This window comes from Streptomyces sp. NPDC059787 (assembly GCF_042732315.1).
GTDB classification, from domain to species: Bacteria; Actinomycetota; Actinomycetes; order Streptomycetales; family Streptomycetaceae; genus Streptomyces; species Streptomyces atrovirens.
Map to the genome: position 1 here is coordinate 1 of NZ_JBHWHX010000009.1, position 115343 is coordinate 115343.

The window sequence follows — 115343 nt, forward strand, 5'->3', positions numbered from 1 at the left end:
GCCCCGCCCCCCCCCGGGGGCCGGCCCCGGCCGGGTTCCGGACAAGGGCTGACCGGCTGTCTCTTCCCTGGAGGGAACGGCCCGCCCGGTCCCGCCCGGAGGGACGCGCTCGCGGACTGCTCCGCCCCGCGCCCGAAGTCACCGGCCGCTGCGCCGCGGGGCCCGGCCGGCGGCACCGTCCGTACCCCCGGCGGCCGGTACGCACGCAGTCATCGGGCACAGCGCCCGGACCACGCGCGGTCCGGGCACTACGGCATCAGCCCTCACCGGGCGGAAGCCGCCACCTGCTTGCGGGCGGCGGAGACTTCCTTGCCGTGCTGCTCCTTGATGCCGGTCAGCCGGCTCTTGTTGTCGGTGATCTGCTTGTTCTGGATCGCGGTCTCCACACCGAACCAGACCTTCACCAGGTCCGTCCGCTCCTTGCAGTCGATGTCGTCGACCGCCAGGGCGATGGACTCCTGCGTCGGCTTGCCGTCGATCGTGACACCCTGGTCCATCGCCTTGTACGGATCGGCGAGACCCGGGTGTCCCTTGCCGTCCATGCACGACGACCACGCGGCGATGGCCTTGACGACCTTGTCGTCCTTCATCGACTCCATCAGGCTGTCCCCGGCGAGCTCCGCCACCATGACCGGGTCGGCCTCCTGCACGCCGAGCCGGTCCTTGGACCAGCCGACGCAGCCGCCCGTCTTCAGCTTCTTCCCGTTGTGCTCGGCCCGAGCGGGCTTGATGCCCTGGCCGGGGGCGGCGACCGGCCCCACCGCTCTGGCTCCCTCGGGGGCCTCGACCGGCTCGGGCTTGGTGTGACCGGTCAGGACCTCGACCTCGACACCGGACAGCTCGCGCATGGGCTGCCGGGTGTGCTCCTGCAGCGCCGGGGGGAGCTCGTAGCCGTACTTCTCGGCCTCGGCCCGGTCGGTGAGGCCGTAACGGCGTTCGATGTTGGCGTCGTTGTCACTGGGAGGCGGGTTGGCGCCCGCCCGCGGCAGCGTCAGGTCGATGCCGTAGTCCTTCATACAGGACTGCTGGAGGTCGTTGGCGGCCTGCTCGACGGTGACCTGGTCCTCGTAGGAGGCCATGTACGCCTCCAGCGGAAGGGTCAGGTCCTTGGCCAGACCACGGGTGGGAACCTTCTTGGGCCAGTTCTCCTTGTTCACGATCGGCCTGTCGTCGGCCACGCTCTGCGCGGTCTCCGGAGTCGTGCCGGCGGAGCAGGCGCTGACCAGGAGAGCCGAAGCGGTCAGGGCTACGGCGGTGGCGGTCCGCTTGATGTGCTTCACGGGGGTTCCTTCTCAGGCGAAGTGGGAGGACGCGTTGTTGTTCTTCAGCGCGGAGATCAGGTTGGTGAGGTTGCAGTCTCCGTAGGGGCCGTTCTTCGCGAAGTACTGGGAGGTGCCGCCGTAGCCGGAGTTGTAGTACACGCGGTAGTTGTCGTCCCGGGCGCAGTTCTGCACGGACGCCGCGTTGTTCTTCATGTACTGGCCGTTGCCGTTGCCGCCGTTGCCGAAGACGTACCGGTAGGTCGTCAGCGACGATCCCTGGTACTGGCTCGTACCCCAGTGGTCGGACACGTTGTTGTAGAACGTCGTGAACGCCGACTTGATGTAGCCGTCCTGGACGGCGATGTCCTTCGAGTTGTAGAACAGCCACAGATCACCGTACGAGCAGGTGATCCACGGAACGTCGCAGTTGTCCATGACGGTGTACTCCGCCGCGTGCGCCGGACCGGAGGTCGCCATCACGGCCGCCACGGCCGCGAAGGACGTGGCGAAGGCGGTCGCCTTCTTCTTGATGCGGATACTCCTCATCACATCTCCATCGGTAGATCGTTCGTGCGATAATGATCTTCACATCAGGGTTGGTGTCATGACCATGACTGTTGCATGATCGAAATCTGTCCGGGCTCATCGGGGCCGGAGGCGCGCAAGGAACGTGGGGCCGGCGGCGAATGCCGCCGGCCCCACGGCCGAAGAGGTCCGCCCGCCTACTTCAGGTAGGGGCCGTCAGTCCCGATCTTCCCGCTGCCGTTCAGTACGTACACCCGCAGGTTCCCCTTCCCGGGCGCGGCCACCGTGAGGCTGCCGTTGGTGACGGTCCGGGTGTCGCCGGTGACCGCGTCCCGGTAGGTGCCGTCGGGAATGCCGGTGTAGGTCGCCCCGCCCGAGACGGTGACGAGGGCGAAGCTGTCCGTGCCGCCCGCGGTGTAGCGCCGCTTGAAGGCCATGTCACCGCTGATGCCGTCCGTGGAGTACTGGCCCGTCTGCAGTGCGGGGACGGCCCGGCGGATCTGGTTCAGCCGCTGTACGTGTTTGACGAGCGGCTGTTCCAGCGTCGTGGCGACGGCGCCGGTGGCCGAGTCGACCTCGGAGAAGCCGGAGGCCTTCACGTCGCCGGCGAGGTGGTCGCCGTAGTACGCCCGGCCGGTCGTGGCCAGCGGGCAACTCGGGCCGCAGTCGATCTTCCTGCCCTTCTGGAACTCGATCTCCGAGCCGTAGTAAAGGGTGGGGATGCCGCGGAACGTCCACATCAGCGACATGTTCTCGGCCCAGGCGTCGGTGCCGCCCGTGTAGCGTTCGCTGCTCTTGTTGGGCCCGTAGTCGTGGCTGTCGACGTAGACGACGTTGTACGTGGCGTCGTTGTAACTGTCGTCGGAGTCCTTGCCGTTGTGGAAGGCGTTGCTCGCGTCGCCGAAGTTCATGTGCATGCGCATGTCGATGACGTTCATGCCGGAGAAGCGGCTGTGGTCCGGGGCGTGGTAGGTGTTGCCGTCGAGGAAGGCGTTGGTGGACGTGGGCTGGTTCCCCGTCCCCTGCTGCTGCTCGTAGTCGTACATCTCCAGGGCCGCCTTCGCGTCGTCGGCGCTGTACTCCTTGCGCTCCTTCCAGGTGTAGAACTGCGCGGAGTGGTTGACCGAGCCCCGGTTCCACTTGTCGTTGACGAAGGCGGCGACCTCGCCGAAGACGAAGAAGTTCTTCGCCGCCTCGGCGCCGTGCCGCTGGGTGACGCGCTCCTGGATCGCGGGCAGGAAGCGGCGGTTCCAGGTGGTGCGCGGGATGTGCACGGCCGTGTCGACGCGGAAGCCGTCGACGCCCATGTCGATGTACTTGTCGTAGGCGCCGATCAGATAGTTCTGCACCTGCGCGTTCTCGGTGTTGAAGTCGGCGAGGTCCTCGTGCAGCCAGCAGGAACGGGAGTCCTCGCCCTCCCAGTTGCCGATCCAGCAGTTGTGGTAGAGCGCCTTGGGGAACATGCCGGACGTCGGGCTGGGCCACTGGCAGTTGTAGATGGTGTAGCCCTCGGGGCTCTTGGCGCCGGTGGGCGTGCCCCAGTTGACGCAGGTGTTGCCGGACGGCTCGGCGGTGGACCATAGGTCGCCGTTGTAGTAGGACTTGCCGCTCTTGGGGTCGACGGTCAGGCCGTCGTACTCGAAACCGGGCTGCTTCTCGTCGTAGTACCAGCTCCACTGGGAGTCGCGCACACCGTGGACGGTCGGGGTGAACAGGCCCTTGGCGCCCCAGCGGGAGGAGTGGTTGTAGACGACGTCCTGGTAGATCTTCATGCCCTTGGCGTGGGCCGCGTCGATGAGATCCTGGTAGGAGGCGCCGGCGGACTCCAGACGCGGGTCGACCTTGTAGAAGTCGTAGCCGTGGTAACCGTGGTAGTCGTAGTCCGAGCGGTTGAGGACCACCGGGGTGATCCACACGGCGGAGAAGCCGAGGCCCTTGATGTAGTCGAGCTTGTTCACCAGGCCCTTGAAGTCGCCCCGGAACATGGGGTCGTTGTTCGCCGCGTTGCCGGACTTCTCGTGCTGGCTGCCGCCGCGGTTGTTGGAGGTGTCGCCGTCGTTGAAGCGGGCGGTGAGGACGAAGTAGATCGGGTCCTTGCGCGGGTCGGTGCCAAGTGGCTTGCCCGCGGCGGGTGTCGATGGCTTGGTGCCGGTGGTCGCCGTCGCGGCGGCCGAGGCCGCGGAGACGTTGCCGGCGGCGTCCACGGCCCGGACGGTGTAGGTGTAGGCGGTCCTCTCCTCCAGGTCCGTGTCGGAGAGGACGGTCGAGCCGACGTCGGTCACGACATCGCCCCTGGTCCCGCCGGTGCGGGTGATCTGGTACGCGGTGACGCCCGTGTCGTCGGTGGACGGCTCCCAGGTCAGCACGACGGACACACCGTCCGCCCGGGCCGTGACCCCGGCCGGGACGGTCGGCGCCTGCGTGTCGGGCACCTCGTCGGCGCACGGGTCGTCGGCGTCCTCGGTGACCGTGTTGTCGGAGACGGTGGTGACACCGGTGGGCAGGGTGTAGTCGGCGCCCTTGTTGTTGTCCCACACGCCGTTGCCGTTGTTGAACGCGGCCTTCATCGAGGTGGCCGTGCCGAGGTCGACGTCCTTCTTCCACCAGCCCGCGCACGCGGCCTGCATGCCGGCCCCGGGCACGGTGGTCCACGAACCGCCCGCCGGCTGGTAGTGGAGGTTGGCGGTGGTCCAGCCGAGGGTCCGGGTGGAGTAGTAGACGGTGGCCCGGTTGCCGTCCCCCGGCGTCGGGTCCGGGTCCTCGCCGTCGGCGCAGGGGTCGGAGTGGGCGATCACGCCGTCCTTGACCGTGATGTTCCCCGTGCCGAGGGCGTAGTTCCTGCCGGAGTTGTTGTCCCAGGTGCCCGAGCCGTTGTTGAAGGTGGCCTGCAGGCCTTCCGCGCTGCCCAGGGTGACCGTCTTCTTCACCCAGTCGGTGCAGGCGGTCTCCATCGCCACGCCGGGGACCGCGGTCCAGGAACCGCCGTCGGGCGCGTAGTGCAGGTTGTACCGGTCCCAGTTCTTCGTCTTCGTGTAGTAGAAGACGGTCGCCGTGTTGTCGGCCGTGGCGGCGGGGGCGGTGGCGGGGGAGGGGGTGGCCGTGGGGACGGAAACCAGCCCCAGGACGGCGCCGACGGCCACGGCTGTCGCCAGTGGTCGTCCGGGCAGCCGCGTGCGGATGCGTCTCATGTGTGTCTCCGGAGGAGGCGTGGGGAGGGGAGGCGAGGGGGGTACGGGCGGTCCGGGCGCCCGGACGGTGAAAGTCCGAACGGAAAATTGCAGAAAGCTCTTACGGCAGCGGCAAGTTACCGGCGCGGAACAGCGCCGTAAAGGGGTCTCGCTTCAACTTTCTGCCGCGCCGCCCCTGAACGACCTCGTCCCGCGGACCGACTGACGGCTCGTCATGAACCACGGACGGGTGGGACGTCGAAGGGGTTGACCGTAGTTGAACGTTGCCCTTACGGTCGCGACCGCAACATCTTGCAGTCATCTTTCTGCAAGGTATTGCAAGGGTGGGCCGACTCCCCAGTCACCCGTCGGCCGGCACCCGGGACACCCGCATCCTCACACGGGAGACTCCATGCACCGGAGTACCAGCAGAGCACGCAGAACCACGGCCGCGGCGCTCGCCCTCACCGCCGGCGTGGCCGGCAGCCTCCTCACCGCCGCGGCACCGGCGCAGGCGGCACCGCCCGGCGACAAGGACGTCACCGCGGTGATGTTCGAGTGGAAGTTCGACTCGGTGGCCGAGGCGTGCACCGACACCCTCGGCCCGGCCGGCTACGGCTTCGTCCAGGTCTCCCCGCCGCAGGAGCACATCCAGGGCGGGCAGTGGTGGACCTCCTACCAGCCGGTGAGCTACGAGATCGCGGGCCGCCTCGGTGACCGCGCACAGTTCAAGAGCATGGTCGACACGTGTCACGCGGCGGGCGTGAAGGTCATCGCCGACTCGGTCGTCAACCACATGTCGGCCGGCAACGGCGCCGGGACCGGCGGCTCGTCGTACACCAAGTACGACTACCCGGGCGTCTACTCGGCGCCGGACTTCGACAACTGCACCGCGCAGATCAACAACTACGGCGACCGCTTCAACGTCCAGGAGTGCGAGCTGGTCGGCCTCGCGGACCTGGACACCGGCGAGGACCACGTACGGGGGAAGATCGCCGGTTACCTCGACGACCTGCTGTCCCTGGGCGTCGACGGCTTCCGGATCGACGCGGCCAAGCACATGGCCGCCGGTGACCTGGCCGCCATCAAGTCCCGGCTCGGCAATCCGAACGTGTACTGGAAGCACGAGGCCATCCACGGCGCCGGCGAGGCCGTTTCCCCGTCCGAGTACCTCGGCAGCGGTGACGTCCAGGAGTTCCGCTACGCACGCGACCTCAAGCGGATCTTCACCGGCGAGAACCTCGCGTACCTGAAGAACTTCGGCGAGAGCTGGGGCTACATGCCCTCGGACGAGTCCGACGTCTTCGTCGCCAACCACGACACCGAGCGCGGCGGAGACACCCTCAGCTACAAGGACGGCGCGAGCTATACCCTGGCCCACGTCTTCATGCTGGCCTGGCCCTACGGCAGCCCCGACGTCCACTCCGGCTACGAGTTCACCGACCGCGACGCCGGCCCGCCGAACGGCGGCCAGGTGAACGCCTGTTACAGCGACGGCTGGAAGTGCCAGCACGACTGGCGCGAGATCTCCTCCATGGTCGGCTTCCGCAACACCGCCCGCGGCCAGGCCGTGACCGACTGGTGGGACAACGGCGGTGACCGGATCGCCTTCGGACGCGGCTCCAAGGCGTACGTCGCCATCAACCACGAGGGTTCCTCGCTGACGCGCACCTTCCAGACCTCGCTGCCCGCCGGCGACTACTGCGACGTCCAGTCCGGCAAGGGCGTCACCGTCGACGGATCCGGCCGGTTCACCGCCACCCTCGGCGCCGGCACGGCCCTGGCCCTGCACGTGGGCGCCCGGAACTGCGACGGGGGCACCGACCCCGACCCGGTGACCTCCGGCGTGTCCTTCGCCGTCGACGCCACCACCAGCTGGGGCCAGAACATCTACGTGACCGGCAACCGGCCGGAACTCGGCAACTGGAACCCCGGAAGCGCCCTCAAGCTCGACCCGGCCGCCTACCCGGTGTGGAAGCTGGACGTGGAACTCCCCGAAGGCACGTCCTTCGAGTACAAGTACCTCCGCAAGGACGCGTCGGGGAACGTGACCTGGGAGAGCGGCGCCAACCGCACCGCGACGGTCACCTCCACGAAGATCACCCTGAACGACACCTGGCGCGGCTGACGTTCCCCGTCTCCTTCGCTGTCCGGCTGCCCCCTCCCTCCAGGGGGGGCGGCCCCCGCCACGTAGTGCCTGCGGTACCCGAAAGCGGGCAGCCCACGGGTTGGCGCACGCCTTCGCGCGCACGGAAACCTACTGGCATGACACCACGCAAGGCAGCAGTACTCTCCTCGGCGCTCCTCCTCTCCCTGGGTGCCGCAGGGGTTGCCACCCCGGCCACCGTCGACACGCCGAAGCGCTCCTCCGTCCTGTCCGTGACGAGCGTGGTGGACGCGATCGAGCGCAGCGCCCACACACTGATGAGCACCGGCCCCTAAGGCAGCCTGCGGGACTTGGACGTGCTGGGCCGCATGGTGGGGGACGCCGGGGTGGTGGGCCTGGGCGAGGCCACCCACGGCTCCCGGGACTTCTTCCGGATGAAGCACCGGGTCCTGCGCCACCTGGTCGAGTCGAGGCGACCACGTACCTGGGCAACCCCTGATTCCCTCGGGTGAGGTCAGACGCCGAGCCCGCCCGCCGCGAGCAGGTCGGACACGTCGCTCACCAGTCTCCTGCCCAGGCCCTCGGCGGTACCGAGTCGTGCCTCGAAGTCCCGGAGGCCCCGGAAGACCTCGGCGTACGCCTCCTGCTCCCGCAGCGGGAGGTGGAGCACCTGCAGGCGCCGGATGTCGACCCGTGACGAGCTGGAGGCGTGGGTGCCCGCCTGCCGCCCGTTGGAGGGCGCGCGCAGACAGCCGGCGAGGAAATGCGCGTTCAGTTTGGCCGAGTCCACCCGCAGGGCGTACAGCTGCGGTCCCAGGGCCGTCGGGGGCCCCTCGTGCACCCATGCCCGGTACGCGCGTACGACACCGGCGACCACGACGTCGCCCTCCTCGACGATCACGGGCGCCGATCCGGCGGCGACGAGCCCGCTGGGAGTGCCGTCCGTCAGCAGGTCGGCGACGGTGAGGAGGGGCACGGAGTCCCTGCCGGGTGCCGTCGTGCCGTCCGGCGTCTGCTGTCCGGAACGCAGCGACAGCGCACCGGCTTTGACGAGGTCGCCCACGCTGGTCGTGGTCTGCGGCAGGTCGGCCGAGAACCTCAGTTCCGACAGCCGTTCGGCTCGACGGGCCAGGTCGGTGAGCGCCGTTCCCGCTTCCCGCCAGGCCGCCGCGAGTTCGAGGCCGGACGGTTCGGCGGTCACCGACGCGTAGCGCCCGGGGGTGACGTCCACCTCGTCGTCCAGGAGTTCGATGAGGGGAACGCGGACGGCTCCGTCCGGCAGATCGGCGTCCGGGCGGTCGAAGGCCTCCAGCGCGGAGAGGGAAAAGGCCCGCAGCGACTCCCAGTGGGGGCCGGATTCACGCGTGCCGGTCCTGGCGAAGCGTGTCGCGTCGACCAGGAGCACGTCCTGCCCGGGCGGCACCGCGGCCGTGCCGTCCGGTGCCGCTCTGAGGATCCACAGCTGGAGCGAGACGCTGTGCGGCTGGGCACTGCCCGGTGGCAGGGCCACCACGGCACGGAGCGCGCCGGTCCGCAGCAGGGAGCCCCGGATGCGTCGGCCCGCCTTGCGCGAGGCGACCGCCGGAGGCAGGACGACGACGGCCGCCCCGCCCGGCTTGAGGTGGGCGAACAGGTGCTGCACCCAAGCCAGTTCAGGCTCGGTCCGCGGCGGGAGACCGTGTGTCCAGCGTTGGTCGGTGGCGAGTTCCGCGTAGCCCCAGTCACGTTCGTTGAACGGAGGGTTGCAGAGTGCGATGTCCACCCGCGCTCCGGCGAACGGGTCCTCGCGCAGGGCGTCCGCCGTGACGATCTCCGTACGGACGTCGTGATCGGCCGTGAGGAACGCCAGCCGTGCGGACGCCAGCGCGGCGAGGGCGGGATCCCGCTCGCACGCCAGCACCGACAGACCCGAGCCCGCGCCCTCCTGCACGGCCGCGGCCGCCAAGTGCCCCGTTCCGCACGCCGGATCGAGAACGGTGAGCTTCTCGCCGGCCTCTTCGCCGCTCCCGCCGACGCGGACGTCGAGCGCGATCCGTGCCATCAGCGCGGCGAGCGGCGGAGGTGTCGTACTCAGCTGACGTACATGCGTCTCGAGCCACCGCTGCAGCAGGAACTCGAACGTCTCGCGCGCCCCCTCGCTCCGCCCCAGCTTCGCCGCCTCGGCCGCCAACTCCTCGGCCTCCGCGGTGAGTTCCGGGTGCGATCCGCGCGTCCGGGGGGAGTGCATGCGGCGGGCCGCCTCGGCGATGGCCAGGCCCGACTCGTCCCTGCTGCCCAGCGCCTCGAACCGGGGCCACAGAAGCTCGCGCCCCCCGATGGAGTCGAGTTTGCCGTTGTCCCTCAGCCACTGCTCGACCTCGGCCAGGGAGAACTGGGGGCTGACGTCCGTGCCGCCGATGCGGGTGGGGAAGGAGTCGTGGCGCCGCCGCCAGTTGCTCACCGCGGCACGCCCCACACCGGCGATCCGGGCGATCTCGGCGAGGCTGACGGGTACGGAGTCGGTTGTACTCATCGACAGTCTCCGAGGTGCTGGGGCGCTGGTGTGCGGGCCGGCGGTGGACGGGTCTCTGGATGGATATATATGAGAGGCTACTACGCTCATTGACTTTGTTCACAGTGTGAATGTCCGGGTCGCTGTGCGGGAAGTGTGGAGGACGGGAGAAATGCAGGAATTCACGCCGGGAACGGTGCTCCTGGACCGTTACCAGCTCACATCGGTCCTCGGCCGCGGTGCGATGGGCCATGTCTGGCAGGGGCGTGACCTGCGCCTGGAGCGGCCCGTGGCCGTCAAGACGGTCGCGGCGGACCTGCTCGCCGTCCCCCGGAGCCGGGAAGAGGCGTTGCGGCGCTTCCAGCGCGAGGCGAAGGCCGCGGCACGCCTCCACCATCCCAACACGACCACCGTCTTCGACGCGTCGGTCACGGACGGCACCTGCTGCCTGGTCATGGAACTGATCGAGGGCACCACCCTCGAATTCCTCTTCGACCAGCAGGACGAGGGCCGGTTCGACGTGCCCACGGCCGCCGCCGTCGCGGCCCAGCTGTGCGCCGGCCTGTCGGCCGCCCACGCGGCCGGCCTCGTCCACCGCGACCTCAAGACCCAGAACGTCATGGTCCGCGGGGACGGCGTGGTGAAGATCCTGGACTTCGGGCTGGTGAAGGTCCTCAGTGACACCGACCCGCGCCTGACCATGACCGGCGAGAGCATCGGCAACATCGCGTGCGCCTCGCCCGAACTGCTCACCGGGCAGGACCGGCTCGACGGACGCAGCGACCTCTACGCCGTGGGCTGCCTGCTGCACCACATGCTCACCGGCGAGACCCTCTTCGCCACGGACCAGCCGGCCCTGCTGGCGACCCACCACCTGACCTCACCGCCACCCGGGATCGAGGACGCGGGCGTCGACGTCCCGCGCGGCCTGCGGGAACTGGTCACCGCCCTGCTCGCCAAGCGACCGGACGACCGCCCGTCCTCCGCGACCGAGGTGTACGCGGCCCTCGCCCCCTACCTGCCGGCCCCCAGCCCCGGGCTGGCCGTCCGGCCCGCCGTGCCGGAGGACCCCCGCCGCCCCTTCCTGGTCCCGCAGGGGCCGAGCCCTGTGTGAAGGGTGCGAAAATGACCCCGCCGACCGGGTGCGCGAGCCCGCCCCCGGGCACAGGGGAGTGAAGGGCGCCGCGGGCGCCGGGACTGGGACTGGGGACGAGCGCGATGCGGCGAAGCCTGGGACGGTACGAGCTCACCCGTGAGCTGGGCCGGGGCGGGATGGGAGTCGTGTGGGCGGCGCACGACCCGGTCCGCGGCGGCGAGGTCGCCGTGAAGCTCCTCGCACCACGCGGGGGAGCCGTCGACTTCACCTCCCTGGAGCGCCGCTTCCTCCGCGAGGCGCGCCTCACCGGCCGGCTGCGTCACCCCGGCATCCCCGCCGTCCACGACCACGGCAGCCACGAGGGCCAGCTCTACCTCGTCATGGACCTCGTCCCCGGCCGGGCCCTCGACGCCGTCCTGGAGAGCGAGGGCCCGCTGCCCGTCGAGCGTGCCGCGGACCTCACCCGGCGCACGGCCGAGGTGCTCGCCCACGCCCACGCCGAGGGCGTCGTGCACCGCGACCTCAAGCCGTCGAACCTGATGCTCACCCCCGACGGCGAGCTCAAGGTCCTCGACTTCGGCGTCGCCGCCGCCCTCGACCCGCAGCCCGGCGAGACCCGCTTCACCGCGGCGAACGGCACGCCCGGCACGGTGATGTACATGGCTCCCGAGCAGGCCGTGGGGGAGACGGTGCCCGCCAGCGACCTGTACTCGCTGGGCTGTGTCCTCTACGAACTGCTCACCGGAGTCCCGCCCTTCGCCGGCGGCAGCCAGTTCCTCCTCTACCACCGGCACGCGCACGACCCCGTGCCGCCGCTCGACGAGCGCCGCCCCGGCGTCCCGGCCGGACTGCGGGAACTGGTGGAGGCACTGCTGGAGAAGAGGCCCGAGGACCGGCCCGCCTCCGCGACCGAGGTGGCCGCACGGGCGGCCGCCTGGTCGCCCGCCCCGGCGAGTCCCGCGAAGCCGATGGTCCCGCACCCCCGGCTGGCCGAGATCGACCGCGTCCGCCGGTCGGGCCGGCCCGCCCGCGCCCTGGAGGAGTACGACGACCTCCTGGCCGCCCCCGGCCTCGGCCGGGCCGACGTCCTCGCCGCCCGCGCCGGGCACGCCCTGTGCGTGGGGAGCCTCGGCCGCACCCGTGAGGCACTGGAGGAACTGAGGTCGGTCCTCGCCGAGCAGCGCAGCCTCCTCGGCCCGGAGGACCCCGGCGTCCTGGACACCCGGTACGAGATCGCCGTGCTGCTGGCCCGCACGGGCGAGCGCCACGCGGCGCGGGAACTGCTGAGGCGACTGGCCGACGAGGAGGACCGGATCCTCCCCGCCCCCGACCCCCGGCACGGACGCGCCCGCACCCTGCTGGACCGGCTCGCCCGCATCGCGTGACCGGCCCCGCACACACATTTTCGTAATCTATGTTCACAGTCAATACAGCGTGTTACGCTGCGACCGCGCCGCCCGGAGGGGAGACGGGACACTGTCTACGGACGGCCGCAGGAGACACCCGAGGGGAACAGCGCCCATGACGCCAGCAGCTCAGCGCGAGACCGAGCGGACGGGGGCCGAGCGGCTCCCCGAGGAGGGCAACCTCGTCGAGGTGCGCGGCCAGTCCTGGGTGGTCGCCCGCGTCGAGCCGTCCCCGGCACCCGACGGAGACGTCGAGCGCAGGCCCGCGACTCTCGTCCACCTCCAGTCCGTCGCCGACGGCCGCTTCGGCGACACCCTCTCCGTCATCTGGGAGGTCGAGCCCGGCCGCCGCGTCCTGCCCGCCGGCTCCCTCCCCGACGCCTCCACCGGCGCCTACGACTCCCCGAACCGCCTCGCCGCGTTCCTCGACGCCGTCCGCTGGTCCGCCGTCGCCTCCGCCGACGCCAAGACCCTCCAGGCCCCGTTCCGCTCCGGCGTCGCCGTCGAGCCGTACCAGCTGGAGCCGGTCTCCCGCGCCGTCGGCGCGCCCCGCGTCAACCTCCTCCTCGCCGACGACGTCGGCCTCGGCAAGACCATCGAGGCCGGACTCGTCGTCCAGGAGCTGCTGCTGCGCGGCCGGGCCCGCCGCACCATGGTCGTCTGCCCGGCCGGCCTCACCCTGAAGTGGCGCGACGAGATGGCCGAGAAGTTCGGCCTGGAGTTCACCATCGTCGACTCCGAGCACTGCGCCCGCCTGCGCCGCACCCACGGCACGGCGGCCAACCCGTTCCGCGTCCACCCGCTCACCATCGTCTCCCTGCCCTGGCTGCGCGGCCAGAAGGCCCAGCGCCTCCTCGACGAGGTCATCGGCGCCCCCGAGGAGAGCCCCGACGGCGAGCACAAGCGCTTCTTCGACCTCCTCGTCCTCGACGAGGCCCACCACGTCGCCCCCGCCGCGCCCAAGCAGGTGTACGCGGTCGACTCCCAGCAGACGAAGCTGATCCGGCGTCTCGTCCCGCACTTCGAGCACCGCCTCTTCCTCTCCGCCACCCCGCACAACGGCTACCCCGAGTCGTACACGGCCCTCCTCGAACTCATCGACGACCAGCGCTTCGCGCGCGGCGTCGACCCCGACAAGGAGGCGCTGAAGGACACCGTCGTACGCCGCCTGAAGTCGACGGTCACCAACGCCGACGGCACGCCCCGCTTCCGCACCCGCGTCACCCGCGAGCTCTCCGTCGACTACACGCCGCAGGAGCGCGCGATCCACGAGCTGCTCGGTTCGTTCGCGGAACTGCGCCGCAAGAAGCTGACGCCGAAGGCGCGGGGCGGGCGTCGCGCCGCCGACCTGGTGACGCTGCTGCTGAAGAAGCGCCTGTTCTCCTCCCCGGCCGCCTTCCTGCACACCGTGCAGGTCTACCTCTCCCACCTGGACGACACCGGCGGCCCCGCGCGCGGACGTTCGGCCGCCGCCGAAGTCCCCGAGTGGCTGGAGGAGTTCGCCGACCTGGTCGCCGACCTCGACGACACCGGCCTGGTCGACGCCGAGGACGACGCCCTGACCCGCTCCACCTCCCTCACCCCCGCCGAGGACGGCCAGGAACTCGACCTGCTCCAGGAGATGGAGCGCTGGGCGCTGACCCACGAGGCCGCGCCCGACTCCAAGGCGGAGGCGCTGATCGACGAGATCAAGGCGATCTGCCGCCCGGACGGCAAGAAGTGGACCAACGAGCGGATCGTGGTCTTCACCGAGTACCGCGACACCCAGGAGTGGCTGCACGACCTCCTCCAGGCGGAGGAGCTCACCGACGGCGGCCGGGTCGAGCGCCTGCACGGCGGCCTGTCCGCCGAGGAGCGCGAGCGCATCCGCCTGGGCTTCCAGGCCGAGCCGTCCCGCCCCGAGGGCAAGGTACGCATCCTCCTCGCCACCGACGCCGCCGGCGAGGGCATCGACCTCCAGAACCACTGTCACCGCCTGGTCAACTACGACATCCCCTTCAACCCCAACAAGCTCGAACAGCGCATCGGCCGCATCGACCGCTGGGGCCAGAAGAAGGACCCGGAGATCTCCCACTTCATCGGCTCCGGCTGGCAGCAGGCCCAGGCCGGCTCCTACGAGGCCGACCTGGAGTTCCTCTCCCGCGTCGCCAAGAAGGTCGCCCGCATGGAGCACGACCTCGGCTCCGTCAACGCCGTCCTCGCCGACGCCGTACAGCGCCGCATGACCGGCGACACCGCCCCCGTCGACATCGAGAACGCCAAGCCCAAGCCCATCAAGGGCCGCCGCACGGGCGGCGACGTCGCCCCCGAGCAGAACGTCACGGCCCAGACGAAGCGGCTCGCCGACCAGTACGAGGAGACGGTGAGCACACTGGGCCTCACCCCGGTCAACGTCAAGCGCGTCGTCGACACCGCCCTGGCCCTCGACCACCAGCCGCCGCTCCTGCCGTCCACCGTCCGCGCCGAGGACTTCGAACCGGGCGACCTCTTCGACGTGCAGCCACTGTCCGGCAGTTGGGAGCGGGCGACCCGGGGTCTCGCGCACAAGCTCCGCGAGGGCGAGCAGCGCCCGCTCACCTTCTCCCCGCAGGTCGCCGCGCAGGGCAGGGACGACGTGGTCCTCGCCCACCTCAAGCACCCGCTCGTCGCCCTCTCCACGCGCCTGCTCACGGCGGCCGTCTGGAACGCCGACTCGGTCGGCCTGAGCCGCGTCACCGCCGTCGTCACCGACGACCCCGCCGTTACCACGACCCTCGTCTCCGCGTACGCGCGCTACGTCCTCGTCGGCACGGACGGCACCCGCCTGCACGAGGAAGTCCTCTACGCGGGCGGATGGTTCGGCGACACCGGACGCTTCCGCCGCTGGGAGTCGGTGGGGGAGCAGGGCCGGGTCCTGTCCCAGGCCCTCACCCGGGGCACGGAGGCCGCCCCGCACCTGCGCAGGGAACTCACGGAGGCCTGGCCGAGGCTCCGCGACCCGCTCTACCGTTCCCTGGAGGCCCGCGCCGCCGAACTCGGCCGCCAGCTGGAGAGCCGCCTCGCCGACCGCCGGACCGAGGAGGAGCGCCGCATCACGGCCACCCTCGACCGCTTCGAGAACACCCTGCGCACGAAGCTCAAGGAGGAGGGCGACGGCGAGGGCGAACAGCTCGCCCTCCTCTCCACCCACGAGCTGACCGGCCACGAGCGCCGCCAGTTCGAGGAGGACCGCCAGCGCTGGCAGTACCGCCTCGAAGGCCTCCCCGCCGAGCGCGAGCGCGAGCTGGCCGCCATCGCCGCCCGCTACCGCGAGCCCCGCTCGCACCTCTTCCCCGCCGCCGTCGTCTTCGTCGTCCCCGCAAAGGAAGCCCGCCGATGAGCCCCCGCCGCCCCGTGAGCCGTGGAGTCGCCGCCGCCAAGGCCCAGGCCGCCGACGGCCGTCGGCAGCACCAGGAGTGGCTGGACCTCACCGAGGTCTCAGGACCCTTCCTTACCATGCCCGTCCTGCTGCGCGCCTGGCCCCAGCTCGACGCCCTGGAGAAGGACGAACGCGCCCGCCTGCGCGCCCACCACGCCGACTGGCAGACCGACACCGTCGCCGGGCGCGACGCGTGGGTGGCGTACGTCCTGCGCCGCCTGCTGGGCTGGGACGACGCCCTGACCTTCCGCGAGGGCGAGTCCGAACACCACGGCCTGGACCGCCTCACCCTGCGGGTGGCCGAGCACAACACCGAGGTCCGCCCGGACTTCGCGCTGGTGGAACCGGGCGCCGACCTCGCCGCCGAGCCGGACGTGGACTCCGCCGCCAAGCGCGTACGGCTGCTGGGCGTCACCGTCCCGGCCGGTACCGCGCCCACCGCGCGGGCGGGCGGTGGCGGCGACTGGGCGGCGGCCCCGGCCGACCGCCTGGCCCGCCTGCTGCGCCACCACGGCGTCCCGCTGGGCCTGGTCACCGACGGCCGCTGGTGGTGCCTGGTCTGGGCCCCGCTGGGCGGAGTGACGACGACCGCCGTCTTCGACTCCATCGGCTGGAACGAGGCGGCGGAGCGCAACGTGGTGCGCGCGTTCGGGTCCCTGCTGAGCCGCCGCCGCTTCTTCGAGTACGACGAGCCCGAGACGCTGGTCGGGCTGCTCAAGGCCAGCCTGGCGGCGGGCGAGGACGTCACCGAGGCGCTGGGCGTCCAGGTCCGGCAGGCGGTGGAGCTCCTCGTCGATGCGATCGGGCGGGCGGACGTGCGTGCCGTCGAGAACGGTGCGGCAGGGCTGCACGCGTCGGGAGTGCCGGCGGGTGAGATCTATCGCGGCGCGGTCGCGGTGATGATGCGCGTCGTCTTCCTCCTCTTCGCCGAGGAGCGCGGCCTGCTCCCGGCCGACAACGAGGTGTACGCGCGCTCGTACTCCGCCCGCTTCCTGCGCGACGAGCTGAAGGCGCGGGCGGACGAGGAGGGCGAGACGTCCCTCGAGCACACGACGTCGGCCTGGCACCGCCTGATCGCCCTCTTCCACGCCGTGCACGGGGGAGTGGACCACCCGGGCTCCGGCTTCCGCCTGCCCGCGTACGACGGCTCGATCTTCGACCCCGACAAGTACCCGTGGCTGGAGCGCACCACCCCGCTCCTCCCCATCGACGACCGCACGGTCCTGCACATGCTCCAGGCCGTGCAGGAGGTCCGCGTCGGCAAGGGCAAGGACCGCGAGGTCCGCACCCTCAGCTTCCGCGCGCTGGACGTCGAGCAGATCGGCTACGTGTACGAGGGCCTGCTGTCCTTCGACGGGCGCCGGGCGACCGAGCACATGGTGGGCCTGATCGGCCCGGAGGGCCTGGAACACGAGGTCCCGCTGCGGGAGCTGGAGTCCCTGGCGGCGAAGGCGGGCGGCTCGCCGAAGACGCTGGCGAAGTCCGTCCATGAGAAGTGGAAGGACCCCAAGCCCCCGGCGACGGCCGGTCAGTTGGAGAAGAAGCTCGCCCCGCTGGGCACGGAGGAGTCGGCGGAGGCCCGTCGCCGCCTGAACGCGGTGACGAAGGACGCGGCGCTGACGGAGCGGCTGCTCCCGTTCGTCGGCATCCTCCGCGACGACCTGCGCGGCCTGCCGACGGTCATCCCAAACGGGGCGCTGTACGTCACCGAGTCCTCGCTGCGGAAGAACACGGGCACGCACTACACGCCCCGGTTCCTTGCCGAGGAAGTCGTCCTGCACGCGCTGGAGCCCCTGGTGTACGAGCCGGGCCCGCTCCAGACGGCGGACACGAGAGAGTGGCGCCTGAAGTCCCCTAAGCAGATCCTCGACCTGAAGGTCGCGGACATCGCGATGGGCTCGGCGGCGTTCTTGGTGGCGGCGTGCCGTTACCTGGCCGACCGGCTCATCGAGGCCAAGGAGAACAAGGGCGACCTGGACGCGATGGCGTACCGCGCCGGCCGCGCCGTGGACGCCGTGACGGCGGCCGACGCCGAACAGGACCCGGTGGTGGTCGAGGCCCGCCGCCAGATCATCGAGCACTGCCTGTACGGCGTGGACATCAACCCGATGGCCGTGGAGATGGCCAAGCTGTCGCTGTGGCTGGTGTCGATGGACCCGGAGCGGCCCTTCACGTTCCTGGACGACCGGCTGGTGTGCGGCGACTCGCTGCTGGGCGTGCATACCATGGAACAGCTTCAGTCCGTCCACATGAAGCCGCAGGGGCAGACCGATGTCCTGGCCGAGCAGGCACGGGAACTGGTCGACCAGCTGACGCGCGAACGCCTGGCGATCACAGCCATCAAGGGCGTCGACCTGCCGGCGCTCCAGAAGAAGCGGGAGCGGCTGGAGGAGGTCAACAGGCATTCGCGGCGGCTACGGTTGGTAGGCGACCTAATCGCGGGGGCGGCGCTGGCCACTTGCGCTTCGGGACGGGTGCCATGGTACGAGGAGGACGGCGGTGAGCGCGTCAGGGACCTCTTCCCGCGGGCTGCGTGGATCGTCCAGCAGATCATGGCGGACGGCATCGAGGACGATTCGGACGTGGTGCGCGACGCGCGGGCGACGGCGGAGGAGTGGCTGGCGGCGGAGCTGCCGGGGGGAGCACTGGAGAGACATCCGGTGCACTGGCCGCTGGTATTTCCGGAAGTTTTTTCACGGAAGGGCGGGTTCGACGCGATCGTAGGCAACCCGCCCTTCCTCGGTGGACAGAAGCTCACGGGGGCAATGGGTGAGGCGTACCGAGAGTACCTGGTAGGCCACTTGGCAGAGGGGATGCGGGGCAGCGCTGATATCGTTGCGTATTTCGAGCTCAGAGGGCATCAGTTGCTGCACGGTCATGGCCAGACAGGGCTTATTGCGACGAATACCTTGGCGCAAGGGTCCTCTCGGGAGGTCGGCCTGGATCAACTGGTGTCAGCGGGCGTCTGCATTCGTAGAGCTGTTAAGAGCGCGCCATGGCCCTCCAGTTCGGCCGCGTTGGAATATTGTGCGGTCTGGACCACCAAAGTTCCCCCGGAGAAGCGCGCGGCCTACGTCCTGGGGCAGCAGAACGTGCCGAACGGCATCTCAACGTCGTTGAATCCAGCGACACGAGAGGCCTCGTGGGCGATGCCACTCGAGCGAAACAAGGGAATCTCTTTCCAGGGATCGATCGTCCTCGGCCTAGGGTTCACTCTTACCGAGGAAGAGGCCCAGGAATGGACCGCCGAGGATGATCGCTACTCGGAGGTGTTGTTCCCATACGTGAATGGGTTGGATGTGAACAGCCATCCCGAACACAGGGCAAGTCGCTGGGTAGTTAACTTCCGTGACTGGCCAGAAGAGCGAGCGCGCGAGTTCCCCAGGGCCTTCGCCAAGATCGAGACGGAGGTGAAGCCTGAACGCCAGCGGCGTAAGACTGATGGGTCTTACGTTCTACGTAAACCCCTCCCTGAGCGCTACTGGCAGTATGCGGAGAAGCGGCCCGCCCTGACAGCAGCGCTTGCTCTTCTGGAGCGGTGCATGGTGATCACTCGGCATACGCACACCCTGCTGCCAGCCCTCGTGCCTGCTGGTTCGGTCTTCAGTGAAGCCACCGTAGTCTTTGCCTCCGATAATCTTGCGATGTTGGCTGTGCTCAGCAGTGCCGTGCACAATTGGTGGACCCTAGATCGTGCTTCGACGCTTGAGACGCGGATTCGCTACACCGCCACGGACGTCTTCGAGACGCTCATTCGTCCTCCGCACACTCACGAACTCCGTACCATTGGGCACCGACTTGATACGTTCCGGCGTGACTTGATGATTGCTCGTCAGGCGGGTCTCACTGACACATACAACCTCTTCCACGACCCCGATTGTCAAGACGCCGACATTATTGAACTCCGCCGTATTCACGAAAAGATTGACAGAGCCACCGTCGAGGCATACGGCTGGCACGACCTCTTGGACGAATCCGGGAAGACTTCACCCGCAGACCCGGCCCACGAAACGTTCCCACTCGACCACGACTTTCACGAGACTGATCAGGGCACCCGATACACCATCGGCTTGCTCGCCCGAACCGAGATTATCGATCGCCTGCGTCAGTTGAACCACCAGGCGTACGCCGACGAGGTTCACCTCGATCTACACAAGGGAGTGACGGAGAAGAAGGCCAGGGAGAAGCACCCTGACCTGCCTCCGCCCTCCTCCGAGGCCGTTCGGAAGCGCAAGGAACAGCTGGCTGCGCGAGGTGGGTCGGATTTCGGTGAGGGCGCCGAGGGCGCCCTCTTCTGAGCCGGCGGCATGACAACGGGCTGGTTCGCGTCACCTCAAGAGACGCGAACCAGCCCGTTGTTCCGCTCGGAGGTGCTGGTCGGCGCTATCCCGCCGTGAGCGCGACGAACGCCGCCCACTCGTCCCGGCCGACCCGCAGCATCGGCCCGTCGCCCGCGGCCTTGGAGTCCCGCACGTACACGGCGTCGAGACCGGCGGCCACCTCCACGCAGTTGCCGCCCCCCGAGCCGCTGTAGCTGCTCTTGAACCAGCGCAGCCCGTCCACGTTCTCGGATACCTGTTCCACCCTCATGTCTCCTCCACCAGCCGTTCGATCAGCCGTGCAGACTCGACGCCGTTCAGAGCCTGCGATCGCAGCTTGCCATACCGCAACCCGAAGGCGCTGACCTCTGCTGGGTCATGGACAACACACCCGACTTCCTGGGACTCGATGTATCCAAGGTGCTGGTGACCACTGGTCTCCAGCACCACGAACGACCCGTTCAGGCCGGAGTGGAACCCAGGAATGGCTGGCATGACCTGGATCTCGACGTTGCGCAACGCGCCGACATCTAGCAGGTGTTGCCACTGCCCGCGCATGACTTCCGTATCACCCACCGGATTCCGCAGCGCCTCCTCACCGATGATGAAGGACAGCTCCGCGAGCGGCACCCGCGTCAGGAGCTTCTGCCGACTGAGCCGCGCCTCCGTGTGCTGGTCGATGATCTCCTCGTTCAGCGGCGGGCAGTGCCCAGCGAACAAGGCTCGCGCATACTTTTCCGTCTGCAACAACCCCGGCACCAGCAGTGGTTCATGTTCGAACCTGCTCACTACCTCCGCCTCGATCAGCGCGAAGTTCCTGAAGAACCTTGGCAGTTTCGCCCGGTCCACCTCGTCCTGGAGCACCTCCAGAACCCCACCCGCCTCCAGCACCCGGTCCGCCGCCCGCGTGAACGCCGCCTTCGCCGGCCGCCGCCCCTGCTCGACCGAGGCGACCTGCTCCAGCGAGTAGTCGATGGCCTCCCCGAGCTGCTGCTGGTTCAGCCCGGCCCGTTTGCGCAGATGCTGGAGCAGCCTCCCGTACGCCGCCCACGCCCCCGGCAGATCAGCCCCGCCCTCCTCCTTCGCCTTCGCCGCCCGACCGCCCCGCGTCTCCCGCACCGTACTCACGCCTCACGCCCTTCCGTCCCGCACTGCACCTCGCGTCTCCCGCACCGCAGCGACGCTCAACCCGCCGCCGGGACCTTGTTCAACGCGCGTCGCAACGACGGAGGCACGGCCCCGGTCCCGTACAACAGCCGTACGGAATCCCGTACGGCCACGGGCGACGAACAAGGAGCGGCGAGCGACGGTTTCAGGCGAACCGGCTCAGCGGGCCATCCAGCGGTCCACCTCCCGCGCCCTCGTGTCCAGGGCGTCGACGACGGCGGCCGACGAGACCTGGGCATTGCCGGGAACCTGCACGTCGCGTCGGACGCCACCCCACGCATGACCGTCCTCCGGCGCGGGCGTCTCCACATCGATCCCCGCCCGCCGCGCGAGCGCGACCGCTGTCGCCACGAACCCCTCGGAGAGCGTGAGGATCACGGAGTGGCTCGTCCCGCAGTGCCAGGAGACGAGGCCGCGCACGAACTCCGCGTACGCGACCGGCTCGACGTCGAGTGTGTCCGGGTCACCCCAGTACTTCCCCTGGCCGATTCCCGAAGGCAGTCCGAGCTCCGCCTCGAAGACCTCCACCTGCCGCATGAAGAGGCGGCCGGCGCCGTTCGACGGGTTCCACAGCGTCTCGTCACCCAGCTTGAAGTACATGCTCATCGTCGATCCCCTTGTTCCGGCTCAACCGCCCTGGCGAAGGGTAGGTGCTCAGGCGGCCGGCACGCACTCGGGTAAGACGAGGCCTCGGCGAGACACCGCTCGTTGCCCGATTGCGTCATGCCGGACAGAGGGACTGGAGCGAATCTCCAACCGGTCAGCCCGCTCACCGCGCCTTCAGTGCCCTTCGGACTGGACAAACGCTCCAGTCACCAGCGGACGTGACTACAGAGAGGCCGGGATCCGGGGCCGGTAGAGTGCGGGTCTTCGGGCGGCGTAGGCCCCCGGAGTCCCAGAGGTGACACATCCCGATGAGCCGTCAGCGGATGAGCGATCACTCCGACATCACAGTGCGCAAGGCGTGGAGCCTGCCCTCCGCCGACACCTTCCGAGGACGCCGAGCCCTGTGGTGGAGCGCGGGTCCGGCCGGGTAACTCGCGGTCGTACTCGTCCACCGGCGTTACCTACGGGTGACACCCCGAGCCCGGAGTCGGCCTCGGTGGACAACGCTCCTCAACCTCTGGCCCCTGCGGCTCGGACGGCCTCACGGCCGTGCTGGACAGGGCATGACCTGCGCATACCTCCAAAGTCGTTGCAATATAAAGTACCTCTCGGGAGGAACGGCTCCACCGGGAGTCGTGACCATGGCCCGGCCCGGGGAGAACCGAGTGGCGAGAAAACGCAGGACCCCCGTGTCGGTGCGCGGCCACAAGCGCCGCCTGCCCAACGGGGGAACGACGTACGTACGTCGGCACACCCGGACCTACTGGACCGGGCGGAAGCCCCCACTGGCCGTGCGCAGGCCGGGACGCTCCACAGAATCGGCGCGACACATCCCGACGCGATCGACGTCGGACAGTACGCGATCCCCCTCCCCGAAGGCTTCGACGACCGCATCGGCCGAGCCGACGGAGGCAAGCGCGGCCTGTGGCGGGTGGGGATGCTTCGGCCTTCTGTCCACCGCCATGATTCTCGCCTCGCTGATATCGGAGGCCGGTGAGCGGCCGTACCTGTCCATCGTCGTTCCGTCTTTCGTCGCGGCGGTGGCCGCGGGCTGGCTGTGCGGCCGCGCCATCTCGCCCAGCACGCCCCAGGGACGGAGGCGGCTGACGGCAGCCAGGCGGATCGCGCTGGCTTCGGGCATCTCCATCGCGGTAGTACCGATGCTCATGTGGGAGGCGGTGTCCGACACCGCGGAGCCGGCGCCCCTGTGGCTCAACGTCATCCGAAATCTCGGCATGGGCTTCCTCCTGTCCTGGGTGGCCGGCACGCGAAGGGGGGTCCGCCACGCCGCTTCGGCGCAGAGTGCGTCTCGCGAGTCATGCTCGCCACAGCATGAGGCTGCTCGGAATGACCGGACCGCCGACCCGGAGGGAGCCGCACCGCCCCGTCCCACCAGGTATGACGGTCCATAGGTACGACACGAGGGCGAGTCGGATGCGGCCTGAAGGGCTTCAAGGTGATTCCGCGGCGCCGGGTCGTCGAGCGGACCTTCGGCCGGCTCATGCGCCACCGCCGCCTCGCCCGCGACTACGAAACCCACCCCCACCGCTCCGAAGCCATGATCCAGGCGGCCATGGTCGACCTCATGAGCCGACGACTCACCCGCGAATCGACCCCGAACCGGCGCGACGCATGACCACTGGGCTCGGTACCATCACGAGCTCGCCGGCCCCTGCCGCAACACCCTGAATCGCTGATCCACCAGGTCAACACACTCATGCAGATCCGGGGTCGGTCGACCAGCACGTTCACGCATCACGGCGATGGCCTGCACATTCCGCCCAGCCGAAACAAGGCTGTCCACCTCCGCCTGCACTTCGACCGAGAGCCGACCCCACAGAGCAATTCCCATAACCGCATTGAACTCCATGAACCGCGCTCGGGAGCGACCGCGATCCGCCGCCTTACCAAACACCCCCGGCGGGACAAAACGCTCTTTCACCCCAGCCCTGTCCGCGACCCGGACGGATCCGCGATCCGCAGCAACCGGGAGTTCCGCGCGCTCGCGGAAGGAGCGCTGGCCAAAGCGGAAGAACTGGCCGAGGAGTGACCGACCGGTTCCCGCGACGGGTGGAAACCAACGGGTGCTGCCCTTCCGTCGAAGGACAGCACCGCGTGACTACACGGCCGCGAGCGCCACGAACGCGGCCCACTCGTCCCGGCCGACCCGCAGCACGGGACCGTCGGCCGCGGTCTTCGAGTCCCGTACGTACACGGCACCCGCGTCGGCGGCCACCTCGACGCAGTCGCCGCCGTTGGTTCCACTGTGGCTGCTCTTGAACCACGCGAGGTCGCCGGGCTGCTCAACGTGCTGGTCGATGCTCATAGCTCCCCTGCCAAGTGCTCGATGAACCTGGCAGACTCCTCGGTGTTGAGGGCCTGTGAGCGCAGCATTCCATACTGGAGACAGAACTCGCTGACCTCGTCCCGGTCCGAGCGGATGTTCACGACCCCCTGGGCCTCGATGGAGACGAACTGCCGCCGTTCGACGGTTTCCAGCAGGACGAATTGGCCATTGACCCCGCTGTGCGCGGCCCGCTGTGTCGGCATCACCTGGATCTCCACGTTCCGCATGCGGGTGCAGTCCCGTAGGTGTGCGAGTTGTTCCTCCAAGACTGCTCTGCCGCCCACCGCCCGGTAGAGGGTGCCCTCCTCAAGGACGAACGAGAACACGACACATGGGTTCTTGCGCGTCAGCAGGGACTGCCGGGCGAGCCGGGCGGTGAGGTGCTGCTCGATGGCCTCCTCTTCGAGCGGCGGGAAGTGCGCTTCGAGAAGAGCGCGGGCGTACGCCTCTGTCTGCAACAGCCCGGGCACCAGCATCGGGTCGTACGAGAAGCGGCTGACCGCCTCGGCCTCCAGCGAGGCGAAGTCCTGGAAGAACAAGGGGAGTTTTGCCCGGTCCACGTCTCCCTGGAGCACCCGCAGCGCCCCGCCCGCGTCCAGCACCCGCTCCGCGGCCTCCGTGAAGGCCGCCTTCGCCGGTCTCCGCCCCTGTTCGACCGAGGCGACCTGCTCCAGCGAGTAGTCGATCGCCTCGGCGAGGGCCTGCTGGGTGAGGCCGGCCCGTTCACGGAAGAGGCGGACCAGCTTGCCGTAGGCGCTCCAGGCCGCCGGCCGTTCCTTGTCCGGTCCGCGCCGGCCGGTGGTCCCGCATTCCCGCTGGGTCGTCCTGCCCATCCCGCCCCCTCGTCCCGCGCAGCGTTCCGTCGTGAGCGACAACGACCGACCCGGCGTTCCGGCCACGCGCACGGACTCGTACACCTGCCGTACGAACCCGTACAGCGGCCGTACCGCATGACCGGGTACGGAGGCCCGACCTCGCCACGTTGTCTGCGTGACGGGACGGTGACTCCGTGAAGTCGACCAACATCAGGGTGGAACCGCCCACCAGTGCCCCCCACCTCACCATCCGCCTCAGCAGCACCGCACGCGGAGCCCGTCTCGCCCGCCGTCTCGCCGGACAGCAGCTCGCGGCCTGGGGAATCCCGTACGACTCCGAGACGTCACAGGCCGTCGCCCTCGTCACGGCCGAGCTGGCGGCCAACGCCGTCACCCACGGCCGTACCCCCGGCCGGGACTTCCGCCTGACGCTGCTCCACCTGTCCGAGCACGGCGTCGTCCGCGTCGAGGTGACCGACACCCGCCCGGAGCGCCGCCCCTACGGCCCGGCGGCCGAACCGGCGATCCCCGACGCCCTGACGGGGCGTGGACTGCTACTCGTGGCGGCGTACGCCGAACAATGGGGCTGCGAGGTGCGGGACGCGTACACGAAGACCGTCTGGGCTGAAGTGGCTCTCCCGTCGGCGCCCGTGTCGCAGCATCTCCGCCGCGCTGCCGCAGAGGGGGATCGGGCAGTGGCAGGTCCGTCATCGTGATCGACGCTTGTGAACTGAGTGCATGGGACAGATACTGATCCTGTTCGTGTCGCCCGTGCCCGGCTGGGTGAAGACTTCCCGGGCATCCCCTGCGAGGTTCCATGCTCGACCACCGTCTTGTGCAGACAGCCGTGATCGGCAACAGCAAGTCCGACCACCCGGTGATCCTCCCCATGGGAGCCTCGGAGCTGGAGGCCTGGCGCAGGCGCCACCCCAAGTACACCTACTGGTGCGGTTACGAGCTCGGCGGATGCGGCGGCAAGCTGATGGACCGCCTTTACCACGACAAGGTGTGTCACTTCGCCCACGTGGCCGGTGGGCCCACCTGTGGACGTGCCGCGACCGGCGAGTCCAGCGCCGACCACCTGTTCATCAAGCGGGGCCTGCGCAGCCTGCTGGACAAGTACGGACAGCGGGGCGAAGTCCGGACCCGTGACCTCGGCTCGGGCCCTGGTGGCGCGGTGGACCTGTACCTGCCCGCCGCCCGCCGCCGGCTCCGCTTCCAGCTCTCGTCCCTCGACTACCGGAGCTGGCGCACGGCGAACCTCGACCTCGGCGGCGATGTCGACGAGGTCGACTGGTTCTTCGGCACGGACGGGCCGCTCACCGAGGAAATCCTCGCCCGTAACGGCTACACCCTGCGCTTCCGCCTGGAAACCCGGGGCGGTGAGCGCCGCGTGTACATCGGCACCCGGACGCATGACGGACCTTCCGTCCGCTGGGACCCCCTGGAGGACTGCCGGATCGAGCAGGCCGGCCTGCTGACCCCCTCCGCCGAGGGTGTGCTGCCACTCGGCAGGCGCACGGAGCCGTTCACGTTCCCCCTCGCCGGCCCCCTCGTCTTCGCACTGGACGAGGGAGACGCCGTCCCCGACGGGTCGCCGTTCGCCTCCAAGGGGCGGCGCCTGGCCATGGCGGACGTCAGACCGGCCGGTGGCCCCCTCGTGCGAGCGGTGCTGTCCCTGCCCGACGACACCGCACCGCCGTCCGCGGCGCACGTCTACCGCGCCGTCGACCGCGCGAGCATGCTGGTTCGTGAAGGCGTCGACGGGTGGGCCGTCCGCCTGGACCGCTTCGTACGCCTCGACGCTCACGAGGCGGCCCGCACGGGCCTCGCCGGGGTACTTCCCGAGCCGCCCGAGAAGACACCGGCCCCAGTCCCCGGGACGCGTCAGCCGGATCGCCCGTCACCCGTCGCGCCCCCGCGTGCAGTGCCTTCGGCGATGGTCCGGCAGCAGCGGGCGAAGGAAGACGCGGTGGCCCTCACCCGGGACCAGGCCGTCGTCCGTGTCCGCGAGATCCTCACGGACGCCGCAGCGGAAGGGCGCACGCTGCGCTGGTCAGACCTTCGCGCGCAACTCGGCAACCCGCTCAAGGGCATGTCGGAGCGCGAGATGGTCGACTTCCTCGTCGAGGTCGACAGCCCCCTTTGGGACTCCAAGGCTGTCCTGTCGGCGCTGCTGACCGGCGACAAGGGCGGCCTCCTGGCCTGTCTGCCCGCGGTGCTCCACCGACTCGGAGTCGGGGGTGCCCAGGGCCTGTCGACCGATTCGCCGCCCCTGCACGCCTGGGTGAAGCAGGAGAGGGAACGGGGCATCGCGCTGTATGGGACGTCACCACGTGCGGTGCCACGCCGACGGCCCGTCACCGCACCGACGCGTATCCTCACCGCACAACAGTGGAGGGACGTGGGCGCGTCGCTCAGAGGCGTTCAGCAGCACAAGACCAAGCAGGAGCGAACCACTGCCCGGCACGCGACCGCCGGGGAGATACGACAGGTCCGCGCGCTGTACGACCGCGTGCAGAGGAAGATGTCCGACCTCGGTCGCGCGTTCAAGAGGACCAAGCGGACGAACCGAGTGATGCGCCTCGCCCGCACATGGCTGGCCCTCACCGCTCCGGGTTCGGAGATTCCCGCCAACCGCTCCCCGGAGCAGGCACAGGCACTCAGGACGAGTGCTGCCGAGCTGTCGGCCGAACTCAACGCGGTTGCGGCGGAGCTGGAGGCGGTGAAGGCTCAGTACTGGTGATCGGACGCCGAGGTGCGGTATGCGGGTCTCCGGATGCCGGCCGAGCTCCATCCGGGCGTGACAGCCGAGCAGGTGGCCCGCGTCTGGAGGGAGTCGACCCAGCGTTCCCACGTGCGAGAGAAACGGCAGAATACCCGGTGTGAACGCACACGACGCAGACCTGGCCGACGTCCTCGGAACCCGTGAGAGCGCGACCCTGGAGTTCAAGCGGACCGCGAAGAGGGAGGGCAGGCGCGGTGACGCCATCGGCAATGCGGTCTGCGCGATGGCCAATGATCTCGCCGGCAAGGGCGGCGGCGACATCCTCATCGGCGTCGCGGACGACGGGACCCCGGTCGACGACGTGGACGTCAGCGATCGTGCCCTCCTGGCCCTGACCGACCTCCGGGACGACGGCAGGATCCTGGACCGGCCGTCCTTCACCGTGCAGGCCGCGGTCTACCGGGGCAAACCCGTGGTCCACATCCACGTGGAGGCATCGGCCGCGCTGCCCGTGCGCTTCGACGGCGTCGTATGGGTCCGGCCCGGCCCGACCACCCGCAAGGCCACCCGTGAGGACGAGCGGGTCCTCACGGAGCGCCGACGGGCCGGGGACGGTCCCTTCGACACCAGGCCGGTGCCGCGTGCGAGCCTCGACGACCTGGACCTCGAACTGTTCCGGACGGCCTACCTGCCCTCGATGGTCGGTCCCGAGGTCATCGAGGAGAACGGGCGGCCGGTGCACCAGCAGCTCTCCTCCCTGCACCTCGCCACCCCGGACGGACGGCCGACCATCCTCGGGACGCTCATCGTCGGGCTCGACCCGAGCAGCCACCTTCCCGGTGCGTACGTGCAGTTCGTCCGGTACCAGGGGGTGGACCTCGACGCTCCCGTCGCCGACGACCAGGAACTGCGCCAGAACCTCGTGGGGGTCGCGTCCCGGCTCGAGCCCCTGCTGCGCAGCAACATCCGTACGCGTCTGGTGGAGGAGGGCTTCCGCGAGACCCCGCAGCCCGACTATCCGCTGGAGGCGCTGCGGGAAGTGACGATGAACGCCCTGATGCACCGCAACTACGAGACCTCGTACGCGCCCGTGCGCATCGCCTGGTTCGACGACCGGATCGAGGTGACCAATCCCGGAGGGCCGTACGGTCAGGTCAGGGACGACAACTTCGACCGCGTGACCGACTACCGCAACCCCTCCCTCGCGGCCGCGATGAAAGGGCTCGGCTACGTGAACAGGTTCGGGCGCGGCATCGGCCGCATCCAGGCGGCGCTCGGACGCAACGGAAATCCCCCCGCCGAGTTCCAGGTCGACGACTCCTCGTGGGCCGTCACCCTCCGGAGGGACTCATGAGCCGGACGTCGATCGCGCTGTTCAACAACAAGGGCGGAGTGGGGAAGACGACTCTGACCTATCACCTGGCGCACATGTTCCGAAGGCTCGGTCTCACCGTGCTGGCCGTCGACCTCGACCCGCAGGCGAACCTCACCTCGATGTGCCTGGACGAGACCGAGATCGAAGAGATCTGGGAGAACCCGTCCGAACTCATCGCTCAGGGCGCCGCTCCGTCCGCCCTGCCCGGGACCGGCCGCGTACGCAGCGGGCAGACCATCGCCGACGCGGTGCGGCCGATCCTGGAGGGCACCGGAGACGTCGCCCGCGTCGAGCCGGCCGAACTGCAGGACGGACTGTGGCTGCTGGCGGGCAGCCTGGACCTGAGCCGCTTCGAGGACAAGCTGTCCAACGAGTGGTTCAAGACCTTCGCCGGGGACATCGCGGCGATCCGTACGACCACCGCGTTCCACCGCGTCATGGAGCAGGCCGCCGAAGCCGTCCACGCGGACATCGTGCTGATCGACGTGGGCCCGAACCTCGGGGCGATCAACCGGTCCGCGCTCATCGCGGCGGACACCGTGCTCATGCCGCTCGCCGCGGACCTCTTCTCCCTGAAAGGGCTCAGCAACCTCGGCCCCACGCTGCGCGACTGGCGCAGGAACTGGCAGCAACTCGTCCTGCCCCAGGTGCCGGAGGGTTTCTCCGCGCCGCGTGCCGGGATGCGCCCGCTCGGATACGTGATCATGCAGCCCGAGATGCGCCTCGACCGGCCGGTCAAGGCGTACGAGCGCTGGCTGGAACGCATTCCCTGGGTCTACTCGGCCGCTGTGCTGGGGGAGGATCCCAAGGAACGGAGTGACGACCGGCACAGGATCGCCACGTTGCGCAACTACCGCAGCCTCATGCCGCTCGCCCACGACGCGCGGAAGCCCATGTTCGACCTGAAGGCGGCCGACGGCGCGCTCGGCAGCACCCAGAAGTACGTGCAGACCTGCTACCGGGAGTTCCGCGCGCTCGCGGAAGGAGTGCTGGCCAGGACGGAAGAACTGGCCGCGGAGTGACCGACCGGTTCCCGCGGCGGCCGGACCGGCGGCCCCCGACGCCCCGTCGGGGCGTGGACTGCGGCTCGTGGCGGCGTACGCCGAACGACGGGGCTGCGAGGCGCGGGACGCGTACACGAAAACGGTCTGGGCGGAGGCCGGACGACCCACCTGACTCCCTGCCGCGCAGGCAGTCGGACCGCGCCCCCGTAGACACCGTGGCGTGGGTGCGTGTCGGTGAGGAGTTGGAGGGCCTTGCCCATCAGGGCGTGACCGGCGTGGAGCCGCCGGCCGATGCCGCGCCTCCGCGCACATGACGGCGGGGCAACGGCCTACGCGCAGGGCGGGCCCGGGTCGTGGAGGACCAGGGCGCGGGCGAGGGCTGATGTCATCGGGGCCGCGTGGCCCGGCAGTCGCCGGGCGGCCCACGCGGCCGCCAGGGCCAGGAACTCGGTCAGGTCGCGCTCCGCTCCCGTGAGCAGACGCCGCAGTTCGCCGGCGGCGAGCTCGATCACGGGGCTGTCGTCCCGGGCGGCGTCCGCGGTCAGGCGGACGGCGTCGCCGTGGCGTTCGACGAGCGGGGACGGGTCGTGGCCGAAGGAGGCCCGGCCGTCCCCGTGGAGGACGGGTTGCAACACGATCACCCGGAGAGTGTGCGGCACGTCGTCCCCGTTCCGCACGGCCACGGTGCGACGGCCACCGTCCGTGAGGATCCCCGAAGACCTCCAGGGAGCGCCCCTGCTTCTAAAAATGCGTCGAGCCCCGCACAGGTGCCGCCTACCCTTGCCGCATGGCCCACGCGAAGACCTCCTACGTCTGCCTGCCCTGTCGGGCCTCGTACAAGCAGCCCTACGACGGGGACAGGCCGCACCGCACCTGCCCCCGCTGCGCGGAACCGCTCATCCACGTGGGGTCGGCCTTCGCCGCGCCGCCACGCCGGGACACCGAGGCCTGGAGGGTGCTGTCCGTCCTGCTGCACGCCGGCGTCCGCTTCCACAAGAGCTGCTGCGGCGGGCCCGGATACCGTCCGCGCACGCTGCGGGAGGTGCGCGAGCGGATGGCGTACGCCCGCCGCACGGGCGAGCCCTTCGCCAGGGCGCTCGTACGCCACGAGGTGCCGTGACGGAAAACGTGGGACCGGCACGGTTCGTGCCGCCGCCGACCGCTCCCGTCGACGCCCGCGGAAACTGGTCGACGGTGGAGGCCGCGCTCGGGACGCGGCTGCCCGAGGACTACAAGCACCTCGTCGAGACGTATGGGTGGGGCGAGTTCTGCGACTACCTCAATCTCCACACCCCGTTCGGCACGAGCAGGCACAACGGCCTCGCGTGGCAGGGCGGCAGGCCGTCCGGCACGGCGGAGAGGGACCGGGAGCGCCACCCGTACCCTCTCCGTCCGGCTCCGGGCGGACTGCTGATCTGGGGCACCACCGTCGACGCCGACCGGCTCTGCTGGCTCACCACGGGAACGGCCGAGAACTGGCCCGTCGTGGTGTGGAGCAGCGAAGGCCGGTACGAGACCCATCCCATGGGCGCCGCCGGGTTCGTCGAGGCATGGACCAGGGGGCGCATCACCTCCCGGCTGCTCGCGGACATGGAGCCGGGGCCGGCCCCGTGGTTCAACGCGTTCCGGCCCCGTGTCCACCGCTGCCTGCGCCTCACGGAGGGGCCACTCGCCCACGACCGCCGCCTGGCGATCCTCCAGGAGGCGTTGGCCCCGACCGTGGACCGGGGCACCTGGCGGTCGGAACAGGGTGACTCGGGCCAGGACCACTTCGCCACCGTCGACACCGACTGGCTGCTCACCTACGACATGTCACGCCCGCACCAGATCCGGATCTCGTTCCCGCCGGAGGACGGTCCCGCGGCCCGGCGACGCCTTTTCGCCGCCGTCCGGAGGATGCGGTGCGAGGTGACCCGGATCAGCGCGTCCGACGGCGTGCCGCTGCCGGCCTGGGACACGGTCGCCGACGAGGACACGCAGACGTAGGCGGCGCATGCCCCGAGGGCGCGGCTCAGGCGGGACAGCCGGCCTGCGAGGTGACCGTGCCCCAGCGGATCATCAGGTAGCCCGACCCGCCGATCTCCGCCACGGCGTAACGGGTGTACGGCCAGCCCTCGCCCGAGGTCTGCCGCTGGTTCGCCAGGGCCCGGCACGCCTCACCGGCGACCATGTCCGCCCAGGTCTCCATCTGCCCCTGGTTCCACATCAGGTAGTCCGACCAGACGTACATGGCCGAACTCGCCGGGTCGAAACCCACCTTGATCTCGTCGTGGCCGAGCACCTGGTCGGTGCCGAGCGTCCCGCGCATCGCATTGGTCCGCTCGATGATCTTCGTGGCGGCGCGGTCCGCGACCCGGATCTCGGTGCCGTCGGTGCTGGGGACCATCGCCTCCCCGAGACCGCTGTCGTCCGGCTCCCAGTCCTGCCCGGTGTCGTAGGCCGCGTCGGTGCCGTCCTCGAGGGCCGATCGGCACTGCGTGTCGGCGACGAAGTCCTCCTGCCACGTCACCTGCGGGTCACGGCCCTTCTCCTCCCTCACCGTGACATACGTGCGGTAGGGCAGCTCCGGGTGGAGGCGGAGCACGACGTCCCTCAGCGTCAGGCACATGGACCTGGCGATCTCCGTCTCCGCGAACACGATGCCGTGTTCGTCCGCGGAGTCCAGCCGGTACGAGAAGTAGACCTTTTCGCGCGCTTCGTCGAACCTCACAGTGCCCGGGTCCAGTTCGGTCGGGCTCAGGTCCCGGGCGGTGGCTTCCTGGTCGTGCAGGACCGCGCGCGCCACGTCGTGCTCGCCCTCGCCCCGAGCCGCACGCGCCTGCCCCCAGCTCTCCGCATCCGCCGCCGAGTCCTCGCCGGCGGCCTGCTGTTCCCCTCCCGCCGTGTCGTCCTTCGCGGTGTCCGCGGACGGCCGTGCGGAACCGGCCGAGGCGAGGGGCGACGCCGGGGGAGCGGCGGAGGAGGCCCGCTCGCCGTTGCCGGTGTCGCCGGGCATCAGGGCGGCCACCCCTCCGGCCAGACCGCCGACGACGGCGGCGACGAGGACCACGGCGCCCACCAGCCGTCGCCTCGACCGATGCCGCTCCGGGGGCACGTGCCAGGCCGGATCGGCCTCGGCCGGCACGTCCCAGAGGGCCGTGACCATGTCCACGGCCGTCTCCGGCACCGCGCCGGCGGGCAGCACCTGGGTGACCTGGGAGGCCAGCAGCTCCACGCACATCCGGGCGGCCTCGGCGGCCGACGGGCGTGCGTCCGGCTCCTTCGCCAGCGCCTTCTCCACGATCTGGCGCAGCGGTCCGGGGACGCCGTCCAGGTCCGGTTCCCCGGACATCACGCGGAACGCGACCACGTCCGGTGCGCCGGTGCCGAAGGGCAGCCTTCCGGTGGCCGCGTAGGCCAGGAGCGCTCCCCAGGCGAACACGTCGCTCTCGGGGCCGGTGGTCCCCGTGCGGTAGTGCTCGGGGCTGATCCAGCCGGGGGTGCCGGTCATGACACCGGTGCGGGTGACGCTGGTTCCGTCGGCGGCGTGGGCGATCCCGAAGTCCAGGACGCGCGGGCCGCCGGGCGTGAGGATGACGTTCTGCGGCTTCACGTCGCGGTGCACCACACCCGCGGCGTGGACGGCCGCCAGCGCCTGCGCGGTGGCCGCCGCGAGCGCGTACAGGCTGCCTCCGGTGAGCGGTCCGTGGGCGAGCAGGTGCTGGTGCAGCGTCAGTCCGGGGACGTACGCGGTGGCCAGCCACGGGGTCTCCGCGTCCGGGTCGGCAGTGAGGAGCGGGACCAGGTACGGGCCGGTGACGCGGGAGGACAGCTCCACCTCACGCCTGAAGCGGGCCCTGAACTCCGGTTCCTGGGCCTGCTCCGGATGAACCACCTTCACCGCGACGCGCGTTCCGTCGGAGCCGACGCCGGCATGGACGGTCCCCATGCCTCCGGCCCCGAGACGGCCGACGATCCGGTACGGGCCTATGCGGGAAGGGTCGCCGGGACGGGTCGGCCGGACTCTTCCGCCGGAGCCGTTCTCACTCACAGATTGTTCCTTCGTACGGGACTGCGGCGGTCCGTCCCGCCCCTGTCGACGAGCCTTCAGCGAACGGAGAAGTGACTCGCGAGCCGGTTGATCTCCTCGATCCACAGCTGCATGTCGTCACCCGGCCGCTCGTACGGCGCACGCCGGGCCAGCTTGAAGAAGCCGCCGGACGGCTGCCCCGTCTCCCGCAGGACCACCAGCGCGGAGAGCAGCGGCAGCGACCCGTCCGGGCTCTCCCGGACGGAGGCGTCCTCGAGCAGATAGGGCATGGGGCCCTCGAACGCGGGGACGTGATGGCCCCTCCGGGCCAACTCGCTGCTGAGATCGCCGTACGTCAGCGGTGCCGCCCCCGCGCGTGCCCGCTCCCGCAGGACGTCGACCACGGCGTCCAGCGCCTGCTCGTACTCCAGCGTGTCCTTCTTCATCGCCCTCTCCCCACCCCGGTGTTCGGCTCCGAACCGGCTCAGAGCCTAAGCGCCCCGCGCACTGAAAGGCAGGGGTGCACGTCAAATTTCTAGCACAGAGTTGTGAACTGAGTGCACGAACGGCATACTGGGCCGGCCGGTGCCGTCGACAGGTACGACTCACCGCCGGTGGAGCACCCCTTCGGGGTCGGTCGGCGGGACAACGGGTCCCGCCCGTGTCCGCACGACGGACGACTCTCATCTGCAACAGCTTTGGGGATCACCATGCGCATCACCCGTGTCTCCGCAGCCGCGACGCTGCTGCTCGCCGCGCTGACCGCCTGCGGTCCGACCGCCGAAACCGGCACGGACGACGCCGCCTCCACCGTCGCGCCGACTTCCGGGGCACCGGTCACCGGCACCGCCGAGGCAGCCGAAGAGCCCTCGGCCGACACCGAATCCACCGCGACGCTGCCGGACATGACCGGCAAGGGCCTGCAGAGCGCCCAGGACGAGGCGCAAGCCGCCGGCTTCTACCTCCTCACGTCCCACGACGCGCTCGGCCGGGGCCGCAACCAGCTCCTCGACCGGAACTGGAAGGTCTGCGCCCAGACCCCGGCGCCCGGCGAGCACGAGACGGACACGGAGGTCGACTTCAGTACCGTCAAGCTCGAGGAGAGCTGTCCCGCGAGCGGCGACCAGGCCGAACCCGAGGAAGCCGGCTCCACCATGCCGGACTTCGCGGGCAAGTCGGTCAAGGTCGCCCGCCAGGCGCTCGACGGCTCCACCAGCATCACGGTCGACGACGTCTCCGGCCAGGACCGGATGGTGCTCATGGAGTCGAACTGGCAGGTCTGCTCGACCGACCCGACGGCCGGGGCGCAGCTCGACGGGCAGCCGGTGACGATCGGGGCCGTGAAGTTCGGCGAGAGCTGCTGACCATGTGCCGGCCCCGGAAAGCCCCAATAGTCGTCATGATGCTCTCGGCGGAGGGTCCGGTTGCGTTCGCCAGGGCGGTCGAGCGTGGCCCGTGAAGAGCCGGCAGCAGCGGACGGCGGCGGGATAGCGGGGCTCACTCGGTCGGGCTGAGAAAAACAACCGAGCCACACAAGCGGGCGAGCGGCCCGGACGCTGTAGGTGCCTGCCGTGCTGTCCCGCCCGAGCACCGCACCCTCAGAGGTCCGGGAAGCCAGGTGCCCACGTAAGCCGTATGCCGGCGGATCGGGCCAATGGGGACCACCGGGGGTCCACCGGCCGCTTCTCCAGCACCAGGACGGGATGCAGGCGGCGGCCGGGGTGGGCGGTACGGAGCTGGTGCGCGTAGTCGAGGACCTGTCCGATGCCCAGGCGGATCTGCTGGTCCTCCCGCGCTCCCGTCAGGCTCTTGACCTCGGCGATGAACACGTCTGCCCCGCGTGACCACCCCGCGTCGAACGCGGGAGCGCCTGGGGCATGGGTGCGTACCTCGACACCTTGGCCGGAGAGGTGCGCGAGGAGCGCACCCACCGTCGCCTCGTGCACGGCCGTCGCTTTGTCGAGACGGTTCAGATCGAGCGTGAGATCCACGGAGGGGCGTCGGCCCGGTCTGCGCACCCGAAGGGGACCGCCGAGGATGCCGCTCCGGGCCGGAGCGGCCGCCACGGGACGCACGCGCCCGGCGCCCGACTTCCTCAGTTCCAGACACGGGGCAGGCCGCCGCTTGAGCAACTTCGAGAAACCGTCGGCGTCCACGACGCAGACGTGCCGTCCTCCGTTGCGTGAGGCATCGGCGTCGACGAGCTTGCTGCTGTACGCCCGACGGCTGTCCGTCACGACCTTGCTGGCCAGATCGCCGTAGACGACCAGGGTGATCCTTCGCGAGAAGTCGGTCTTGGCCACCGCGCCGCGATCCGTGGCCAGTCGCGTACAGCGCGACCTGAAGGTCCACTCGCCGTCGACGAGCACGCGACCCGTGAAGCAGATCGTGTGGCCGCCGAGGCCGCGGACGGTTCCTCGGCACGTCCTGTCCGACACCACGCCTCCTCAGCCCTCGTCCGGGCTCAACCAGCCGACGTGACGGAGCACGGGCACGACACGGAAGTGGACGAAGCCGAGTACCGGCGTCTCGCCGTCCTCGATGGGGAAGAACAAGGCGTGCTGGAGAGGCTTCTTGTCCTGGGGGTCCTCCAGATCGACGAGCGGCAGGTTCGGACGGTCGTGAGCGGGTTCCAGGGTGACGCCTTCCCGCGCCGTCAGCTCCCGCAGTACAAGCGGTCCCACCCGATCGGTGAGGTCCCACGTGGTCAGAGACCTGATGAACCGCGGCCTGTCGCGCTCGCCGACGTACGTCAGGTACACCATGATGCGGAGTTCTGGCCGTCCCGGAGTGGTAGTGACGCCCGAACGCAGCCGTTCGTGGAGATTCGACAGCGCCGAGGGCATCTCGGGCATGACCGAGGGCCTGTGGAGCCTCAGGTCCCGTTCGCCGTTGCGCCAGTGGTTGTCGTGGATCTTGAGCGTCGGACGTCCGGGAAGGTGCAGCTCCCACTCGACGGCGCTCGCCGCCGATGTCTCGCCGGACGGTGTCGTGCCGGTTTTCGTCACTCGGCCACTGCCGCGTGTCAGTTCAAGTCCGCTCAGCACGTGCACGGATGCCTCCCTCATACGTGATGGTCGCTTCGCTCAGTCCCGTTGCGCCAGATCCAGTGCCGCCGTGTGCACGAACCAATCGAGTACCCCGCAGATCTCCTCCCCGTGCTCCGCGAACACCCGCACCGGGAAGGACGGGCGCAACTCCAGCTTCGCCTCGGGCAGGTCGATCCCCTCGATCTTGTTGAGGCGGTTCAGGAGCTCGCGGCGCTGTTCGGTGTCGTCGAAGGGGCTGCGGTCCTTGAGGTACTGGAAGACGACCTCGACCGTTCCGCTCACCGGGTAGATCGCCATGGGCCAGACCAGGTGGGGGAGGCGGCTCGTGCCGGCGTCGAGCATCGGGAAGCAGCTCGTCTCGTCGTGCCTGCCGTAGGTGAGGTGGCCACCTTGCACACGCCAGAAGTCGAGCGCGCCGAGCACCCCGGCGGAAGCCTCCGGCCAGTGCTCCTGCAACTGCGTGCGGAACCGTTCGGCCGCCGCCGCGTCCTCCCCCTCGGGAAGCGGGTCGTACGAGACGGGCTGCGTGACGTCCTTGCCGAGCAGGGTCGCCAGCTCCGCCGCGTTCAGGCGCTGCGCACCGTGGGCCCGGCCCGACGGGTCGAACCTCACCCCTTCGCTCATCAGCAGCTCCTGCGGCGGCGGCAGGTCACTGCCGTCCGCCCAGCGGAACCCCGGGGAGATCCTGCCGTCCGAGGTGAGGACCCGGTAGGCCCCGATCACCGTCGGATGGGAGCCCAGGTAGGCGCCGACCGGCATGGGATAGCTGCCGATCAGCTCGGCGACGTCGCCGTACGTCGTCCACGTGCCGCTCGGCATCGCCACCAGGGCGGCCCTCAGCTCCGCCCAGCCCGGCCACTCCTCACCGGCCGGCTTGACCCCGCCGATCGGCCCGGGCCACAACTCGACCGCTCGCTCCGTCAGACGGTCGGCACGGGCCAGGATCTCGGCCTTGCCCCAGCGTTTCTCCGCGGCGATCTCCTGGTTCATGCGCAAGGCGCTGGAGTCGAGGATCTGCTGCTTGCGCTCGAACGGGCTGTTGGACAGCTTCGCGTTGTCCCCGGTGAGGGTGAGGTTGCCCAGGGTGTGCACCAGCAGGTCGTGCAGTTCCTGGGGGGTCTGGTTCGGCTCGGTCTCGTCGGAGAGCAGGTCGAACCACGAGGCAGCCGGCCGCTGCGGGAGGACGTGCTCCACACTCAGGGACGCCTTGGCGAAGTCGACGGGCTCGCTGGAACCGTAGCTCTCCTCCAGGCGGCGCAGGATGTAACTCCGCTGGGGCGGGCGGCCGCTCCAGTAGAACGGCTTGCTGCGGATCGCCTCGCGCAGTTCCTCGTCGCTCGGCCACCGGCGGCGTCGCCCGGACAGGAACCGCCGGACCGCCTCGGCAGCGGGACGGTCGGTCTCCAGCTCCTTCGGAGCCTCCATGAAGATGCGGTTGAGGCCGGTGGTCGGTGTCTGGCAGATGAGTCGCCGCACCAGATAGGACTCAACGTACCGCAACGCCTCCGCCGCGTCCTCGGGTGTGGTGCTCCCGCCGTCGACGAGGTCCAGCAGGTGCAGGGCCAGCGGGTAGTGGGTCTGGCCGCCCCAGGCGGTGAGGCGCTCCAGCACGGCGCGCAGTGCCGGAGACTGCTCACGCCGGGGTTCGACGATGCGGAGGAACCGCCGTCCCCGTTCCGCCAATTGCGCGATCTCGCGTTGCAGCGCGTCCTCGTCGCCGGCCAGTGGCTGGAGCCGCTTCTGCTGCTCCCGGTAGATCTCGCTCTGCTTGGTTTTGTGGTGGCCCCGTACCACCAGGTCCAGCCAGACGAGGAGTTCGAGGTTCTTGGGGCCGAGGCTCTGCTGCATGGGCAGCCACAGCTCCTGGTAGACCCGCTCGCCCCGCTTGGGCAGGAGCATGAACACGTAGTTGCGCAACAGGTCGCTCTGGCTCAGCCCGACGCCCGTGTTGTTGATCGACTCGAAGATCCGGTACACGTTGTCACCGGACTCCGCGGTGATCTCCACGATCGACAGCAGATCCTTGAGGACGGTCCCGACCGTCGCGATCCACCGGTCGTCCCCGGAGGCTTCCTGCCCCTCGGCAAGTGCGCCGAGAAAGAAGCGGTAGGCGGCACCGATGTTGTCGCTCCCGCCGGCCTCCGCCCGGGACCGGACGCAGGCCGTGTACGCCTCACGGTCGGCCTGCGTCGGCAGCAACCGGTAGTGGTCGAGGCCCTCGTGGTATTCGTTCACCAGGAGCTGACGGTGAATCCTGTCGACACCGCGTGTGTCACCGGTCTTCTTGAGATGGTCGCGCAACGCGGCGAACGCCAGCATCAAGGTGGTCAGCCGTTGCTGGCCGTCCACGACGAGCCACCGCTGCACACCGCCGGCCTGGAACTGGCCGGGTGCGAGCACCACGGAGCCGAGGAAGTGCGGGGCGGCGGTTTCGCCCGACAGTTGCTGGTCGACGAGTTCGCTGACGTCCTCCCAGAGCCGCGTCAGCTGCTCCCTTCCCCAGCTGTACGTCCTCTGGTAGAGGGGGACTTGAAACTGCTTCTCCCCCTGGATCAGCTTGAGGAAGGTGATTTCCTGCGCGCGCATACACTTCCTTTCCCGGCCGGGTGGGCAAGGCCTGACGCTCGTCCAACTGGCTCGGTCCCACGGCGGTCACTCAATCCAGGATGCACTCAGTCAACAGTGAGAGGTGTCAAGCCATCCACGGTTGAGGGAGTACCCCTGTAGGCCGGAACTGTCGCCGCCTGCTTGGAGATTCGCGGCATCGTCTCGTTGGGGGAGCGGCGCAGGAGCTTCATGCTGCGGCCCTCGACCCACGCGTTCCAGGACTTGAGGTAGTAGAGAAGGTGCTCGCGCGAGTCGTCGCGGCGCCGGTGGGTGCGGCCTGCGGCCAGGCTGAGCATGGTGTTGCGCAACGTGAGCCGCGGGTCTCCGGCCTCGAGGTTCGCGCCCGTGACCACTCCGTCGAGCCACGGGGTCTGGTCGATGTCGGGCCGGGCCTCGGTAGTGACGTACCAGCCGATGGTGGCCGCGGTGGCGGTGATGCGGCAGCCGCGATTGAGCGCCAGGCCGTGGTGGAGCGCTTCGCGTACGCCTGGATGCTTCTCGAGCAGGCTCAGGAGCTGGTCGTTGCTCGTGACCGACGAACCGCCGCTCCAGGCGGCGTTGGGCGCGTTCAGGTAGAGGTGCAGGCCGCGCAGGGCCGCCGCCAGGTGCGTGGCGTTGGCCTCGCCGGCGAGGGCGAGCGCGTCCCGGCCGGTGCGCTTGCGGCCCGTGTCCATCACCGTGAACGCGGTGCGCGGAACGCCGTGGGTGACGGTCAGGGGGACGGTGATCCCCGCCTTGGCGATGGCCGCGAGGCGGTGCTGGCCGTCGATGAGTACGCCGTCCTCGTCGAAGGCGATGCCCTGGTGCGTCAACTGCCACTCGCCGCGCTGGATACGGCCCGTCAGCTGCTGTACCGCCGCCTTGCTGAGCGGTCGGTTGCTGGTGTTGCGGGTGAGCCACTCCGTCGCGAGCTCCGGACTGACGTGGAGCACTTCCATCTGCATGGCGCATGGCCTTTCTCTGGCGTCTGCCTGGAGCTGTGCGAGTGATGCCAGGTCATGTTGACTCATGATTGTGAACAGAGTCAACGTGCGCAATCGCTTGTGTCGATGATTTCGATGCGGTTTCATGGGGTGCGGCGAAGCTCGGGAGCCTGCTGCTACCCTCGGCCCGTGTGCTCAGTTCACACTTGAGGCGATGCGCTGGGGGGCGGAGACGTACTCGGGTGGGCCGGGGCGGGATGACACCAAGCGGCCACGCATGTGGCTCCGGACAGCAGTGGGGTGGCGCGTGAGCCAGCGTGAGTACGGCCTGAGTGACGAGATGCGGCCGGTCGGATCCGTCTACCAGTACGACGACGGGTTGCACGTACGGGTGGACGAGGTCGTGCCGTACGAGCTGGTCGCTCCCGAGGACTCCGACGGGTACCGCCAGGGCGACGACCTGGTCCGGTGCACGCTGTACCTGAGCAACGGCACGGCCCACCCCATCGACGTCGACGGCATCACCCTGCTCGTGCGCGGCGGACCCTACGGCAAAACGGCACGGCAGGTACAGGACTACCGGACCGAGCTGCTCGACGACGGGCTCGAAGGCACCCTCCGCAAGGGCCGCCGCGCGTCGGCGACCTGGGCCTACAGCATCCCGGCGGGAACCGCCGCCGAGCTGGACATCGAGGTCCGGTTTCCGTACGACCACCAGCGCGAGAGCGTCACCTTCACCACGGCGAGGGCCACGGCGCCCGCGCCCGCGCGGGCGGGACGGCTGCCGGACCAGGTGCCGCTGTCCGGCGAGCGGCAGCCGTCCCTGTTCACCGGCGCCGACGACGCCGTCCCCGCACGCGGCGACGGCGGAACGGCCCGTACGGCGCTCGGAGCCGTACCGTCACAGCCCACGGGGCCGGACCCCCGCCTGACCACGCCTCTCGTGACGCCGTCGGCCGGGTCCGCCCCCCGCGCCCAGGCCCTGTCCTCCGACGAGCTCGACGCCACCCGCGTCCGTCAGGTCTTCCGGTTCCTCGCCGAGGCGGAGGAGTCGAAGACCCGCCCCGTCCGCACGCTCGACGGCGCCGCCGGCACCGTCTGGTTCGAGGAGCTGCCGGACGCCCCCGAGGTCGCCGTGATGCTCGACGGCGTCCTCGACACCGAGGAGCCGGCCTGGCTGACCCTCGCCCGTCCCGAACGCGAGGACGCCCCGCACCCCGAGCCCCTGCTCGCGCCCTGGATCGACGAGACCCGCATCCGCGACTTCAAGCAGACCCGCGCCCCGCACCTGCGCCGCCGGATCGAGCCGGAGTTCCCGGACTGGTCCCAGGGCATCCCCCTCGACAAGACGTACCACGAGCTCGACGACCATCCGAAGCGGGAGAGGATCGAGAAGCGGTACGCCGCCTGGGAACAGGAGTGGCTCGCCTGGGCGGAGCGGCGGCGGGCCGTCGATCCGGTGGTGAGGCTGTACGACCGCCTGCACAAGATGCACGAGGACGCCGCCAACCTGGGTGAGGCGTACGAACTCGTCCTCGGGCTCGGTCGGCTGACCTGGCAGACGACCACCGGCCAGCGCGTGGAACGCCACCTCGTCACCCACCGCGCCACCCTCCACCTCGACCCGGCCACCGGCACCCTCACCGCCGCCCCCGACCCGACCGGCACGGGGCTGGAACTGGAAGAGGGCATGCTGGAAGGCGCCCAGCACGTGCCCGGCGCGGTGCGCGAGCAGATCGTCGACACGCTGGACGGCGCCTCCGACGTCACCGACCCGGCACACCTCGACGCCGTGCACACCGCCCTGCGCAGCTGGACCAACGCGGCACACAGCGCCGGCGGCTACTCGCCGACCGTGGAACGCGCCCGGCCGCGCACGCTCGACGTGCCCCAGGTGGGACTCACCCCCGCGCTCGTCCTGCGGGAGCGCAACCGCCGTTCGACGATGGACGCCCTCAAGGCCATCGCCCGTCAGATCGACGCCGGCACGCCTCCCACCGAGCTGCTCGGCTACATCGCCGGCCGCGACGGGGCACTGACCGCCGCCGACCTCGCGGCGACCGAGGACGAGGGTACGCGGGCCGGTGCCGACGAGATGTACTTCGCGCTGCCCGCCAACGAGGAGCAGCGCACCATAGCGGAGCGCCTGCGCGCCAACCGGCTCGTCGTGGTGCAGGGCCCGCCCGGTACCGGCAAGACGCACACCATCGCCAACCTGGTCACGGACCTGCTCGCCCAGGGCAAGCGGGTCCTCATCACCAGTCACACCCCGCGCGCCCTGCGCGTCCTGCGGGACAAGCTGCCCGAGAGCATCCGCGACCTGTGCGTGAGCCGCACCGAGGACGGCGCCGCCGCCCAGCGGGAGCTCGAGGCGTCCGTGCAGAGAATCCTCGGTGAGTACGCCGGCTACGACCCCAAGGCCTCCCAGAACGGCATCCGGACGCTCCAGGCGCGGCTGGCCGCGGCCCGGTCGGCCCAGCAGACCATGTTGCGCGACCTCGCCGTACTGCGCGAGCAGGAGACCCACCGCTTCGAGGCGGAGATCGGCGATTACACCGGCAGCCTCCAGGAGATCGCCGAGCGCCTCACCGCCGAGAAGGAGCGGTACGACTGGCTCGGGCGGGTGCCCCGGGAACAGCCCTCGGTCACCGCCGACGACGCGTTGAGGCTGCTGCACACCACGCGCGCCTTCACCCCGCACCACCGCGCCCTGGCGGCCGAGGTGCCCGGCCCCTCCGAACTGCCCGCCCCCGGCGACTTCGAGGAAGCCGTGCGGGTCGTGCGCTCCGCCGAGGAGGCGCACGAGGCGGCGCGGCAGGACCCGCTGAGCCTGCGGTACGACACCGCCGTACGAGGTCTGAACGAGACCGAACAGCAGCGTCTGACGGCCGCTCTGGACGCGTTCTCCGCCGCCCGCGCCAGGGCCGCGTCCCTCGCCGCCGCGGCCGGCGAGTGGGCCGGGGCGCTCATGGACGAGGTGACCGCGGGACAGGACTGGCAGGCACGCAGTCGGCACGCCGCCGTCACGGACGCCCTCGCGGCGCTCGACGCCTCGCTCGCCACGCTGGGCACCGCGATGGTCAGCGGCCTGGAGCAGTACGACCCGGCCACCGCGCTCGGCCAGGCCACCACCCTGTACGACGGGCTGACGCAGGGACAGAAGCTGCGCGGGCCGCTCGGCACCCGCACGAAGCTGGCCAAGGCCGTCGGCGCGTTCGTCCAGACCGTACGGGTCGACGGCAGGACTCCCGAGGACCCCGCCACGGCGGCGGTCGTCGTCGCGCGGGTCCGGCTCGAACTGCGTCTGGCCCAGGTGGAGGCCGAGTGGGGCACCCCCGCCGGCGCCTGGCAGGGACACGGTCCGCGCCTGGCCCGCCTGCGCCAGGACGCCGCCGTACTCGCATCCCTGCTCGCCGTCGCCGCCGCCCGCACCGACGTGCTCACCGCCGCCGCCACCTCACCCGAACTCGCCGTCGCCACCTGGCACGACGCACCGGTCGAGAACGCCGTGCGCGCCCTGCTGCGCGCGGCGACCACGCTGCGTGACGCCGAGCGGTCGCGCAAGGTGATCGCGGACGCCGAGGAGCCGCTGCGCTCCTGGAACGACCGGCCCGGCGCGGCACCCGCCGTCGCCCGCGCACTCGAAGCCGTGCGCGCCCGGGACCCGCGGGGCTACCGGGAGTTCAGCGACGAGATGGCCGAGGTGCGGGAGGCCGCCCGGCTGCGGGCCGAGCAGCACGCCGCGCTCACCCGCGTGAGCGAGGCGTTCCCCTCGCTCGCCGAGCGGGTCACCGGCTCACCGGAGGACACCGCGTGGGACGACCGGCTGCCGCGGCTCGCCGAGGCCTGGGCCTGGTCGGCGTGGTACGAGCGGATGGAGCGGCTGACCGACCCCGAGGCCGAGCGCACGCTGCGGCGGCGGCTCACGGAGGCCGACGACGAGGCGCGCATCGTGCTCGCCCGGCTCGCCGCCGCCCGCGCCTGGCACCGCTGCCTCGGGCTGCTCACCGGCGACCAGTCCCGGGCCCTCAGCGCGTACCAGCAGGCCGCCCGCCGTATCAAGGGCAAGTACCAGCACCGCTACCGGCGCGACGCCCAGGCCGCGCTGCGCAAGGCGCAGACGGCCGTACCGGCCTGGATCATGCCGCTGCACCAGGTGGCGGAGACCGTGCCGATGGACCGGCCCGGCCTGTTCGACGTCGTCATCGTCGACGAGGCCAGCCAGTCCGGCCTCGAGGCCATGCTGCTGAGCTGGCTCGCCGACCGGATGGTGATCGTCGGCGACAGCAAGCAGGTCAGCCCCTCCAACGTCGGCCTCAAGCAGGACGAGTACTTCCACCTGCGGGACCGGCTGCTCACCGCGCTGGAGCCGGACGTCCGCAGCCTCTTCGGTCCCGACTCCAGCTTCTTCGACCTCACCGAGGCGCTCTCCGCCGGTCGCGGCACGCTCATGCTCAAAGAGCACTTCCGGTGCATGCCGGAGATCATCTCCTTCTCCAACGACCTCTGTTACAACGGCAGGCTCCAGCCGCTGCGGCAGTACGGCGCCGACCGGCTGCCCCCGGTCCGCACCGTGCACGTCGAGGGCGGGGAAGCCCTCGGCGGCAACGACCGGCTGGTCAACAGCGCCGAGGCCGAGGCCCTCGTCGACGCGGTCGTACGCTGCTGCGCCGACCCCGCGTACGAGGGGAAGACGATGGGCGTCGTCAGCCTCCGCGGCACCAAGGGACACCTGACGGAACTGGAGAACCTGCTCGCCGAACGCCTCGACTACGAGCAGCGCGAGGAGCGGCGGATCCGGGTCGGCGACGCCGAGGACTTCCAGGGCGACGAGCGGCACGTCATGTTCGTCTCCTGCGTCAACTCGGCCACCACCGCCGCCGGGACCGTGCCGGGCGGCTTCAACGGCAAGACGTACGAGCAGCGGCTCAACGTGGCCGCGTCCCGCGCCCAGGACCAGCTGTGGGTGTTCCACAGTGCCCGGCCCGAGCAGTTCCACGAGAACGACCTGCGCCGGCGGTGGCTCGACCACCTCACCCGGCCCGCGGAGGAGGACACCGTCGCGGTCGAGGGCGAGGTGCTGCCCGACGTACGCCACGAGGCGTTCGACAGCCTCTTCCAGCAGAAGGTCTACCTGGAGCTGACGGCCCGGGGTCACCGGGTGCGGCCCGGCTACCGGGTGGGCCGCCACACCGTCGACCTGGTCGTCGAGGGCGGCACCCGCAGGCTCGCGGTCGCCTGTGACGGCGACGCCTTCGCCGACGGCGAGGACGCGTCCACCGGCGCCGCCCGCCAGCGGGACCTGGAACGCGTCGACTGGACCTTCGTCCGGATCCGCGGCAGCCGTTTCCACCTCGACCGCGAGCAGGCGCTCGCCCCGCTCTGGGCGGAGCTGGAACGGCTGGGGATCGAGCCGGTCCCCGCGGAGCCGGAAGGAGCCGACTCTCCCGTGGAGGAGGCTGATCCCCAGGCACCGTCGGCCGACGGCCGGAACGGGGACGAGGAAACGGGGGAGACGCGGGAGGACGAGCGCCCTCACGACCCGGGCCCGGCGCCCGACATGACGCCGGAGACGGCGGCGACCCCCGTCACCGGGCCCGGGGAACCACGCACGCCCCGGCCGGCCCCCACCGCGGAAGCGGCCCCGGAGACCGCACCCGGTCCGGTGGACCCCGGCACGCGGGGCTCCCTCCCCGTCCGGGAGATCCCCGCCGCCGCCTTCCACCGACTGTTGCGCGAGATGCAGGGGCTGCAGGCCGCCATCGACGCCCCGGACGAGATGCCCGTGGACGTGGACCCGGCGAACCTCGTCTTCCTCAGGAAGACGCAGGCCGACCAGCGCGAGCGCCGCACGAAGCGGCTCGGCTTCCTGCGGACCTTCCTCGACGCCGTGCGGGTCGGCCAGGAGGAGGGGACGACGAGGGCGGTGCACCCCGGTGCGCTGCTGGTCCTCGAGTTCGACGGGCAGGTCGACGACGCGACCCTGTACACCGTCGCCGAACTGCCCACCGAGGACGCGGAGATCATCTCCCCGTCGTCACCGCTGGGCCACGCGTTGATGTGGCAGCCGACGGGGCGGAAGATCTCGTACGACGCCTCCCGGGGAAAGAGCCACGAGGTCGTCGTCCGGGAGATCCGGGCCTGACGCCCACAGGGCGCTGGGCAGAAGGAGCGGAGCCTCCCGCGGTGACGGCCGCGGTGCCCCGGACCCGAAGCGGGGTCCGGGGCACAGGGGCCCCGGACGTCTCAGCCGGCCACCGGATCCAGCAGGCGGCTGCGCTCACCGCTCCACGAGATCGCCAGCGCGTCGCGGGCCCGTGTGCACGCCACGAACAGCAGGCAGTGCTCGGCCAGCAGATCCGACTGGTGCTGGACGGGATCGACCGCGGCCGGCGTCACCTGCGGGGCGAACGGCAGCACGTTCGACGTCACGCCCACCACGGCCACGCACCGGAACTCCAGTCCCTTCATCGCGTGCATGGTGGCCACGCGGACACCGGAGACGTCCGGCCCCGGATTGTCCTTGACGGCGACCGCCGGGACGCGCTCCCGTCGCAGGCGCGTGATGACCGCGTCGACCAGGGTGTTGAACCGGGCGCACACCGCCACCTCGGACGGCTTGATCCCGTCCTGCTCGATCCAGGTGCGCACCTGCCCGACCAGCGCCCGCAGTTCCTCGTCCTGGCTGCCGTATCCGCGCGCCGCCGGGACGCGGCCGTGCAGCTGGGACCGGTAACCGTGCAGGGAGTCCCGGCCGCCGTCCTCGTCGTCGTCCTCGCCGAGCCTGCCCACCGGCTGACCGTCGAGGAGGGACGCGGACCAGCGCAGGATCTCCTCCGTGCTGCGGTAGTTGAGGCGGAGCCGGGACGTACGGCCCCGGACGTTGATCCCCAACGAGCGCAGCGAGACCCGGGAGTCGTAGATGCGCTGGTGCGGGTCGCCGACCAGGAACATGTCGTCGGTCCCGGAGCCGACGCAGGCGCGCAGCACCCGCCACTGGGCCGGATGCAGGTCCTGCGCCTCGTCCACGACGACATGGCGGTAACGCGGCGGCCCCTCGGCGAGGACGCGCGCCGCCTGGTCGCACAGTTGCGTGTACGTCGCCGAGTCGCGCGAGGCGAGATCCGCCGTGAACCGCTCCATCACCCGCCACAGCCGGGCCCGTTGCACCCGGCCCACCTGCGTGCCGCGTCCGCGGCGCACACAGCGCAGGTACTCCTCCGGCGTGCGCAGCCCCTGGGCCAGGACGACGTTGCGGAACTCCTGGGACAGGAACTGTTCCGTCCAGGGCAGTTCCTCGCGCGCGGCGGCACGGGTCCAGGCGCTCTTCTCGGCGGCGGCCGAGAGGGGTTTCGGTGAACCGCCCCGCGCCTCCCGGACGACCCGCGCGGCGAGCGAGTCCACCGTCGTGACGTCGACGCGGTCCAGCAGACGGGCGTCGGCGTCACCGAGCAGCAGCGCGAGACTGTCCCGCAGGGTGGCCGCCATGGCGTTGGTGAAGGTGGTCAGCAGGATCCGCTCGCCCTCACGGCCGGTGCGCAGCAGGTGCCGTACGCGGTGCAGGGCGACCACCGTCTTGCCGGTGCCGGGTCCACCGGTGACCTGGGCGGGGCCGTTGAAACCGGGATGGTAGGCGTACCGGCGCTGGGCAGGGTGGAGGAAGATCCGCCAGCGGGTGAAGTCCTCGCTGAGGATGCGTTCCAGCTCGCCGGGGCCCGTCACCTCCACGATGCGGTCGGAGGTGTTGAGGATCGCCTCGGTGAGGGTGACCGCGGGCCGTTCCTCCGCCGTGCGGACGGTCTGTCCGCGCGGCGCGATCAGCTGCTCCCAGACGTCCTCGGGGGACTCGCCCTGCGCCAGGAACCACAGCACCTCGTACTGGTCGGAGGGCATCATGGGCGGTGCCATGACGGCCAGGTCGTCGACGGTGACGCAGACGCGGGCCAGCTTCAGCACCTGGTCGTCGACGCCGAGGTCGCGCAGAACGGTGTCGGAGTGTTTCTCGAAGAGGCGGGTGGGAGTGGTGTCCGCCTTGGTCTCGAAGTAGGTCTCCATCTGCTCGAGGGCCTCGACGTTGCGCACCTCCACCCCGCGGGTGGCGCTGTTGACCGAGTAGGCGCGCTTGCAGGCCCAGTTGATCGCCTCGTCGTGCGGGGCGACCCGCAGGAGCATGAACAGCTCGCTGCCGTCGTCGGGGGCCAGGAGGACACCCCGGTAGAACTTGGTGATGCGTATGGTGCGGATCCGGGGGTCGCGTGCCCGCTCGAGCTTCTCCAGGTGCATGCCCTTGCTCGCGTGGAGCTGGGGGACGGTCATGCCGCGGAACATCTGGATCGCGTCGCTGACTTCCTTCTGGACCGGTCTCTGCAGCGAGATGAGGTCCACGACGAAGTCGTCGGAGAGAGCGAGTCGGGGCATCGGCGTCCTCGGTGACGGGTGGGCGGCGGTCGGAGCCAGCCTAGAGACTGCGGCCGGCCGGAGCGACAGAGCGTCCCATACTCGTTGTGTGAACTGAGTCAACGGTCTATTCTTCAGATGCTGTCCCACCTCCTACCACCGTTCGTGCTCATCGGATCCGTCCGGAAGGACCCACCGCATGCCGGCCCAGCCCGCCCAGGCCGCTGTTCCGCACCCACTCGACGAGGTGCCCCAGACATTCCGAGCCGGGGACTCGTACGAGGTGCGCGACGGACTCGTGACCTACATCCGCCGTGATCTGCTGGGCCCCTGGGACGGAGAGACAGAGACGCTGCCGAACGCCTCATCCGGGCCGCGCGACCGGTATCTCGTGGGCATGCTCGGCCCGCGGCCACAGGACGTCACCGCAGACCGGATCGCGCTCGTGGCCGCCCAGAGCGCGGACGGGGAGTCGGGCGACGAGCAGGAGGGGGACGACACCGAGCTGCAGGACCGGCTGACCCCGCAGGCCGCCGGTCACATCTGGGCGTCGTCCATGGGGCTGTCCTTCACGGTTCCCGTCTCCGTCGGCACGCTCAGCGTCACCGTCCGCTGGGGGCGCTACACGCAGTCGGAGGAGGCCACCGACCGCGGCACGACCCGCAGGGTCTGGTCGCGCGAGCCCGTCGAGCACCCGGTGGACATCGACGTGACGGACCTGGCGGACCGGATCGTCGAACTCGAAGAGGGAGCGGCCGTCCTCGACGTGCAGGTGCGCAGGCACTCCGGCGGAGGCGGCACCGAGGACCTCCGGATCGTCGAACTGGCTCTGGTGAACCGGCAGCAGGACAGCCGCGAGGCCCGCGACGCCCACTGGCTCTTCCAGACCGGGATCGACGTCACCGCCTTCCCGGACGACCAGGCGGCCGTCTTCCTCCCGGTCGACGACCCGCTCGATCACGCCAACCGCGGCAACGGCGCGGAGGACGCCGAGGAACGCCGGCTCCGGCTCCTCTACCGGGACAGCCTCAGCCACGCCAAGGGCCGCAACGTCGCCGTGCACGCCCAGGTGCGGGACGGAGAGCGCAACGCCCACCGGCTCACCACCACCTGGCTCCCCGAGTACGACGTCCGGGCCACCACCGCACCCACCGTGGAGGGGCAGGATCTGCTCCGCGGCCTCGAACTCGGCATGGACGAACTCGCGGCTCTCGCGGTGCCCGCCCGCCGGACCGAACTCAGCGCCGCGCTGGCCCCGCTCGCCGACGGCTACGGCACCTGGCTCGACCAGCAGCGTCACAAGGCCCGCTCGCTCCCCGACGACCTGCGCGCATCGGCCGACGCGGCCATCGACCAGGCACTGGACATCTGCGACCGGATAACCCTGGGCATCGACCGGCTCGTGGCCGACGACACGGCCCTGGAGGCCTTCCGGTTCGCCAACCGGGCCATGGCGCTCCAGCGTCGCAACACCGCCATCGCGTCGGCCCGCGCCGGCCGCGAGGACGACCGCGCCTCCTACCGGGAGGCGTACGACGAGGTCCACGCCAAGGGCAAGGCGGCAGCGAGCTGGCGTCCCTTCCAGCTCGCCTTCGTCCTGCTCAACCTCGACTCCCTCAGCCGGCCCGGACACCCCCACCGCGGTACCGGCCGCGAAGCCCTCGTCGACCTGCTGTTCTTCCCGACCGGTGGCGGCAAGACCGAGGCCTACCTCGGCCTCGCCGCCTACACCTTCGCGCTGCGCCGCCTGCAGGGCACGATCGGCTCGGGCACGGAAGCACACAGCGGTGAGGCGGGCGTCGGCGTCCTCATGCGCTACACCCTCCGCCTCCTGACCGCCCAGCAGTTCCAGCGCGCCGCCGCCCTGGTCAGCGCCTGTGAGGTACTGCGCCGCGAGGAGTTCGCACGGGACGCCCGCTGGGGCGCCACCCCGTTCCGCATCGGGCTGTGGGTGGGGACCTCCGTCTCGCCCAACTGGTTCGACGAGGCCAAGGACCAGATCGCCGAGGCCAAGGAGAGCGCCAGCGACAAGCACGCCCGCGTCCTCCAGGTCCTCACCTGCCCGTGGTGCGGAAGCGGACTGACGGCCCGCTCCCACATGGAGTACGACGAAGCACGGCGCCGCGTCCTGCTGTACTGCCCGCGCGGGGAGGGCGAGGACCGCTGCCCCTTCTCCCGGCGCGAGTCGCCCGGCGAGGGCGTCCCGGTGCTCACGGTCGACGAGGAGATCTACCGGCTCGCGCCCTCCCTGCTGATCGCCACCGTGGACAAGTTCGCCCAGCTGCCCTGGAACGGGTACGCCGGACTGCTGTTCGGCAGGGTCACCGAGCTGTGCCCGCGCCACGGCTACCGGCACGACGACCTCGACGCCAAGACCGGCTGCGGGAGCCGCCACAACGCCAGGGGCGACCTGCCCGGCGTCACCGCGCAGCCGGTGACGCGGCTGCGACCCCCGGACCTGATCATCCAGGACGAGCTGCACCTGATCTCCGGCGCCCTCGGCACCACCGTCGGCCTCTTCGAGTCCGCCGTCGACCAGCTGTGCACCTGGAGCCTCACCGACGCCCAGGGCCGGCACCACGAGACCGGGCCCAAGATCGTCGCCTCGACGGCGACGACCAAACGGGCCGCCGAGCAGGTACTGGGCGTCTTCGGGCGCAAGGTCGCCGTCTTCCCGCCGCAGGTCCTCGACGTCGGGGACACGTTCTTCTCCCGCCAGGTCGAACTGAGCCGTACCGACCCCGGCCGGCGCTACCTGGGCGTGTGCGCGCACGGCACCCGCCTCAAGGCCGCCGAGATCCGGGTCGCCGAGATCCTCCTCCTCGCCGGGCAGCAGCTCTTCGACGACTACGGCAAGCCGGCGGACCCGTACATGACCCTGGTCGGCTACTTCAACGCGACGCGCGAACTCGCGGGCATGCGGCGCTACATGGACGACGACATCACGACCCGGGTCCGCTCCAACGGCAGTCGCAGGGGCCGGGCCACACTGGCCGACCGGATCGTGAGCCGGACGGGCATGCTCGGCATCCAGGAACTGACCTCACGCATCTCCTCCTCCGACATCGGTGCCGCCCTCAAGCGTCTGGAGACCGGGTTCGACCCCGAGCGGGACACCTCGGAACGGCGACGCGCGTTCCTGCGGGAGTACGCGGTCGCGGCGAAGGAGAAGCGGGAACCCCGCGCGGCCATGACGCCGATCGCCCGGCAGGCCGTGGACGTCGTCCTCGCCACCTCCATGCTCCAGGTCGGCGTCGACGTCTCACGGTTCGGTCTGATGCTGGTCGTCGGTCAGCCCAAGAACACCGCCGAGTACATCCAGGCCTCTTCGCGCGTCGGCCGTGACGCCTCACGGCCCGGTCTCGTCGTCACCCTCTACAACTGGTCACGCCCGAGGGACCTGGCCCACTACGAGGACTTCGAGCACTACCACGCCACGTTCTACCGGCAGGTCGAGGCCCTCTCCGTCACTCCGTTCACCCGGCGCGCCCTGGACCGGGGCGTCGCCGCCACCTACGTGGCGGCGTTGCGCCAGGCGGCCCACGACACCTCGCGCAACCTGGACGCCCACCACGTCGATCTGGACGGCCCCCTCGCCAGGGACGTGGAACGCAGGCTGCTGGAGCGCGCCGAACGGGTGGGGGGCGAGCTGCCCCGTCAGTACCTGAGCGAACGGCTGGACCGGCTGAAGGACGAGTGGCGCCGCAAACGGGACGAGAACAGCTCGGCCCTCGGCTACCGCAAGGAGAAGCACAAGACCACCGTCGTGAACGGGCTGCTGAGGCGGGCCGACGGATCCCGGTGGACGGAACTGACCGTCGGCATGTCGATGCGCGAGACGGAGAACGAGATCAACCTCCTGCTGCCCGGCGGCGGAGCCTTCCTCGAGAACCCCTCGGGAGGAGGCCCGGACTGGAACTTCGGGGCGGCGGAGAGCGAGACCGACCCCGATCTCGCGACCACCGTGGACAGCGACGAGTACGGGACGACCACCGCGGACACGCCCAGGAAGGCACAGCGATGAACACCAGGAGCAACCGCCGGGTCGGGGCCGTCCGCCCCAGCCACCTCATGTTCACCGCCGGCGTCGGCTCGCTCGTCGACCTGCCGAACTTCTCCGTCCTCGTCAGGGGTCTCGACGCCTGGAGCTACTCCGGCATCACCGACTACGACATCGACGAGCCCCGGCTGCGCGCCGCCGTCAACCGCTCGCTGCAGCGCTACGGGCGCGGACAGATCGAGCAGCTGCGAGCGGCCCCCTGGCTGGAAGGCGGGGACACGGACCCCAAGGGCTGGGCGGCGCAGGGAGTCGGAGTGCCCGTCGCGCCGTTTCCGCAATGGCTGCGCTGCACGGCCTGCAACGTCCTGGCCGCGGTCGACTCCGACGAGTTCACCTTCCTCAACGCCAACCCGCGCACACCGCACGAGGCCAAGTTCGTCCACGACTGCAAGCGGGGCAAGCCACCGCTCGCCGTGGCGGCCCGCTTCACCCTCGTCTGCACGGCGGGCCATCTCGACGAGTTCCCGTACACCCCGTTCGTCCACCACGGGCAGGCCTGCGCGAAGATGCCGCGGCCCAAGCTGCGCATGAAGGACCACGGCGGCAACCAGGCCGCCAACGTCACCCTCGAATGCGTCGCCTGCGGTGCGAAGCGCAACATCCGCGAAGCCATGGGCGAACGCGGTCGGCGTCACCTGCCCCACTGCCGTGGCCGCCACCCTCACCTGGGCACCTATGAAGCGGGCGGCTGCGACCGGGACCCGGTCCTGATGGTCGCGGGAGCCTCCAACCAGTGGTTCCCGCTCACCCTCAGCGCGCTCGCGCTGCCCAAGGGACAGGGCGGTGACATCGACAAGCTGCTCGACGACCACTGGCCGGAGCTGGAGAAGGTCGAGGACCGGAGCGAACTCGCCTTCATGGCGCGCCTGCCCCAGTTCGGATTCCTCAAGGAATACGACGCGGACGCGGTCTTCGCGGCACTCGTGGCCCGCAAGCAGGGAACGGACGGGCCGGCTCCGTCCGCCCCCGACGTCCAGGCGGACCTGTTCCGTCCCGAGTGGGAGGCGCTCTCCGGCCCCGTCCCCCCACCCAGCGACGACTTCGCTCTCAGGCCGGTCCCCGTCCCGGCCCCGCTGGACGAGCTCTTCGGGGACGTCCGCCAGGTCGAGCGGCTCCGCGAGGCGCGCGCCCTCATCGGCTTCACGCGGCTCGACGCACCCGATCCCGAATCCCCGGAGATCGCGACCCGCGTGGACCTGTCCCGGGGCACACAGAACTGGGTGCCCGCCAGCGAGGTCCGCGGAGAGGGAATCTTCCTGCGCGTGCGGGACGACCTCATGGCGGAGTGGGCGGCGCGCATGGAGAAGTCGCCACAGATGGAGGCCCACCGGGAGGCCTACGGCCGGTTCCGGACCAACCGGAAGTCGGACCGCAAGACGAGCGACTTCGATCCCTTCCACGGCTGGCCCGGCGCTCGCTACATCGCCCTGCACACCCTGTCCCACCTGCTGATCCGCACCATCGCACTGGAATGCGGCTACAGCTCGGCCTCGCTGGCCGAGCGGATCTACGCCGGCGACGAACAGAACCCGAGGACGGGCATCCTGATCTACACGGCCGTCCCGGACTCCGAGGGCACCCTCGGCGGGCTGGTCTCGCTCGCCGAGGAGCGCGAGTTCGGCAGGATCGTCCGCCGGGCCCTGGCCGACGCCGGGCACTGCTCGGCCGACCCTCTCTGTTCCGAGCGTCTGCCCCACGACCCGGGCGACTACCTCCACGGGGCGGCCTGTCACGTCTGCCTCTTCGTCTCCGAGACCACGTGCGAGCGCGCCAACCGGTTCCTCGACCGTCGCTTCCTCGTTCCGCTGTCCGGGGACAGGGAACAGGTACTGACACCGGTCGGCCTGCTGCCGTGAGCCGGCGCGCGTTCGAGGCCGCCGCGGAGTCCGCCGTGGCGGTCCTCGGCCTGTCCCGGAGCAAGGACCTCGTCGGTCTGCTGGCGCGGCGGGGAACCAGGGAGCGGGCCCTGGCCGAACTGACCGCACCGGGGGCCGACGCGGTCGTCGCGGACCTGTACGACGCGATGGAGCAGGACTCGGTCCCGTACGCCGAGGCGGCCGCCTACGTGCGGGGGTACGTCGCGGCCCTGCTGAGCGCCCGGGACAGGGTGCGGGTCCGCACCGTGTGGAGCGGCCCCTCGACACCGGGCGTGCCGGTGCGGGCGACCGCCCGGGTGCTGGTCGACGTCATCGACGAGGCCCAGGACGAGCTGCTGGCCATGACCTACGCGGCCCGCCCGTATCCGGCTCTGACCCTGGCTCTCACGGCAGCCGCCGAACGGGGCGTGAGGATCCACGTCGTGGTCGAGACGCTGGCCGGGGCGAGGGGACTCCTCAAGGGACGGGAACCGGCCGAGGCGTTCGCCTCCGTTCCCGGGGTGATCCTGTGGCACTGGGCCCGCGCCCCGGACGGCCACCCCCACTCACGTCAGCACGCCAAGCTCGCGGTGGCCGACCGCCGCACACTGTTCCTGGGCAGTGCCAACCTGACCGAGTCCGCGGCCCACCGCAACATCGAGGCGGGAGTGCTGGTGAGCGGTGGTGAAGCGCCGCGACGGGCGGCGGAGCACATCGTGGAGTTGCAGCGGCTGGGCGTGCTGAGGCCGCTTCGGCCGTGAGCGGGCCGGGCACGGGAACGCCCGCCACCGCCGAAGTCGCCGAGGGTGTCGGCCAGGAACGACGGGGGAGACACGGTTCGACCGTTCCGGTACGAGAGGAGTCGTCGTCCGGGCGGGGCGATCGTCGGACGACCTGGCGGCAGTCGAGTGCGGTCAGTGAGCCGGACCGCGCCTCTGCGGGGCGTCCCGCCCGGGCCCGCGCCGGACGTGACCGGCCCCTGGACGTCCAACGCCGTGGTGTTCTTCCTCCCGGGGACACCCGAGAGGAAGTTCTGCGCCGGTGACGACGTCCCCTGCGCGGATGTCCGGCCGGCGGGGCGGTCAGACCGTCTGTACGGGGCCGTCGGCGAACGCGACCGCCAGGTCCGACTCGATGCGGGCCGCGCAGGCGCGCAGCGCGGGGAGGAGGGTCTCCCTGGTGTGTTCGGGCGGCTCGGGGCCGGCGTGCAGGGCGATGTTCACGGCTCCGACGGCCCGTCCGTCCCGGTCCCGGACCGGGACGGCCAGGGAGCGCAGCCCCGCCTCCAACTCCTGCTCGACCAGCGCGTGTCGCTCATCGGCGACCCGGTCCAGCACGGCGGCGAGCGCGTCGGGCGAGGTGAGCGTGTGCGGGGTCAGGGCCCGGGGGTGCGAGGCGTCGATCCGGTCCCGCCGGTCCGCCTCGGGCAGGTCCGCGAGGAGGACCCGGCCCATGGAGGTGGCGTACGCGGGCAGCCGTGTGCCGGGCATGATCCGGGCGCTGGTGATCTGCTGGGCGGCGGCACGGGCCACATAGTGGACCTCGGTGCCGTCGAGGACCGCCAGTGAGGCCGACTCCCGTACCCGCCCTGCCAGTTCGGTCAGATGGGGCTGGGCGATGTCGGCGAGACCGAGGGTGGACAGCCGCGCGTAGCCGAGCTCCAGGACGCGCGGGGACGGCAGGAAGCGGCGGCCGAGCTGTTCCACGTAACCCAGTTGACGGAGCGTCAGGAGATTGCGGCGGGTGCTGGGGTACGAGAGCCCGGAGGCCTCGGCGGCCTCGGCGAGGGTGAGGCCGCCGCGCTGCCGGCCGAGCGCGGTCAGGACGGCGAGGCCCCTGGCCAGTGCCTGGAGGAAGGACGGCCCCAGTTCCGGCTTGGCGTCGGCGTAGGCGGGGGCGGCGGGTGGCGCGGCGGTCGCCTTCGAGGTGTCGTACAGCTCGTCCGCTGTGCGCCGGGCCTCCTCCGTCATCGTGGCCAGCGCGTGCTCGCGCAGTCCGTCGCCGCTGTGGCGGCTGGTGTGCGCCAGCACGCTGATCGCGCAGACGGGCCGGCCGTCGGGGTCGCGTACCGGGACCGCCAGTGCGACCAGGCCCGGGGCGACCAGCTGGTCGTCCAGCGCCCAGCCGTCCGCGTCGGCCGCCGCGGTCCAGGCGGCGAAGTCGGCCTCCGTCCGCTCGGGGACGGGAGCGGTGCGGCGCGCGGGGACGGCCGGGAAGTTCTCGTCCAGGGGGTCGGCGGCACGGCGGGCCCGCCACGCGTCGTACGTGTCGGGCCCCCATCCGGCGGCGAGTACGGCACCGGCCGCGCAGCGCTCGGCGGGCAGCAGGTCGCCGACGCGGAAACCCAGGGGGATCACCCGGCCGGGCGGGACGGCCTTGCCGACGATGCGCGCGTCGCAGCCGTCGAGGACGATCGCCGAGACCGACTCGTCGAGGGCGCGGGCCAGCCGGCCGAGGCCCGGCCGCAGCGCGCGGGACATGCCGCTCGCGTGCAGGTAGGCGTTGCCGAACTCCATCAGGCGCGGGGCCGGCACGAGGTCGCGTCCCACGGCGCGCAGATGGCCGAGGTGGGTCAGGGTCGCGGCGATCCGGTCGACGGTCGAACGCGCCAGGCCGGTCGCGCGCGTGAGGTCGCCCGGACGTACGGAGTGGGGGGCGTCCGCCACGATCCGCAGCACGGCCAGCCCGCGCTCCAGCGGGCCGGCGGCTTCCGCCGGGGAGTCGGCCGGCGCGGATGTCATCGGCGCTGCTGCCTTCGAGACGCCCGGCGCCATGGCACTTCCTCCCGTATGTCGGCTTCCCGGCGCATGCGGCCGTACCCGTCCTCAGGAGAACGCTACCGGCCATTGACAGCCGTCTCGGCGATCGCACACACTCAGCGCACTCGGTCAATGAAAGTAAGTTCACTCAGCGAAAAAATAGTGGCCCGGTGTGCTGCGGGACGCATCCCGCCGGGCCGCCCCTGCCCCTGATGAGGACTCCATGAGCACTTCCGCCCAGAGCCGCGCGGATCTCGTCCGGCACAGCGTGTACGAGTTCGCGCTGACCACGGTGCTTCTCTTCGCCGTGGTGAGCTTGATCCGCTGGCTGGCCCACCCCGGGTCGCCGCTGGCGATCGGTGACCCGGACACCCTGTTCGCCGTCGCGGGAGTCGCGGTCGCCGCGCTCATCGCGGGCCTGATGTACTCGCCGCCCGGCCGCGGGTCCGGGGGCCACATGCACCCCGGCGTCACCGTCTTCCTGTGGTCGAGCGGTCTCTTCCCGTCCCGCGCCGTCCTCCCGTACGTCACCGCGCAGCTCGCCGGATCCGCGGCCGGCACCGCGCTGGCCGGACTGGTGTGGGGCGGAGCCGTGCGCCAGGTCGGACACGGGGCCGTGCACCCCGCACCCGGGACGGGTACGGTCGAACTGTTCCTCATCGAGGGCGCCGCACTCGCCGCGGTCTTCGTCACGGTGGCGCTGGTGATGACCAGACCCGCTCTGGGGGCGCTGATCCCGGCGGTCATCGGCATCGGAGTGGGCGTGGTCGTCGCGGCCCTGGGCACCGTGACCGGCGCGAGCATCAACCCGGCGCGCGCCTTCGGCCCGGCCCTGCTCTCCGGTACGTACGAACACTTCTGGAACTACATGATCGCGCCGGTGGTCGCCCCGGCCCTCGTCGGCCTCGCCCACCGCGCCCTGCGCACCCGCGGGGCCGCCGGCCCCGCACCCTCGCCCGCCCAGGCCTGAGCCCTCACAACCCCCGTACAGGAGCATCCCGTGTCCGTCTCCCGAGGACTGATCATCAACGGCCAGGAGGTCCCCGCCTCCTCCGGCCGCACCGCGACCGACACCAACCCCTGGACCGGCGCCGTCTGCGCGGAGGTCGCCGCGGGCACCCCGGACGACGTACGCCGTGCCGTGGACGCCGCCGACGCCGCGTTCGAGCCGTGGGCCGCGACCAGGCCGGCCGAGCGCCGCCGGATCCTCCTGCGCGCCGCGCAGCTGATGGCCGAGCGCGCCGAGGAGGTCGTACGGCTGATGGCCACGGAGGTCGGCGGCGTCGCACCCTGGGCGGGCTTCAACGCCCACCTGGCCGCCGACATCCTGCTGGAGGCGGCGGCCGAGGTCAGCCGCCCGACCGGCCAGGTCCTCGCCACCGACGCCGACGGCGTCCACTCCACGCAGGTGCGGGTGCCCAAGGGGGTGATCGCCGCGATCTCGCCGTGGAACGCGCCCGTCATCCTCGGCGTCCGTGCGGTGGCGTTGCCGATCGCGACGGGCAACACCGTGGTGATGAAGCCCAGCGAGGACGCGCCGATCGCCTGCGGTCTGCTGATCTCCGACGTGCTGCACGAGGCGGGGCTGCCCGCGGGCGTGCTCAACGTCGTCACCAACGACCGCGCCGACGCGGCCGAGGTGGTCTCCGCGCTGATCGCCGACCCCCGGGTGCGGATGGTCAACTTCACCGGTTCCACGGAGGTCGGCCGCGCCATCGGCGTCCAGGCCGCCCGGCACCTCAAGCCCGCCGTCCTCGAGCTCGGCGGCAAGAACCCCCTGCTGGTACTGGAGGACGCGGACGTCGACTACGCGGTGGACGCCGCGGTCTTCGGCTCCTTCATGAACGCGGGCCAGATCTGCATGTGCGTGGACCGGGTCATCGTCCACCGCTCGGTCGCCGACGAGTTCACCGCCAAGTTCGCCGCCCGCGTCCGGGCACTGCCCTGCGGCGACCCGAGCGACCCGGCCACGGCCGTCGGCCCGGTCGTGAACGAGGCCGCCGCCCGCCGGGTCGCGTCACTCGTCGCGGACGCGGTCTCCCACGGCGCCGAACTGGCCGCGGGCACCGGCGAGATCGAGGAACCGGGCACCCTGATCCGCCCGGTCGTCCTCACCGGGGTCACCAAGGAGATGAAGATCTACTACGACGAGATCTTCGGCCCGGCGACCGTCGTCCACGTCGTCGACGACGCCGACGAGGCCGTCGCGCTCGCCAACGACACCCCGTACGGGCTCACCGCGGGCGTCATCACCGAGGACCTGGCCGAGGGCCTGGAGGTCGCCGGCCGGCTGCGCACCGGCATCGTCCACGTCAACGACCAGTCCATCGCCGACGAACCGCAGGCCCCCTTCGGCGGCGTGAAGAGCTCCGGCTACGGCCGCTTCGGCGGCCAGGCCGGCGCCGAGGCCTTCACCGACACCCGCTGGGTCACGGCGCAGGTCAGGGGACACGCGCACTTCCCGATCTGACGGACGGGCGCCCGGCCGGACACCGGACCACCGGCCGGCCGGGCGCGTACGTCGTGACGTGACGGGGGAGCGTCCGGGCGCCCCGACGGCATGGGCCACGCGAAGACCTCCTGAGATCCACACGTGGTGCGGCTCGTGCGGCCGCCGGCGAGGCCGGACAGGCGTCAGGCGTCCTGCGGCACGTCGATCGGGCGACCGGCCCGGGTCACACGATCCCGGACCGGACCGAGGCGTCCTCCGGTCAGCTCCCGACCGCCGCCGCGAACATGCCCGCCTCGTACGAGCCGCCCTTCTGGTGGGTGATCACCGCGAGCCGGTTGGCCGCGTTGATCAGGGCGACCAGGGTGACCAGCGCGGCGGTCTGGTCGTCGTCGTAGTGCTTGCGCACCCGGGCCCAGGTCTCGTCGGAGACGCCCTCGGAGGCGTCGGCGAGGCGGGTGCCCTCCTCGGCGAGGGCCAGTGCCGCCCGCTCGGCCTCGGTGAACACGGTGGACTCGCGCCAGGTGGCGACCAGGTGGAGCCGGACCGCGCTCTCACCGGCGGCCGCGGCCTCCTTGACGTGCATGTCGACGCAGTGGCCGCAGCCGTTGATCTGGCTGGCGCGCAGCGACACCAACTCCTGGGTGGACTTCGGCAGCGGCGAGTCGTGGATCACCAGGGCCGCGCCGGCGAACCGCTTGGCGAACCTGGCGGCGAGCTCGTTCTCGAACAGGTTGAATCGGGTATCCATGGTTTCGTCCTCACTCGTGCTCATTCGCGGTGTTGGGCTGGTCTGAACACGAGATGCCGGCGACCCGCTCCCTGTGACAGGAGGGAAGTGTGACGTGCGCCACCGTCCGCGTCGACGGGGCCGGACGCCTCCGTGTGAACAGCGGTCACCCGCGCCGCGGCATTCTTCGGCCGTCGCACGGCTATCGCGCGTCGGCGCGTCGGTGTACGGTCTCGGGCCGATGGGCTTTGGGAGCGCTCCCATCGCGCAGCACCACGCTGTGCCCGCATGACGCGAGTCATCGCACGAGTTCGCATCGCACGAGTTCGCATCGCACGAGTTCGCATCGCACGAGTTCGCATCGCACGAGGAGGAACGCTTTGAAACGCTTTTTGGCCTTACTGGCGACCTGTGCGACGGTCCTGGGCCTCACGGCACTGTCCGGTCCGCAGGCGGTGGCCGCCACCGGCTGCAGGGTCGACTACACGGTGGCCAGTCAGTGGCAGGGCGGCTTCCAGGCCGGAGTGAGGATCACCAACCTGGGAGCCCCCGTCTCCGGGTGGACGCTCGGGTTCACCATGCCGGACGCCGGGCAGAAGGTCGTCCAGGGCTGGAACGCCACCTGGTCGCAGTCCGGCTCCACGGTCACCGCCGCCGCTGTCGACTGGAACCGCACGCTGGCCACCGGCGCGACCGTCGACGTGGGATTCACCGGCTCCTTCACGGGCGCCAACCCGCGGCCCACGGCGTTCACGCTCGACGGCGTCGCCTGTACGGGCTCCGTCGAAGAACCCCCGCCCACCCCGGACGACGGCACCCCCGTGGACATCAACGGACAGCTGCACGTCTGCGGAGTGAACCTGTGCAACCAGCACGACCGCCCCATCCAGCTGCGCGGCATGAGCACCCACGGCATCCAGTGGTTCAGCCAGTGCTACAACACCGCGTCCCTGGACGCGCTCGCGGAGGACTGGCGGTCGGACCTGCTGCGCATCTCCATGTACGTGCAGGAGGACGGTTACGAGACCGACCCCGCGGGCTTCACCAACCGGGTGAACGGCCTCGTCGACATGGCCGAGGACCGTGGCATGTACGCCGTGATCGACTTCCACACCCTCACGCCGGGCGACCCGAACTTCAACCTCGACCGCGCCAAGACGTTCTTCGCCTCCGTCGCCGCCCGCAACGCCGGCAAGAACAACGTGATCTACGAGATCGCCAACGAGCCCAACGGCGTGAGTTGGGCGGGCATCAAGAGCTACGCCGAGCAGGTCATCCCGGTGATCCGGGCCGCCGACCCGGACGCCGTCGTCATCGTCGGCACCCGCGGCTGGTCCTCGCTGGGCGTCTCGGACGGCTCCAGCGAGAGCGAGGTCGTCAACAACCCCGTCGACGCCACCAACATCATGTACGCGTTCCACTTCTACGCCGCGAGTCACAAGGACAACTACCGCGCCACGGTGAGCCGGGCGGCCTCCCGACTCCCGCTGTTCGTCTCCGAGTTCGGCACGGTGAGCGCCACCGGCGGTGGAGCGGTGGACCGGGCGAGCAGCACGGCCTGGCTGGACCTGCTCGACCAGCTGAAGATCAGCTACGCGAACTGGACCTACTCCGACGCCGACGAGGGCAGTGCGGCGTTCAGGCCCGGCACCTGTGACGGCACCGACTACAGCGGCAGTGGCGTACTGACCGAGTCCGGCGCGCTGCTCAAGAGCCGGATCAGCACCCCTGACGACTTCCCCACGAGCTGACCTTCGACGGGGGTCCGGCCGGCCGGACCCCCGTCCCGCCGGCTGGGAGCGCTCCCAATCCCGCACCCTGCTTACGCACCTCGTACGTCCCACCCCCACCCCCCACCTCGGAGGCACAAGTGCGCGCTCTCCTCGCACGATTACCGCGCCGGCCCTGGACGGCGGTCCTCACCGCCGCCGTGCTGTCGGCGTCCGCCCTCACGGTGCTGCCCGCGAGCGGTGCGGAGACCGGCTGCCGGGTCGACTACACCGTGAACAAGTGGGCCGACGGCTACACCGCACAGATCAAGGTCACCAATCTCGGTCCGGCGCTCGACGGCTGGCGGCTGAGCTGGACCTACACCGGCGACCAGCGGGTGACCTCGGCGTGGAACGCGACCGTCACCCAGACCGGCGGGTCCGTCGTCGCCACCGGTACGAGCTGGAACGGCGCGCTGCCCACGGGAGGTGCCGCCGAGTTCGGTCTGCAGGGGACCTGGCGTTCGGCCGACCCCGCACCGAGCGACTTCGCCCTCGACGGTGTGCCGTGCGGAGGTGACGGCACCACGCCGCCGACCACGCCCCCCACCACCCCACCGCCCACGACCCCGCCGCCGAGCGCCGACTGCGGCAGCGCGGTGATCTGCTCGGACTTCGAGGACCAGACCGGCTCCACCCCGTCCGGCGACTGGCACTTCACCGCACCCGACTGCCAGGGCACCGGAACGGCCGCCGTGGACACCGCCGTCGCGCACAGCGGCAGCCGGTCGCTGCGGATCGACGGCCGGGCCGGCTACTGCAACCACGCTTTCGCCGCCGCCACCGCGGACCTCTCCTCGGTCGGTCCGGTGACGCACGTACGCATGTGGGTGAGGCACACCACCGCCCTCCCCTCCGCCCACGTCACCTTCGTGTCCCTGCCCGACTCCTCCCAGAGCGGGCGGAGCCTGCGCGTCGGCGGCCAGAACGGCGCCCTGCAGTGGAACCGGGAGAGCGACGACGCCACCCTGCCGGCGCAGAGCCCGGCCGGCGTGGCGCTGAGCAGGCCGCTGCCGACGGGAAGCTGGCAGTGCCTGCGCTTCGCGATCGACACGACGGCCCCCGGACTCGACACCTGGCTCGGCGACGAGCAGGTCGCGGGCCTGCACGCCGACGGTGTGCCGACGCAGGACATCGACCGGCAGTGGCTCGCCCGCACCACCCCGCCTCGCCCCACCGCCCTGCGGCTGGGCTGGGAGAGCTACGGGACGGGCGACGACACGCTGTGGTTCGACGACGTGGCCGTCGGCTCCGCCCCCATCGGCTGCTGACAGCCCCCGGCCGGCGTCCGCCCCGGCGCCCCGGTCGGAACACGGCCGGACGCCGGGGCGGACGGCCGTGTTCCGGACGATCCCTCCCCGCACATGTCACAGAATCGCGGCGGCCGGCGTCCTGTGTGCATGAGACCGTGGGAAGCGACCGAGCGGGAGCAGCCGGTGAAGAGCGAGGAAACAGAGCACACGGACGCGGCGACCGAGGCGTTCGTCGCCCACCGCAACCTGCTGTTCACCGTCGCCTACGAGATGCTCGGCTCGGCCGCCGACGCCGAGGACGTGCTGCAGGAGACCTGGCTGCGCTGGGCGGGCGTCGACCTCGCCGCGGTGCGGGACCGGCGGGCGTACCTCGTACGGATCACCACCCGGCAGGCGCTGAGCAGGCTGCGTACGCTCGGCCGCCGCAAGGAGTCCTACGTCGGCTCCTGGCTCCCCGAACCGCTGCTCACCGCACCCGACGTGGCCGAGGACGTCGAGCTCGCCGACAGCGTCTCGATGGCGATGCTGCTGGTGCTGGAGACGCTCGCCCCCACCGAGCGGGCGGTGTTCGTGCTGCGCGAGGTGTTCGGCCTCGAGTACGACGAGATCGCCGGAGCCGTCGACAAGAGCCCGGCCGCGGTGCGCCAGATCGCGCACCGGGCACGGGCGCACGTCGCGGCACGCCGGCCGCGCGGGGCCGTGTCACCGGCCGAGACACGGGACGCCCTCGACGCCTTCCGGCGGGCGGTCGAGACGGGCGATCTGCAGGGCCTGCTCGACGTCCTCGCGCCGGACGTCGTCCTCCTGGGCGACGGCGGCGGCATCAGGCAGGCCGTCCTCAAGCCCGTCGTGGGGGCCGACAAGGTGGCCCGCCTGCTGCAGGGCGGACTGGGCAGGCTCACCGCCGAGGTGTCGCTGCGGCCGGCGGAGGTCAACGGCCGCCCCGCGCTGATCGTCGGGCTCGACGGCGTGCTCGACACCGTCCTCGCGGTGCGCGTCGACGACGGCCGCATCACCGGCCTCTACGCCGTGCGCAACCCCGAGAAGCTGTCGCACATGGAGAGCGAGACCACCCTGCGCCGCTGAGCGTACGGGTACGGGCCGGCGGCGGGTTCAGGACGAGCCGTGGGACGCGGATTCCTCGAGCTCGCCGGCGAGCGTCTCCGCGTCGTACGGCCCGGTGTGCCGCCGGTCGCCGACGAAGAAGGTCGGTGTGCCGAGGGCGCCACTGGCCTCGGCGCCGGCCGCGTCGGCCCGTACCCGCTCGGCGGTCTCCTCGTCGTCGATGTCCTCGAGGAACCGCGCCACGTCGAGTCCGATCTCGATGGCGTACGCGGCGATGTCCTCGAACTCCAGCCGGTCCTGGTGCTCGTACAGCAGGTCGTGCATCTGCCAGAAGCGCCCCTGCGCGCCGGCGGCGACGGCGGCCCGGGCGGCGAGCACGGCGTGCGGGTGGACGTCGGGGAGCGGCAGGTGCCGGAAGACGTAACGGAGCCGGTCGCCGAAGCGCTCCCGCAGTTCCCTGGTGACGCCGGTGGCGCGGGCGCAGTAGGGGCATTCGAAGTCGCCGTACTCCACCAGGGTGAGGGGCGCGTCCGGGGGGCCGGCGATGTGGTCCGTGGCCGGGTCGACCGGGCGGTCGAGGACACGGGGCAGGTCGGCGTCCGTCTCGCCGCGCAGGACGGCGGCGAGGTGGAACGCGAGCCACCCCAGGGCGGTGGCGAACACGGCGGCCAGCAGGACACCGACGATCGCCCGGTCGCGCAGGGCCGGATCGTCGAAGGCGAGGCCGGCGATCAGCAGGGAGACGGTGAAGCCGATCCCGGACAGCACGGCACCGCCCACGACGTGTCCCGGGCCCACTCCCTGGGGGAGCTTCCCGAGGCGGAGGCGGGTGCCGAGCCGGGCCCCGCCCCACACGCCCAGGAGCTTCCCGGCCACGAGGCCGACGACGACGGCCCAGGTGAGCCGGGAGGACAGGGCACTGCCCAGGACGCCCCCGCGCAGGTCGATGCCGGCGCTGGCCAGGGCGAACAGCGGGACGACCACGTAGCTCGCCCAGGGGTGCAGCATCAGTTGCAGCCGCTCGTTGACCGAGACCGCCCGTTGCAGCCCCAGACGTGCCGACAGCCCCACATCGGCGCGGGGCGACTGGCGGAAGGCGCGGGCGAGCCGGGTGGCGCGGTCCACCGCCTCGGGCGCGGGGGCGTGGGCGGGGATGAGGAGACCGCCGAGCATGCCGGCGATGGAGGCGTGGAGACCGGACGCGAGGGTGGCGAGCCACAGCGCGAGCACGACGAGGAGGTACGGCGCCGCGCGCCAGGCGCCCAGCGGGGTCAGCGCGGCGAGGACCACGCAGAGGGCGAGTGCCGCCAGCAGCGGCAGCGGGCGGACCGTGTCCGAGTAGACCAGGCCGATCACACTGACCGCCACGATGTCGTCGATGACGGTGACGGCCAGCAGGAAGACGCGCAGCTGGGTGACGAACCGGGGCCCCACCACGGCGAGCGCCCCGAGCATGAAGGCCGTGTCGGTGCCGATGACCGTGCCCCAGCCGCCGCCGGCCTCGCCCCAGGGGGCGATCGCCAGGTAGAACAGCACCGGAACGACCATGCCGCCGATACCGGCCGCGGCCGGGAGCAGCACGCGGCGGCGGCCGGCCAGCGAGCCGACCGAGGACTCGTAGCGGACCTCCAGGCCGACGACGAAGAAGAAGAGGGCCATCAGGCCGTCGCTCACCCAGTGCCCCAGGTCCATGGAGAGTCCGGCGTCGCCGAGCGACACGGACGCCTCGGTCGCCCAGAGCGACTCGTACCCCCCGGACCAGGGCGAGTTGGCCCACCCCAGGGCCACCACGACGGCCGCCAGGAGCAGCCCGGCGCTGCCCGCCTCGGTGGCCAGGTAGGTGCGTACCGGATCGGCGAGCTGGGCCGCCAGCGAACGCCGCCCGGCCCTGGTCTGGGAGGGCGGGGCGCTCTCCGCGCGTGTCACGGGTGTCCCCCTTCCTGGCCGCCCGCTCCGCCCGGGCCGGGGCTCTTCAGCGGGAGAACGTGCCGGAGGCGGGGCGGGCGGTCCCGGCGGGGAGCGGTGCGCCGAGGACCGGGGCGATCACAGCGGCCAGGGACCCGCGCGGTGCGTGGTGCATGGGTGTCCTTCCTGTCTCTCCTCACCCGATCGTCGCGTTCCGCCGACCCGTGGGCACCTGGAGCAACCGACTGCTGCGCCGTCCGGGTCACGAAGGGAGGCCGGACGCGGCTCAGCCGCCGAGCCAGGCCAGGGCGGCCACCGTCATCGCGGCGGTTCCGGTGTCCAGGGTCGGCTGGACGACGGGCGCGAAGCCGGCGCTGTGGTTGACCGGGATGTCCTCGGCGACGGTGCCGTTCCTCACGGCCTCGGCGTAGCGTTCCGGGTCGGTGCCGCCGATCGCCCAGTACGTGAACGGCGCCCCGAACGCCCGGGGGATCTCGCTCATGTCCTCGCTGGCGGTCTGCAGTTCGACGGTGTGGGCGTCGTCGCCGAAGTGGGCGGCGAAGGCGTCCGCGACGCGGCGGGTGGGTTCCTCGTCGTTGACGGTGGGCGGGAAGGAGGCGATCCGCTCGATCTCGGGGGGCCCGGGGGAGCGGGACGCCTCGCACTCGGCCCTGACGATCCGCTCGATCGCGTCCAGGACGTGCGTGCGCGTGGCGTCGTCGTAGGTGCGGACGTTGAGCTCGATGACGGCCCGGTCCGGGATGACGTTGGGGCCGCTGCCGGCGTGGACGCTGCCCACCGTCACCACGGCGGGGGTGGTGGCGGCCAGCTCCCGGGAGACGACGGTCTGCAGACGTACGACGATCATGGCGGCCGCCACCACGGGGTCGACCGCCGCCTGCGGCATCGAGCCGTGCGCCCCGCGTCCGTGGACGGTGACGCGCAGACTGTCCGCGGCGGACAGGAAGGATCCCGCGCGGATGCCGACGTAGCCGGCGGGATAGGGCAGGACGTGCTGGGCGAGGACGACGTCCGGCCGGGGCGCCTTCTCGGTGAGACCGTCGTCGATCATGGCTTCGGCGCCGTTCCCCTGCTCCTCCGAAGGCTGGAAGAGCGCCACGAACGTGCCCCGCCAGGCGTCCCGCCGCCCGGCCAGCAGCCGTGCGCAGCCGATCAGGCAGGCCACGTGCACGTCGTGTCCGCAGGCGTGCATCACCGGCTGCTCGTCGCCGTCCCCGCCGGTCACCGTCTCGGTGGAGGCGTACGGCAGACCGGTCCGTTCGCGGACCGGGAGGGCGTCCATGTCGGCCCGCGCCATGACGACCGGGCCGTCCCCGTTCGTGAGCACCCCGATCACGCCCGTGCCGCCGATGCCCTCCGTCACCTCGTAGCCGCACTCCCGCAGGGCGTCCGCCGCCTTCTTGGCCGTACGGTGCTCCCGCAGGCCGAGTTCGGGGTGCCGGTGCAGGTCCCGGTAGAGGTCCTCCACGCCGGCGCGGACGGTGTCGAGGCCGGTCAGCACGGTCTGGGCGGGACGAGTCATCGAGGCTCCTCGCGGGAGTGTTCCGGACCCCTGGAGCGGGCGGTTCCCAGCCCTCATCCTCGGTCACCGGACGAGGACGGGGCGTGGCGGACGGCCGTACGGGTGAACCGGCCGGGGCGGTCTACGCGCCGGCCTTCCCCGCGTCCTCGCTCCTGCGGGTCTCGGGCGGCTCGGGTGCGTCGAGGCCGAAGCGCAGGCCGAGCACACGGATCAGGAAGCAGGCCGTCGCCGCTCCCAGCGCGGCCGGCAGCCCGTACACGCCCGTCTCGACGGTGAGGACGGTCACCGCCGCGCCCACCAGGGCCGGAATGGCGTACAGACCGGTGCGGAGCACCGTCGGGACCTGACCGACGAGCGTGTCGCGGATCGTGCCGCCGCCCACCGCGGTGATCACGCCGAGCAGGATCGCGGGCGCGACGCCGAGCCCGGCGTCCAGTGCCTTGGTCGCGCCGATGACCGCGAAGGTGCTCAGCCCGACGGCGTCGAGCACGTCGATCGCCCCCTCGATCCGGCGCAGGTGCCCGCTGAGCGCGAAGGCGATCAGCCCGCCGCAGGCGGCGAGCGTGTAATAGCGCCAGTCCAGGAGGGTGGCGGGCGGCAGCGAGTCGATGAGGACGTCGCGGACGAAGCCGCCGCCCAGTGCGGTGATCATGCCGAGGACGACCACGCCGACCACGTCCAGCCGCGCGGCGCGCACCGCCGTCAGCGCCCCGTTCAGCCCGAAGGCGAACGTGCCGGTCAGGTCGAGCGCGAGCAGCGGCGCGGGCTGGGAACTCATACCAGCCTCCCTACCCCGCGCCGCGCCGGCTCAGCTCGGGGCGCCGGCGAGCGGACCCCGATGGCGTCGCACCACGTCCGCGTACGCCTTCGCGCTCGGCTTCGGGCGGCGCTCGAAGGTGTCGCGGTCGACCTCGTGGAGCCCGAGCTGGGCACCGTATCCGAAGATCCACTCGAAGTTGTCCATGAGCGTCCAGTGGCAGTACCCGAGGACGGGCGTCCCCGCGCGCACCTCGGCCGCGAGGTGTTCGACGGCGGCGGGGACGAAGGCCGCGCGCTGTGCGTCGTCCGAAGTCTGGATGCCGTGTTCGGTGACGAGGACCGGCACCCCGGACACCTCGTGGGCGTAGCGCACGGCGCCCGCGAGGGAGGCCGGCTCGATGACGGTGCCCATCCCGTTGCGCTCGCCCTCGGGCGTCACCTCGCCGTCGGGGCCGTGGACGATCCGCTCGTAGTTCTGCACGCCGATGAAGTCGTCGTGGCGTGCCTCGCGCAGCCAGTGGTCGTAGACGGCGGCACGCTTGGCGTCCCGGCGTCCCTCACCGCCGGGGAGGGCCACCTCGTCGGCGATGGCGATGGAGACACCGACGGGCAGGTCGCCGCGGCGGGCCTTGATCGCGTCGCGGGCGGCCCGGTGCGCCCGGGTGAACGCGTCCTGGAACTCGTCCTGCCGGTGGGCGGGGATGACGTTCGCACTGGCGTAGGTGTCGCTCCCGGCGGCGTGCGCGGCGGCTTCGAGCATCCGCGTCTTGACCGCCTCGGCCTCCGCCGGGAGTTTCGCGCCCGCCTGCAGCAGCTGTTCCAGGTTGGGCTCGTTGAGGGTGACGGCGTGGGCGAGGCGGTCGCCGAAGCGCGCCATGACGCGGTCGCACTGCTCGGCGAAGCGGTCGGGGGCGTCGGCGGCGGTCCAGGAACCGGCCGCGGCGAACCAGTGCGGCGCGGTGAAGTGGCTGAACGTCACCAGGGGGGCGAGCCCGCGCTCGAGACAGCCGTCGACCTTGCGCTCGTAGTGGTCGAGGGCCTCGGCGGAGACGACACCGCGCTCGGGTTCGACGCGGGCCCATTCGACGGAGAACCGGAAGGCGTTGAGCCCGAGTCCGGCGGCCAGGTCGAGGTCCGTCTCCCACCGCTGGTAACCGCGGCACGCCGGACCGCTCGGCTCACGGAACAGCGAGGGCGTCGTGTGCTCCAGGAACCAGGTGTCGCTGGCGCTGTTGTCGCCCTCGTTCTGGTGTCCCGCGGTGGCGACGCCCCACAGGAAGGTGTCGGGCAGGCTGGTGTGGGTCATGTGTGTGTTCCTTGCACTGGTTCAGGTACGACGGTGGGTGGGGCGTACGGTCGTCACCGCGCGGCCGCGGGGAACGGCGCGTAGAAGGTGTGCCGGCCGGGCCCGGCCTCCACGGGCTCCGCACCCGGAAGATCGACCAGCGCGGTGACGTGGAGCGGTACGACGACGTCGACGCGCAGCCTGTCGCCCTCCCGGCTCCACCCGGCCTCGGCCCGGCCGTACGGCGTCTCGTGCTCGGCCCGCGCCCAGGTCAGACCGCCGCCGGGACGGGGGCGGACCAGCAGCCGGCGGTAGCCCGGCTCGGCGGGGGCCAGACCGGCCACGGTGCGGTGCATCCAGTCGGCGACCGCGCCGAGCGCGTAGTGGTTGAACGAGGTCATCTCGCCGGGGTTGACGCTGCCGTCGGGAAGCATGCTGTCCCAGCGTTCCCACACGGTGGTGGCGCCCATGTCGACCTGGTACAGCCAGGACGGGCACGCCCGCTGGGTCAGCAGCCGGTAGGCGGTGTCCACGTGTCCGGTGCCGGTCAGCGCGTCGCACACCAGGGGAGTGCCGAGGAAACCGGTGCCGATGCGGTGGCCGCGCTCCGCCACCAGGTCCGCCAGCCGGCGTCCGGCCTCGGCGCGCTCGGCGTCGTCCTCGAGCAGCCGGAAGCACAGGGCGAGGGCGTAGGCGGTCTGCGTCTCCTCCGTCAGGCGTCCGCCGCCGGCGTGGAAGCGGGCGAGGAAGGCGTCCCGGACCGCGTCGGCCAGGGCGTGGTGGCGGACGGCGTCGTCGTGGTCGTCCAGGACCTCCGCGGTCCGCGCCAGCAGCCGCGCGGAGTGCGCGAAGTACGCCGTGGCGACCAGGGCGGACGACGTCATCGCGCGGCCGGGGTCGTCCGCCGGGGCGGTCGGGTCCAGCCAGTCGCCGAACTGGAACCCCTCGCCCCAGATCCGGTCCGGTCCGGCCAGGCGGTCGACGGCGTCGACCCAGGCGCGCATCGACGGGTACTGGGCGCGCAGCACCTCCGTGTCGCCGTAGCGCTCGTACAGCACCCAGGGCACGACGACGGCCGCGTCGCACCAGCCGGCCATGGGCGGGTTGCCGGGCGGGATCGGCACGGGGGTGATCACCGGGATGTCGGGGCTGAACACCGGCGGCACCCCGCGCCCGTCGGCGCCCTGGTCGGCGGCGAGGTCGCGCAGCCAGGAGCGCAGGAAGTCACGGACGTCGTGGAGGAAGGCGGCGGTGGGGGCGAAGACCTGGACGTCCCCGGTCCAGCCGAGCCGCTCGTCGCGCTGCGGGCAGTCGGTGGGCACGTCGACGAAGTTGCCGCGCATCCCCCACACCACGTTCTCGTGCAGCCTGTTCAGGGAGGCGTCCGAGCAGGAGAACCAGCCCGTGCGGCGCAGGTCGCTGTGGACGACCACGGCCGTGACGTCGGCCGGGTCGAGGTCGCCGGGCCAGCCCTCGACGTCGGCGTAGCGGAAGCCGTGGAAGGTGAAGCGGGGCTCCCACTCCTCGCCCGCCGGGTCGCCGCGCAGGACGTAGCGGTCGGTGGCGGGCGCGTGCCGCAGCGGACGCGTGCAGAGGTCACCGTCCTCCAGGACCTCCGCGTGGCGGAGGGTCACCGTGCGGCCGGCCTCGCCGCGGACCCGGATGCGCAGCCGTCCGACGAGGTTCTGGCCGAAGTCGAGGACCGTGCGTCCGGTGGGCGAGGTGGTGACCGCGACGGGCGCGAGGTGCTCGATGCGGCGCACGGGCGGGCTGTCGGCGGGGAAGAGGACGGTGGTGTCGAAGTCGACGACGTCGGCCGGCTGCCACGCCGAGTCGTCGTAGCCGGCTTCGCTGAAGCCCGCCCGCTCCCGGCGGGCGTCGTACTCCTCGCCCTCGTACAGACCGGCGGCGAGGACGGGCCCGGGGCTCCAGCGCCAGCCGTCCCCGGTGGTGACGGTCTCGGTGGTGCCGTCGGCGTACTCCAGGCGCAGTTCGGCGAGGAGCCCGGTGCGCTCGCCATAGATGTCCCGGGTGCCGCCGTTGAACCCGAGCAGGCCCCGGTACCAGCCGTCGGCCAGGTGGGCGCCCCAGGCGTTGCGGCCCGTACGGACCAGGGCGGTGACGTCGAAGGACTGGTGGCGGTGGCGGTGGCGGTAGCTCGTCCAGCCGGGGGCCAGTACGTGGTCGCCCACGGTGGTGCCGTTGAGCTCCAGTTCGTAGACGCCGAGGGCGGTGACCAGGAGCCGGGCCGACCGTACGGCGGTCCGCGCGGTGAACTCGCTCCGCAGCAGCGCGGCCGGGCGGGCCCCCTCGGTGGGCGCGGGGACGCGGGGACTGACGACGCGTGCGGTCCAGTGGTGGTTCATGGCGCCCTTCTCGGTGGTGACGGGGGAGCAGGCACGATCATGCAGCCAATACCTAGTGATTGCTAGGTGTTCGAGTGTGTGACGTACGGCACGCGCGAGAGGAAGCCCGGGTCGTCAGGTCATGCTCATGACAAACAGGGACGTCGCTGGAAGCCGGGTGGCTCCGAAGGGCCCCTACAGCCCCTGCCCGTCCGTGGAGATGCCCCGCAGCAGGCGGTCGAGGTGGCCGCGCATGACCGCGATCAGGTCGAAGGAGCGCCCCGAGGCCAGCCACTGCTGCTGCAGACCCGCGTCCACGGCGACGCACTCGCGGGCGATGCCTTCGTGGTCCAGCCCGGGAAGCAGCTCCCCGCTGCCGCTGCCGGCCCGCAGCCGGTCGGCGAGCTCCGCGACGCCCTTCTCCTGCCAGGTGGTGAAGTGGTCGTGGGCCGGATGGTCGGGCGCGGTGGCCTCGGCGGTCAGTACGACCGCCAGCTCCACCATGCCGGGCATGCCGAGCGTCTCGGCCGTGTCCTCCAGGTGGCAGCGGAAGGCGTCCCGCACCGAGTCGGAGACGCGCTCCCAGCGCACGTCCATGCGCTCGTGCCAGTACTCGACGACCGCGAGCAGCAACTGCTGCTTGTCGCGGAAGTGGTGCAGCAGCCCGGCGTCGGTGATCTCGGCGTCCCGCGCGACGCGGGCGAGGGAGGTCTTGCGGTAGCCGTCCCTGCCGAAGCGCAGCAGGGCGGCCTCCAGAATCTGCGTGCGCCGCGCCCGGCCCGCCGTGTAGTGGCCGCGAGGTCCCCTGGGTGTCGCCATGTCAGAACAGTACCGGCGGGACGCGGGGCGGCGGCCGGCCGTACCGGCTGTGGGCATGCTGTGTGAGGTGGGCCACACTCTCGAAACCTAGCGGTCACTAGGTGTTCAGGTCATCATCGAGCCACGCGACGACAGGTTGCCGCGCTGTCACATCCCCGTGAACCACGCGTCACGGCAGCCCGTCCTCAGCCCTTCCCCCACATGCTCCCCCTTCCTTCGGCACCTCCGTGAAAGGAGGGCTGGCATGACGACGTCGTCATCAAGCCCCACGGTCGACCACGCACCCCGCGACCCCGCGGACGGGCGGTGGACACCCCGCCTGGTCCTGATCCTCATCGCGCTCGCCTGGCCGACCCAGCTGCTCGCCGCGGGCGGCATCCTCGGCGCCAACGCCACCGCGGGCGTCGCCCAGGCGTTCCACACCACCCAGGTGGTGTGGTTCGGCCTGACCCTCACCCTGGTGTCGACCCTGCTCACCCCCTTCGTGATCAAGCTGGGAGACCTGTACGGCAAGCGGCGCGTCATGCTCGCGATGACGGCCCTGGGCGCCCTCGGCGAACTGCTGGCCGCGCTGGCCGGCAGCTTCTGGCTGGTCCTCGCCGGCCGGGCGATCGCCGGGTTCTACGGGCCCTTCGGCGCCCTGTCGTTCGCCGCCGTACGGGACGTCTTCCCGGCCCGGCTGGTGAAGCAGGCGAGCGGCATCATGGGCAGCAGCGTCGGCCTGGTGGCCATCGTCTCGCCGTTCCTCGCGGGATGGCTGATCGACACCTGGGGGTACCGCGGGGTCCTGTGGTTCCTCGCCGCCGCCACCGCGGTCGCCTTCGCGCTGATCGCGCTGCTGGTCCCGGAGACCCCCCGGCACGCCTTCGGGTCCCGTCTCGACTGGCCGGGCGGCCTGGTCCTCGGCGGCGGCCTGACGGCCGTGGTCTACGCCCTCGGCCAGGGACAGAGCTGGGGCTGGGCGGACGCTCGGACCCTGGGCTGGCTCGGAGCGGGCGCCGCCGCGCTGATCGCCTTCCTGTTCGTCGAGCGCTCCAGCGCCCACCCCATCCTGGACCTGAAGGTCCTGCGCCGCCGCCCGGTCGCCCTGGCGCTGACGGCCGGCGGTCTCGGCCAGACGGTCGCCTTCACCATGCCGGGCCTCGCCATCCTGCTCGCCCTCTACCCCGCCATTCCGGGTGTCTCTGACGGGCTCGGCTGGACCGCCCACCACAACGCCGTCGTCAGCGTGAGCTGGAACCTGGTGATGTTCGGCACCGGCATGCTGGTCAGCCGGTACCTGCGCCGCTTCGACGCGCGCCGGGTGTGGTGCGCGGGCCTGGCGGTCATGGCCGTCGGCTACACCCTCGTGGGCTTCTTCCACGGCGACGAACTCCAGCTCATCGTCACCTCCTGCGTCGCCAACGTCGGCGCCGGCGTCGTCGTCTCGGTGGCACCGGTCCTGGTGATCGGCGTGGTCTCGCGCGACGAGCAGGGGCTGGGCAGCGGCATGCTCAACATGCTCATCAGCCTGTTCGGCGCCGTCGTGACCGCGGGCGCCTACGCCGTCCTCGGCGCGAGCAGCACCACCGTCGACGGCACCGCCTTCTACCTCGACGCCGGCTACTCCGGGATCTTCTGGCTCGGCGCCGCGGTCACGGTCGTGGCCCTGGTGCTCTCCGTCTTCATCCCGCGGCTGCGCGACCCCGAGGAGAGTCCCGCCGGCGGCTGACCCCGCGCCCTCAGGGCCTCGTCAGCGACCGGAACCCGGTCGGCGTCATGCCGGTGCGCTGACGGAAGAAGGCGCTGAAGACCGTCGGGTAGGTGAACCCGATCTGTTCGCTGATGGCGGCGGGCGGCAGCGAGCTGTGGATCAGCAGACGTTTGGCCTCCAGCAGCACCCGGTCGTCGATGTAGCGCTTGGCGCCGCAGCCGAGGGCGGCCAGGGTGGCCCGGGTCAGGGTGCGCGGACTGTAGCCGAGCCGGGCGGCGTAGTCCTCGACCCGGTGGGTCCGGCGGAAGTCCTCCTCCACGGCCTCGCGGAACAGCCGGAACGGCTCGCCGCCGCCGGAACGCCCCCGCCGTCGCGGGTCGGCGAGGTGGACGAGCCGGATCAGGAGCACCGACAGCAGGTTCCGCACCGTCTCGATGTACGCCTCCAGCGGCAGGTCGGACAGCGCGGCGTGCTCCTCGACCAGGGCGTCCAGGAGCCGCAGCAGGGCCGCCTGCCGTGGCCCGTCCGGCGTGACGAGGCGGTACGGGACGTGCGCGCCGTCCCGGATCAGCGCGTCCGTCGCGGCGCTGGGGAAGCCGGTGGGGAAGACCAGGACGGTGGCGTCGCAGCCCCGGTGCCCGTCGGGGAACTGCAGCACCTGTCCGGGCCACACCCACAGCCAGTCACCCGGCGCGAGCGGGTACGAGGTGAAGTCCACCGAGCACGCGAGCCGCCCGCCGCGGACCGCGACGACCACGTGGAACGCCGGACGTCCGGGCACCGTGAGGGGCAGCCCCCGCTCGACGGCGCGGGCGGCGAGTCCGGGCAGGTCGAGGACCTCCAGACCCGGCGGCCTGCCGGGTGTCGGCCGGTACGACACGGCCGGGACGCCGGCCGCCGCACGGCCCACGGGGAACTGTCCGTTTTCCTTCATCGCATGCCCGAGTGTACGTAGGCCGTCCCTCCCGGCCGGTCTAGCGTGAAGGACGAGCCGCGAAAGGGCGGGGCACGAGCCGCCGGCGCCCCGGCCGAGTCCCATTTCCTTCTTTCTTCAACTTCTTCAACGGGAAGGACCACCATGACCATCGAGTTCGCCACCCGCTACCGCGAGCGCTCCCACATCCCGCCCGAGCCGGGCAAGCCGTACTTCATCGAGAAGGGCAAGGGCGACCGCGCCCACCTGTTCACCGACCTGTTCACCGTCTACGCCGGCGGCGAGCAGACCGAGAACACCTTCAACTTCTTCACCTGCGAGGGCCCGAAGGGCGACATCATCCCCGCCCACTCCCACCCGGACACCTACGAGGTCTTCTACATCACCGACGGCGCGGTACGGCTGTTCGTCGAGGACCTCGAGGGCGAGCAGCACGAGAAGCTGCTCACCGCGGGCGACTTCGGGTTCGTGCCCAAGAACTGCCCGCACGCCTACCGCATCGAACGCCACCACAGCCGGATCGTCGGCGTGGCCGCGGGACCGGGCGGCACCTTCGAGCGGTTCTTCGAGAACCTCGGCACCCCCACCGACGAACTCGGCCTGCCCCAGAAGCCGTTCGTCCCCGAGCCGCACAAGTTCGGCACCGTGCCGCAGCGGTACGACGTGAACTTCCTGCCCGACCACAAGTGGCGCACCGGAAGCTGAGCGGTCCATGCCGTACCTGAAGGCACTGCTCGCCGGAGCGCTGGTCGGCGTGGCCTACGTGCTGGTGCGGACCGAGTCGCCCGCACCGCCCCCCGTCGCGCTGGCCGGGCTGCTGGGCATGCTGCTGGGCCAGGCCGTGCTGGAGACCCTGTGAGCGCCGCCGGTGCCACGCGCGGCTTCCTCCGCAAGGCCGGCCTCTCCTTCGCCGCCGGTCTGCTCATGGGCGCGCTGTACTGGGCACTGGATGTCACCTCGCCCGCCCCGCCGCTCCTCGGCCTGACCGGGCTGGCCGGCATCGTGCTCGGCGAACGCGCCGCCACCGCCGTACGCCACCGCCTGACCCGGCGCCGTCCCGCTCCTCCTCCGTCCGCCGCAGAAGAAGGAACCCCCCGTGTCCCCTGACACCCCCGGATACCTCGACGTCCACGCCCACTTCCTCACCGACTCCTACGTCCGCCGGGCCCGCGAGGCCGGACACGAACTCCCCGACGGGGTCCCCGCCTGGCCCACCTGGTCGGCGGCCGCGCACCTGGAGCTGATGGACCGCTGCGGTATCGAGACCTCGATGCTCTCGATCTCCTCGCCGGGCGTCCACTTCGGCGACGACACCGCCGCCCGCCGTCTGGCCCGCGAGGTCAACGAGGCCGGCGCCCAGGCCGTACGCGACCACCCGGGCCGCTTCGGCCTGTTCGCCTCGCTGCCCCTCCCGGACGTCGACGGCGCCCTGGAGGAGATCGCGTACGCCTACGACACCCTGCACGCCGACGGGGTGGTCCTGGAGACCAACACCCACGGCACCTACCTCGGCGACCCGGACCTGGAGCCCGTGTGGGCCGAGCTCGACCGGCGCCGCGCCGTCGTCTTCCTGCACCCCACGTCCCCGGTGTGCTGGGAGCGGTCCGCCCTCGGACGCCCCCGCCCGATGATCGAGTTCATCTTCGACACCGCCCGCACCGTCACCGACCTGCTCATGGCCGGGACGCTGGACCGCCACCGCGGCCTCACGGTGATCGTGCCGCACTGCGGGGGCGCCCTGCCGGTGCTGGCCGACCGCATCGACGGCTTCATGAGGATGTTCATGCCCGAGGGCACCGAGGCCCCCGGCGCCGTCGAACAGCTCCGCCGCCTCCACTACGACCTCGCCGGACCCGCGCTGCCCCGCCAGCTCCCCGCCCTGCTGAACCTCGTCGGCGGCGACCGCCTCCTGTACGGCAGCGACCACTGCTGGACCCCCGCCGCCGGGGTGGAGGCCCACGTCGCCGGCCTGGACGCCGCCCCGGCACCCGACGGCGCGACCGGCTGGCGCGAGCTCACCACCGCCAACGCCCGCCGCATCCTGCCCCGTACGGCCCGCTGACGTAAGGCACCCACCGTGACGTTCCCCTTCCACCTGCTGGCCCCGCCCGACCCGGCCGCGCTGCCCCTGCCGCACCCCGCGCACCCCGCCGACGGCGTACGGCTGCTGCGCGGCGCCGTCTACGCGGTTCCCGAGGGCAGCCGCCCGCTGACCGTCGACCTGTGGCTTCCCGAGGATGCCCCCGGCCCCGTCCCGGTCGTGGTCTTCGTCCACGGCGGCGCCTGGCGCACGGGCCTGCGCGACGACCTCGGCCCCCGCTTCCGCCACTGGGACCCCGGCCCCTTCGCCCGGCTCGTCCGGGCCGGGTTCGCCGTCGCCTGCCCCGACTACCGCCTCAGCGGCGAGGCCCCCCACCCCGCCCAGAGGGACGACCTGGCCGCCTGCCTCACCTGGCTGCGCACCCGCGCCGCCGACCTCGGCCTGGACACCGCGCGGACCGTCCTGTGGGGCGAGTCGGCCGGCGGACACCTCGCAGCCCTGACCGCCCTCACCCGGCCCGCCGGCACCGTCGCCGGCTGCGTCACCTGGTACGCCCCCACCGACCTGCCCGCACTCGCCGAGGACCACCCCGAGGGCGCCTACGACGCCCACGACCCGGCCACCTTCGAGGCCCTGCTGCTCGGCGGCGCCCCGGCGGAGCGGACCGACGCGGCCCGCGACGCCAGCCCGGTCACCCACGCCGGCCCCCAGGCACCGCCCTTCCTGATCCTGCACGGCACCGACGACGCCCTGATCCCCGCCCGGCAGTCCGTCCGCCTCGCCGAAGCCCTGCGGGCGGCGGGCCACGAACCCGGCCTGCGCCTCCTCGACGGCGGCAACCACCTCTGGGTGGGCCTGACCGACGCGGACGTCGAGGACTGCTTCACCCGCACCGTGGACTTCGTCCGCCGCCGCACCGACGGCGGGTGAACCCGGACCGCCCTCACCCGGCGGTGACGGCGGCCGGCGGACGCAGGTCCCGGACGAGCCGTTCGAGGTGCGCCCGGACCCCGGCGAGCAGATCGGTGCGTCCGCCGGAGAGCACCCACTGGAGCTGAAGGCCGTCCGAGACGGCGACGCACTCCCGCGCGACGGCCTCGTGGTCGACGTCCGACCGGAAGAACCCGGCGCGGGCGCACTCCTCGAACCGGGCACCGAGTTCGCGGACCGTGCGCTCGTAGCGGGCGGCGAAGAGCGCGTGCGCGGCGCCGGCCGGGTCGGCGGCCTCGGCGCTCAGCGCGACGAAGAGTTCGATCAGGCCCGGCTCGGAGACGAACCGCCGGGTGATCGAGAGCAGCGCCTCGACCAGCGCGTCGCCGTCCGCGCCGGGGGAGGAGTCCACGATCGCGGCCGCGACGTCGAAGCGGTGCTCCGCCACCGCCAGCAGCAGATGCTGTTTCGTCGGGAAGTGGTGCACCAGACCGGTCGTGGAGACCCCGGCGTCCTGGGCGACGCGCGCCAGGGAGGTGCGTGCGTATCCGTTGGTGGAGAACCGCTCGGTGGCGGCCTCGACGATGCGCTCACGGCGCTCGCGCCCGACCGCGTAACTGCCGCGGGATCCCGACTTGCCCATGGCCGACAGCGTAGGCCGGACCCGCCCCCGATGAAAACCGAACGCGTTGGTTTTTTGCCGAAACCCGAGTACCTTCGGTTTTCGTTCTCGTCGTCCGGCGGGAGACCCGTGAAGGGAGCACCCGTGGCCACCGCACCTGTCACCGGCCTGACCGTCGAATACCAGCCCGCCCCGCTCGCCGTGGCGACACCGGCCCCGCGCCTGTCCTGGCTGCCCGGACGGACCCAGTCCGCCTACGAGATCGAGGTCCGCGCCGGCGGCGGCCTCGTGGCACGCACCGGCCGGACACCGGGCCGGGAGAGCCATCTCGTCGAGGTACCCGGTCTCCGCGTCCGGTCCGACACCGACTACGAGTGGCGCGTGCGGGTGTGGGACCAGGACGGCGCGGTGAGCGACTGGGCCCGCGACCGCTTCGGGACCGGACTGTTCGACGCGGCCGACTGGACGGCCCGGTGGGTCCTCCCGCGGACGCGCCCCACGGAGGTGGAGCGGTGGACGCTGCTCGACTGGATCAAGGGGAACCGCCCCGAACGCGACGCCGGCGAGCGCCTGTTCCCGGTCCGGCTGCTCCGGCAGCGCTTCACCCTGGACACCCCGGCCGCACGGGCCCGCCTGTTCATCACCGCACGGGGCGTCTACACCGCCGAGATCGACGGCGCGGCCGTCGGGGACGAGGTGCTCGCACCGGGCTTCGACAGCTACGCCTCCCGAGTCAGCGTGCAGTGCTACGACGTGACGGACCTGCTCGGCGCCGGCGACCACGTCCTGGGAGTCGCCCTCGCGGACGGCTGGTGGGCCGGGCGCATCGGACTCACCGGATCGAGCGCCCAGTTCGGGACCGCCACCGGAGCGATCTGGCAGCTGCACGTCGAGACCGCGGACGGACGGCGGCACCGGATCTCCTCCGACGGCGACGTGGTCGCGGCGGACGGGCCGTGGACCCACGCGGACCTCTTCATCGGCGAACGCTTCGACGCGCGCCTCCACGACCCCCGGTGGAGCCGGCCCGCCTTCGACGACACCGCCTGGAACCCGGTCGGCACCGAGACCGCGGACCCCGCGGTCCTCGTCCCCTTCGCCGGGGAACCCGTCCGCCGCGTCGGCGAACTGCCCGCGCTCTCCGTCACCGCCGACCCCGGCGGCGGCTGGATCGTCGACTTCGGCCAGGTGATCGCCGGACGCGTCCGGCTGACACTGCGCGCACCCCGCGAGGGGGACGTCGTCACGCTCGAACACACCGAGACCCTGGACGCGGACGGGCGGTGGTTCCGCAACATCGAGGGCATCAACAAGGACCAGTGCGACACCTACGTCGCCGCCGGACTGCCCACCGAGGTCTGGGAACCCGCCTTCACCTTCCACGGCTTCCGCCACGTCCGCGTACGGGGCGTCGACGCTCCCCCCGACCCCGGCGACCTCGTGGCGGTGGTGCTCTCCAGCGACCTGCGCCAGACGGGATCGCTGCGGCTCTCCGACGAACGCCTGGACCGGCTGCACCGCAACGTGCTGTGGAGCCAGCGCGCGAACTTCCTCTCGATCCCCATGGACTGCCCGCAGCGCGAACGGGCGGGCTGGACCGGGGACATCCAGGTCTTCGCCCCGTCGGCGTCGAACAACGCCCTCGTGGCACCGTTCCTGACCCGGTGGCTGGACAACCTCCGCGCGGACCAGTACGCCGACGGACGCGTCCCCATCACCTCACCGCGCTCCGCCTACGACGACGAACTGGCCGAGTCCCAGAGCGGGTTCGGTTCCATCGTGGCCTGCGCGGGCTGGAGCGACGCCATCGCCCTCGTGCCCTGGGTGCTCTACGAGCGCTACGGCGACCGGCGCGTCCTCGCCGACACGCTCGACGCCGCGCTGCGCTGGATTGACCACCAGCGCACGGCCGCCGCCGAGCTGCCCGAGCGGCTGCGCGACGTCCCCCTCGCACCGGAGCGGCAACGCCGCCAGGCGCTCCTGTACAACGCCGGTGAGCACTTCGGCGACTGGCTCACGCCGAGCACGCTGGAAGGACGGCCCCTGCACGAGGCCATCGGCACCGCTCCGCGGCTGACCGCCGAACTCGTCGCACCGATGTTCCAGGCACAGACGCTCACGGTCACCGCCCGCTCGGCCGACGCACTCGGCCGGACCGGCCTCGCCGCCGGCCTCCGCGAGCGGGCCGCACGCGTGCGCGCCGCCTTCGCCGCCGAGTACGTCGACGCCGAGGGCCGGCTGCCCGTCGCACTGCAGGGCCCCTACGTCCTGGCCCTCGCCTTCGACATGGTGCCGGACGAGCGGCGCCCCCTTCTCGTCGGACACCTCGTCGACCTCATCACCGCACGCGGCGACCGGCTCGACACCGGCTTCCTCTCCGTCCCGTACCTCCTCGACGTGCTCTGGGACTCCGGCCACGCGGAACTCGCCCGGCGGCTGCTCTGGCAGGACCGGTGCCCCTCCTGGCTCTACGAGGTCGACCGCGGCGCCACCACCGTCTGGGAGGCGTGGGACGCGATCGCGCCGGACGGCTCCGTGCGCGCCGTCTCCTTCAACCACTACGCCTTCGGCTGTGTGGACGACGTGCTCTACCGGCGCCTGGCCGGGATCCGGGCCACCGCGCCCGGCTTCCGGTCCGTGGTGATCGAACCCGATCTCGCCGGACGCCTGGACCACGCCGAGGCCGCGGTGTGGACGCCGTACGGCCAGGTCCGCGTCGACTGGACCGTCACCGGTGACACGGCGGCGATCCGCGTCGACGTCCCGCACGGCGTGGAGGCCGCCCTCGTCGTGGGCGGACGCTCCACACCGCTCGCCCCGGGCACCCACGACCTCCGTACGGCCGTGCCCACCGCGAGCGGTCACCCGGCGGCGGCCAGGCGCCGCCGCAACTCCTCCTCCGAGACGTCCTCCAGGTGAGTCAGGAAGACCCACATGTGGCCCGAGGGATCCTTGAGGACGACGGTGCGGTCGCCGTGGAACATGTCGGTCGGCGGCTGGAGGATCTCGGCGCCGGCCGCCTCCGCGCGCTCCGCCAGGCTGTCGACGTCCGGCACGAAGACGTGCAGCGTGACGGAGGTGCCCCCGCCGAGCGAGGCCGGCGCGGCGAAGGACCCGGCCTCCGCCTCGTCCGTGCTCGCGTCGCCCAGCATCAGCGCCGACCGCCCGATGGTGATCTCGGCGTGCAGGATCCCGCCGCCGGGAGCGTCGATCCTGAAGTCCTCACGGGCGCCGAACGCCCGCCGGTAGAAGTCGATCGCCGCGGCGGCGTCGTCGACCATGATGTGCGGGACCACCGGGCACCGGCCGCACGAGGGCCACGGACACCGGCACGGAACCGGCTGCGGCCATGTCGCCGTGCCCCATGACGACCATGTCGACCATGTGCACGACGGCCATCGGCACGCCGCCCGTGAGGGGCACCGGGACGACCACTGAACCACCCGGCACCGCACACCGGGCACGGGCCGGGCGCGGATCACCAACTGCTCTTGGTCACCCCCGGAAGCTCGCCTGCGTGTGCCATCTCGCGCAGGCGGATGCGGGACAGACCGAAGGCGCGCAGATGACCGCGGGGGCGGCCGTCCACGGAGTCGCGGTTGCGTACGCGGGTGGCGCTGGCGTCGCGGGGCTGCCGGCGCAGTTCCCGCTGGGCGGCGGCACGTTCCTCGTCGGACGTCCGGACGGACGAGATGATCGCCTTCAGTTCGGCGCGGCGCTCGGCGTGGCGGGCCACGACGAGCCGTCGCCGCTCGTTCTTCGCGATCTTGCTCTTCTTCGCCATCAGACCTTCCCTCCCCGGGCGCGGATGCGCGCGACCGCGGCCTCGATACCGATCGCGTCGACCGTCTTGACGCCCTTGGCGGAGAGCGTGAGCCGGACATGGCGGCCTTCGCTCGGCAGCCAGTAGCGCTTGCGCTGGATGTTCGGGTCGAAGCGGCGCTTGCTCCGCCGGTGGGAGTGCGAGATCTGATGCCCGAAGCCGGGCTGTCGGCCGGTGAGTTGGCAGTGAGCGGACAAAGTTCCTCCTCGATGTCGATCGATGGCAGCACACTAACAGCTAGATGAAAATGAAATTCAATACCGTGTACAGTGCGGTCCATGGCCCGTAACGAACTGCGTCCGATCATCAGACTGAGGTCCACCGCCGGCACCGGCTACACCTACGTGACCCGCAAGAACCGCCGCAACGACCCCGACCGCCTGACGCTGCGCAAGTACGACCCGATCGCCGGGCTCCACGTCGACTTCCGTGAGGAGCGCTGAGTACCGTGAAGCCCGGAATCCACCCCCGTACCGCCCCGTCGTCTTCCGCGACCGGGCCGCCGACTTCGCCTTCCTCACCCGGTCGACGGCCACCAGCGACCGGACCGTCGAGTGGGAGGACGGCAACACCTACCCGGTCATCGACGTCGAGATCTCCTCGGCGAGCCACCCCTTCTACACCGGCACCCAGCGCGTCCTGGACACCGCGGGCCGGGTCGAGCGCTTCGAGCGGCGCTACGGACGCGAACGGAGCGGACAGTGAGCGGGGGCCGGGCACGACTGCCGGTCGCGATCGTCGCCGGACTCCACGCCGACGCCCGCCGGGCGGCCGTCGACGAGATTCTGCGGGCGGTGCCCGGTGCGGTCGCCCTGCACCACGATCTGACGTCCGCCGTCGACGGTTCGGTGCACCGGACCGTGCGCGATGCCGACGGCCTGCTCGGCAGCGGTGACGCGCCCCTGGTGAACGACTGCGCGTGCTGCGCGCTGCGCGAGGACCTTGTTCCGGAACTGACACGGCTCGCGGAAGCGGGCGCTCACCGGCTGGCCGTCGTGGAACTGTGGGACTCCGTCGAACCCCACGGCATGACCCCGGTCATCGCGTCCGAGGGCGCGCCGCTGGCACTGACCGGGGTGGCCACCGTGGTCGACCCCGCCCTGGTCCTGCCGTACCTGACCAACGGCGACGACCTCGCCGACGTGGGCCTCGCCGCCGCCCCGGCCGACCGGCGCACAGTCGCCGACACCTTCGCCCGGCAACTGGAATACCCCACGGTGATCGCCGTCGTCGAGGACGGCGGGGTCGCCGACGACGGCGATCGCGCGCTGCTCGCCCAGCTCACGCCCGGCGCGCGCAAGGTGCCCGCGGGAAGCGGGACCCTGGGCACCGCCCTGCTGGCGGGCTTCGACCCCGGAGCGGCCACCGCCCGCGTGCATCCCGCGTGCGCGCTGCTGCCGCAGGAATGCGACGAGCACGGTGTGAGCACCTTCGTCTGGCGGCACGAGCGGCCCTTCCACCCACAGCGCCTCCACGCGGCGCTGGAGGACCTGACCTGCGCCGCCGCGCGCAGCCGTGGGCGGTTCTGGCTGGCGGACCGCCCCGACACCCTGCTCTCCTGGGACGCCGCGGGCGGCGCGCTGTGCGTGGAGTCGGCCGGTCCCTGGCTGGCGGCCCTGCCCGACGCCGCCTGGGAGATGGTGCCCGCGGAGCGCCGCGTCGCCGCCTCGGTGGACTGGCACCCGGAACACGGCGACCGCCGCCAGTACCTCACCTTCACCGCCCCCGGCCTGGACCGCGACGGCCTGCTCACCCTCCTCGACTCGTGCCTGCTCACCGATGACGAGTACGCGGCGGGCAGGAGCCGCTGGGAACAACTTCCGCACATGTTCGACGAGTTGCTCGATCCCGTGCTCTGAAGCACCGCATTGTCTCGAAGAAGGGAACGACCCCCGCCATGCCCCGACGCACGAGCACCGACCGGCGCACCGAGAAACGCGCCAACCCGCTGGACACCGCCGGCATCACCCACGTCGACTACAAGGACACCGATCTGCTGCGCGGGTTCATTTCCGACCGGGGGAAGATCCGCAGCCGCCGGGTGACCCATGTGACGCGGCAGCAGCAGCGGCAGATGGCACGGGCAGTCAAGAACGCGCGCGAGATGGCCCTGCTGCCCTACGGCTCCCGGCAGCGCTAGACGCGGTCCCCCGGGCGTGGTCCTCGTCCCGCGCCCGGGGGACCGCCGTACGGACGCGCTCGCGCCCGGACACCCCGGACACCCCGGTCGCCACAGTGGCGACCGGGGTCGCTGCTTCTAGTAATGAAATTCATTTCTGATTACTGTGTGGCCGAACCGTGAGTGCCGAGTGTCTGGAGCAGTGATGAGCGACCCCTACGAGCGGTCCGCCGAGTACCTCGACATCCTGATCGCCGAGTCGTGGCAGCCGCTGGCGCCGGCGCTGGCGGACGTCCTGTCGCGCGTCCGCGCCGGAACCGGTGCCGTGGTGGACCTCGGGGCCGGGTCCGGCCGGGGTGTGCGCGTCATCCGTGACGCGCTGCCGGGGGTGCCGGTGCTCGCCGTCGAACCGTCCGCCGCGATGCGCGCCGTCCTGCTCGCCCGGGTCCACGAGGACGGCGCACTGCGCGGACGCGTCACGGTGGTTCCCGGCGACTGCGCGAGCGCCGACTGGCCCGACGGAGTGCGGGCGGTGGTGGCCCTGAACATGATCGGCCACCTGCCGCCCGGGCAGAGGCGCGCGCTGTGGAGCCGCGCCGCCCGTCAACTCACCCCGGGCGGAGTGCTGGTGTTCAACCTCACTCCGCCGTTCGCCCCGGTGGAGGTGGAGCGGGTGCGGATGGCCCGGGTCGTCATCGGCGAGCTGGCGTACGAGGGCTGGGCGAGTGCACGCCCCACGGGAGCGGACGAGATCACCTGGCGCATGGACTACGGAGTCCTGCGCCAGGGCCGGCCGCTGGCCGGAACGTCGGTCGAGTACCGCTGGTGGGTCGCGACGGAGGACGCGCTGGCGGTCGAAGTCGCCGAGGCGGGGCTGGTGTTGAGCCGGGCGGGTGATCCGGCACTGGGGTTGTGCGTTCTGGGGCGCGCGAACGATTCGTCACCGCATGTTGGTTGATCTGATAATCATTTTCAATTAGGTTCATCGGTGTTCCGCTTCCCCCGGATCTCTCTGCGGGGGAAGCGCTCTCTTGCCTGCCTATGCGACGGAGACCGGATGAACCAGCCTGTGCCGAGCGACGACCTCCTTGCCCACGTCATCGACTGCGTCGCCGAAGTACTCGGCACACCACCGCACGAGGTCACGCCGACGGCTCCGCTCGCGGCTCTGGGGCTCGAATCGTTCACCGCGGTGCGGCTGAGGCGGAGGATCCGCGAACGGGCCGGGCAGGACCTGCCGTTGACCGCTTTCCTGGGCGAGACCGCGACGGCCCGTGCGGTGGCGGACCGCCTGCTCACCGGCCGCGCGCCGGAAGAGGCCCCGGGCGGGGAAGAGGAGGACGGCTTCCCCCTGACGCCCATTCAGGCCTCGTACCTGGCCGGACGGGCCGAGGGCATGCCGCTGGGCGGGGTTGCCACCTTCTACTACCACGAGTACGACCGCACACCCGGCGACACGGACCCGCTCGTGGACGTGGCCCGGCTGGAGGCCGCCTGGAACCGGCTGGTCGAGCACCACCCGATGCTGCGCATGACGGTGGACGAGCGGGGGGAGCAGCGCATCGCCGCGTCCCCCGGCCCCTACCGCGTCGGCGTCACCGACCTGCGCCGCGAGCCCGCCGAGCGGGTGCGGGAAACGTTGTCGGCACGGCGCCGGGAACGCTCCCACCAGAACCGCCCCACCGGCGCCTGGCCGCTGTTCGACATCCACGCCACGCTGCTCCCCGACGGACGGACCCGGCTGCACGTCGGCGTCGACGTCCTCCTGACCGACATGGCCGGCTGGATGCTGCTGATGCGCCAGTGGGGCAGCCTGGTCGCGGACCCGGACCACCGCCTCCCCGAACCGGCGGCCCGCTTCGCCGACCTCCGGCGCGCCCGCGCCGCCGACCCCGAGTGGGCGGCCCGGCACGCCCGCGACCGCGCCTACTGGGCCGAACGCGCCCCCGGACTGCCGCCGGCGCCGGGGCTGCCCCTGCTGCGCGACCCCGCAGACACCACCCCGCCCCGCTTCGTCCGATCCGCCGCCGAACTCGACGCCGGTGCCTGGGCGGAACTGCGCGCCCGGTGCGCCGAACACGCGGTCACACCGACCGCCGCCCTGCTCGCGGCCTTCGCCGTCGTACTCGGCCGGTGGGGCGCCGGGGAACGCGTATGCCTGAACACCACTCTGTTCGACCGCCCGGAGGACGAGGGCGGGGCCGAGGGCGTGGTCGGTGACTTCACCACCACCGCCCTGGTCGGCACGCCGCGCTTCGACCCCGCCGGCTGGAAGGGCTTCGCCGAGTACGCCACCGCCGTCAACCACCGGTTCTGGGAGGACCTGGACCACCGGTCCGTCTCCGGCGTCGAGGTGCTCCGGGAACTGCGGGCGCAGGACGCGCCGGCGGTGGGAGCCCCCAGCCACCCGGTGGTGTTCACCAGCGGGGTGGGCCTCGCGGGCGACGCGGAGCCCCCGGCCGCCTGGATCGGCCAGGAGGTGTACGGCATCTCCCAGACCCCGCAGGTCCTGTTCGACCACATCGTGTGGGACGAGGGCGGCCGGCTCCGCCTGGCCTGGGACACCGTCGAGGGCGCCTTCCCCGAGGGCTGGATCCAGGCCCTCCTGGACGCCCACGTACGCCTGTTGCGCACCCTCACGGACGCCGGCGCCTGGCGCGACACCACGCTCGGCTGGGATCCCTCCTTCCACCCCGAGGAACCCCTGGACGCCGTCCCCTTCCCCGACGCCGGCCCCCTGCTGCACGACCCGGCCGTCGACGCGGCACGGCGGTACCCGCGGCGACCCGCGCTGCGCACCTCCGCCGCCACCGTCACCCACGCCCGCCTCGCGGACAACGCCGCCGCCACCGCGGCCCTGCTGGCCGCGCGGGGGGTGGGCCCCGGCGACATGGTCGCCGTCGCCTGCGAGAAGGGCACCGCGCAGATCACCGCCGTACTCGGCGTCAGCCTGAGCGGAGCGGGCTACCTGCCGGTCGAGCCCTCCTGGCCCGCCGCCCGCATCGCCGCCGTCTGCGAACGCGCCGGCGTCCGGCACGCGCTGACCGGCCGCGGTGTGAGGACCGACTGGCCCGACGGCGTCACCGCGCACCGCCTGACCGTGGCGGGGCGTCCCGCCCGCGGCGCCGCCGCCACCGCCGGATCCGCGGTCCCCGCCGCCGTTCCGCACCCCGACGACCTCGCCTACACCATCTTCACCTCCGGTTCCACCGGCAGCCCCAAGGGCGTGGAGATCCAGCACCGGGCCGCCCGCACCACCGTCGACGACATCGTCGACCGGTTCGGCATCGGCCCCGAGGACCGCGTACTGGCGCTGTCCGCGCTCAGCTTCGACCTGTCCGTGTTCGACGTCTACGGCGTCCTCGGTGCAGGCGGCTGCCTCGTCCTGCCCGAGCCCGCCCGGCAACGCGACCCGCAGCACTGGCTGGAACTGGCCGGCCGGCACGGCGTCACCGTCTGGAACACCGCCCCCGCCCTGCTCGAAATGCTCGTCGAGTACGCGGAGACGGAACCCGGCGAGGCCGCCACCGCGCTGAGCTCCCTGCGCCTGGTGATGCTCTCCGGCGACTGGATCCCCCTGACCCTGCCCGACCGGCTGCGCCGGCTCGCCCCACAGGCGAAGGTGATGAGCCTGGGCGGGGCCACCGAGGCGTCCATCTGGTCCATCACCTACCCGGTGGAGCGCACCGACCCGGACTGGGTCAGCATCCCCTACGGCCGGGCCCTGCGCGGCCAGAGCTTCCTCGTCCTCGACGAGGACGGCGGCCCCTGTCCGGTCGGCAAGGCGGGGGAGCTGTTCATCGGCGGCGACGGACTGGCCCGCGGCTACACCGCCGACCCGGCGCAGACGGCCGAGCGGTTCGCCGTCCATCCCGTGCTGGGCCGCAGGCTGTACCGGACCGGTGACCTCGGCCGGTGGACCGCCGACGGCACCATCGAGTTCCTCGGCCGCGTCGACCGGCAGGTGAAGATACGCGGGCACCGCATCGAACTCGGCGAGGTGGAGGCCGTGCTCGCCCGACACCCCTCGGTCCGGCAGTGCGTGGTGTCGTCGGTGCGCGGGCCCGACGGGCGGCCCCGGCTGGTCGCGCACCTCTCGCCCCGGGGCGCGAGCGAGCCGCCCACGGCCGAGGAACTGGCGGACGGCCTGCGCGAACGGCTGCCCGACTACATGGTGCCCAGCAGGTTCGTCATCCTGGACCAGCTCCCGGTCACGGCCAACGGCAAGATCGACCACGCGGCGCTGACCGCGACGGGACCGGGCGCCGCACGGGGTGCTGCACCGGACGCCGCACCAGGCGCCGCACCGGCCACGGACGCCGAAGTGCCCTCTTCGGACAGCGGTGCACCGTCCGCGGACGCCGGCTCCGACACCCGCACCGCCCAGCGGAGCGGGCCCGTCACGGTCCCGCAGGCGGGACCCGCCGTCGCACCGGGGGCCGCACCGGCTGTCGCCTCCTCCGCCGAGGGCCCGGCGTGGATCGCCGCCGCTGCCGCCGAGGCGGCGGCACAGGGTCTCGAGGCCGCCCTCGTGGTCCGGCCCGGCGGGCTCCGGCCGGACGAAGCGCTGGAGGCGTCCGCCCGTTGGCTGCGCCACGTCGCACGCCTCACCGGCTCCGCGGCCGGGACGCGCCTGTCCGCCGACGGGCTCGCCGAGGTGGTCTGCGCCCCGTCCGGCGGCGGGACCACGGTGCCCTCCCCGGCCCCGGTGTCCGACACGCCCGGCCCGGACCGGAGCACCGGGGACCACGGCACGCAGGAGGCGCCCACGGGAAACCGGACGCCGTCCCCGGGCCACCGGCCCGGCGCGGACACGCCCGTGGACCCGGAGGTCCTGGACGCGCTCACCGCCGTCCTGGCCGACTTCACCGACGTCCCCGTGACGCCCGGCAGCACCTTCGGCGCCCTCGGCGCGACCTCGCTCACCCTCGTCCTCACCCACCGCAGGCTCCGCGAGGGAATCGCGCCCCGGCTCGCGCTGGCCGACATGTTCGAGCACCCCACCGTCGCCGCCCTGGCCGCCCGCATCACCGCGCAACGCGCCCGGGACGCCTCCGCACCCGGCGCCACCGGGTCCACGCGCACCGGCGCCCCCACCACGGGGCCCGCCCCCGCCCCCGCGCCCACCGTCCCGCAGCCCGAACGACCCGCGCGCAGAAGCTCCCGCCTCGCCGCACGCGCCCTCGCCGAGGAGACCGCACGATGACCGAACCGACCTCCTCCCGGGGCCCCGTGCCGGGCGCCGAGCCCGGACCTCCGGCCGTGGACGACGACCTGGTCGCGGTCACCGCCCTGGACTGCCGGTTCCCCGGCGCGCCCGACACGGCGGCCTTCTGGGACCTGCTGGTGGGCGGCCGCAGCGGACTGACCCGGCACGACGAGCGGGACCTCGCCGAACGCGGTGTCCCCGCGAAGCTGCTGGCCAACCCCGCCCACGTACCCGTCAGCGGGATCATCGAGGAGCAGGACCACTTCGACCCCGAGCCGTTCGGCCTGACCGACGCCGAGGCGGCCGTGATGGACCCCCAGCAGCGGCTCTTCCTGGAGGCCTGCCTGCGCGCCCTGGAGAGCGCCGGGCACGGCGGCGGCGCCGGCGCGGGCGCCGTGGGCGTCTTCGCCGGCGCCGCCCACAGCGACTACCTCGCCCGCAACCTCGCCGACCGCTACGCCGCCTCCGCCACCGACCCCGTCGGCAGCCTCCAGGCGGCCCTCGCGGGAGTCGCCGACTACCTCCCCCTGCACGTCGCGCACCGCCTCGCGCTCACCGGGCCGGCCGTCGCGGTCGGCACCGCCTGCTCCACCTCCCTGGTGGCCGTGCACCTCGCGGCGCAGTCCCTGCTGGCGGGGGAGTGCGACACCGCCCTCGCCGGCGGGGCCTCCCTGATCGTGCCGCAGGGCCGGGGCTACCTCCACGTCCCCGACGGGATCTTCTCCGCCGACGGACACGTCCGTACCTTCTCCGCCGAGGGCACCGGCATCGTGCACACCCAGGGCGTCGGCGTGGCCGTCCTGCGGCGGCTGCGCGACGCCCTCGCCGACGGCGACCCGGTGCTGGCCGTCCTGCACGGCTCCGCCGTGAACAACGACGGCGGCGACCGCACCGGCTTCACCGCGCCCTCGCCGCGCGGACAGGCCCGGGTGGTCTCCGAGGCGCTCGCGGTCGCCGGCCTCACCCCGGGGGACATCGGCTACGTCGAGGCCCACGGCACCGCCACCCGCCTCGGCGACGTCGTCGAGGTCGCCGCGCTGCGCCGCGTCTTCGGCGACACCGGCCCGGCCTGGTGCGCCCTGGGCTCGGTCAAGAGCAACATCGGGCACGCCAACTCGGCCGCCGGCATCGCCGGTTTCGCCAAGACCGTCCTCGCCCTGCACCACGGCGTGCTGCCGCCCACCCTGGACGCCCTGCCCCTCAACCCCGACCTCCAGCTGGACGACTCGCCCTTCACCGTCGTCCACGAGCCCACCGACTGGGCCGGGCAACGGTACGCGGGCGTCAGCTCCTTCGGCATCGGCGGCACCAACTGCCACGTGATCCTGGGCAGCGCCCCCGTACGGCCCGATCCCCCCGCCGATCCACGGCCCCAGCTCGTCCTGCTCAGCGCGCACCGCGACGACGCCCTCGCCCGTGTCGCCGAGGACACCGCGACCGCCCTGCACACCACGGAGGTCGCGCCCGCCGACGCGGCCCACACCCTGCACACCGGCCGCGCCGCGCTGCCGTACCGCGCCGCCGCCGTGATCACCGGGGCGGCGGAGGCCGACGGCCGCGCCCTGCGCACCGCCCCGCGGCGCCGTCCCGGCCCCACACCGCCCCGGATCGTGCTGGCCTTCCCCGGCGGCGGAGCGCAGTACCCGGGCATGGGCGCCCGACTGTGCGCCGAGGAGGAGGAGTTCGACCGCACCGTGCGGGAGTGCGCCGCTCTCTTCGACGACGGGACCGGTGCCGGCCTCACCGGGCTGATCACCGCCGACCCCTCCGACGAGCAGGCGCGCCGGCTGCTGCGCGACCCCGCCCACGGACTGCCCGCCCTGTTCACCGTCTCCCTGGCCGCCGCGCGCACGCTGCGCTCCTGGGGCGTGGAACCGGACGCGCTGGTCGGTCACAGCCTCGGCGAGTACGTGGCCGCCGTGCTGTCCGGAGCCCTGTCCCTGTCCGACGCAGCGACACTGGTGGCGGTCCGCTCGCGCGGCATGTCCCGGGCGGCGGGCGGCGGAGTGATGCTGACGGTCCCGCTGACCGAGCGGCGGACCCTGGCCCTGCTCGCAGACCACCCGGAACTGGACCTGGCCGCCGTCAACGGCCCGCGGTCCTGTGTGGTCTCCGGACCCGAGCCGGCCGTGGCCGAGATGGAGCGGGCCCTGACCGCGCGCGGTGAGCGCACCGTACGGCTCTCCCTCGACGCGGCCGCCCACTCGCGTCTGGTCGATCCGGTCCTGCCCGAACTGCGCGCGGCAGCCGAGACCGTTCAGCCGCGTGTTCCCGGCACGCCGCTCGCCACGACCCTCACCGGGAAGCTGCTGGACACCGCTCCCGGCGCCGACCACTGGGTGGCGCACCTGCGGTCCACGGTGCGCTTCTCCGACGCCCTGGCCACCGCCCTGGGCGAAGGGCCGGCCGTCCTCGTCCAGGCGGGGCCCGGCGGCACACTGCTCCAACTGGCCCGCCAGCAGGGGGACCGGCGGCCCCTGGCCACCCTGGCGACCTTCCCCGACCGCGACGAACCCCGCACGGGACGTGCCGCGCTGCTCGCGGCCGCCGGGGAACTGTGGACGCACGGAGTCCCCCTGGACGCCGCGGCCCTGCACCGCCCCGGGCGACGCCGTGCCGTGCTGCCCGGACTGCCCGTGCGACGCCGCAGACTGTGGATCGATCCGCCCGCGGCCGCCCCGTCGGCCACCCCGGAGGCGCAGGACGCCCCGGACGAGTCCGAACCCTTCCAGCTGCCCGTCTGGCGGCGCACCCCGCCCGTCGAGGCGGACCGGCCGGCGCTGCGGGGCCGCTGGCTCGTGGCCGGTCCGCCCGAGTCACCGTCGGCCGAGCGGGTACGCGCCGCGCTGGCCGCCGCCGGGGCCCGCACCGTCACCCTCGACGAGGCGGTCCGCGACCCCGGCACCCCGTGCGACGGCGTCGTCGTGGTCGGCCCGTACGCGGACACCGGCGACGACCCGGCGGAAACCGTCAGCGCGTCGGTCCTGCGGTACGCGGAGGTGGCGCGGGCCGCCGCGCCCTGGGCGCATCGCACCTGCCTGCTGCACCTCGGCCACCACGCCCAGCAGGTGGAGAGCGCCGACCGGCCCACGCCCCAGGCCGCCGCCACCCTCGCCGTTCCCCGCGTCCTCGCCCAGGAGTTCCCGGGTCTGCGCTGGCGCTCGGTGGACCTGCCGGCCGGAGCGCCGGACACCGACGACCTCCGGGCCGTACTGGCGGAGGCCGCCGACCTGGCGTCGGGAGGCCCGAGCGGCGTCGAGTGCGCCCTGCGCGGCGGACACCGCTGGACGCGCGACATCACCCCCTGGCGGCCGTCCGCACCCGCGCCGGCCGCGGACGACCCGGCCGGCACCGACGGCGGGACGGGCACGGCGGTGGTCCTGGGCGGCCTCGGCGACGTGGGCCTGGCCCTGGCCGGACACCTGGCCCGCACCGGACGACGGGTCGTGGTGACCGGCCGCACCGGACTCCCCCCGGCCCCCGCCCCCGGCAGCGCCGAAGAGGCACGGGCGGAGACGGTCCGTGCCCTGCGGGCGGCCGGCGCCGACATCGAGGTCCGTGCCGCGGACGCCGCGGACACCGCCGCCACCACGGCCCTGCTGCGGGAACTGACCGACCGCGACGGCCCGCTGGACCTGGTCGTGCACGCCGCGGGCGTGGTCGCCTCCGCCGCCGTCGCACCCCTGCGGGCCACCGAGGAGCAGGCCGTGCGCGCACACGCGCACGCCAAGGTCACCGCGGCCCTCGCGCTGCGCGCCGCCGTGCACGCCCTCCCCTCCGGACGCCGCCCGGCGACCGTCCTGCTGATGTCCTCCGCCACGGCGTTCGTCGGCGGCCTCGGCCTCGCCCCGTACGCCGCGGTCAACCGATACCTGGACGCCCTCGCCGAACACGAGCACACCCCGGGAACGGGGACACCCCGCTGGGTCAGCGTGGCCTGGGACGGCTGGCGGGTGGGCCCCGGCGGGAGCGAACGCACCGTGGCCTCCCGGCACTCGATCGGCCTGGCCGACGGCATGCGCACCGTGGACCGGCTGCTGGCACTCGCCGCCCGGGGCCGCGCCCCGGCCTCCGTCGCCGTCTCGCCGGCCGACCTCGCGCCCCGCACCGCGGGCACGCCCTCCGCCGTACCGGCTCCCGGCACACCCATGGCGGAACCGGGGACCGGAGCGGTGTTCACCACCGACGCCCAGGCGCGACTGGCCGCGGTCTGGTCGGACCTGCTGGGCTTCCCCGTCACCGACCGCGACGCCGACTTCTTCGCCCTCGGCGGGCACTCCCTGCTGGCCACCCGGATGCTGGCCCGGCTGCGCGACGAACACGGCGCCGACCTGCGGCTGCAGGACCTGCTCGCCCGGCCGACCGTCGCGGCCCTCGCCCCGCTGCTGCCCGGCGGGGAACCGCGGCGCGCCGCCGCCGCGCCGGCGGACGCGGACGTCCCGGCCCCCCTGTCCGCCGACGGCCCACGGGAGTTCCCCCTCACCCGGGTGCAGCACGCCTACTGGGTCGGAGGATCGGGCGGCTACCGCCTCGGCGACGTCCCCTGCTCCTTCCACCTGGAGTACGACTGCCCCGGCCTGGACACCGACCGCTACGAGGAGGCGTGGAACGCGGTCGTCGCGCGCCATCCGATGCTGCGCGCGGTCGTCTCCCCCGAGGGCCGCAACCGGGTGCTCGACAAGGTGCCCCACTACCGCATCCGCGTGCAGGACCTGACGGAGGACGACGACACCGAACGCGCCCGGAAGCTGGAACGCGTCCGCGCGCGCATGGTGCGCCGCGAACCCCGGCCGGGCCGCTGGCCCCTGGTCGGCATCCGGGCCGCCCGCCTGCCCGGTGACGTGATCCGCCTGTTCGTCAACGTGGACGTGCTGGTGTGCGACACCGCCAGCTATCTGATCTGGGACCGCGAACTGCGCACCCTCTACCAGGACCCCGACGCCCGGCTGCCCCCGCTGGAGACCACCTTCGCGGACTGCGTGGCCGCGCTCGAACGCCGTGCCGAGGGCCCCGAACACGCGCGGGCCGCCGCCTACTGGCGGGCCCGGCTGGACGACCTGCCCGGCGCCCCCGCCCTGCCCGTACGCACCGTCGGCCCCGGGGACCGGCCCCGCTTCGCACGGCGCACCGCCCGCCTGGAACCGGACCGCTGGGACGCCCTCAAGGCCGAGGCCGCCCGGCGCGGGCTGACCCCCACGGCCGTCCTGCTGGCGGCCTACGGCGAGGCACTCGCCGAGTGGTCCGGACAGGACCGGTTCGCCGTCACCCTCACCCTCTTCGACCGGCCCGCGCACCTGCCCGGGGCGGACGCCGTGGTCGGCGACTTCACCTCGCTGATGCTGCACGAGGTGGACCGCTCGGACACCCGCTGCTTCGCCGACGCCGCCGTACGGGCCCAGCACACCCTCTTCGAGGACCTGGACCACCAGGAGTTCTCCGCGCTCGACCTGCTGGCGGAGAAGTCCTCGCGCACCGGCCGCACCGCGTCCGTCCCCGTGGTCTTCACCAGCGCCCTCGGCCTCTCCGGGCCGCTCGGCGGCGGACACGACCTGGACTGGGCGGGCACACCGGTGTACGGCGTGAGCAGCACCCCGCAGACCTGGCTGGACCACCAGGTGATCGAGCAGCACGGCGCGCTCCTGCTCCAGTGGGACGTACTGGAGAACGTCCTGCCCGCCGACGAGGCGGACGCGGCCTTCGCCGCCTACACCGAGCGGGTCCGCCGGCTGGCCGACGCACCGAAGGCATGGGACCTCCACGAGCCCCGCACCGTGCCCGCCGCCCCGGCCCGCGCACCGCGACGGGCGATATCCGCCGGTCACGGTCCGAGCCCCGACACCGACGCGGCCCTGCTGCTGCACGACGGCGACGGCGACCGCCCCCTGTTCCTGATGCACCCCTCCGGCGGGGACGTGCTCTGCTACGGCGAACTCGCCCGTCACCTCACCGACGGCCGGCCCGTTGTGGCCCTCACCGACCCCGCCCTGACCGGCGGCACCGGGCCGCGGACCATCGCCGAGATGACCGACCGCTACCTCGCCGCGCTCCGCGCCCACCAGCCGACGGGCCCCTACCTGCTGGGCGGCTGGTCGATGGGCGGCACGGTCGCCCACCAGATGGCCGTGGAGCTCCAGCGGCGCGGTGAGCGGACCGACCTGCTGGTCCTGATCGACTCCAACACCCCGGACCGCATCCGGGAGTTGGGCGGCGCCGACCGCGCCCAGGACACCGCCTTCGCGGCCGTCCGCTACCTGCGCTCACTGGAGGCGTTCCTCGACCTCGACCTGGACCTCGGCCCGGACGCGGAGCCGATCCGGACCGCCCCGGACCCGGCGGCGGTCCGCCGGGCCGCCACCGAACGGCTGCGAGCGGCCGGCCTGCTCGGCCCGCGGGACACCGCCGACACCCGCCTCGAGGTCTTCGAACGCCACCTGCGGGCGCTGGCCGGCCACCGGGCCGGACACCTCACCGATCCCGCCACCCGGCTGCTGCTGATCGCCGCGTCCCGTCCCTCGCCGCACAACGCCGGTGTCGGCATGGGCGTGGACGACGCGGCAGACCTGCCCGCCCTGGGCTGGCTGCCGCACGTCGGCGGACCGGTGGACGCCCACACGGTCGACGGCCACCACTACTCCCTGCTGCACGACCCCGCGGTCCGGCGGACCGCCGCCCTGGTCGACCGGGCCCTGGCCGCCGTACGCGCCGGCCGGTGAACCCGGCCGCCCGACCCGACATCCGAACCCCTCGCGGAAAGCAACCATGCACCAGCACCCGTCATCCCGTGCCACCCTCTCCCGCAGATCCGCCCTCACCGCCCTCGCGGCGGCCGGCGCCCTGCTGCTGAGCGCCTGCTCCGGCACACCCGCCGCCGACACCCCGCCCGCCCGCACCGGCGCGCCCGTCGACGGCGGCACCCTGCGGTACGCCGTCGCCGGCTCCCCGGCCACCGCAAGCGACGACCCGCACGGCGGCCTCGGCAACGAGTCCGACGTGCTGCGCTTCGCCCTGACCTACGACGTCCTGACAGTCCCCGGCGAGGACGGGAAGACCCGGCCGCGACTCGCCACGTCGTGGAAACCCAACGGCGCCATGGACCGCTGGACCCTCACCCTGCGCGAGGAGGCCCGCTTCACCGACGGCACGCCGGTGCGCGCCGCCGACGTGCTGTACTCCCTGAGCCGTATCGGCGAGAAGGCCGCCGAGAACTACGGCCGGCTCGCCGACTTCGACATGGCGAAGTCCACCGCCCCCGACGAGCACACCGTCGTCCTGGCCACCCGCGCCCCGATGGCCGACGCGCCCCGGGCCCTGGAATCCGTCACCTTCGTCGTGCCCGAGGGCACCGAGGACTTCTCCCGCCCCGCCACCGGCTCGGGCCCCTACCGGGTGGAGCGGACCGGCGCCCAGACCACGGTCCTGACCCGCAACGACACGTGGTGGGGCGAGCGCCCGCACCTGGACCGGATCGAGATCCAGGCAGTCGCCGACCCGCAGGCACGGGCCGACGCCGTCGCCTCCGGGCAGGCCGACGTCGCCGGCAGCGTCAGCCCCGCCGCCGTCAAGAGCGCCGGATCCTCGGCGCGGACCCAGGTCGTCCGGCGCGACGGGGTCACCGAGTACCCGTTCGTCATGCGCCTGGACACCGCGCCGTTCGACGACCCCCGGGTCCGCGAGGCGTTCCGCCTCGCCGCCGACCGCAAGGCCCTGGTCGACACCGTGTTCCTCGGCTACGGCAAGGTCGCCAACGACCTTCCCACCCCCTACGACCCCTCGGCCCCGGGGGACCTGCCGCAGCGCACCCGCGACGTGGCGAAGGCAAAGAGGCTGCTGGCCGAGGCCGGCCACGCCGACGGACTGTCCGTCACCCTGCACACCACCACCTCCTACCCCGGCATGGACACCGCGGCCACCCTCTACGCCCAGCAGCTCGCCGACATCGGCGTCGACGCGGAGGTGAAGGTCGAGCCGGCGGACACCTACTGGACCGCCGTCTACGCCAAGAAGGCGTTCTACACCGGCTACTACGGCGGCATCTCCTTCCCCGACCTCGTCCGTGTCGGGCTGCTGTCCGACTCCCCGACCAACGAGACCGCCTGGCGCAGCGAGACCTTCGACGACGGCTTCGCCCGCGCCATGTCGACCGCGGACGACGCGCGGCGCGAGGAACTGCTCTCCGGCATCCAGCGCGAGCTGTGGAAGGACGGCGGCTACGTCGTCTGGGGCACCGGGGACGGCCTGGACCTCGCCGCGCCCGGAGTGCGCGGACTGCCCGACGGGCCCGGGTTCCAACGCATGTTCATCGACCAGGTGTGGATGGCCAAGTGACACTGCGCGCTGCCGGCCGCGCCCTGCGCCCGGCCGGCCGGGCCGCCGCCCTGGCCGTCGCCGCCACGGCCGTGGTCTTCGCGGCCACCGAACTGCTCCCCGGGGACGCCGGGGAGCTGAGGACGGCCGGCCGGGCGTCCGCGGAGGACGTCGCGGCGGCGCGGGAGCGCCTCGGACTGGACCGGCCGGCCGCGGTGCGCTACCTCGACTGGCTGTACGGCATGGTCCGGGGAGACCTGGGACGCTCGCTGGCGGGCGGCAGACCGGTGGCGGCGCTGTTCGCCGAGCGGCTGCCCGCCACCGCCGTCCTGGTCGTGGTGACGCTCGCGGTCACCGTGCTGCTCACCGCGACGGCCCTGACCGTGACGTACCTGCGCGGCGGCCGGGGCGGCACGGCCGCCACCGGACTGGCCGCCGTGCCGCAGCCGGTCTACGCGGCGGTGCTCGGCGCGGTCCTGGCGGGACTGCTGGGCTGGCTGCCTCCCGTGTCCCTGCTGCCGCCCGGCGGTTCCCCCCTGGCGGACCCCCGGCTCCTGGTGCTGCCCGCGCTCACCCTTGCGCTGCCGTCGGCCGCGTTCGCCACCGCCCTGCTGCGCGGGGTGCTGGCCGACACCCTGCGCCGCCCGCACGTGGCCGACGCGCGGCTGCGCGGCCTGCCCGCCCCGCTCGTGCTGCACCGGCACGTCCTGCCCTTCCTGTCCGCGCCGGCGCTCCAGGTGACGGCCCTGCTGTCCGGCGGTCTCGTGGCGGGCACCGCCCTGGTGGAGACGCTGTTCGGCTATCCGGGCACCGGGCAGCTGCTGGTGTCCGCCGTCGCGGTGCGGGACGTTCCCGTGATCCAGGCCGCGGCCCTCCTCCCGGCCGTCGTCCTGCTGCTGGGCATGCTCCTGGCCGACCTGGCCGCCCGTCGCACCACGGTGCCCGGCCACGTGGGGGACACCGGTCCCTCGGGGCCGGGGCCGGGACCTGTACCGGGGAGGGCCGTATGACCGGCCGATCCCCGCGTCTCCTCCCCGGAGCCGTCCATCCCAGGCTGTCCGTGACCGCGGCCCTCGTCCTGCTGGTGTGCGTGCCGCTCGCCCGGTACGCCGCTCCGCACCCACCGGAGCGCACGGTCGCCGCACCCTGGGCGCCGCCGGGCGGACAGCACCCGCTGGGCACCGACGTCCTGGGGCGTGACGTGCTGTCCCGGGTCCTGGCCGGGGGCACCCAGCTCCTGGCGGTGTCCCTGACCGCCGCGATCACCGCGGTCGCCTGCGGCACGGGCCTCGGACTGGCCGCGGGCTGGTCGGGGGGCCGTGTCTCCCGCGCCGTACGGGCCCTGTGCGACCTGCTGCTGGCCGTCCCCGCCCTGGTCCTGGCGCTGGTGCTGGCCACCGCCCTGCCGGGTGCCACGGCGGTCGTCGTGGCGGCCGTGCTCGCGGGAGCCCCGCTCGCCGCACGGGTCGTCGGCACGCAGTGCGCGCAGCTGCGCGACAGCGGGCACGTGCACGCCGCCGTCGAGCGCGGCGAGCGCACACCCGCCGTCCTGTTCCACGAGGTGCTGCCCGCCCTGCGTCGCCTGGTGGCCGCCGACGCCGGGCTCCGGCTCGTCACGGCGCTGCAGATCGCCGCGGCCCTCGCCGTGCTCGGCCTGGGACCCCAGCCCCCGGACCCCGACTGGGCCCTGATGCTGAGCGAGAACCTGCCCGGCGCCGCGCTCAACCCCTGGGCGCTGCTGGCTCCCGCGGTCCCCCTGGCGGGCTGCGCCTGGGTGTTCGCCGCGGCCGCCCGGACGGCCGCCCGGACTCCGGGGGAGGCGGTATGACGATCCGCGCCCACGACGAGCCGTCTCCCGCCCACGCCCCGCTGCTGGCCGTCGAGGGCCTGACCGTCCGCCGTGCCCTCGACGGAGCCGTCGTCCTGCCGCCGGTCGACCTCCGCGTCGGCCCGGGGCAGGTGCTGGCCGTCACCGGAGCGTCCGGTGCCGGCAAGTCCACGCTGCTGCGCGCCCTGCTCGACGTCCTCCCGGACGGACTGCACCGCGCGGCGGGCACCGTGCGCTGGCGCGGGGAGACGGTGCCGCAGGGCCGGGCGGCCGGGCGGTGGCGGCGCGCCCGGTGCGGCTGGCTGGCGCAGGACCCGGGCGCGGCCCTCCACCCGCTGTGGCGCGTGGACCGGCTGATCGGCGAGGAGTTCACCGGTGACGCCGCCGCCCGCGGCCGGCGGGTCGGGGAACTGATGCACCGCCTGGGCCTCCCGCCCCGGCTCGCCTCCCGCCGGGCGGGGGAACTCTCGGGCGGACAGGCCCAACGGGTCGCCCTGGCCCGGGCCCTGTGCGCCGATCCGGAACTGCTCGTCCTCGACGAGCCGACCTCGGCACTGGACCGCGCGACGGCCGGCCTGGTGGCCGAAGTGGTGCGGTCCGGCCGGGGAGTTCCCGGCCGGTGCGTCGTCCTGGTCACCCACGACGCCCGGCTGGCCGCGGAACTGGCCGACCGGACCCTGGTGCTCGCCGCGGCGGCGGACCCGGGCCCCCGCACGGACGACCCCGCACGGGCCACGGCACGAGCGGCCGGCATCGTACGGGGACGGATACCGTGCTCCCCGGAAGCAGAAGCGGAAGCGGAAGCGGAAGCGGGCCCGGCCACCCTCACATGGGCCACGGCGCGAGCGGCCGGCGCCGTACGGGGACGGACGCCGCGCTCCCCGGAAAGGGAGCGGCGCGGCCCGGTCACCGGCCCCGCGCCGCCCCGCACTGCGGGCCCCGCCCGGTCTCCGGCCGTCGTGCTGTCGGCGCGGGGCCTGACCCTGCGCACCCCGGACGGCACACCGTTGCTCGACCCCACCGACCTGGACCTGCCGGCGGGCGGCTGGCTGGCCGTCACCGGGCCGTCGGGCAGCGGCAAGACGACCCTGCTGCACGCACTCGCGGGCCGTCGCCCACCGGCCGGCGGACACCTGCTCCTGCACGGACACCCCCTGCCCGCCGGGACCCGCTCGCGCGACCGGTGGATGCTGCGCGCCGTCCAGCTGGCCGGACAGGACACGGTGGGGGAACTCAACCCGGCGCACACCGCGGGCCGGGCGGTGGCCCGGCCGCTGAAGGTGTTCCACAAGACCACCGCGGCGGCGGGGCGGGAACGCGCACGGGAACTCCTCGAAGCCGTGGGACTCCCCGCCGGACTGGCCGGCCGCAGACCGGCGGCGCTCTCCGGCGGCCAGCGCCGCCGGGTCGTCCTCGCCCGGGCGCTCGCCGCCAAGCCCGACGCGCTGCTGCTGGACGAACCCACCGCGGGCCTGGACCCCGACTCGGCGCGACTCGTCCTCGACCTGCTGGACCGGCTGCGGGAGAGCGGGCCCGCCGTCCTGACCGTGACGCACGACGCCGGCACGGCCGCCCGCGCCGACCGCGTCCTCCACCTGACCGGGCACCGGCTGGTCCCGCGACCGACCACGCCCTCCGACCACCCCCACGACGACAGAACGGAGCACCTCGGTGTCCGACCACACGACGGCTGAACACACCGGCCGGATCGCGGAGTCACTGGCCGCCCATCCCTGGGTGGCCCGGGCCCGCCCCACGTCCGACGGCGGCGTCCACGTCGTCCCCCACCCGGACGCCGTGACCGCCGCACCCGAACCCGGCCCCCTGATGCGCGAGCACCTCGAACAGTGGGCCGAGGTCTACGAGTGGACGTACGAGACCGCCGAGGGGCGGCACGCCGACGACCTCGACCTGTCCGGATGGCGGGCCTCCGACACCGGGGCACCGCTGCCCGAGGCCCACATGCGGGACTGGGCGGAGCGCACCGTGGACCTCGTCCTGGCCCAGCGCCCGCGCAGGCTGCTGGAACTCGGCTGCGGCACCGGTCTGCTCGCCCACCGCCTGCACCCGCACCTGGACGGGTACGCCGGCACCGACGTCGCCCAGGTCGCGGTGGACCGCCTCACCGCCGCCGGCCTGCCCCGCACCGCGTTCGTCCGCGCCGCCGCCCACGAGACGGCCGCCTCCCGGGTGCGGGACACCATGGACGCCGCCTTCGGCCCCGGGGCGCTCCCCGACTGCGTGCTGCTCAACTCGGTCACCCAGTGCTTCCCCGACCTGGCCTACCTGACGGCCGTCCTGCACGGGGCGCTGTCCGCCGTCGAGGACGGCGGCACCGTGGTCGTCGGGGACATCCGGCATTCCGGCCTGCTGCTCGACCACTTCGGACGGCTGGAACGGGCGCGCGACCCCGAGGCGGACGACACGACGATCGCCGCCAGGGCGGCGGCCGCCGCCGAGGCGGACGAGGAACTGTCCTTCGCCCCCACGGCCGTCGCCGCCGTGCTCGCGGACCTGCCGCGGCCGGTCCGGATGAGCGTGCACGCCCGCACCATGGCCGAGGACACCGAACTCACCCGCTACCGCTACGACCTCGTGCTGCGCGTTGGCGGTCCGGGCACCCGGCGGGTGCGCCGTACACCCTGGGAAGGACACCGGGGGAGCGGCGTCCGGGAGGCGCTGCGCGGGGCGCTCGGCGGAAGGCCCGTCGTCGTCCACGGCATCCCCAACGCCCTGCTCCACGACGCCCCCGGGGCGGCGACCCCGTACGCCCTGCGCGAGGCACTGGCGGGAGCGGACGCCGCCGTACTGCTCGACGCCGCCGACCCGCGCATGCTGGCCGTGGCGTCGCCCGCGGACTGCGCCCCCGCCGCCGCGGAGGTGTTGTCGTTCTCCGGTCCGTCCGCCCACGAGCCGTTCCCCCTGTTCGTGCGGCGCCGCCTGCCCGAGGTGCTGCGCGACCACCTGCGCCGGGCCGAGCCGGGCACGACCCCGCCGGCGATCACCGTGGTGGACGGCGGCCGCGCGTGAACGGCGCCCTCACCGACGAGGTCCTCACCGGGCTCCCGGGCGTGACGGACTGGCAGCTGGTGCGCGGCGGCGCGCGGGACGCCCTGCTGGTGGCGGGCCCGCCTCCGCACCCGAGGGTGCCGACCGGTACGGGCCACGACGACGCCCGCGCCGCGAGCCGGGCCGCGTACGCCGGTGACGCCGCCGTACGCGGCACCGATCCGGCCGCCCTTCCGGCACTGATGCGGCAGCTCGACGAGACGGCACTGCTGACGATGGCCCGGGTACTCGACCGGACCCGGCTGCTGCGCGACGGCGGCCGGCCCACCACCGAGGAGATCCTCGGGGCCCTGGCGGTCGCACCCCGGCACGCGTGGATCGTACGGCGCTGGCTGCGCACCCTGACCGCGGAGGGCCGGCTCCGCCTGGACCCGGCGACGGGCCGCCACCACTCCCTCGTGGCGCCGGACCGCCGCGACCACGCCCGGGCGCTGCGCGAACTGGACGGCGCCTGTACGGGTCTGGGCTACCCGGCCGCCATGACCCGGTTCTTCCGGGCCGCGGCCGAACGGCTCGTGCCGCTGCTCCAGGACCGCACGTCCCTGCAGGAGGTCCTCTTCCCCGGCGGGGAGACGGGCACCGCGCAGGGCAACTACCGCGACAGCGTCCCCAGCCGCTGGGCCAACCACGCCGCCGCGTCCCTGATCGCGGACGAGGCCCGCCGCCGTACGGCACCGGCTCCCCTGCGCGTCCTCGAAGCGGGCGCCGGGGTGGGCGGTACCACCGGCACCGTCCTGGAGGCACTCGGCGGCGGGCCCGTCGACTACCTGTTCACGGACGTCTCCCCGTTCTTCCTGCGGGCGGCCCGGGACGTCTTCGGCGACCGTCCCGGACTGCGGCACGCCCTGTTCGACATCCAGACCGACCCGCTCGCGCAGGGCCTGGAGCCGGAATCCCAGGACGTCGTCCTGGCGGCGAACGTCCTGCACAACGCGCGGCACGCCGGACGTGCCCTGGCGGCCCTGCGGGAACTGCTGGTCCCCGGCGGGCTGCTGGTCCTGGTCGAGTCGTGCCAGGAGCACTACCAGGCGCTCACCTCCATGTACCTGCTGATGTCGCCGGCCCCCGGTGAACAGGGCTGGTTCACGGACCTGCGCGCCGGCCAGGACCGGGTCTTCCTCACCGCGGAGGAGTGGACGAGGCAGCTGGACGCGTCGGGCTTCGACCCGCTGCCCGTCCTGCCGCACGCGGCGCACCCCCTCGCCGCGGCGGCGGGCCAGCGCGTCGTCGCGGGACGCGTCCGGACCCGCGGCGTCCGACCCGACACCGGCCGCGTCCGCGCCGCGCTCGCCGACCGGCTGCCTCCCGACCTCCCCCTCCCACGGATCCACGCCGTGGACGACGTCATCCGCCCCACCGACCCGACTGGAGCCCTCTGTTGACCTCAGCCCCCGCCCCCGAGACCACCGCACCGGCCGACCTGGTCGACGCCGTCCGCGCCGTGTGGGCCGATGCCCTGGAGACCGACCCGGCCGCCGTGCCGGCGAACGCCAGCTTCCTGAGCCTGGGCGGCGACTCCGTCCTGGCCGTCCGCATGGCCGCCATGCTCCGCAAACGGCTGGGCACGCCGCTGGCGCTGGCGGACGTCCGGGTCGAGCAGAGCGCCGCGCAGCTCGCGGCCCTCGTCCACGAACGCAGCACCGGCACCGGCGCGCTGCGCCCGCTGCCGCTGGACCTGCGCCGGCGTGAGGACCCGGACGCCCCGTTCCCGCTGCTGCCGCTCCAGCAGGGCTACTTCGTGGGCCAGCAGGACGCCTGGGAGCTGTCCTACCGCTCCGCCCACCACTACGTCGACATCGGGCTGGAGGACGTCGACGCCGACGAGGCCCCCGAGGCGCTGCAGGACGCCCTGGAGCGCCTGGCCGAGCACCAGGCCGTCCTGAGGGCGCGGATCCTGCCCGACGGCCGGCAGCACATCCTGCCCCTGGACGACCCGGAGGCGGTCCCGCGGCTGCGGGTCACCGACCTGCGCGACGCCGACGAGGAGACGGCCGCGGCCCGGCTCGCGGAGATCCGCCACGAGATGAGCACCGAGGGCCCCGACCCGTCGCAGGGCTGCGGCCTGGACATGCGGCTGACGCTGATGCCCGGGGACCGCGCCCGGCTGCACTCCTCGACCAGCCTGCTGATCGTCGACGGCTGGTCCTCCGGCGTCTTCTACCGCGACCTGTTCGCCCTGGTCTCCGACTACAACGCCGTCCTCGCGCCCCTGGACATCGACTACGGCGACTACGTCACGACCCTGCGGGACCTGCCCGGCACCGAGGCGTGGCAGCAGGACCGCGACTGGTGGTGGGACCGTCTCGACGGCTTCCCGCTGCCCCCGGCCCTGCCGCTGGTGGCCGACCCCGCCGAGGTGCGCCCCACCCTGATGGGCACCCGGCAGGCGGTGCTCGACCCGGAGCGCTGGTCACGGCTGCGCCGGCTGTGCACCGAGCACGGTGTGACCCCGTCCGCGGCGATGTTCGCCGCCTTCGCCGCCGCCGTCGCCCGGGCCTGCGGCCACCGCCGATTCCTGCTCAACACCCTCCAGCTGAACCGCCTCCCGCTCCACCCCGACGTGTCACGCCTGGTGGGAGCCTTCTCCTCCACCATGCTCCTGCCGGTCGACCTGCCGGCGGCCCCCGTCTTCGCCGACCTCGCCGGCCGCGCGCAGCAGGACATCGGCGACGCGCTCGCCCACAACCTGATCACCGGCGTGGAGGTCTCCCGCGAACTGGGCCGCCGCCGGGGCACCCACCGCCCGGTGGCACCCGTCGTCTTCCAGTCCACCCTGGGCGTGGACGCGGCACTGGGCAGCGAGGTGCCCCAGGAGGCCGGCCCCCTCGGGGCCATCGACCTGCTGAGCCACCACCAGCAGCTGCGGACGCCCCAGGTGGCCCTGGAGGTACGGCTGTTCGAGCTGCGCGGGGAGCTGGTGGTCGTCTTCTCACTGGTCGAGGAGCTGTTCGCGGGAGCCGACGTCGACCGGATGTTCGCCGACCTCATGGCCACCGTGGAGGCGCTGGTCGAACCGGACGCCTGGGCCGCCGTGGTGGAACTGCCCGACGCGGTCGACGGTGAGCAGCAGGCGGAACCGCGCCGGCCGGCGTCCGGCCGGCGTCTGTCCGTACCCGCGGCGGCGTCCGGCGGAGCGGAGCCGGGCCCGCCCCGGGACGACACGGAGCGGGCCGTCGCGGCGCACTGGCACGAGCTGCTGGACCGCCCGGTCGACGAGCGCACCGCCGACTTCTTCGCGCTCGGCGGCGACTCGCTGCTCGCGGTGCGGATGCTCGCCTCGTTCGCGCGGGAGGGACGGGGACGGGTGACGCCCCGGCGTTTCCTGGAGCAGCCCACGGTGGCCGGACTCGCCGCCGCCCTGCGTGAACCGGACGACCGGTGAGAAGGGTGCGGCGGGGGCGGAACCGTCCCCGCCGCACCTCGGTGTCAGCCGTTCAGGCCGGCGTCCTCGCGGAAGAGCTCCTGGTCCAGCCAGACCGCGGCCCGGGCGCCGTCGGCGGCACCGGTGATCACGAAGGTGAGGGCGTCCGGCAGCGCCTCCAGGCGGGCGGTGTCGCCGGCCGCGTACACCCCGGACACGGACGTGCGCTGGAACTCGTCCACCCGCACACAGCCGTCCGGGAGGATCACACACCCCAACTCCTCGGCCAGCGGGGAGTGCTGGCGGGTGGGCGCCCGGTGGTAGACGCCCTGCCGTTCGAGCACCCGCCCGTCGGCCAGGACCAGGCGGACGGCGCCCTCCTCGCCCTCGACGCGGGTCACGGCCGTCTCCTCCACGGCGATCCCGGCCGCGGCGAGCCGGCCCGCGGCCTGCTCGGGCACCGGGTGTCCGTCGGTGCACACGATCACGTCCCCGCTGAACCGGTCGGCGACGTAGAGGGCCTGCATGACCTGCGGCAGTTCGTGCCCCAGGACGGCCAGGCTCATTCCGCTCGTCTCCCAGCCGTGGCAGAACGGACAGTGGTACACCCCCCGGCCGAACAACGCGGACAGTCCCCCGATCCGCTCGTCGAGCACGTCGACCTGCCCCGTGGCGAGGACCAGCTTGCGGGCGCGCTCCACCGTGCCGTCGGCCAGCGTCACGGCGAAGCCCGGCGGCTCGGGGGCGGCGGCCGTGACGGCGGCCTCCCGTACCTCCACGTTCGGGTAGACGCCGAGCTGTTCCCGGCCTATGCGGCGCAGCTCGGCGGGCGGGAAGCCGTCCCGGCTGAGGAACATGTGCATCTGCTCCGCGGGCGCGTTGCGCGGGCGGCCCGAGTCCAGCAGGAGGACCCGCCTGCGCTGACGTCCGGAGACCAGCGCCGCGTTGAGACCCGCGGGTCCTCCGCCCACCACGATCACGTCGTACATCGTCGGTCACTTCTCCCGTGGTATGTCGATCAATAAGTGCGATAATAATTATCATTTTCAAGAAGGGGTTCGGTGGGAAATGACGAGGAAAACCGTGCGTCACACGGGAACCGTCGGCGTGCTGGGCGGCTACGGAGCGGTCGGTGGAGCCGTCGTGCGACGGCTCCACCGGGCGGGTGCCGGCCCGTTGCTGGTGGCCGGCCGCAACCGGGCCCGGGCCGAGGCGCTGATCGCGGGCCTCCCCGGAGGAGGCCCGGACGTGAGCGCCCGCGCCGTCGACCTGGCCGACGCGGAAGCACTGGACCGCTTCGCGGCGGGCTGCCGGCTCGTCGTCAACTGCGCGGGGCCCTCGTACCGTGTCCTCGACACGGTCGCGCGGTCCGCGCTGCGAGGCGGCGCCGACTACGTCGACGCGGCCGGTGACGACCCGGTCCACCACCTGCTCGCCACCGACGGGGGCACCGAACGGTGGTCGGCGGCCGGACGGGTGGCCGTGCTGTCCGCCGGCGCGCTGCCGGGCCTGTCGTCACTGCTGCCCCGCGCCCTCGCCGCCCGCACCCCCGGTGCCGAGGTACTGGACGCCTACCTGGGCGGTGTCGCACCGCTCACGCCGGCCGCGGCCGGAGACGTACTGCTCGGCCGGGGGCCGGAGCACGGCACGCCGGCGGCGGCCTGGCAGCGGGACCGCGTCCGGGAGCGCGCCCTGTCACCCCGCCGGGGGCTGCGGCTCGACGCCTTCCCCGCCCCCGTCGACGCCTTCCCCTACCTGTCCACCGAGGCCGTCCGGCTGGCCCGCGCCACGGGCATCGGCCAGGTGCGCTGGTACACCGTCTTCGGCGGCGGGCGCCTGGCCGAGGAACTGGCCATGGCGTGGGTCCTGGACAGCGCGGAGACCGCCGGGCTGGTCGCGGCGGCCGACGAGGACGTGCGGCGCCACGGGGCCTGGTACGGACAGGAGTTCCACCTCCGGGAGAGGGCCGTGGACGACCGGCCGGTCGCGAGCCTCGTCCTGCGCGCCGCGGACTCCTACGAACTGAGCGGGTTCCTCGCGGCCGTCGCCGCTCTCCGGACGCTCGACGGGGCGATCGCCCCCGGTGTGCACTTCGCCGCGGACGTGCTCGATCCCGCACGCGTCACCGAGGAACTGGCGGCGGACGGAGCGGCGGAGCTGAGCATGTCGTAAGACGTCCGCCGGTGCGCCTCCCGGCCCGCCCGCGGACGGACCGGAAGGCGCACCGGCGGGTCAAACGCCCGTTCGGTGCTCCGTCGGTCCGGGGCGGCAGTCGTCGCACACACCCGTGAGTTCGACGGTGTGGTCCACGGCGTGGAATCCGATGTCCCGCGCGATCCTCGCCACCCACTCCTCGACGTCCTCGGAGTCGACGGCCAGACTGAGGCCGCACTCCCGGCAGACGAGGTAGTGGCGGTGGCCGTCGTCCGCTCTGGGCCGGTAGAGACGTTCGCCGTCGCCGTCCCGCACCACGTCGACGTTCCCGGCCGCCTCCAGCAACCGGAGCGTGCGGTAGACGGTGGACAGACCCACCGCCGTGCCGCCCGCGACCAGAGTCGCGTGCAGGCTCTGCGCCGAGACGAAGACGTCGCGGGCGCGCAGGGCGTCGAGGACCGCGGTCCGCTGCGGGGTCGTGCGCCACGCGCCGCGATCCCTTCCGTGCATGAGTGTGCCTCCCGTCGCTCATGAGGGCCGTCCGGGCATCGCCGGGGCGGGCTCGGACAGGCCTGTGCCCGGGCCGGACGGCCGCCGTCACGCCCTCGTGACCGGGTCCGGGACCGCGGATCCGGCCGGTGTTCCGGGGAGGGGAGCAATCGCCGGCGGGCGCCCGCCGGCCGTCAGCCGCGCGGAGAGGGCCGCGCGCGGGTCCGACCACCGAGGGCCGGTGCCGACGAGTACCTGCTCCTGTGCGTGAGGGACGTCGGCGCACCCGGTCCCGGACGGCTCGGAGCGGGCCACGGGACCGTCACGTCCTCGTGGTGAGGAGGTGCCGTGCTCCCCGCTCTTCGCGCAGTGTCCGTCATGGAGCTCCCGGGCCCGCCCCGACACCGGGGAAGCCCGGCGGCACGGCGGCGGGCAGGCGCCGCGAGGGCGTCGAGGTCAGCCCTCCGGGCGGAGCAGGCCGCGCCGGTAGGCGGGCACGAGGTGCTGCGGTACCCGGTGGGTCACGCCGTCCACCGTGACCGGCACCAGGTTGGGCGCGCTCGCCTTCCACCGGGCGCGGCGGTGGCGGGTGTTGCTGCGGGACATCTTGCGCTTGGGCACGGCCATGGGGGGTTCCTCTCGGTCGGGACGGTCCTACGGCACCGAACGCGCCGCCGGTGGGCAGGGGAGCGCCCCGACCGGGCCGGAGGCCGTCGGCCGCGGCGCCGCGTCAGGGCGCCATCAGCATACGACAACGGTTTTCATGTGCGATAGCCGTGTGGGGCCGCCGGCGCCTCAGGCCGGCTGCCAGGTCTGGGTGAGCGTCGAAGGGGTGAGGAGCCGCTCGGGGTTCCCCTGTCCCGCCAGGCGCCCCTCGCGGAGCAGAAGACAGGAGTCGGCCGAGCGGGCGGCGTCCAGATCGTGCGTGGCGTGGACGACGGTCACGCCGTCGGCGGCGAGTTCCGCCAGCAGCGCCGCCGTGCGCTCCCTGGCCTCGGGGTCGAGTCCGGTGGTCGGCTCGTCGAGCAGGAGCAGGTCCGACTCCTGGGCGAGTCCCTGGGCGATCAGGGCGCGCTGTCGCTGGCCGCCGGACAGCTCTCCGAGTTGACGCGCGGCCAGGTCGGTGATGTCCAGCCGCTCCATGGCCGTGTCCACGGTGGCGCGGTCCCGCCGGGTCAGCCGGCGCCACGGGCCGCGTTCGCCCCAGCGCCCCATCTCCACCGTCTGCCTGACCGTCAGGGGCAGCGTGTCACCGATGGCGCCGCGCTGCGGGACGAACGCCGGAGGCCGGTTGCCGTCGTGGCGGAGTTCCCCCGATGTGGGCCGGATCACGCCGGCCAGGACGCCGAGGAGGGTCGACTTCCCGCTGCCGTTCGGGCCGATGAGTGCGGTGGTGGCCAACGCCGGTATTTCGAGCGTGAGTTGATGAAGGACCGGGCGGCCGGCGTAGCCCGCGGACAGCTCGGTCAGGCGGATGCGGGAGGCAGTGCCCTCGGGGGCGGGGGAGGGGAGGCCGGATTTTTTGAACATGATTTTCATTGTAGTGTGCTCGCATGGAGTGGTTGACAGCCCCTTTCGAGGCGACCTTCGTGCAACGCGCCTTGTGGGGCGGGATTCTGGTGTCGGCGATCTGCGCCCTGGCGGGCACATGGGTGGTGCTGAGGGGGATGGCCTTCCTCGGTGACGCCATGTCGCACGGGCTGCTGCCCGGAGTGGCGCTCGCCGCGCTGCTGGGCGGCAACCCGATGGTGGGGGCGCTGCTGAGCGCGGCGGTCATGACGGCCGGTGTCACCGCCCTCAACCGCACCCCGCGGCTGTCCCAGGACACCGGTATCGGGCTGCTGTTCGTGGGGATGCTGTCGCTCGGCGTCATCATCGTGTCGCGGTCGCAGTCCTTCGCGGTGGACCTGACCGGCTTCCTCTTCGGTGACGTCCTCGCCGTGCGCGAACAGGACCTGGCGCTGCTGGGCGTGGCCCTCGTACTGGCCCTGGCCGTCTCGGTCCTCGGCCACCGCGCCTTCCTGGCCCTGGCGTTCGACCCGCGCAAGGCCCGGACGCTCGGGCTGCGTCCACGCCTGGCCCATGCGGTGCTGCTCGGCCTGCTGGCGCTGGCCATCGTCGCCTCCTTCCACATCGTGGGGACGCTGCTGGTGCTGGGCCTGCTCATCGCTCCGCCGGCGGCCGCGCTGCCCTGGGCGCGCGGCGTGCGGGGCGTGATGGTCCTCGCGGCGCTGCTCGGCGTGACCGCCACCTTCGTCGGCCTGCTGCTGTCCTGGCACCTGGGCACCGCCGCCGGCGCGACCGTCTCCGCCCTGGCCGTGAGCCTGTTCTTCCTCTCCCACCTGGCATCCGGCATCCGCCACCGCCGCACACACCCGGCCGGCGTCCGTCCGTCGGCGATCGACTGAGAAAGACCTGAGAGGCGATGTCCTTGTTCGTCCGAAAAAACGTCACTGCCGGGGCACCGGCCGCGTTCGTGGCCCTCGCGCTGCTGACCGCGGGCTGCGCGGGGCAGGACGACGACACGTCCTCCCCGAAAGCGGGTTCCACGGCCGCCGCCACCCCGCACGGGTACGTCGAAGGAGCACAGGAGGCGGCCGAGCAGCAGTCACGGCTGGTGCTCAACGACCCGGACACCGGAGACACCCGCGTACTTGACCTGATCACCGGCAGGACACACGAGGAGTCCCGGACGACGGGCACCGCGGAACTCACCACGGACGGCCGGTTCGGCTACTTCCCCACCCCGGACGGCACCCGCGTCCTCGACGCCGGCACCTGGACGGTGGACCACGGCGACCACGTGCACTACTACCGCGCCGCGATACGCGACGCCGGCAGGTTCCCGGCGGGCTCGGGCGCGCGGGTGCGCGGCGACGCGGCCGTCACCGCGGTGACCGGTGAGGACGGCCGGGCCACGGTCCACCGCCGGGCCGACCTGGAGGAGGGCCGCGTCGGCTCCCCCCGCACGCTCCCCGGAACCCACGCCGGGGCGGTGGTGCCGTACGCGGAACACCTGCTGACCCTCACCGGCGACGGGCAGGGCGGCACGCCGAAGGTCGCGGTGTACGACCGTGAGGGCGGGCGCGTGGAGTCCCCGGACGCCACCTGCGAGGACCCGGCGGGCGACGCCGTCACCCGGCGCGGCGTCGTCTTCGGCTGCGCCGACGGCGCCCTGCTGATCCGCGAGGACGACGGGGACTTCACGGCCGAGAGGATCCCGTACGGCCGCGACCTGCCCGCGGGGGAACGGGCGTCGTCCTTCCGCCACCGCGCGGGCAGCGACACCCTCACCGCACCGGCCGGGGACCGGGCCGTATGGGTGCTGGACGTCACCGAACGCACGTGGACCCGAGTGGAGACCGGCCCGGTCGTCGCGGCCAACACCGCCGGAGAGGGCTCCCCGCTGCTCGTCCTGGAGACCGACGGAGCACTGCACGGCTACGACACCGCCACCGGCGAGCAGGTCGCCCGGACCGAGCGGCTCCTGACCGGAGACCCGCGGGCGGGCACCGGCGGACGCGGACCCGTGATCGAGGTCGACCGCAGCCGCGCCTACCTCAACGACCCGGAAGGCGGCCGCGTGCACGAGATCGACTACAACGACGGCCTGCGCGTCGCCCGCACCTTCGACCTGGACATGAAGCCGGCGCTGATGGTGGAGACCGGACGATGACGACACCGAGGCGAACCGTTCTGCGGCTGCGCGGCCTCCTGGCGGCCCTGATCGTCCTCGTCTGCGCGGGTACGGCCACCGCCTGCACGAGCGGCGACGAGCGGCCCCGGGTCGTGGTGACGACCAACATCCTCGGCGACATCACCCGCGAGGTCGTCGGCGACGAGGCCGACGTCACCGTACTGATGAAGCCCGATACCGACCCGCACTCCTTCGGCCTGTCGGCCGTGCAGGCCGCCGAACTGGAACGCGCCGACCTGGTGGTCTTCAACGGCCTGGGCCTGGAGGAGAACGTACTGCGGCACGTGGAGGCCGCCCACGAGTCCGGCGTCGCCACCTTCGAGGCCGGCAGGGCGGTGGACCCGCTCACCTTCCGGAAGCAGGCCGACGGAGGTCCCGCGGAGGAGGCCGGACAGCCCGACCCGCACTTCTGGACCGACCCCGACCGCGTGCGCGAAGCCGCCGGCCTGATCGCCGACCAGGTGATCGAGAACGTGGACGGCGTCGACGAGGAGGCGGTCCGGGACAACGCCGAACGCTACGACGCACAACTCGCCGACCTCACCACCTGGATGGAGAAGTCCTTCGACGGCATACCCGAGGACCGGCGCGCCCTGGTGACCAACCACCACGTCTTCGGCTACCTCGCCGACCGCTTCGGCTTCCGGGTGATCGGCGCGGTCGTCCCCAGCGGCACCACCCTGGCCTCACCCAGCTCCTCCGACCTGCGCTCGCTCACCGAGGCCATGCGCGAGGCGGGCGTGCGCACCGTCTTCGCCGACTCCTCCCGGCCCACCCGCCTGGCCGAGGTCCTGCGCACGGAACTCGGCGGCGGGGTACGCGTCGTCGAGCTCCACTCCGAGTCGCTGACCGGGAAGGACGGGGGCGCCGACACCTACCTGCGGATGATGCGCGCCAACACCGAGGCCATGACCGACGGCCTGACCACCGGCTGAACCCGCGCCACCGTGCCGGGCCGGCACGACCGGCCGACACCACCCACCACCCACCACCACACCGACGCCGCGTCCGCGCGGCCGGAAGGGAACACACACAGTGAACAAGTCGATACGCGGCAGAGCCGTCTCCGGTACGGCCCTCGCCCTCGCGGTGTCCGCCGTCCTGACCGCCTGCGGGGGAGGGGACGGTGCCTCGTCCGACACGAAGGCGGCGAAGACGACGCCCGGCGCCACACCCGCCGGCGACGTCAAGGACCCGCTGGTCGCCACCTTCGACGGGGGCCTGTACATCCTGGACGGCGAGAGCCTCGAACTCACCGGGACCATCGAGCTGCCCGGCTTCAACCGGGTCAACCCCGCCGGAGACGACGACCACGTCATCGTCTCCACCGACGCGGGCTTCCGCGTGCTGAATGCCACCGGTCAAGCCCTCACCGACATCGAGTACAAGGGCACCAAGCCCGGACACGTCGTACGGCACGCCGGCAGGACGGTGCTCTTCACCGACGGCACCGGCGAGGTCAACGTCTTCGACCCCGCCGACCTCGCCGGCGGCAAGAAGCCGGAAGGACGCACCTACACCTCCGCCGAGGCACACCACGGCGTCGCCATCGAACTGGCCGACGGCGAACTCCTCACCACCCTCGGCACCGAGGAGAAGCGCACCGGCGCGCTGGTGCTGGACAAGAACGACAAGGAGATCGCGCGCAACGAGAGCTGCCCCGGCGTCCACGGCG

The 115343-nt window shown here is 72.5% G+C and carries 84 protein-coding genes and 2 pseudogenes (1 of these 86 running past the window's edge); 51 read left to right on the forward strand and 35 right to left on the reverse strand.

Annotated elements, in window-relative coordinates; translation table 11 throughout:
* Positions 1-263: 263 nt before the first annotated feature.
* The 3 genes from ACFV5H_RS10625 to ACFV5H_RS10635 all read right to left on the reverse strand — a co-directional run bounded on the left by ACFV5H_RS10625 (position 264) and on the right by ACFV5H_RS10635 (position 4975).
* Positions 264-1280 carry a hypothetical protein gene (locus tag ACFV5H_RS10625; RefSeq protein WP_385056506.1) on the reverse strand — a complete coding sequence of 339 codons (1017 nt, stop codon included), beginning with the start codon at positions 1278-1280 and terminating at the stop codon, positions 264-266.
* Between the two features lie 12 nt (positions 1281-1292).
* Positions 1293-1808, reverse strand: a complete 516-nt coding sequence (locus ACFV5H_RS10630; protein ID WP_385194030.1) for a hypothetical protein — start codon at positions 1806-1808, stop codon at positions 1293-1295.
* A 176-nt stretch (positions 1809-1984) separates the two neighbouring features.
* Positions 1985-4975 (reverse strand): carbohydrate binding domain-containing protein, encoded by a 2991-nt coding sequence (locus ACFV5H_RS10635; RefSeq protein WP_385194033.1) that lies wholly within the window; start codon positions 4973-4975, stop codon positions 1985-1987.
* A 391-nt stretch (positions 4976-5366) separates the two neighbouring features.
* Here ACFV5H_RS10635 and ACFV5H_RS10640 point away from each other — a divergent pair, with 391 nt between their 5' ends.
* From ACFV5H_RS10640 to ACFV5H_RS10650, 3 genes are all read left to right on the forward strand, one after another.
* Positions 5367-7082, forward strand: a complete 1716-nt coding sequence (locus ACFV5H_RS10640) for a carbohydrate-binding module family 20 domain-containing protein (protein WP_385194036.1) — start codon at positions 5367-5369, stop codon at positions 7080-7082.
* A 137-nt stretch (positions 7083-7219) separates the two neighbouring features.
* Complete coding sequence (locus ACFV5H_RS10645; RefSeq protein WP_385194039.1) at positions 7220-7396, forward strand: hypothetical protein; 177 nt, start codon at positions 7220-7222, stop codon at positions 7394-7396.
* A gap of 15 nt (positions 7397-7411) precedes the next feature.
* Positions 7412-7573 carry a hypothetical protein gene (locus tag ACFV5H_RS10650; protein ID WP_385056493.1) on the forward strand — a complete coding sequence of 54 codons (162 nt, stop codon included), beginning with the start codon at positions 7412-7414 and terminating at the stop codon, positions 7571-7573.
* A gap of 2 nt (positions 7574-7575) precedes the next feature.
* On the opposite strand, the gene ACFV5H_RS10655 is transcribed toward ACFV5H_RS10650, so the two are convergent.
* Positions 7576-9573 (reverse strand): N-6 DNA methylase, encoded by a 1998-nt coding sequence (locus ACFV5H_RS10655; protein ID WP_385194042.1) that lies wholly within the window; start codon positions 9571-9573, stop codon positions 7576-7578.
* Positions 9574-9724: 151 nt separating this feature from the next.
* On the opposite strand from ACFV5H_RS10655, the gene ACFV5H_RS10660 reads away from it, so the two are divergent.
* The 4 genes from ACFV5H_RS10660 to ACFV5H_RS10675 all read left to right on the forward strand — a co-directional run bounded on the left by ACFV5H_RS10660 (position 9725) and on the right by ACFV5H_RS10675 (position 19749).
* Positions 9725-10666: a serine/threonine-protein kinase gene (locus ACFV5H_RS10660; protein WP_385056488.1), complete on the forward strand. Its 942-nt coding sequence runs from the start codon at positions 9725-9727 to the stop codon at positions 10664-10666.
* A 104-nt stretch (positions 10667-10770) separates the two neighbouring features.
* Entirely contained in the window at positions 10771-12033 is a 1263-nt protein-coding gene (locus ACFV5H_RS10665) for a protein kinase (RefSeq protein ID WP_385194044.1), read from the forward strand.
* Positions 12034-12169: 136 nt separating this feature from the next.
* Positions 12170-15412: a DISARM system SNF2-like helicase DrmD gene (drmD, locus tag ACFV5H_RS10670; RefSeq protein WP_385194046.1), complete on the forward strand. Its 3243-nt coding sequence runs from the start codon at positions 12170-12172 to the stop codon at positions 15410-15412.
* Entirely contained in the window at positions 15409-19749 is a 4341-nt protein-coding gene (locus tag ACFV5H_RS10675) for an Eco57I restriction-modification methylase domain-containing protein (protein ID WP_385194048.1), read from the forward strand. The genes drmD and ACFV5H_RS10675 overlap by 4 nt, the downstream gene beginning before the upstream one ends.
* Positions 19750-19834: 85 nt before the next feature.
* On the opposite strand, the gene ACFV5H_RS10680 is transcribed toward ACFV5H_RS10675, so the two are convergent.
* The 4 genes from ACFV5H_RS10680 to ACFV5H_RS10695 form a co-directional block, all read right to left on the reverse strand.
* Entirely contained in the window at positions 19835-20041 is a 207-nt protein-coding gene (locus tag ACFV5H_RS10680) for a DUF397 domain-containing protein (protein ID WP_385194050.1), read from the reverse strand.
* On the reverse strand, positions 20038-20889 hold the full coding sequence (locus tag ACFV5H_RS10685) for a helix-turn-helix domain-containing protein (RefSeq protein ID WP_385194276.1): 852 nt from the start codon (positions 20887-20889) through the stop codon (positions 20038-20040). The genes ACFV5H_RS10680 and ACFV5H_RS10685 overlap by 4 nt, the downstream gene beginning before the upstream one ends.
* Before the next feature lie 207 nt (positions 20890-21096).
* A complete protein-coding gene (locus ACFV5H_RS10690; protein ID WP_385056477.1) occupies positions 21097-21543 on the reverse strand; it encodes a DUF6086 family protein in 447 nt (148 codons plus the stop codon).
* Positions 21544-22303: 760 nt separating this feature from the next.
* On the reverse strand, positions 22304-22711 hold the full coding sequence (locus ACFV5H_RS10695) for a hypothetical protein (RefSeq protein ID WP_385194052.1): 408 nt from the start codon (positions 22709-22711) through the stop codon (positions 22304-22306).
* Between the two features lie 273 nt (positions 22712-22984).
* Here ACFV5H_RS10695 and ACFV5H_RS10700 point away from each other — a divergent pair.
* Together ACFV5H_RS10700 and ACFV5H_RS10705 are read left to right on the forward strand one after the other, a co-directional pair.
* Positions 22985-23179, forward strand: a pseudogene (locus ACFV5H_RS10700) (IS5/IS1182 family transposase); the annotation flags it as partial.
* Positions 23180-23260: 81 nt separating this feature from the next.
* Positions 23261-23593: a hypothetical protein gene (locus tag ACFV5H_RS10705; protein ID WP_385194054.1), complete on the forward strand. Its 333-nt coding sequence runs from the start codon at positions 23261-23263 to the stop codon at positions 23591-23593.
* 69 nt (positions 23594-23662) lie between these two features.
* Here the strand turns inward: ACFV5H_RS10705 and ACFV5H_RS10710 are convergent, their stop codons facing one another.
* Together ACFV5H_RS10710 and ACFV5H_RS10715 are read right to left on the reverse strand one after the other, a co-directional pair.
* Positions 23663-23869, reverse strand: a complete 207-nt coding sequence (locus tag ACFV5H_RS10710; RefSeq protein WP_385194056.1) for a DUF397 domain-containing protein — start codon at positions 23867-23869, stop codon at positions 23663-23665.
* The gene (locus ACFV5H_RS10715; protein ID WP_385056469.1) at positions 23866-24723 is read right to left on the reverse strand and encodes a Scr1 family TA system antitoxin-like transcriptional regulator; all 858 of its coding nucleotides are present in this window, start codon (positions 24721-24723) and stop codon (positions 23866-23868) included. Before ACFV5H_RS10715 ends, ACFV5H_RS10710 begins: the two co-directional genes overlap by 4 nt.
* Positions 24724-24899: 176 nt before the next feature.
* Here ACFV5H_RS10715 and ACFV5H_RS10720 point away from each other — a divergent pair, with 176 nt between their 5' ends.
* The 4 genes from ACFV5H_RS10720 (at position 24900) to ACFV5H_RS10735 (ending at position 29830) form a co-directional block, all read left to right on the forward strand.
* Positions 24900-25421: an ATP-binding protein gene (locus tag ACFV5H_RS10720; protein ID WP_385194058.1), complete on the forward strand. Its 522-nt coding sequence runs from the start codon at positions 24900-24902 to the stop codon at positions 25419-25421.
* 119 nt (positions 25422-25540) lie between these two features.
* Positions 25541-27451: a hypothetical protein gene (locus ACFV5H_RS10725; protein ID WP_385194061.1), complete on the forward strand. Its 1911-nt coding sequence runs from the start codon at positions 25541-25543 to the stop codon at positions 27449-27451.
* Positions 27452-27590: 139 nt separating this feature from the next.
* Positions 27591-28787: an ATP-binding protein gene (locus ACFV5H_RS10730; protein ID WP_385194063.1), complete on the forward strand. Its 1197-nt coding sequence runs from the start codon at positions 27591-27593 to the stop codon at positions 28785-28787.
* Positions 28784-29830 carry a ParA family protein gene (locus tag ACFV5H_RS10735; protein ID WP_385194066.1) on the forward strand — a complete coding sequence of 349 codons (1047 nt, stop codon included), beginning with the start codon at positions 28784-28786 and terminating at the stop codon, positions 29828-29830. The genes ACFV5H_RS10730 and ACFV5H_RS10735 overlap by 4 nt, the downstream gene beginning before the upstream one ends.
* 311 nt (positions 29831-30141) lie before the next feature.
* On the opposite strand, the gene ACFV5H_RS10740 is transcribed toward ACFV5H_RS10735, so the two are convergent.
* Positions 30142-30453 (reverse strand): hypothetical protein, encoded by a 312-nt coding sequence (locus tag ACFV5H_RS10740; RefSeq protein ID WP_385194070.1) that lies wholly within the window; start codon positions 30451-30453, stop codon positions 30142-30144.
* 146 nt (positions 30454-30599) lie between these two features.
* Between ACFV5H_RS10740 and ACFV5H_RS10745 the strand changes: the two genes are divergently transcribed.
* Positions 30600-30932, forward strand: coding sequence for a deoxyxylulose-5-phosphate synthase (locus ACFV5H_RS10745; RefSeq protein ID WP_385057003.1), 333 nt, complete (start codon positions 30600-30602; stop codon positions 30930-30932).
* Positions 30929-31798: an SMI1/KNR4 family protein gene (locus ACFV5H_RS10750; RefSeq protein WP_385194072.1), complete on the forward strand. Its 870-nt coding sequence runs from the start codon at positions 30929-30931 to the stop codon at positions 31796-31798. Before ACFV5H_RS10745 ends, ACFV5H_RS10750 begins: the two co-directional genes overlap by 4 nt.
* A 25-nt stretch (positions 31799-31823) precedes the next feature.
* On the opposite strand, the gene ACFV5H_RS10755 is transcribed toward ACFV5H_RS10750, so the two are convergent.
* On the reverse strand, positions 31824-33740 hold the full coding sequence (locus ACFV5H_RS10755; RefSeq protein WP_385194075.1) for a serine/threonine-protein kinase: 1917 nt from the start codon (positions 33738-33740) through the stop codon (positions 31824-31826).
* Positions 33741-33898: 158 nt separating this feature from the next.
* A complete protein-coding gene (locus ACFV5H_RS10760; protein WP_385194078.1) occupies positions 33899-34267 on the reverse strand; it encodes a hypothetical protein in 369 nt (122 codons plus the stop codon).
* Positions 34268-34531: 264 nt separating this feature from the next.
* Here ACFV5H_RS10760 and ACFV5H_RS10765 point away from each other — a divergent pair, with 264 nt between their 5' ends.
* Positions 34532-35185, forward strand: coding sequence for a hypothetical protein (locus tag ACFV5H_RS10765; RefSeq protein ID WP_385194080.1), 654 nt, complete (start codon positions 34532-34534; stop codon positions 35183-35185).
* Between the two features lie 234 nt (positions 35186-35419).
* Here ACFV5H_RS10765 and ACFV5H_RS10770 read toward each other — a convergent pair whose 3' ends face one another.
* The 4 genes from ACFV5H_RS10770 to ACFV5H_RS10785 all read right to left on the reverse strand — a co-directional run bounded on the left by ACFV5H_RS10770 (position 35420) and on the right by ACFV5H_RS10785 (position 40422).
* Entirely contained in the window at positions 35420-36259 is an 840-nt protein-coding gene (locus tag ACFV5H_RS10770) for a hypothetical protein (RefSeq protein ID WP_385194082.1), read from the reverse strand.
* Positions 36260-36268: 9 nt separating this feature from the next.
* Complete coding sequence (locus ACFV5H_RS10775; RefSeq protein WP_385194084.1) at positions 36269-36829, reverse strand: hypothetical protein; 561 nt, start codon at positions 36827-36829, stop codon at positions 36269-36271.
* Between the two features lie 78 nt (positions 36830-36907).
* Positions 36908-39457, reverse strand: coding sequence for a DUF262 domain-containing protein (locus tag ACFV5H_RS10780; protein ID WP_385194086.1), 2550 nt, complete (start codon positions 39455-39457; stop codon positions 36908-36910).
* An 86-nt stretch (positions 39458-39543) separates the two neighbouring features.
* Positions 39544-40422, reverse strand: coding sequence for a hypothetical protein (locus tag ACFV5H_RS10785; protein WP_385194089.1), 879 nt, complete (start codon positions 40420-40422; stop codon positions 39544-39546).
* Positions 40423-40741: 319 nt separating this feature from the next.
* Between ACFV5H_RS10785 and ACFV5H_RS10790 the strand changes: the two genes are divergently transcribed.
* Positions 40742-46546 carry an AAA domain-containing protein gene (locus ACFV5H_RS10790; RefSeq protein WP_385194278.1) on the forward strand — a complete coding sequence of 1935 codons (5805 nt, stop codon included), beginning with the start codon at positions 40742-40744 and terminating at the stop codon, positions 46544-46546.
* Between the two features lie 101 nt (positions 46547-46647).
* Here ACFV5H_RS10790 and ACFV5H_RS10795 read toward each other — a convergent pair whose 3' ends face one another.
* The gene (locus ACFV5H_RS10795; protein ID WP_385056978.1) at positions 46648-48819 is read right to left on the reverse strand and encodes a UvrD-helicase domain-containing protein; all 2172 of its coding nucleotides are present in this window, start codon (positions 48817-48819) and stop codon (positions 46648-46650) included.
* A gap of 178 nt (positions 48820-48997) precedes the next feature.
* Between ACFV5H_RS10795 and drmA the strand changes: the two genes are divergently transcribed.
* The 3 genes from drmA to drmC are packed head-to-tail and all read left to right on the forward strand — an operon-like array spanning position 48998 to position 55475.
* Complete coding sequence (gene drmA, locus ACFV5H_RS10800; protein ID WP_385194092.1) at positions 48998-52822, forward strand: DISARM system helicase DrmA; 3825 nt, start codon at positions 48998-49000, stop codon at positions 52820-52822.
* Positions 52819-54714: a DrmB family protein gene (drmB, locus tag ACFV5H_RS10805; RefSeq protein WP_385194094.1), complete on the forward strand. Its 1896-nt coding sequence runs from the start codon at positions 52819-52821 to the stop codon at positions 54712-54714. The genes drmA and drmB overlap by 4 nt, the downstream gene beginning before the upstream one ends.
* Entirely contained in the window at positions 54711-55475 is a 765-nt protein-coding gene (drmC, locus tag ACFV5H_RS10810; RefSeq protein WP_385056971.1) for a DISARM system phospholipase D-like protein DrmC, read from the forward strand. Before drmB ends, drmC begins: the two co-directional genes overlap by 4 nt.
* A gap of 321 nt (positions 55476-55796) precedes the next feature.
* Here the strand turns inward: drmC and ACFV5H_RS10815 are convergent, their stop codons facing one another.
* The gene (locus tag ACFV5H_RS10815; protein WP_385056968.1) at positions 55797-57455 is read right to left on the reverse strand and encodes an IclR family transcriptional regulator C-terminal domain-containing protein; all 1659 of its coding nucleotides are present in this window, start codon (positions 57453-57455) and stop codon (positions 55797-55799) included.
* A gap of 241 nt (positions 57456-57696) precedes the next feature.
* On the opposite strand from ACFV5H_RS10815, the gene ACFV5H_RS10820 reads away from it, so the two are divergent.
* Positions 57697-58443: an aquaporin gene (locus ACFV5H_RS10820; RefSeq protein ID WP_385056966.1), complete on the forward strand. Its 747-nt coding sequence runs from the start codon at positions 57697-57699 to the stop codon at positions 58441-58443.
* Between the two features lie 30 nt (positions 58444-58473).
* The gene (locus tag ACFV5H_RS10825) at positions 58474-59943 is read left to right on the forward strand and encodes an aldehyde dehydrogenase family protein (RefSeq protein ID WP_385194096.1); all 1470 of its coding nucleotides are present in this window, start codon (positions 58474-58476) and stop codon (positions 59941-59943) included.
* Positions 59944-60184: 241 nt separating this feature from the next.
* Here ACFV5H_RS10825 and ACFV5H_RS10830 read toward each other — a convergent pair whose 3' ends face one another.
* Entirely contained in the window at positions 60185-60673 is a 489-nt protein-coding gene (locus ACFV5H_RS10830) for a carboxymuconolactone decarboxylase family protein (protein WP_385056961.1), read from the reverse strand.
* Positions 60674-61032: 359 nt separating this feature from the next.
* Between ACFV5H_RS10830 and ACFV5H_RS10835 the strand changes: the two genes are divergently transcribed.
* The 3 genes from ACFV5H_RS10835 (at position 61033) to ACFV5H_RS10845 (ending at position 64760) form a co-directional block, all read left to right on the forward strand.
* A complete protein-coding gene (locus ACFV5H_RS10835) occupies positions 61033-62403 on the forward strand; it encodes a cellulase family glycosylhydrolase (protein WP_385194099.1) in 1371 nt (456 codons plus the stop codon).
* A 119-nt stretch (positions 62404-62522) separates the two neighbouring features.
* On the forward strand, positions 62523-63692 hold the full coding sequence (locus tag ACFV5H_RS10840) for a cellulose-binding domain-containing protein (RefSeq protein WP_385054580.1): 1170 nt from the start codon (positions 62523-62525) through the stop codon (positions 63690-63692).
* A 129-nt stretch (positions 63693-63821) separates the two neighbouring features.
* On the forward strand, positions 63822-64760 hold the full coding sequence (locus ACFV5H_RS10845; RefSeq protein WP_385054578.1) for an RNA polymerase sigma-70 factor: 939 nt from the start codon (positions 63822-63824) through the stop codon (positions 64758-64760).
* A 27-nt stretch (positions 64761-64787) separates the two neighbouring features.
* Here ACFV5H_RS10845 and nhaA read toward each other — a convergent pair whose 3' ends face one another.
* The 6 genes from nhaA to ACFV5H_RS10875 all read right to left on the reverse strand — a co-directional run bounded on the left by nhaA (position 64788) and on the right by ACFV5H_RS10875 (position 73395).
* Positions 64788-66665 (reverse strand): Na+/H+ antiporter NhaA, encoded by a 1878-nt coding sequence (gene nhaA / locus ACFV5H_RS10850; protein WP_385194102.1) that lies wholly within the window; start codon positions 66663-66665, stop codon positions 64788-64790.
* Between the two features lie 265 nt (positions 66666-66930).
* Complete coding sequence (locus ACFV5H_RS10855) at positions 66931-68187, reverse strand: amidohydrolase (protein WP_385054572.1); 1257 nt, start codon at positions 68185-68187, stop codon at positions 66931-66933.
* 121 nt (positions 68188-68308) lie between these two features.
* Complete coding sequence (locus ACFV5H_RS10860; RefSeq protein ID WP_385054569.1) at positions 68309-68965, reverse strand: trimeric intracellular cation channel family protein; 657 nt, start codon at positions 68963-68965, stop codon at positions 68309-68311.
* Positions 68966-68995: 30 nt separating this feature from the next.
* Positions 68996-70252, reverse strand: a complete 1257-nt coding sequence (locus tag ACFV5H_RS10865) for a family 1 glycosylhydrolase (RefSeq protein WP_385194104.1) — start codon at positions 70250-70252, stop codon at positions 68996-68998.
* A 53-nt stretch (positions 70253-70305) separates the two neighbouring features.
* Positions 70306-72597, reverse strand: a complete 2292-nt coding sequence (locus tag ACFV5H_RS10870; protein ID WP_385194106.1) for a family 78 glycoside hydrolase catalytic domain — start codon at positions 72595-72597, stop codon at positions 70306-70308.
* Positions 72598-72771: 174 nt separating this feature from the next.
* Complete coding sequence (locus ACFV5H_RS10875; RefSeq protein WP_385054561.1) at positions 72772-73395, reverse strand: TetR/AcrR family transcriptional regulator; 624 nt, start codon at positions 73393-73395, stop codon at positions 72772-72774.
* A 244-nt stretch (positions 73396-73639) separates the two neighbouring features.
* On the opposite strand from ACFV5H_RS10875, the gene ACFV5H_RS10880 reads away from it, so the two are divergent.
* Positions 73640-75106, forward strand: a complete 1467-nt coding sequence (locus tag ACFV5H_RS10880) for an MFS transporter (protein WP_385054558.1) — start codon at positions 73640-73642, stop codon at positions 75104-75106.
* A gap of 10 nt (positions 75107-75116) precedes the next feature.
* Here the strand turns inward: ACFV5H_RS10880 and ACFV5H_RS10885 are convergent, their stop codons facing one another.
* Positions 75117-76022, reverse strand: a complete 906-nt coding sequence (locus tag ACFV5H_RS10885) for a helix-turn-helix domain-containing protein (protein ID WP_385054555.1) — start codon at positions 76020-76022, stop codon at positions 75117-75119.
* Positions 76023-76166: 144 nt separating this feature from the next.
* Here ACFV5H_RS10885 and ACFV5H_RS10890 point away from each other — a divergent pair, with 144 nt between their 5' ends.
* Genes ACFV5H_RS10890 through ACFV5H_RS10910 form a run of 5 tightly spaced genes read left to right on the forward strand, consistent with a single transcriptional unit; the run spans position 76167 to position 78993 of the window.
* Entirely contained in the window at positions 76167-76727 is a 561-nt protein-coding gene (locus tag ACFV5H_RS10890; RefSeq protein ID WP_385054551.1) for a quercetin 2,3-dioxygenase, read from the forward strand.
* Positions 76728-76734: 7 nt separating this feature from the next.
* Entirely contained in the window at positions 76735-76881 is a 147-nt protein-coding gene (locus ACFV5H_RS10895; RefSeq protein ID WP_078914118.1) for a DUF1427 family protein, read from the forward strand.
* Positions 76878-77129 carry a DUF1427 family protein gene (locus ACFV5H_RS10900; RefSeq protein ID WP_385194108.1) on the forward strand — a complete coding sequence of 84 codons (252 nt, stop codon included), beginning with the start codon at positions 76878-76880 and terminating at the stop codon, positions 77127-77129. Before ACFV5H_RS10895 ends, ACFV5H_RS10900 begins: the two co-directional genes overlap by 4 nt.
* Positions 77119-78084, forward strand: coding sequence for an amidohydrolase family protein (locus tag ACFV5H_RS10905; RefSeq protein WP_385194110.1), 966 nt, complete (start codon positions 77119-77121; stop codon positions 78082-78084). Before ACFV5H_RS10900 ends, ACFV5H_RS10905 begins: the two co-directional genes overlap by 11 nt.
* A 15-nt stretch (positions 78085-78099) precedes the next feature.
* Positions 78100-78993: an alpha/beta hydrolase fold domain-containing protein gene (locus ACFV5H_RS10910; RefSeq protein ID WP_385194112.1), complete on the forward strand. Its 894-nt coding sequence runs from the start codon at positions 78100-78102 to the stop codon at positions 78991-78993.
* Positions 78994-79006: 13 nt separating this feature from the next.
* On the opposite strand, the gene ACFV5H_RS10915 is transcribed toward ACFV5H_RS10910, so the two are convergent.
* The gene (locus ACFV5H_RS10915) at positions 79007-79636 is read right to left on the reverse strand and encodes a TetR/AcrR family transcriptional regulator (RefSeq protein WP_385054541.1); all 630 of its coding nucleotides are present in this window, start codon (positions 79634-79636) and stop codon (positions 79007-79009) included.
* Positions 79637-79759: 123 nt separating this feature from the next.
* Between ACFV5H_RS10915 and ACFV5H_RS10920 the strand changes: the two genes are divergently transcribed.
* A complete protein-coding gene (locus ACFV5H_RS10920) occupies positions 79760-82534 on the forward strand; it encodes a family 78 glycoside hydrolase catalytic domain (RefSeq protein WP_385194114.1) in 2775 nt (924 codons plus the stop codon).
* Here ACFV5H_RS10920 and ACFV5H_RS10925 read toward each other — a convergent pair.
* The 3 genes from ACFV5H_RS10925 to rpmB all read right to left on the reverse strand — a co-directional run bounded on the left by ACFV5H_RS10925 (position 82477) and on the right by rpmB (position 83635).
* Positions 82477-82896, reverse strand: a complete 420-nt coding sequence (locus tag ACFV5H_RS10925; protein ID WP_385194116.1) for a VOC family protein — start codon at positions 82894-82896, stop codon at positions 82477-82479. The two genes, ACFV5H_RS10920 and ACFV5H_RS10925, sit on opposite strands and share 58 nt — an antisense overlap.
* Positions 82897-83093: 197 nt before the next feature.
* A complete protein-coding gene (rpsN, locus tag ACFV5H_RS10930) occupies positions 83094-83399 on the reverse strand; it encodes a 30S ribosomal protein S14 (RefSeq protein ID WP_085574965.1) in 306 nt (101 codons plus the stop codon).
* A complete protein-coding gene (rpmB, locus tag ACFV5H_RS10935; protein WP_385054527.1) occupies positions 83399-83635 on the reverse strand; it encodes a 50S ribosomal protein L28 in 237 nt (78 codons plus the stop codon). The genes rpsN and rpmB overlap by 1 nt, the downstream gene beginning before the upstream one ends.
* Positions 83636-83716: 81 nt before the next feature.
* Between rpmB and rpmG the strand changes: the two genes are divergently transcribed.
* The 14 genes and pseudogenes from rpmG (at position 83717) to ACFV5H_RS11005 (ending at position 107349) form a co-directional block, all read left to right on the forward strand.
* Positions 83717-83881 carry a 50S ribosomal protein L33 gene (gene rpmG / locus ACFV5H_RS10940; RefSeq protein WP_385054525.1) on the forward strand — a complete coding sequence of 55 codons (165 nt, stop codon included), beginning with the start codon at positions 83717-83719 and terminating at the stop codon, positions 83879-83881.
* Positions 83882-83886: 5 nt separating this feature from the next.
* Positions 83887-84143, forward strand: a pseudogene (locus ACFV5H_RS10945) (type B 50S ribosomal protein L31).
* Positions 84140-85297, forward strand: a complete 1158-nt coding sequence (locus ACFV5H_RS10950) for a CobW family GTP-binding protein (protein WP_385054519.1) — start codon at positions 84140-84142, stop codon at positions 85295-85297. The pseudogene ACFV5H_RS10945 and the gene ACFV5H_RS10950 overlap by 4 nt, the downstream one beginning before the upstream one ends.
* Positions 85298-85335: 38 nt before the next feature.
* A complete protein-coding gene (gene rpsR, locus ACFV5H_RS10955) occupies positions 85336-85578 on the forward strand; it encodes a 30S ribosomal protein S18 (protein WP_385194119.1) in 243 nt (80 codons plus the stop codon).
* Positions 85579-85762: 184 nt separating this feature from the next.
* Positions 85763-86515, forward strand: coding sequence for a class I SAM-dependent methyltransferase (locus tag ACFV5H_RS10960; RefSeq protein ID WP_385054515.1), 753 nt, complete (start codon positions 85763-85765; stop codon positions 86513-86515).
* A gap of 99 nt (positions 86516-86614) precedes the next feature.
* Positions 86615-90763 carry an amino acid adenylation domain-containing protein gene (locus tag ACFV5H_RS10965; RefSeq protein WP_385194122.1) on the forward strand — a complete coding sequence of 1383 codons (4149 nt, stop codon included), beginning with the start codon at positions 86615-86617 and terminating at the stop codon, positions 90761-90763.
* Complete coding sequence (locus tag ACFV5H_RS10970) at positions 90760-97479, forward strand: SDR family NAD(P)-dependent oxidoreductase (protein WP_385194124.1); 6720 nt, start codon at positions 90760-90762, stop codon at positions 97477-97479. Before ACFV5H_RS10965 ends, ACFV5H_RS10970 begins: the two co-directional genes overlap by 4 nt.
* A 46-nt stretch (positions 97480-97525) precedes the next feature.
* A complete protein-coding gene (locus ACFV5H_RS10975) occupies positions 97526-99091 on the forward strand; it encodes an ABC transporter substrate-binding protein (RefSeq protein ID WP_385054508.1) in 1566 nt (521 codons plus the stop codon).
* On the forward strand, positions 99088-100080 hold the full coding sequence (locus ACFV5H_RS10980; protein ID WP_385194127.1) for an ABC transporter permease: 993 nt from the start codon (positions 99088-99090) through the stop codon (positions 100078-100080). Before ACFV5H_RS10975 ends, ACFV5H_RS10980 begins: the two co-directional genes overlap by 4 nt.
* Positions 100077-100898: an ABC transporter permease gene (locus tag ACFV5H_RS10985; protein WP_385194130.1), complete on the forward strand. Its 822-nt coding sequence runs from the start codon at positions 100077-100079 to the stop codon at positions 100896-100898. Before ACFV5H_RS10980 ends, ACFV5H_RS10985 begins: the two co-directional genes overlap by 4 nt.
* On the forward strand, positions 100895-102592 hold the full coding sequence (locus ACFV5H_RS10990; RefSeq protein ID WP_385194133.1) for an ABC transporter ATP-binding protein: 1698 nt from the start codon (positions 100895-100897) through the stop codon (positions 102590-102592). The genes ACFV5H_RS10985 and ACFV5H_RS10990 overlap by 4 nt, the downstream gene beginning before the upstream one ends.
* Positions 102570-103928 carry a class I SAM-dependent methyltransferase gene (locus ACFV5H_RS10995; RefSeq protein WP_385194136.1) on the forward strand — a complete coding sequence of 453 codons (1359 nt, stop codon included), beginning with the start codon at positions 102570-102572 and terminating at the stop codon, positions 103926-103928. The genes ACFV5H_RS10990 and ACFV5H_RS10995 overlap by 23 nt, the downstream gene beginning before the upstream one ends.
* Positions 103925-105349: a class I SAM-dependent methyltransferase gene (locus tag ACFV5H_RS11000; RefSeq protein ID WP_385194138.1), complete on the forward strand. Its 1425-nt coding sequence runs from the start codon at positions 103925-103927 to the stop codon at positions 105347-105349. The genes ACFV5H_RS10995 and ACFV5H_RS11000 overlap by 4 nt, the downstream gene beginning before the upstream one ends.
* The gene (locus ACFV5H_RS11005; RefSeq protein ID WP_385194140.1) at positions 105346-107349 is read left to right on the forward strand and encodes a condensation domain-containing protein; all 2004 of its coding nucleotides are present in this window, start codon (positions 105346-105348) and stop codon (positions 107347-107349) included. The genes ACFV5H_RS11000 and ACFV5H_RS11005 overlap by 4 nt, the downstream gene beginning before the upstream one ends.
* Positions 107350-107393: 44 nt before the next feature.
* On the opposite strand, the gene ACFV5H_RS11010 is transcribed toward ACFV5H_RS11005, so the two are convergent.
* Complete coding sequence (locus ACFV5H_RS11010; protein ID WP_383348348.1) at positions 107394-108317, reverse strand: NAD(P)/FAD-dependent oxidoreductase; 924 nt, start codon at positions 108315-108317, stop codon at positions 107394-107396.
* Between the two features lie 94 nt (positions 108318-108411).
* Here ACFV5H_RS11010 and ACFV5H_RS11015 point away from each other — a divergent pair, with 94 nt between their 5' ends.
* Positions 108412-109500, forward strand: coding sequence for a saccharopine dehydrogenase NADP-binding domain-containing protein (locus tag ACFV5H_RS11015; RefSeq protein WP_385194142.1), 1089 nt, complete (start codon positions 108412-108414; stop codon positions 109498-109500).
* Positions 109501-109560: 60 nt separating this feature from the next.
* Here the strand turns inward: ACFV5H_RS11015 and ACFV5H_RS11020 are convergent, their stop codons facing one another.
* The 3 genes from ACFV5H_RS11020 to aztA all read right to left on the reverse strand — a co-directional run bounded on the left by ACFV5H_RS11020 (position 109561) and on the right by aztA (position 111510).
* Positions 109561-109992 (reverse strand): Fur family transcriptional regulator, encoded by a 432-nt coding sequence (locus ACFV5H_RS11020; RefSeq protein ID WP_385194144.1) that lies wholly within the window; start codon positions 109990-109992, stop codon positions 109561-109563.
* A gap of 435 nt (positions 109993-110427) precedes the next feature.
* On the reverse strand, positions 110428-110598 hold the full coding sequence (gene rpmF, locus ACFV5H_RS11025; protein ID WP_383348357.1) for a 50S ribosomal protein L32: 171 nt from the start codon (positions 110596-110598) through the stop codon (positions 110428-110430).
* Positions 110599-110766: 168 nt separating this feature from the next.
* Positions 110767-111510, reverse strand: coding sequence for a zinc ABC transporter ATP-binding protein AztA (gene aztA / locus ACFV5H_RS11030; protein ID WP_385194148.1), 744 nt, complete (start codon positions 111508-111510; stop codon positions 110767-110769).
* A 14-nt stretch (positions 111511-111524) separates the two neighbouring features.
* On the opposite strand from aztA, the gene aztB reads away from it, so the two are divergent.
* The 4 genes from aztB to aztD all read left to right on the forward strand — a co-directional run.
* The gene (gene aztB / locus ACFV5H_RS11035; RefSeq protein WP_385194150.1) at positions 111525-112379 is read left to right on the forward strand and encodes a zinc ABC transporter permease AztB; all 855 of its coding nucleotides are present in this window, start codon (positions 111525-111527) and stop codon (positions 112377-112379) included.
* A 17-nt stretch (positions 112380-112396) separates the two neighbouring features.
* On the forward strand, positions 112397-113647 hold the full coding sequence (locus ACFV5H_RS11040) for a hypothetical protein (RefSeq protein WP_385194152.1): 1251 nt from the start codon (positions 112397-112399) through the stop codon (positions 113645-113647).
* The gene (gene aztC, locus ACFV5H_RS11045) at positions 113644-114603 is read left to right on the forward strand and encodes a zinc ABC transporter substrate-binding protein AztC (protein WP_385194155.1); all 960 of its coding nucleotides are present in this window, start codon (positions 113644-113646) and stop codon (positions 114601-114603) included. Before ACFV5H_RS11040 ends, aztC begins: the two co-directional genes overlap by 4 nt.
* 100 nt (positions 114604-114703) lie before the next feature.
* On the forward strand, positions 114704-115343 hold the 5' portion of the coding sequence (aztD, locus tag ACFV5H_RS11050; RefSeq protein WP_385194157.1) for a zinc metallochaperone AztD. It continues 566 nt past the right edge of the window; the window shows 640 of its 1206 coding nt (coding positions 1-640); it begins with the start codon at positions 114704-114706; the stop codon falls past the right edge of the window.

Coding starts and splice junctions, on each gene's coding strand:
- ACFV5H_RS10630 (WP_385194030.1), bottom strand. CDS start 1,808: ATGAGGAGTATCCGCATCAAGAAGAAGGCGACCGCCTTCGCCACGTCC.
- ACFV5H_RS10635 (WP_385194033.1), bottom strand. CDS start 4,975: ATGAGACGCATCCGCACGCGGCTGCCCGGACGACCACTGGCGACAGCC.
- ACFV5H_RS10640 (WP_385194036.1), top strand. CDS start 5,367: ATGCACCGGAGTACCAGCAGAGCACGCAGAACCACGGCCGCGGCGCTC.
- ACFV5H_RS10645 (WP_385194039.1), top strand. CDS start 7,220: ATGACACCACGCAAGGCAGCAGTACTCTCCTCGGCGCTCCTCCTCTCC.
- ACFV5H_RS10655 (WP_385194042.1), bottom strand. CDS start 9,573: ATGAGTACAACCGACTCCGTACCCGTCAGCCTCGCCGAGATCGCCCGG.
- ACFV5H_RS10660 (WP_385056488.1), top strand. CDS start 9,725: ATGCAGGAATTCACGCCGGGAACGGTGCTCCTGGACCGTTACCAGCTC.
- ACFV5H_RS10665 (WP_385194044.1), top strand. CDS start 10,771: ATGCGGCGAAGCCTGGGACGGTACGAGCTCACCCGTGAGCTGGGCCGG.
- drmD (WP_385194046.1), top strand. CDS start 12,170: ATGACGCCAGCAGCTCAGCGCGAGACCGAGCGGACGGGGGCCGAGCGG.
- ACFV5H_RS10675 (WP_385194048.1), top strand. CDS start 15,409: ATGAGCCCCCGCCGCCCCGTGAGCCGTGGAGTCGCCGCCGCCAAGGCC.
- ACFV5H_RS10680 (WP_385194050.1), bottom strand. CDS start 20,041: ATGAGGGTGGAACAGGTATCCGAGAACGTGGACGGGCTGCGCTGGTTC.
- ACFV5H_RS10690 (WP_385056477.1), bottom strand. CDS start 21,543: ATGAGCATGTACTTCAAGCTGGGTGACGAGACGCTGTGGAACCCGTCG.
- ACFV5H_RS10695 (WP_385194052.1), bottom strand. CDS start 22,711: ATGAGCATCGGTACTACCGCGATGGAGATGCCCGAAGCCAGCGCGATC.
- ACFV5H_RS10705 (WP_385194054.1), top strand. CDS start 23,261: ATGCAGATCCGGGGTCGGTCGACCAGCACGTTCACGCATCACGGCGAT.
- ACFV5H_RS10710 (WP_385194056.1), bottom strand. CDS start 23,869: ATGAGCATCGACCAGCACGTTGAGCAGCCCGGCGACCTCGCGTGGTTC.
- ACFV5H_RS10715 (WP_385056469.1), bottom strand. CDS start 24,723: ATGGGCAGGACGACCCAGCGGGAATGCGGGACCACCGGCCGGCGCGGA.
- ACFV5H_RS10735 (WP_385194066.1), top strand. CDS start 28,784: ATGAGCCGGACGTCGATCGCGCTGTTCAACAACAAGGGCGGAGTGGGG.
- ACFV5H_RS10745 (WP_385057003.1), top strand. CDS start 30,600: ATGGCCCACGCGAAGACCTCCTACGTCTGCCTGCCCTGTCGGGCCTCG.
- ACFV5H_RS10755 (WP_385194075.1), bottom strand. CDS start 33,740: ATGGGGACCGTCCATGCCGGCGTCGGCTCCGACGGAACGCGCGTCGCG.
- ACFV5H_RS10760 (WP_385194078.1), bottom strand. CDS start 34,267: ATGAAGAAGGACACGCTGGAGTACGAGCAGGCGCTGGACGCCGTGGTC.
- ACFV5H_RS10765 (WP_385194080.1), top strand. CDS start 34,532: ATGCGCATCACCCGTGTCTCCGCAGCCGCGACGCTGCTGCTCGCCGCG.
- ACFV5H_RS10780 (WP_385194086.1), bottom strand. CDS start 39,457: ATGCGCGCGCAGGAAATCACCTTCCTCAAGCTGATCCAGGGGGAGAAG.
- ACFV5H_RS10785 (WP_385194089.1), bottom strand. CDS start 40,422: ATGCAGATGGAAGTGCTCCACGTCAGTCCGGAGCTCGCGACGGAGTGG.
- ACFV5H_RS10790 (WP_385194278.1), top strand. CDS start 40,742: ATGCGGCCGGTCGGATCCGTCTACCAGTACGACGACGGGTTGCACGTA.
- ACFV5H_RS10795 (WP_385056978.1), bottom strand. CDS start 48,819: ATGCCCCGACTCGCTCTCTCCGACGACTTCGTCGTGGACCTCATCTCG.
- drmA (WP_385194092.1), top strand. CDS start 48,998: ATGCCGGCCCAGCCCGCCCAGGCCGCTGTTCCGCACCCACTCGACGAG.
- drmB (WP_385194094.1), top strand. CDS start 52,819: ATGAACACCAGGAGCAACCGCCGGGTCGGGGCCGTCCGCCCCAGCCAC.
- ACFV5H_RS10815 (WP_385056968.1), bottom strand. CDS start 57,455: ATGACATCCGCGCCGGCCGACTCCCCGGCGGAAGCCGCCGGCCCGCTG.
- ACFV5H_RS10820 (WP_385056966.1), top strand. CDS start 57,697: ATGAGCACTTCCGCCCAGAGCCGCGCGGATCTCGTCCGGCACAGCGTG.
- ACFV5H_RS10830 (WP_385056961.1), bottom strand. CDS start 60,673: ATGGATACCCGATTCAACCTGTTCGAGAACGAGCTCGCCGCCAGGTTC.
- ACFV5H_RS10845 (WP_385054578.1), top strand. CDS start 63,822: ATGAGACCGTGGGAAGCGACCGAGCGGGAGCAGCCGGTGAAGAGCGAG.
- ACFV5H_RS10855 (WP_385054572.1), bottom strand. CDS start 68,187: ATGACTCGTCCCGCCCAGACCGTGCTGACCGGCCTCGACACCGTCCGC.
- ACFV5H_RS10860 (WP_385054569.1), bottom strand. CDS start 68,965: ATGAGTTCCCAGCCCGCGCCGCTGCTCGCGCTCGACCTGACCGGCACG.
- ACFV5H_RS10865 (WP_385194104.1), bottom strand. CDS start 70,252: ATGACCCACACCAGCCTGCCCGACACCTTCCTGTGGGGCGTCGCCACC.
- ACFV5H_RS10870 (WP_385194106.1), bottom strand. CDS start 72,597: ATGAACCACCACTGGACCGCACGCGTCGTCAGTCCCCGCGTCCCCGCG.
- ACFV5H_RS10875 (WP_385054561.1), bottom strand. CDS start 73,395: ATGGCGACACCCAGGGGACCTCGCGGCCACTACACGGCGGGCCGGGCG.
- ACFV5H_RS10880 (WP_385054558.1), top strand. CDS start 73,640: ATGACGACGTCGTCATCAAGCCCCACGGTCGACCACGCACCCCGCGAC.
- ACFV5H_RS10885 (WP_385054555.1), bottom strand. CDS start 76,022: ATGAAGGAAAACGGACAGTTCCCCGTGGGCCGTGCGGCGGCCGGCGTC.
- ACFV5H_RS10890 (WP_385054551.1), top strand. CDS start 76,167: ATGACCATCGAGTTCGCCACCCGCTACCGCGAGCGCTCCCACATCCCG.
- ACFV5H_RS10895 (WP_078914118.1), top strand. CDS start 76,735: ATGCCGTACCTGAAGGCACTGCTCGCCGGAGCGCTGGTCGGCGTGGCC.
- ACFV5H_RS10915 (WP_385054541.1), bottom strand. CDS start 79,636: ATGGGCAAGTCGGGATCCCGCGGCAGTTACGCGGTCGGGCGCGAGCGC.
- ACFV5H_RS10925 (WP_385194116.1), bottom strand. CDS start 82,896: ATGGTCGACGACGCCGCCGCGGCGATCGACTTCTACCGGCGGGCGTTC.
- rpsN (WP_085574965.1), bottom strand. CDS start 83,399: ATGGCGAAGAAGAGCAAGATCGCGAAGAACGAGCGGCGACGGCTCGTC.
- rpmG (WP_385054525.1), top strand. CDS start 83,717: ATGGCCCGTAACGAACTGCGTCCGATCATCAGACTGAGGTCCACCGCC.
- rpsR (WP_385194119.1), top strand. CDS start 85,336: ATGCCCCGACGCACGAGCACCGACCGGCGCACCGAGAAACGCGCCAAC.
- ACFV5H_RS10960 (WP_385054515.1), top strand. CDS start 85,763: ATGAGCGACCCCTACGAGCGGTCCGCCGAGTACCTCGACATCCTGATC.
- ACFV5H_RS10965 (WP_385194122.1), top strand. CDS start 86,615: ATGAACCAGCCTGTGCCGAGCGACGACCTCCTTGCCCACGTCATCGAC.
- ACFV5H_RS10970 (WP_385194124.1), top strand. CDS start 90,760: ATGACCGAACCGACCTCCTCCCGGGGCCCCGTGCCGGGCGCCGAGCCC.
- ACFV5H_RS10975 (WP_385054508.1), top strand. CDS start 97,526: ATGCACCAGCACCCGTCATCCCGTGCCACCCTCTCCCGCAGATCCGCC.
- ACFV5H_RS10985 (WP_385194130.1), top strand. CDS start 100,077: ATGACCGGCCGATCCCCGCGTCTCCTCCCCGGAGCCGTCCATCCCAGG.
- ACFV5H_RS10990 (WP_385194133.1), top strand. CDS start 100,895: ATGACGATCCGCGCCCACGACGAGCCGTCTCCCGCCCACGCCCCGCTG.
- ACFV5H_RS11010 (WP_383348348.1), bottom strand. CDS start 108,317: ATGTACGACGTGATCGTGGTGGGCGGAGGACCCGCGGGTCTCAACGCG.
- ACFV5H_RS11020 (WP_385194144.1), bottom strand. CDS start 109,992: ATGCACGGAAGGGATCGCGGCGCGTGGCGCACGACCCCGCAGCGGACC.
- rpmF (WP_383348357.1), bottom strand. CDS start 110,598: ATGGCCGTGCCCAAGCGCAAGATGTCCCGCAGCAACACCCGCCACCGC.
- aztA (WP_385194148.1), bottom strand. CDS start 111,510: ATGAAAATCATGTTCAAAAAATCCGGCCTCCCCTCCCCCGCCCCCGAG.
- aztB (WP_385194150.1), top strand. CDS start 111,525: ATGGAGTGGTTGACAGCCCCTTTCGAGGCGACCTTCGTGCAACGCGCC.
- ACFV5H_RS11040 (WP_385194152.1), top strand. CDS start 112,397: ATGTCCTTGTTCGTCCGAAAAAACGTCACTGCCGGGGCACCGGCCGCG.
- aztC (WP_385194155.1), top strand. CDS start 113,644: ATGACGACACCGAGGCGAACCGTTCTGCGGCTGCGCGGCCTCCTGGCG.